Consider the following 115343-nt stretch of genomic DNA (forward strand, 5'->3'; position numbering starts at 1 on the left):
AACATGTTCTAACTCCTGAACCGGAATCATGGTGTGCTGTTTGCGTCGTAACCAGCGATAACACTGTCTCTCCACGATCACCTTGAACCACCCCGGAAAAGCCTCCGAGTCCTCCAGCTTGGACAGATTGCCAAAAGCCTCAGTAAATGCCTCCTGTACGACATCTTCAGCCCAAAATGTGTCTCCCAAACGATTGTAGGCAACAGCAAGAGCCATCCCGCGATATTGCGACATCAGTTGTGTGTATGCTTCTGGTTCCCCTTTCATCGCTTCTTCAATCCAAGACTTCAATGCTATGGACTCCCTTCATATAGGCATGTTGCTTGTTCTATTCATAGATAAGTGCCATGTTTTTATCAAAAGGTTACGTCTGATTCGATCATATTTGTAACGATTTCGCATAAAAGCTTATGTAAAAAGCTGTCCCGTCTGCAGATAACCTCCACATTCGGGACAGCCTGAATTCAGTATGTGTTAGACATGTCAACTATCCATTGAAATCGTTGTGAAGTACCAATTAAAATCTGCTTGGAGCTTGTGGGTAGTTGCCTACCACGCCAGGATATTGATACAACAACGGCTCATCAAATGTAGCATAGTCAAAGTTGACCATCAACAGCATGATCCGTCTTCCTGTCTTCGGGTCGCTGATAATGATATGGTCACGGCCCGCTGCTTCAATAATACCTTGGAATATGCGAGCATTCCATTCTTTATTACCTTCGTATGTCATGTAGAACGTACCGAATTTCCCCAGGTTCAGTCGCAAAATATTCTCAATGTACGATTGCTCAAACTGTGGAGCCGTTGTTGTAATCACTGCACCCGTTGGTGTCATCGGGCTTCCACTGGATACGAGTGGGGGTACGCTGGTCGAGCTTGGGGATACCATTCCTGGTGTTGGTGACATGTCAGGCATTCCGTTACCGATTTTGTAAGACGTACCTTGAATCTGAGAATTGGCTTGTTGACCCAACACGGAATTTGCTTGCTGACCCAATACGGAATTCGCTTGTTGACCCAGTGTTTGAGTCGTTGGTTGATAAGGCTGATTAATCATGGTGATTCCTCCCCAAATTTAATATACTTCCGGACAGTCATCGCCTGTCGGACTGAAGAAACAATGTGCTTTGAAACGTCCTGTATTTTGCTGGTCATACCACGTTGGTGGACAGTCGCCCACAGGTCGGAAAAACCATAACGCATTGCTCGCTGGCCAGATGCGCTCTCCATTAATTACACGTTGTGCCAGACGAATCTCGGATTGCCTCGCCCGTTGGTAGAAATAACCCTTCTGTGTTGACTCGAAGCCTCCGGGGTTCTGGAATACCATGCGGTTGATGTCACGAATATCCCGAAAATCCAGACAATCTACCAGTACCCGATTCACACCTACATTGCCTACAAGCAACATACCTTGTTCGCCGTCACCTTCAGCCTCCGCCCTCAGCAGCCTAGCCAGCAGCTTGACGTCCTCTGAGTTGGCTTTAATAACAGCCATAGTCTGTTTCCTCCCTTGTTTCAGCTGTTCATCACCGTACATCGTATTGTGCAGGAGCCCATTCGGTGACACGATTCCATCTTTTTTCCATAAAAAAAAGCCCGGAACCTCACCCAAGGTGAAGTCCCAAAGCAATTCGTTTCTTATAATACTCGCCTGTTTAAGGCTTGGCTTCAATCCAATAATCGTAGGCATGAACAATGTTGCCTTGGTAAGCCTGATGTTCGGCCAACAAATCCGGAAGCTTGGCAAGCTGAAGTTCCATCTCCGCTGCCCCTTTCTCATAAAAAGAAATATGAGGACCTTCATAGTTCTGTTTCATTTCGACCGAAATCATCAACCTTTTGCCCAGACGATCTGCAATCTCCATCTCCTGACTCACAACAGCAGCGATCCCATTGGAACCTTCTGCACTGTTACGGAAAGCCATCAGTGACACATGATCAAGTGTATCAATCATGAACTCCGTCACAGAGATATCTTTGCCTGGCAATGCGAAGCTATCCAGCCATACAGCAAGGTCTGCACTTGTTTCGAGATCACTGTCCTTCTTCGTTTCCTCCTGGAAAAATGTAATGTTGGCAGCCCATTCGGTCAACAGGGTATCCCGACTATTCTCCCACTCCGGCAATGTGTAAGGTTCAATATCCAGATGGATGCCTTCAAATCGTTCATCCGGCTCGGATTCAGCATTGTAGTTTTTCACATAATCAATCAAGCGCTTAATGCGTGGACGATTCTCCTTTTTGCCCCAAATCGGGTGTCCACCCATCGCATGAATCTCAATGCCCTGCGCTTTTGCCCGTTTCACAAAACTGCGGTAACTGGAATAGGGTTGATCCAGATCTAACCGAACATACAACCAGTTAATATTTTGCGCTCTCGCAAACTCTAGTATGTGCTCTCCCCCATCATTCGTCACCTGAGAGGCCTCCCAGATATACGTCCCCCGAATCTCGGGCTGTTTGGCTGGAATCTCCGGTGAGGGCAGTTCTGACGGCTCCAATTGTCCCCAGTACACGATGTCATGTACAGCAGAACCAGCGTAGGAAGTATGGCTGCTAAATGCAGCGGCAACTTCTTCTATAACACTTTCCAGCTGCGCTGCACCTTTACCGGCAAAAGTCGTGAATTCCTCCCCGGGCATGGGTTTGGTGTTCAACCCAACCGTGACGCTCACATGGCTGGCATCGGCCCAGTTCATTTCCTGTTCAATTAGACGGATGATTCCATTGTTCCCTTGCGCGTTATCACGGTAAGCCAGTAAAGTGACATGATCCACTTGTTCAATGATCCAACGTGACAATGGTTCGTTATCTGCATCCTCAGAAACTCTATTCCCTGTAACGGTGTACGAATCCAGCCAAAATGGCAGATCCATATTCACGGCAATTGCGCCATCCTGTCTCACTTGCTCAAATAACAGATTCATATTGGCTACCCAGGATTGTACCAATGGCTTGGCATCTTCTTTCCAGGCTGGTAACACATAGGGCTTGATATCCAGATGTATGGCATCAAACTGCTCGTTTGGCTCAGCAGATTGATTGTAATCACTTACCCACGAGGCTAATCTGAGCATGGGACCTTCACGGCCACGGATTGCCCAGGATGAGTCGCCTCCCAGCGCTTCAACCGCAATACCCGCACCACTGGCTTTGGCTATAAACGTCTGGTATATCTCCTTGGGCAGCTTCATGTCTACATTCACGTACAGTCTGTTTATCTTATGTTTAGCTGCATTGGCCAACAGCTCATCTCCGTTGCTAACAGACTGTGCCTGCCATACCCAGGCAGCCCGTATATCTGCGCCGTCAGCTTCAGCAGGTGACTCATTCCCTATCATTATCATCCCTCCGATCAGCAGTAACAGCCAAAATACCTTCCGGGATTGTTTCCCGAACATATACTCCCTCCATTCCTCTACTGTTGTAAAATCACATTTATTATAGCAACCGAGTTATTAAAAACAAATAAGCCCAAGTGCTTAACTTGGGCTTATTACTCTTAAGTTGTGCCAGCGTGGGGCTAGTCCGGTTCGATCCCGGTTCTAGTCCTCATATATCATTTTTCGGGTCATACCTCCATCAATAACAAGGTTGGTCCCTGTGACAAAGGTATTGCTTGGATCAGATAAATATAAACAAGCACGGGAGATATCCGAAGGAACACCCACACGGCCGGATGGATGCTGTTCATGATCCTCCTTTTTCAATTTCTCCACGTCACCTGTCTCAATCCATCCCGGACTGATACAATTGACCCGAATTTGGTCCTTGCCCAGTGAGACCGCCAGCGCATGCGTCAGAGCTACAATCGCTCCTTTGGATGCGGCATAAGCTTCCGTATCAGGCTCAGACATCAGCGCACGGGTAGAAGCCATGTTGATAATGGCACCCCCGTGTTCATTGCTTTTCATATGTTTGGCTGCTTCCCGACTCGCCAAAAAGCAACTTCTCACATTGGTATTGAGTACATCGTCCCATTCTTCCAGCGTTAGCTCATAGGGTGATTTCCATTTGGTGAGTCCTGCATTATTCACCAAAACATCAATTTGCTTGAATTCATCTACGGTTGTACGAAAAAGGTTCGTAATGTCCTGCTCGCTCCGAACATCACATTGGACAAAGATGGCTTCTCCGCCTTCATTACGAATGGAAGCTGCTGCTGCCGCACCCTCCGCTTCCTTGTAGTCAGCAAGTACAACTTTGGCCCCGGCGACCGCATAAGCCTCAGCCACACTCCGTCCGATTCCCTGAGCGGCACCAGTTACAACCACAACCTGATCTGTAAATGACATATTCATTGCCTCCTCTATGGTAATGATCCCTTGATCATAATTTCATTATACCTCTCTTATATAAATACACGTCAGGGCCGTTAAGAAACGCTTGTCCAGTAAATAATCAAAAAAAGCTCACGCCATCTTGGCGCAAGCTGCTCGGTTTAACCACGTAGGCGTTCGGAATATACGCGATTATATCGCTCGAAGCCCACATAACGCGTTCCTTTGAATGAGAGTCGTCCTTCATCCCCCTCAGCGCACAAACCATACTCTTCGCCATTAACTTTGAATTCGAGTCGATCTCCACTCTCTACTTCAAAGGTGACGTAGTATAACGTTCGTGCTGTACTGCCTGGTTCAGATTGCGACTGACTCATCTTCATCCGTCTGCTGGTGATTCGTGAAGGTACAGTCAACAGCGGCTCCGAGTTGTTGCGTCCCCACCTCCATACCTCTTTTCCCATCGACAGAAGGACTATACCTATAATCAGAACAAATACAACCGGAAAGACGGTTCCAAACAAATCAAACATCCAGGATGATTCAATGCCCATGTCTCTCCCTCCGTTCATACAACTTAGGACAGCCGGAGTCTTGACCCGTCTCCTGTAATGTATATGCGGACAGACACGGAACTTGTTAATCTGATTAAATATTTGAGCAATAAAATCAAAAGAATGAGTGAATGAATAGGGCACGCTTCATTGAATAACTCTTGTCCTCTACCGAAACATTGCCGATATTATTTCTGGTCATCATATATAACCAAACTATGTACAACATCAGCTCCAACTGAGATAACAGCCTTGAGTAAGACACTGCTATCTCAGTTCAAGCAAACCAATGTTACCATTGTGGATGCATATTAAATAAAGCAACGGACAATGAGCCTAGGCTGTTAACGTACTCATGCTAATTGTGTGATTACAAGATGTGCCGATACAGGTCTTGTTCCGCCCGCAAGTGGCGTGATTGTTAATGCTGTAGCATTACCAGCCGGGTTCCGTACGGTCAGAATAGAATTAATCACGGTTGTCTGCACCAAAGCCATACCCACAATCTGAGACGTTCCCGTAGCTCGCCCAACTACAGTAGGAGCCAAATCTGCCCCATTGAGAGTTAAGATTAATTGACCGGCTTCATTAATGCTCACTTGGAACAAAATCTGATACGTACCAATGGCTGCCAGATTGAATGAACTAGGCCCCGTCCGAGCAATCGTTGTTCCACTTGTCGGTCCATCCTGAGGAAAGCTTACGTCTGTACCAGGAGCAACCGTTGCAGCATTATCAGGTGGCATCAGTGCGAAAAAGTCAGCGAATCCCAGTACGCCTCCAGCTGTTCCTGTTGCACCTGTAGCTCCCGTGGCTCCAGCAGGACCAGCTACTCCTGTCGCACCTGTCGGGCCTACTGCTCCAGCAGTACCTGCCGCTCCTGTTGCACCGGCTGGGCCTGCCGGACCTACTGCTCCAGCGGGGCCTACCGCTCCTGCTGCACCGGCTGGGCCTGCTGCTCCTGTCGCACCCGTTGGCCCAACAGCTCCAGCGGGTCCAGGAAAACCTTGAGGTCCAATCGCTCCGGCAGGTCCGGGATTACCCTGAGGTCCTTGTGGCCCTACAGCCCCTGCTTCTCCCGGAATCCCCTGTGCTCCCATAGGTCCAGCAGGTCCGACCGGACCTTGAGCACCTACCGCTCCAGCAGGACCAGGCTGTCCCTGAGGTCCTTGTGGTCCAGGTGGCCCCCCTGCTGGTCCTTGAGCTCCTGGTGGCCCTTGAACCCCTTGTTTACCTTGGATACCCTGTACGCCTTGTATACCTTGTGGTCCCGTTGGACCAACAACAGTAGGAGTAGATATATTTACTTCTGGAGGCGGACATTTTACTTGAACGAACTTTTTAACCACTTTCAATCGGCGGTCTTTTCTTTTAACTTTACATGGATGTAATGTTGCCTTTTTTCTCTTTATACGCTTCTTCACTTCTGAATGACTCACAGTGTGGACACCTCCCTATAGACATAGTTTAACGTACGTTTATAGATGAATAGATGCGTGGACGAACAACCAATTTAATTGAAAAACTCCGATAATTATCAGGTAAAACAATAAAGTCAGTAGCAACTGCCTATACGTTTGATCTATTTTGTTCATAACCATCGATTAAAACGAACTAGTTTATGTGAGGAGATCGGCTCACCAAAAAACTCATGCCATTTGGGCATGAGTTTCATGATTTAACCACGCAGACGTTTCGAATAATACCGATTAGTTCGTTCAAAGCTAATATAGCCTGTCCCTTGAAAGAGGACCATCTTAAATCTTCGCCGGATGTACGACGATATATGAGTTTTGACAAAAGGGCATCCATGACCTCCATAACGTGTTGAGTTCACTTATGCTGATTTTTCGATTGTAATATTCTTCATCACAATTCATCTTGTGATCTAACGATTCTGCCAAGTAAAAATGCGTCTCATCATAACCAACGACGGGAACAAAATGCAAATAACGTTGTTTGGGATCTACTTTAATAAACAAAATAACAGGTACCCCTTCGCTGATCTGCTTCTTCAACGTATTTACATTTCCACGTAAGTACATTGCCTGATATCCCTGCTTCCTGAAAAAAACAACGACTGCTTTGGGATAGACGGTTCCATCCAGTAATTTGCGAGGGTAGGTTTCATAGAGCTTTGTTCCATTGGCCTCCAAACCGAAATGTCTCAAAACAAACGCACTGGAAAATGCAGCGCATTCATAATTCTTTTGAATATCCATTTGATTGGCAGATTGAATTACATATGTACTTGGCACATTGACGGTGTTCATGCGATCTTTCTTGGGAAAACTGAAATAGATAGAGATCACCCATAGGATAATCAACCAAAGTAATACATTGAGAAACAATCCGTGCCCTCCTTCGCTTAGCAGACAATATGCTCTTCCGATTAAGTATCCCATTCACCAGATAACAGACTATAAGTCACTATATTCTCGTAATGATCATAAACCCATTGAGCTTCTCGCGATATACCCTCATTTGTAAATCCAATTTTCTCTGGTATAGCTCTGCTTTTAAAATTGTTTTCTGCATATTGTATGATCACACGATTTAACTTCAACTCGTTAAAGAGATATTTAAGTAATTGTTCTATTGATTGGGTAATGATTCCTTTGCCCTGTGCTGACTCAGCTAAAAAATATCCAATGCTCGTTGCTCTATTGTTCCAATCAATATAATGCAACCCTAACATCCCGACCAATTGTCCATTGAACCATATTCCGGAATCAAAGCCGTTCCTCTCTTCATAATTATGTGTCCATACATCTATTACAAAATCTAAATCGCTGGGCGATTGTCGTTTATCAACCCAGAGTAACCACGCTCTCAAGTACTTTCTATTCTCATCAATTAAGGCATACAACTCATCTCTATCTGGTGTTCATTCCTTGCACCAGTTCTTTAAAACCCATTTTTTAATTTGTTCAGCTACTTCCACTGCTGTAAGCTCTGTCGTATCAATTGTTTGCATTGGCGGGTCAAATGCAATTTTCGAATTTTGGAGTAGCCAATTTGCAAAATTCTTGTGATCTTCGATCGAGTTCTCGTCCCACCCACGGGCTCTTAAACGCGTCTCGCGAGTAACATCGTCACAATGCAAATTCATATATAGAATTCGATCAAATCGATCTATGTAATCGGACAATGCAATATTTTCCGGCACCATCGTTCCACATAAAACAGTCCCTCGTCCACTTAGCGATATGTTATACGCAATCCTCAACCAATTCTCTTTGGCAATCTGCCAATCCACGTTATCGATGATATCCATATCAAAGACGTCAAATTCGGGAAGCTGCTTGCGAACAAGCGAGGAGATCGTTGTTTTTCCTGTTCCACTTGCGCCTGTCACTACAAAAAGCGGTAATCTTCTCATAACAAGCTCCTTTAGTTAAAATAAAATTTGATTTATTACGTTCTCCATTGATCTGCTTTCAAGCCATAAATAATCCTGTTTAAATATGCGCCGTTAATATATTCGTAATCTCTTAATTCACCTTCACGTTGAAAGCCTAATTTTTCAGGAATCGCGCGGCTTTTATAATTGTCTGTTGCTACGCCAATTTCAACTTTATTTAATTCAAGTTCATCAAATGCGAAATTAATTAACACTTTAATCGATTTTGTAATAAGTCCCCTACCCTCATATTCCTGACCTAGCCAATATCCTATTTCAGTCTTCTTGTTTTCTTGATCAATGTATAAGTATCCAATAGAACCAGCAAGCTCGTCTCCACACCAGATTCCTAACCAATAACCATCATCTTGCGCATAGCGTATACGTGTTCTCTTGATGAAAGTTCTTGAATTATCTTCTGTTAATGTCATACTGGGGAACTTCAACCACGCTCCTAAATGATCCCTGTTTCGATCGATCAAATTATATAATTGAGGTGCATCTTTCATTGCCAATAGCGATACATAGGTAGCAGTATCCATTTGATATTTAAACATAGTCCACTCTCCGATACATTTCATTTATTCACCGTTTTTTTGCTTTAATCACAAAGGTTACAGGTAACATCTTCGCTCGTTTAAGGAAACTATCGCTATGATCATGTAATTGCATAATATCTTCATCGGATTCCTCGATCATTTGTTCAATGACAAATCCCGCTTTCGCCAACGCATTGATATAGGTTGATATTTGACGATCAGCTAAAGTTAATTCACCCTGAACAAAATCAGGAGATACCGTATACCACGATTCATCAGAATATGACTTATTAAAAACAAATTTATCGTTTTCTTCAACGACACATCTATGAATTGGATGAGACCAGCTGAAAATAAAAATGCCATCTTTCTTCAAATAAGAAGCGATTCGGCTGAAAGTACCTTCAAGATCGGTTGTCCAACCTATGGCATAAATCGAATACACAGCGTCAAAATAATTCGTAGGAATCCCACATTCCTCTTCCATCGGTGAACATATCAATGTTGCAGGAATTCCGTATGTCTTCATGTGTTGTTGTGTCTTTTCTATCTGTTTCTGGGATATATCCATACCCCATAGCTCACCAGCTTTGCGGTCTCCATGATACTGCAAGGATTGACCATTTCCACAGCCCACCTCTAACATCTTTAATCCTGAGACATCACCAAAAAGTTGGTGTTTATCTTCTGAGATAAATGATCCATAATGTGGAAGCACGATTGCTCTCAAGAAGTCATTCCCTTTTGTATCCCAATAAAAGCTGTTTTTTTCATAAACACTGTGCTTGTTCATCTGATAGCCTCCTTGACCTGCTTGAACGGCCTACATTTCTTACCGCAAGCACTTTAGATCTGGATGGATTGGTTAATAGTGTGTAAACAACATCGACTCGTTTCATAGAATGAACTTCCTTTCAAGAAACTTTAAATATTATTCTTATCACTGAACTCAACACAAAAAGGTTGCATCTCAGGGTTTAAGCAATACTCTATTCTTTCTCTGAAGTTTTTCCATTCGACTTTTAAAATCGCTTCTTCCATTGGAAAGAAACCAGACTCTAAACTCTCCGATGATGTCGTTAATTTTCCTCCTATTGGTTTGGCTAGAAATAATGTGTTACATATTGAATTTTCGATATTTTGAAATATTCCACAGAATTTGATGATGTCAATGTCGATTCCAGATTCCTCTTTCGTTTCTCGGATCGCAGCTTGACTTAGAGATTCTCCTTCTTCCACTTGACCACCTGGCATTTCCCATCCTCTTCGTGGTCCTCTAATAAGTAATAATTCATTTTTTTCGTTTATTACGATTGCAGCGGCAGATAAGATATGTTTTGGAGGGCTCATTTATTCGACTCCTTCTCAAGAGATTGGATATGTATCTGAAGAACATAATTAATAGTCAGGCTAAAAGAAGTTATATATCCCGTCTTCAAAATAATTGTACTCTTCATCCGTTATTCTGAACTTTCCATACCCGTTATAAAATATTTCTCTATCTCTCTCATTATCAAACGCATTCTGCTTCGGTCTAATGGCTAATGCTACATCATATCTTGGATCGCCATATGCCGCCCCTGCCCAGTCAATAACGCCAACAATATTACCATCATTAACTAGCACATTATCTATAGTAAAATCTCCATGAATGAAAGTGTGATCTATTGGTTCTGGTCTTGCTTCTTTCAACTGTTGAAGTTGTTCTGCTGAGCCATCTACCGCAAAATGAGTTAGATTATATTCTGCTTTGCTAAGCATTGTATCTAACCAGGGACTGTTATTGTTCAATAATTCAACAGGACAAGAGCATTCATGTATTTTTTTTAAACAAAGCCCAAAGTTGAAAATCGCGTTTTCTTTAATTTGAAGGTCAGGCATCGTAGAGAGAAATTCTCTTAAACTTATTCCGTCAATATAATCCATCAGAAGCCATCTCGATGTTTCCTCAGTATGAAATAAATATGCCTTAGGAACAGGGAGTCCCGTATCGTAAAGGGATTGAAGCACCTGATATTCATCGGATAACCATTCATTATATAGATCGTTTTCTGTCTTCTTGATGATGTACTTTTGGTCGAACGTATCCAGAATAGCCACAGTCGAAGTATGACCTTGCTTAGGAAAAGTGACTTTCTGAACTTTCCCTATATGTTCTTTTATTTCATTTGGGAGATCCTGAATATTCATGTTCATGGTTTCATCCTTTCTACTCTCTGATGCCCTTTCTCTTTCAGATAAAGCCAATAAACAATTCCACATTTTGAGTGATTTACCTTAATTATTTCTATAATAACCCATACTGCAATATTTGCGTAGTACATTTAAAAACGCATACATTTCTCTCCAAATCAAAAAGAACCCTCCCGCAGGAGCGTTCTCAGTGAATGATCCGTGAATCATAAGCCTAAGCGTACATCATGTTCATAAACCCGCGAGTTACATCTCCACCTTCAGCAGGTTCGGGCTGGTCTGCCTGTACGTGTTCTGCCATGCAAGCCTTCACCGCTTCCTCTGTCGTACAACGATTCGCATCGTCACATGTGTAGCATAATTGAAGCATATATCTGGTTAAATCGTCCGCCTGCGTGAATTGAGTCTGACCGTTGGTTCTCATCTTCATCACTCCTTCTCTTGTTGAGTTAAATATATCACCTTTTAACTAATATATTTGTGATTTATTTCACAAACTAAACAAAAAAGAAAAGGAACCCTCTGGCTCCTCACTTTCCTTATCTATTCACATCTAAAATACGCTACATTTAAAGAACTTTCCAATGTACACCGCCGTCCACTGTTTGCAGTAACAACGATCTTTTCGCATCCGTATTTTCAACCAATATCCAACCCAGCTTGGAGGTAACCATCTGAATCTTCACAATCTCAGGATAGTCTTCGAAAATCTTCTCCAGTATACTGCTTGCAGGAAGAGCGCTCCAAGTCTTGCCCGCATCCTTGGTGTGGTAAGTTATGCCCTTTTGCATCGCCCAACCTTCTAATGCGTTCAGAAATACCGGTGAAAGGTTACGATTCGCACCCGTTTGTTTATTCAACGTGAAATTAGACACCTTCCAGCTCTTTCCGCCATCTGTGGTGAAAAATCCATTAAATGTCGTGCTCTCGCCTTGAGCACAGGACATGGACATCCAGGCAGATTGTGCTTCACGTCCAAAAAATTGTGGTGGACTTATACTGAAATTACCACACCCGTTGAATTGATTTCGATTAAAGAAAGATGGTCCTGCATCCCAGTTCTCTCCGCCGTCTGAGGTCACATACAACTTCGGTGTACCGAACTCAATCGCTGTCAGGAAACCATGCTTCGGATCTGAGAAAGTCATACCTGTGGTATATCCACGTCTGGAAATCTCTTCTGCTTCCGGTTTACCGTCCTCATCACTGGATGACATCCGGTTCCAGGTAATTCCCCCGTCCTCAGTGAAATACAGTTTCTTGTCCTGCTTACCAATAGCGGTATCTACCGTGGTAAGAATCCAGCCTTTTTCAGGAGATACAAATGAGATCGCAGTCACTTTATCCGTCTTGGACAGAGAAGACAGACTCCAGGTTACGCCCCCATTGTTGGTGCGAAGCACCATGGTATCTGTACCACCCATGCCTTCACGAACAATCCAACCATGTGTACGATCTACAAAATAAATGCTTTGTCCATATTTAGGGTTAGCCGGAAATTGTACATTTTCCGAAGGTGATATATTGGTCCAGGTCTTTCCCTGATCCTGAGTGTAGTACAGGCGCAGCGCATTCCGCGTCACACCCCACGCCAATCCCCCGTTGTCATTGAGCAACTGAAAATCGGTCAAACGGGTCTGTATTTGGTACTTGGCCATATCTGCAGATTCTGTACTGTTAACAGGGGGAACGACAGTTAATGTCTGCCCTGTATTCCCGGCGTCCTCCTGCTGCTGCGGAGGTTCTGCTTCCGGAGGTTGATCTGTGTCGGTGCATGCAGCGAGTAAAGCTGCTATACCTATAGACAGCAATGCTGTCTGCGCGATTTTGATCCATTGCGAACGCAAGTGGGTTCCACCTCTCTCATCCAATATACAGGCGCGCATGCCTGTCCTATGGCATTTTATTTACGATTCATCAGAATCCACTGCTCCTATTCTACCACAAACCGTGTCTAAAAGGCTCATTGCCCGCTCCTGGCCGGTCCGCTTCCTTTTTTTAGTTGAAATTCTGGGCTATGTGTCGCGCATTTATTACCATTCAATTCACCCTAAACTGTATCTCGACGGAATAATTGGTAAAAAGACATGAAATGTGAACTATTTTATAGACAACACTCGCTTTATATTCTGTAATCCCTTAATATGGATGGGAGTATAACCCAAAAGGAGAGGATATGAACATGACAAATAGTGCAGCATTGAAACCAAGTCGTGTCGTGATTGTAGGCATGGGTGCGGTGGGAACAACAACGGGATACACGCTAATGTTGAGACAGCGTTCGTCCGAGTTGGTATTTGTGGATGTGAATCATGATAAGGCAACCGGCGAAATGCTGGATATGAACCACGGTCTTCCGTTTACCGGAGGCGTGAAAGTATGGGCTGGCGATTATTCCGACTGCAAAGATGCAGATATCATTATAATTACAGCAGGTGCCTCCCAGAAGCCGGGCGAAACCCGGATTGATCTGCTGAAGAAAAATGCAAGCATTTTCAAGGATATTATTGAGCGTATTACTGAAGTGAATTCCCATGGTATTTTGTTGATCGCAACAAATCCTGTAGATATTTTGTCCTATACATCCTGGAAACAAAGCGGATGGCCTGCTTCCCGTGTCATCGGTTCAGGTACATTGCTTGATAGCGCACGTTTCCGTTACCTGATTGGTAAAAATAAAGGGATCGACCCACGTAGTATTCACGCCCACATTATTGGTGAGCATGGTGATTCCGAAGTACCGGTATGGAGCCTGGCTAACGTTGCAGGAACAGATCTGGAATTGGATGAAGAAACACAACAGGATATCTTCGATCGCACCAAAAATGCAGCTTATGAGATTATTAATGCCAAAGGGGCAACTTCCTATGCAATCGCCCTCGCTCTGGACCGCATTGTAGCTGCAATTCTCGGCAACGAAGGCTCCGTTCTGAACGTATCCACATTGCTTGAAGATTACAATGGCGTATCGGATGTTTATCTGGGCGTTCCGTGCGTTGTAGATCGCAATGGTGTGCGCGAGATTCTACCTCTTCCGTTGAATGAAACTGAGAAAGTCGCTTTCCAGGCATCTGCTAACAAATTAAAAGAACAAATCGCTGGACTGGAGTAATCCGGCCACGTAATCATTCATATCGTGAACGATTCAGCACGTTAAACGTTATGAATTAAAATACACGTTATAGCCCAAAGGGCCATTTGTTTCTTCCGGAGAGAAGATTCAAATGGTTCTTTGCTTTGATTTCAATGATAAGAATGACTACTTCAGATACTAATTTTTTAATATAGTTTACATAATATTAATTATGTTATAATTTTCACCGTCTAAATGAACACAAAAAAAGCCTGTCACTTGGACAGACTCTTATTTTGGATTACATATTGGCTTTCTTAGTTTTGATATATGGGGAGTTTAACGTCCAGCAGAGCCATAGCCTCTTCTTTCTCCCGGCTGGTTACGTGAGTGTAGACGGTTGTCGTTTGAATGGACGCGTGACCAAGCAGTTCCTGCACCGTACGCAAGTCGGCTCCACGCCGTAACATCATGGTCGCGAAGGAGTGACGCAGCTTATGACTGGAGTAGTTTTGACGTTGATTGGCTGGTGATTCCTGCTGGAAGCGTTCAAAGGTTTCCGTGGAGATCAGCTGGATGCTGCGAATCGACAGTCTCTTTCCTTTTTGCGAGACAAACAGTGCTTCCTCTTTTGGTCGCCAAGGTTCCAGACGCTCAGCCATCGCTTGAGATAATACGTTTGCCACAGTCTCCGGTACAGGAAGCGAGCGCCATTTACGACCTTTACCAAATACATCCAATGTACGCCGCTCCGCATTATAGTCTTTACAATCCAAAGCATGCACTTCTCCAACCCTTAATCCCATATATCCCATCAATAGAAAAACAGCAAGATTACGTGTGCGATACTTCCCATCTACCGATTCGAGAAAACGTGTCAGCCCACTTTCATCAAGGAAAACGGGCGCACGGTTTTTCTCGGTTTTGGATTTTTTGATCCCAAAAGCCGGGTTATTCGTTAACAATTCGAGTTCAATGAGGGACTTGTAAAAACAGTTCACCGCCGCATGTTTGCGATTTCTCGTGGCATCACTAACCCCACGCTCCCGAGCGCGGGATAGAAAAGACAGCACATGCAGCTTTTTGACCTGCTCCAGTGACTTCCCTTGAATGGAGACCAGAAATTCCACCACGTCACCCGTGTATGATTTTACCGTATGGCCTGTATATCCGGCGTCCTTCATCCATATGTGAAAAGCTTCTAGCTCGTCCGCATATTGCTCCTGGATCTCCTCAGTCATCATCTGTCTTCCTCACCTCGATTCGGTTAAAATTGACTAAGCTGACCAGAGACCCTACTCTTCTTCCACAATGACAACGTCAATCAGCGGAATGATCGCTTCCGGTTTGCCTTGACTGCGCGTAAGTACAAATGACGGCAATGGATTTTCGTGCAAACCCTTCACGGATTCACAGATCTGAATATACAGATCCATCTGCAACGTCTCGCCTTCCCCTGCAACATCGATGACAGGCCAATCGTTCTGGACACAGGCAGGCCAGTAAGCCAGTTCATTCGCCGGTACAATACTTAATTGCTGAATTGACGGATCAATACGGTAGAACCCTTGCCGTTCAGGTTCATCCCCCAGCTTGTCTACAGCGAGCATTCGAGCAGATGACTGGTCTGGTGCAGAATAGAGTGAATAACACCATGGCGTCACGCCCCATGCCATCGCAATCAAGCCTTCTTCCAGCAACGTATCCGACAGTTCCCCTTCCGCAAATTGTTCAATCAAATTATGGTTACCCGGTCCAATCAGTTCATCTACACGTTCAGCGAGTCGAGGCAGGTCAGCGAGAATGAATCCTCCTCTGCCGTAGGAGTCAAACACATGATGGTTTCTGCTCCACACAGCTTGAGACGGTGAACTCAAGGACGCTGCTTCTGCCGGGAAAAGTGATATAAATACCGTAATCACCTGCGCGTATTTAACCATTGCAATCTGCTCAGGTTCGAGCGAGCCTTCAGCAATACGGGGTGTTTTCATATGCAAGGAGATTCGAAGTTCATATTCCCCTTCTGCAAATGCGGACCAACCAAAATCAACAGGCTGTTCTACGCCTTCAATAGAAGCAATGGAGATCGTGCTGTCCGGTTTCAGAGTAACAGCATATTGCACATATGTTAACTCCTGACCATAGATGATATTGGCATCCTGACGATGGACGGGTGAATCCAACGGTTGTGCAATGACCGATACTTTACGTCCATCCTTCAGAAGGCGCTGCGGATCAATATCCAACTGTAAGGTTTGTGAATCCTCTAAATGTGAAACAAGCAATTGGGCATTTGCAAGTACGGCTGAGTCAGCCAGGGCAAATCCAAAAGCTGCATTTTGATGATCCGAATTCGTATGTAATGGTGTGTTCATGATACATCCCCTCTCTTCTCTCTGATGGCATGTCACATCCCCAAATATATTTCATATTTGACTTAGCGGCAACCCCGGCCCCTCGATTAAGTTCGCCACGCCTCTTATTACTTACCCATATATGAAGAAAATTCCAACCTTCTCCTGATGTTATCTCCCTTTGTCCTGCTATATAAAAAAAATCCCCATCCCGCTTCGCCTAAGCGATACGAAATGAGGAAAATAGAAGATATTTCTCGGTTGAAGTTATTCTCGGCTTGTCTACTTATCCTTCGATCTGAAAGCATTGGAGATCCGGCGTGACGGATTCAGATGACTATGATGGCGTCCATACGCAAAGTAGATAATCAATCCGATGATCAACCAAGCAAAAAACGTAATCCATGTCAGAGCCGCAAGGCGTGTCATCAAGTATACACAACCCAAGGCACTCAGAATCGGAATCAGTGGTACAAGTGGAACGCGGAAGCCGCGTTTGAGATCAGGGTTATTTTTGCGCAACACGATAATGCCCAGACTTACGACAGCAAAAGCAAACAACGTTCCGATGTTCGTAAGCTCTGCCAAGTGTCCCAGCGAGATGAACCCGGAGAACAGAGCGACGATAATACCCGCAACCCATGTCCCTACCGCTGGAGTCTGACTTTTGCCACTAACCTTGGAGAAAACCGGTGACAGCAGTCCGTCACGAGACATGGAGTAGAGCAGACGTGTCTGACCATACATCATGACCAGCAATACCGTCGTAATACCCGTAATTGCGCCAAGGGACACAATCCAGGACAATCCTTTTAATTGGACAAATTCAAATGCAAACGCAACCGGATCACTTACATTCAACATGTTATATGGCACGATCCCTGTGAGAATCAACGATACAACAATGTAGAGCACTGTACAGATCGCCAGTGATGCAATAATTCCGATTGGCAGATCCCGTTGTGGCCGCTTGACCTCTTCTGCCGCTGTGGAGACTGCATCAAATCCGATGTAAGCAAAGAATACGGTTGCCGCTCCCGCAGTTACGCCTGAGATACCAAAGGGCAAGAAGGGCTGCCAGTTCGTTGGCTCTACATAGAAGACACCTACACCAATGAAGATCAGCACCACGATAATTTTAATCGCTACCATGATGCCGTTCGCACGAGCCGCCTCCTTCACCCCTCGGGTTAGCAGGAAGGTGATAATTAACGTAATGACCGCAGCCGTGATGTCAAAATAGGTTCCCTTTTCCGGGCTAAATGCACTCGTGAGCGCATGGGGTAACTCCAATCCAAATCCGGATAACAACGTTTGGAAATATCCAGACCACCCGCTGGCTACCGCCGCACTCGCAAAACCATATTCCAATATCAGATCCCATCCCAGAATCCAGGCAATCACTTCGCCAAAAGCCGTATAACTATACGTGTACGCACTCCCCGATGCCGGTACGCTTGAGGCAAACTCCGAATAACACAATGCAGCGAAGGCACATATGATACCTGCCAGCAAAAATGACAGTACAAGGCCCGGGCCAGCATACGTTGCGGCAGCTACACCAGTCAGCACAAAAATCCCGGTACCAATAATGGCGCCCACCCCAAGTGTGGTTAAGTCCAACGGACCGAGTACCCGTTTCAATGCACTGCTGTTATCGCCCTCCGAGGCAATTGGTTTTTTACGAAATAATGAAGATCGATGTTCGTTCTCACGCATAGTCATGTTCCTCTCGTCATGAATCTTAAATGTGCTATGAATGTAGCAAAGATTGGATGGCTTCCCATCTGTTCTATGAAAAAGTCATTTGTTCTATCTTATCAATCACCTATAAAAACCTATCGAATTCTACACGTTATCGCGTTGCTTGGTTAAATTTATTTGTAATGATCTCTTATTTTGTTCTTTTTCCGCGAAAATTATCATGAACTGTTGCACGGGGATGAATATGAAAATCGATTTAAAACAAAACTGCGTATAATTTATATTATGCGCAGTTTTTTAGAGTCTTATTTTCTAAGAAATATAACTTTAAATCCTTGTTATATGAAGTTTAGAAAATGAGTGCTCTTTTCGTCATTTTCCGCTGTCCCTTCCTCCCTGATCCTGTCTGATTCGACGATATGCAGACATGTTAAAGAGCCACATAACGTTATGTGGCCCATCATTCTTGCTTATAGGTAGAAGCGATGTATAAGAAAATACGAACTTATCATATCTTGCCTTTGAGAATAAACGAATTACGAAAAAGCAATCCTCTCCGCATCCGACATCCGGTATTGGGATAACAAATAATCTTTGCTCTGCATCGCGGTATTACGAATCGCATCCAAATCAACATGGAGCAGCTTACCCTCTCGCTTCACGAGTTTACCTGCCACAAAGACCGTATCGACATTGGATGGATTGGCAAATTGCACGACAGCGCCGATTGGATCATGAACCGGGAACAGATTCAGATCGGTGGTACGAATCATGATCAGATCTGCTTCCTTCCCTGGGGTCAACGTCCCCACCTTCTGCTCCAATCCCAATGCTTGGGCACCAGCTGAAGTTGCGAATCTCAGTACTTGGCTGGACTGCAAGTTCAATTCACCAGGCATCTCACCCTGCTGCAGAAGTTGTTCGTTGGCTCTGGATCGTTCAGCTTGCAGTGCAAACTTCATCTGCGAGAACATATCTCCGCCTGTGGACGTTACCACATCTACACCAAGTGTAGGGGTTCCCCCATGTTCAAGAAAATAGCCGGTGGCTGGATATCCATGACCCATCATCATTTCAACCTCAGGTGTGACCGACAGGGAAGCACCGCTATCTGCCAGCATTTTATATTCATCCATGCCCATGGTGTTACCATGAACGATATTCACTCGTGGACTTAACAGTCCCGCTTCGTACAAGCGACTAATGGAACGATCCCCAGATCCCCAAGTGCCAAATCCGGCATGCATGGAACAGATCGCATCCAGCTCCTGAGCCAGCTCGATCTCCTTCACGGTTGTATCCCAATGACTGAACTCCGGCCCACGAATGGCAAGACCATAGGTAAGTAATTGATCGCGTGATGAAAAATAACGTTCTTTGACTCTTCTCACATCATTTGAATACGTCAGTAGACTATCCCGATTCCAGTAGTTGGTCTCACCAGGTACGCCGTGAGCAAATACCGCCCGAATCCCTGCATCCTGAAGTCCACGAATCAGTTCATCTGTGTGCTCAGTGGAATACGGCATGCTCCAATCCAACACGGTCGTCACTCCTGCATTAAGCGCTTCCAAGGAACCGAGCAAGTTGGCAATATAACTATCTTGTGGACGGAGCTTGCTTCCCATCGCTCCATAATAGAGATTTTGCAAATAGACTGGTAACGACCAGTTGGTTCCCACTGTTTTGACAAGTGATTCCCACACATGCCGATGCGTGTCCACCAGCCCAGGCATAATAATCATGGATGAAGCATCAATGACCTCCGCATCCGGAATATCCAGATCGGGCTGCACCGCCATAATCATTGAATCCTGAATCAGGACGTCCGCCCTCTTATACTGTCCAACTTTTGCATCCATCGATAACACACATCCATTTTTTAACAGATAACTTGTCCGCACAAGACACATCTCCCATCTAATTTGGTTTGAAAGACGATCATATCCTGCTTACGAATCCGCACTGCTTCTGACTATTGTTTCGCTAGTATATATATATTATATAGTTATTGTTAGTATTTATCAATTTTGGAATTTGCGTTTCGCTCGAAATCTTCGGACCTTCATCAGATTGCCACACATCTTATCATCACAGTACTTCTGTGTTCTGCTTCTTGTATCATCATAGAACATCCAGCGGCAATCCGAATTATCACAGATCCGAATCCGGTTACTCTCTCCCTCTACCAAAGTCATGGCAAAGTCAGCAGCCACCTCAGCCATGACCTGATGCCAATGAGCCTCTACGGCTACCAGTTGGAGTTTCAGTTCATGATCAATTGTAGTCATTTTTCTTCTCACATGCCCCGCTTCCATAACACTGTTCAACCACTGTTTTTCTATATCCGTTAATGATGCTCCTGAAGACAAGCGGGCTCCAAGAGCCATCAATTCATTCCTGAAGTTTCTCATCGACAACTCATCTTCTGGAGATGCAGGAACAGAAGCGTGAAGTTGCCATCGATCCAGAAATTCTTGCTGCCAACTCGCCTTCCCTAGCCTGTCCTCCGATCGATCTCCTCCACGCCAGTCGTGATAATCACTGTTTACAAAATCGGTCCAAAGTCTGTCCATATATACCTCCGTTTAGTGTAACCATCTTAATCCAATAAAGATGGTTACACTTCTTCTTTGTTGTGTTATATTAAGTGTAACCTCATTAATCAGTTTTAGCTAGTTACATCACCAAATTACAATTATACACAAGGAGGAATAGGAATGACGAAAACAACAGCACTAGATGTGTTACTGATTCAAAAGGATGATACTTGGGATCAATGTAATTGGATTGTACCTTTGTCGAAGTCTTTGGAAGGTCTTACAGCAGAACAGGCAGCATGGATTCCACCCTCAGGTGGATTAAGCATCTGGCAGTTGGTTAACCATATGTATTACTACAATCACCGCTTATTATGTCGTATGCAAGGTAAAGAGCCTACCCTTCCTGCTGTAGACTCCAATGAATATACGTTTGGGAATGCTGGAGATGTAACGGATACAACCGGATGGAATACACTGCTACAAGGTACAACTCGATTAGCCCAACAGTTGCGAGATCAATTGGCTGCACTACAAGAGTCAGATCTTGAAGCAGCATATATGGACTCCGAAGCGAAATGGGCACACGAACTAGCTCGCTGGGTACTCCATGATGCCTATCACTCAGGTCAGATCGTGCTGCTTCGCAGACAACAAGGAAGCTGGAATATCGTTTTCTAAAAAAAATGCTTGAACTGCTAGCGCTTACAGGAATAAGATGAACTTATTAATGTTACAGCTTGTTCAACACACACTATATAATTGAATAGGATCTTCGGGGTAGGGTGCAATTCCCAACCGGCGGTGATGTTCTTCGGAACCAGCCCGCGACTCGCTATTTGTTCTTAACGAAGGACATGTAGCGACTGACTTGGTGTGAATCCAAGGCCGACGGTACAGTCCGGATGAGAGAAGATCAACACATTGACATGCCGTTCATGGGAAGGCTTCTTTCCCGACGCATGTCCTTGGATGAGCCCCCGTTTATTTGGTTTATACCAAAACGGGGGCTTTTGTCGATTTTGCCAACTGAAGATTCCGTGTTCTGACGAAGGAGTCCTGAATATGGAAAAGACATCAGCAGCATCACCTGTTTACCGCAAGGAACGAAGTAATACCGGATTCTGGCTTGTCGTTCTTGGCGCCGCCTTATGGGGTGTCGACCCACTCTTCCGCATTATTTTGCTAAATACGATGACATCCACACAGATTGTGCTGGTGGAACATATCATTGTCAGTCTGATCGCCATTCCCGTGCTGTGGAAATTCCGGGCTGATCTGAAAAACCTGCGCGCTCGCCACTGGATTGCCGTGATCTTCATCTCATGGGGAGGATCAGCACTCGCAACGGTATTATTCACCATGGCACTTACACATAACGATCCGAACACGGTGCTTTTATTGCAAAAAATGCAACCTCTCTTCGCTATCGTACTGGCTAAGCTGTTATTGAAAGAAACGTTGCCACGTCGCTTCGGCGGACTGTTCTTCATAGCCTTATTAGGTACGTACCTGCTTACCTTCGGCTTCACATTGCCATTAGGTAACTGGGACAACTGGATTCATGCTGGAAGCTTGTTATCCCTTGGAGCTGCTGCCTTATGGGGAGGTTCAACCGTTATGGGACGATTGATGCTGGGACAGGCGCGTTACGAAACCGTCACCTCCCTTCGCTTTGTCGTTGCGCTCCCACTCCTGATCTTTATGACATGGAATGAAGGTGCTACCTGGACGCTCCCAACCGGAACTGGAGAACAGGCTGCGGTCATTCTCAACATTCTCGGTCAGGCATTGTTACCAGGTCTGCTAAGTCTTCTGTTGTACTACAAAGGTCTGTCGTCAACCAAAGCGTCTGTTGCAACACTCGCGGAGCTTAGCTTCCCGATGGCAGGTGTGTTGGTGAACTGGATTGCTTTCCGTACGCTGATTACATGGGAGCAGCTGCTTGGTTTTATCTTAATCTGGGTTGCCCTCTTTGCCATTTCCAAACAGCAGGAACGATCATCCACTGCGGCCGATTCGGCGCCAAAGCTGCGAACAGAGTAAGGATATATTCGAGCATCACATATAAAGCAATAATCCAATATAAAAATATAACCATTGCACATCGAATTAGATGAGCAGTGGTTTTTTTTATTTCCATTTACTCGATAATACATGAGCTTTTTCTCAATTAGCACTATGAGTTATTCACCCTGTGCTTTATTTCTTTATCGCAAATCCTCCGCTCTCCCCCCCTTCCTCATCCCGAATATGCAAATCATCGAACTACGTCCCTTCTATGTTTTGTCTTTTGCCTGATCCGGTGGTACGATGACATATGGAATAAACAGATGAATTATATTCAGAGAGGAACGATCACTCATGCCTTCATTCTCATATACCTCCTACGACGCCGTCGGTTTGGCTGAACTGATCCGGTCCCGGGAAGTATCCCCGGTGGAATTGCTGGAAGCGGCGTTTGCACGCCTTAAAGAAGTGAACCCGCGACTTAATGCGGTTATTCGTACATATGAAACTCGCGCACAGGAGGAAGCGGGTTTGGTTCGCCCTGGAGAACAACCTTTTGCCGGCGTGCCCCTGCTCCTGAAAGATATCTCGCAATCCTTGGAAGGTGAACTTCTAACTTCAGGCTCGCGTTTGTTCAGCGAGCATCGGGCATTACGCAATTCCAATTTTGTTACTCGACTGCGTGATGCTGGTTTTATCATCATAGGACATACGAATACGCCCGAGTTTGGCTTGAAAAATATCACAGAACCCCGCCTCCATGGTCCAACTCGCAATCCATGGAATATCAATCACTCTCCAGGTGGATCAAGCGGTGGAGCTGCCGCGGCTGTAGCATCGGGTATTGTTCCTCTGGCCGGAGCCAGTGACGGAGGCGGTTCAATTCGTATCCCGGCTTCCTTTAGCGGATTGTTTGGATTGAAGCCAACCCGCGGGCGCACACCTGTAGGACCGGGAGTTGGTCGTCAATGGCAAGGCGCATCGATTGATTTTGCCCTCTCTCGTTCAGTTCGGGACAGTGCTGCATTACTTGATACTTTACAAGTCATACAGCCTGAAGCTGCGTTCCATGCTCCACTCTTTCCAGGCAGTTACTTGGCTGATATGAGCTATCCACATCAACGCAAACTGAACATTGCGTACACAACAGATTCACCCGTGGGTACACCCGTCAGCACAGAAGCCAAAGAGTCTGTATTCAAGCTCGTTCGCTGGTTGGAAGACCAAGGTCATCAAGTTGAAGAAAAGCTGAGTCCAGTCAACGGCGTCCGATTGATGGAGAACTATTACATGATGAACAGCGGCGAGATGGCCGCGATGATCTCTTCCATGGAACGCTCCATAGGTCGGGCTCTGACGTCCGATGATATGGAGATTGAATCCTGGGTTCTGGCGGAAGCTGGCAAAAAGGTGTCGGCGGCGGAATTTGTACATAGCTTAGCTGAATGGGATGTAGCCGCAGCTCAGATGTCCACCTTATTTGAGCGTTATGACTTCTACGTCACACCTGTGAACGCTTTTCCTGCGCCTAAGATTGGAGAACTAACACCTCATGACGAACAGATCCGTAATCTGATGCGGATTAGTGAGTTGGACAAGACCCAGCAGCAACAACTCATCTATGAAATGTTTGAGCCAAGTCTTACGTATACACCATTCACCCAGCTTGCGAATCTGACAGGCCAGCCTGCGATAAGTGTACCTCTGCATGTGACACCTGAAGGTTTGCCCATGGGTGTTCAAGTGATGGCTACCAAGGGACGCGAGGATTGGTTATTACATCTGGCGGCACAGCTTGAACAATCGGACCTCTGGATCGGGATGAAAGGAAATCCACTATTCCCAGCTTAAAAGCGTAGTATGTGAAATTTAACATTAGATGCTCCTGCCCAAGTTGATCATGTTGCCATAATAGTGCATGAAAGCTTCATCCACTCCGCATACTGTAAACAAAAAGTGGTGGAGAAATAACGGATGAATACCAATCAGCGCCGTAAACAGTCTTATCGGATCCCTGCCAAAACGGGATATGCTCTTAAAGTAAGCAAAGGTTCTTTACTACGCATAACGGATCTGGAGGGACAGCAAGTCATTGATTTTGTGGCATACGATGCTACAGATGTTAACCATCGCTTGGACCCGAGTGTGACAATGGACGTATTGCGTACTTACCGAATTAAACCGGGACAGTTTGTGTATTCCAATCAATACCAACCATTACTCAAAATTGTACGTGATACCGTTGGAGTACATGATTTCTTCAATTCCGCTTGTCGTCCAGAGATGTATGAAGTGTTATACGATAAAAAAGATCATGCCAGTTGTTATCACAATCTGAACACGGCACTTGAACCCTTTGGGATCTTACCGCCGGATCAGCACTATCCCTTTAACCTGTTTATGAAGTCCGTAGTAGATAGTGAAGGTAAAATTGATGTTGCAGCTCCCGACTCTCGTGCAGGTGATTATATCGAGATGGAGGCATTAATGGATATCACCATTGGGCTCTCCGCTTGCCCTTGTGAAGAAAGCTCATGCAACGGCTACAAATGTACTCCCATTCAATTGGATGTGGAATTTTAACGGATTAACAAAGCCTTGACGCAATATGATGACTATAGTTTGTTCTAATTCACTCCTTGCGGGAATACGATGACTTGTACCCATTTTCTGTGACGACTGGTACAATTCATCGAACCCGTTAAGGAGTGAACGTGTTTATGTCTGTACTTTTCAGTTATATCATTCTGGGAATATCCTTGTCCGCTCCAATCGGTCCGATTAACGCCGCCCAACTTGACCGTGGAGCCCGACATGGATTTATGCATGCCTGGATTTTGGGACTCGGCGCCATGTTTGCGGATTTGGTGTATATGTTGCTGATTTATTTTGGAGTTGCCCATTTTCTGGACACGCCGTTCATGCGCTCTTTTCTCTGGTCGTTTGGCAGTTTTATTCTGATTTACACGGGAGTGGAAACGCTCTCGAAGTTAAAACAGGGGATTCAAGGTACATCTACTGCGGAAGCCACTGTTCGAAAATCTTTTATTTCCGGCTTTTTGATGGCCCTGTCCAATCCACTGAATATTTTGTTTTGGCTGGGGATCTACGGCTCCATTCTTGCGACGACTGTGAAACATACAGATACCGCTCATTTGTTACTCTACAGTTCAGGCATATTCATTGGCATCCTGGTGTGGGATGTCATCATGGCTGGCATGGCCAGTCGATTCCACAAACATAGCAACGAAAACGTCTTACGCTGGATCTCGATTATTTCGGGAATCTGTCTAATCGGATTTGGTTTGTATTTCGGGTACGAAGCTGTGCGTTCCATCTTTTTCTGACCATAAAATCAGGCTGGACAGTCACCCAACTCCCCCTACATTAATACTGTAACGGTATCATGTGGAATGGAGTTGGGAATCCATGGCGGAGCTGTATAGTGCCGACGAAATAAATAGTGTATATGAGCGTCTTCCATCTTGGCAGCAGGACGCTTATTCGCAATTTGCCAATATGATCGCCGATGAAAATAATATGTATCCATGTGTACCTGGACGAATTGGATTTCTGTCAGGACATTTAAGGTATGGCTTTACGTGTGATCCCCGATCAGAACAGGCTGCCGAAGATATGGCGGATCTGCTTAGACAATATGGTCCAGTATCCAGAGACACCGGTCATTACGCTTCCATGGTGGTAATCTGTGAGACACCAAGCGATCTGAAAGAGCATACAACGGTAGAACAATATCAGACGTTATTCTGGCAAATGCTAAATCGGGTGACTTCACACGATACCGAGCCGTGGCCGAAACATATTTCAACTGATCCTCATGATTCATCATGGGAGTTTTGTTTTGGCGGAGAGCCTTACTTTTGTTTCTGTGCAACTCCCGCACATGAACTCCGAGCCAGCCGACATTTTCCATATCTCATGTTTGCCTTTCAACCACGTTGGGTATTCGAATCCATTAATGACAACACCCCTCTTGGCCGTAAAATGAAAACCTTGATTCGTAAACGTCTCGCGGCGTATGATGCTGTACCTGCTCACCCTTCACTGATGTGGTATGGTCAGCAGGATAATCTGGAATGGAAACAGTATTTCTTGCCTGATGATGAGCAGACACCTTCCAAATGCCCCTTTATGCGGATGAAGCAAGCTTTAGGCAAACTGACGAAATAATCTTCACGTCGATCATTAATAATTTGTGTAACCATTCGTGGAACTTGCTTATGGTCTGGATGGTGAGGACTGCGGCGATTTGGAGCCACGTACTTTGTGAACAATATACGTGATGATCCCAAGCAATACGACAAGTCCCACGCTTGCCAGCAGACCCGTTCTGCTGGCTTTTTCCATCGCTGTTCCTGCCACTGCAGCCACAATCAATACCATGGCAATCCATACTTTGATGCGATTCCACTTCACAGGCTTCATTTTCTTAATGTATGTGATGCAGATAAGCAGCCATGTATACATCAAGACCAGACTACCTGCTGTCGTCACATATTCAAACAGGCTTTTGGGCATCCATAATGCCATCAACGTAGACAGAAGTAGTCCGGCTGCTGTGCAACACAATGCCTGAAGCGGCATATCCTTTTTCCCCCAGGTCTTTGTGAACAGCTTAGGCGCATCTCCATCTTCTGCGAGTTTCACCAACATGGACGTAATGGCATATAGCGAAGCCACCATCGTTGAGAATCCGGCAATAATCAGAATTCCGTTGAGAATGTGGACCACAACGGTTAATCCAATGGTTGACATGGCTTTGACAAGGGGACTTTCATCTGGAGTCAGCTGAGCTGAAGGCACAAGCCATAGGATCAATGCAATTGCAATCACATAGAGTGTACTCACCGATAATAACATTACGCGACCTGATTTCACTGCATCTTTTGGCTCTTTCAGGTTGGCTGCCATCAAACCCATAACCTCAATCCCGGCAAAAGCAAAGAATGCATAGATGAAACCGCTCCACACCCCCTTACCTCCATGCGGAAACCATTCATTCTTCAATTGTTCTGGTGTCACTTTTACAGGTAACCAACCGAGACATGCTGCTCCCGCTATCGCTATAAATGCAACCGTCGCAGCAAGTTTGATTACAGCTAGAATATTCTCCGTTTTGGTTAACCCTTTCGCTCCCAGTGCAGCAATGAACAGACCGATAGCAGCATAGACCGCAACAAATGCCCATAGCGGAAACTTGGGAAACCAGAATTGAGAAAAGAGCCCCAGTGCTGTTAATGAGCTCCCCATGATGAGCATTTCAGAAAACCAGTACATCCATCCACTGCCAAAACCGGCCCAAGGTCCAAATGCTTCCCCTGCGTACGTTCGAAAAGCGCCTTCCTTTGGATCATCTGCCGTCATCTGTGCCAGCGCACCAAATACAAAGTAAGTACCTGCCGCCGCCAGCACCAGCAATACGAGTACGGAGATGCCGGCCCAATGAATCGCAAGACTGGTTCCCAGGAAAAACCCTGTTCCGAGCGTGCAACCTGCGCCAAACAAAGACAGACTTATCCAACTTAGTTTATCGTCGTCATTTTTACGGTGTTGCTGACTTTTCATGAAGTTCCTCCTTCTGCCTTATCCCCTTACGGTTTACAGGTCATGGAGGTTTTATGTCTTTATTAATAAAAGAACTATTTTTAGTTTACATAATAAATAATATGTATTTTTTTAAAATTTCGCTCAACCTGTACTATTAAATTTAAGTTGTATGTTATTCGGTCCTTTTCATAATGAAATATATTTACTCACTTACAAAATTCGAAAAAAAACTGTTGACTTCTAGGTTTAGATTTGGTTTTCCTTTTAAACTTGATGGTGCATCGATGTAGCTATATGTGAAATGGTAACTAGGGTGAGAAAATGTTCTTTCTATTGTGAATTTTTCATATGTTGAAATATTATAAAATATCTGTATTTCTTTCATATCGAACGCAGACTTCCTATTTTTCGTATGATTTTCAATCGCTTCTTCGTTTTTTTTAGTCTTATTCGTCTGTAAAAACGGAAGGCTCCATTCTGGGAGTTTTTCGTTTTCCTCCTTCATCCCTTTTTCACAGGTTATCGAACTAAGTTAACGTATAGATCCTATCCCCTGAAGTTACCCAGGTCCTCTTCTGAATTCTGTTGTGAATTTTTCATATATTGAAAATATTAAATATTGATCATAAAAAAGCCGCCAGCATGGCGGCTTTGCTAATAATTCTATTTTAAAATTTAAGTTCGGCCCGTCCAATCTGCTCCGGCGATTTCCTTCCATCGTGCTCTAATCTCATCATACAGCTTCTGTGGTAGTGGCCCTTTGGCGACAAGGTCAGCATTTTGCTGCCAGCGATTGGGCTTGGCTGTTCCAACAATAGCCGTATCTACGCCTTCGGTACTTAGTGTAAAACGCAGTGCAATTGCTACCGCTGCCTGGGCATCTTCGCCCAGAAAACCATATTCAAGCTCACTTAAACGCTTCCAATATACATATGGATATGCTTCTTCCGAGAGCGTTTCAAACGTCCAGGCGGCATTAGCTATGGGCCTTTTGGCGATCACTCCCATATTTCTCTTTCTCGCCTCAGGCAACGTTAGTTCAATCGCTTCCTGATCTGCTATATTTAATGAAGTCTCCAGACTATCAAATACTCCGGTCTGAATCGCATATAGCGCATCTGTTGTATCTCCACTATATCCGATAAATCTCGTCTTTCCTGCTTCCTTGGCACGTTGAAGTACTTCGATTACGGCTCCTTGTCGAAGTACTTCTTCAGAACAGCTATGCAAATGGATAACATCCACATAGTCCGTTCTTAACCGCTTCAGACTGCGATCAATCGTCTGTTCCAGTACTTTGGCATCCCAATCCGGACCATCAATCCCGGCAGCATGTCCACATTTGGTGAACAAATAATAGTCATCGCGCCGATGGGACAACACCTCACCGATTAACTCCTCGCTGTCACCATAACATTCAGCCGTATCAATCACGTTTAATCCCGCATCCAAGGCACTATTCAGCATTTTTTCAACATCACCTCTGGATGAATCCCGGATCTCCGACCCACCGAATCCAAGTGTGCTTACTTTCATACCTGTGTTTCCGTAATTACGCGTTTCCATCGTTATCTTCCTCCAAGTTCAGTGAATTGGGTACAGATAAATAGAAATATAGATAACTTCCCTTATGTTATTACCCATGTGTTGGTTATGCCACCCACTTTTTCAGATAGTTCCCAACTGTACTCATCTAGAATCCGTAGATGGACATGCCACCGTCAACCAATAACGTCTGACCTGTGATGTATCCCGCTGCATCCGATGCCAGGAATACGACCGGTCCTACCACTTCTTCCAGTTCTCCCACACGCTGTAGGGGTGTACGACTTACAATTTCCTGCAAATACTGGGGATCATCCAGCAGTTTTTCGGTCAGAGGTGTTCGGAAATACCATGGTCCTACTGAATTGACACGGATTCCATATTTCCCCCATTCCAGTGCGAGAACTTTGGTCATATGAATTAATGCAGCTTTGGTCGCACCATACACGACCCCTGTTCGAAGAGCTGTGTGGCCGCCTACCGATGAGATGTTGATGATCTTCCCACCCTCGCGCTCCTTCATATGCTGACCCGCCAATTGCGAAGCGAAGAAAGCCGATTTTAAGTTTGTCTGCATGATCGTCTCCCACTGCTCGTCCGTTACTTCCAGTGCCGGTGTCCGTATGTTCATACCTGCGTTATTCACAAGAATGTCCAGACTCCCCATCTCCGAGATCGCCTCTTTAAACGTCTCTTCCATTTGTTCTTTTGATGTCACATCCGCCGCCAGAGCGAGCGCTTTACGCCCTGTCTGTTCAGATATGTATCCGGCTGTCTCCTCAATTTCTTTCATCGTTCGGGATACAAGTACAACGTCACTGCCTGACTGGGCCAGTCCGATCGCAATTGCTTTTCCGATCCCTCTCCCTGCACCTGTCACCAATGCAGTCTGTCCATCGAGATGGAATGTGGGTACGTTCATGACACTCACTCCTTCATTAGATTCTTACTTTCAGCATTCAGGCAGAATGCTTCAATATGTAGGTAAACCCCGAATCGAATCAGGTTACAAAATACTGGCTTGGATTGCCCAACTCCGGATGGAACTTCTCTCGAAAACGGCCTCCCGTATAGTCCCCTATAATTTTTCGCCAGAACGCCTGCGCAATGACATTGTTACGAACCTGGGTCACTTTCCACCTTCCTGGGAATCGTTTGAACAGCTCATATGCTGCCCGAGTGCCTACGCCACTGCGCCGATACTTTTGCATCACAAAAAACTCAGTCAAATAGTAGTCGTTATCCTTACTTCCAGGCTCCAATTTCTCCACCAGAGCAAACCCTGCAGGTGCCCCATCACTTGTAATCAAAAAAGGAAACTTGCGGTCTTCTTCTGTCCAGAATGCCTCCAGACCGGGATATTCCGGGTAAATACCGTTGCTGTCCACATCAATATTCAGATATTTGGTAAAATCATATAAGTAAAATTGCATTAAATGCCGAATCACCTGACTACGTTCCCGGGGAACCAGCTCTATTTTCATATTCATCCGGTTCACCTCCTCTGCTCTGCGTATACTGATTACTTTAAAGGTTTACGCGCCGAAGGGCAAGGAAGCATCTCCTACTTCCTGCTACATTAGTGAACAAGCTGTGAGCATGTAAATTATGGTACACTAGAGCATAGAATACGATTAATTTGAATATTAATCTGATATGTTTTTTCACATGGAGGTGTCGAACTTGACCAACGTGCAAAAAGAGATTGATCGACGCAAGCTGGATGACAAACTACCTTCCATGCCTTGGTTCGTTCAGCAATTCATGGACTACAAGCTGCCTGACCTATCCCCCTCTACCCTGCTCGAATATCTGAGAGATTACGAAGCTTTTTTCGGTTGGTTACGAGCAGAAGGACTGTCCGAGGCAAGCTCTAATAAAGAGGTAACGTTGAATGAACTGGAAGTCCTTCGCATGGATTCAGTCACCGCCTATCGGTTATTTCTCACAACCAAACGGGAAGGAACCAATTCCAGAATTACCGTCTCTCGCAAACTCTCTTCCCTTCGCTCCCTGTTTCATTATCTGAGCCAGATTGCGGAAGATGAAGACTTTTACCCTTTGCTGAAGCGGAACATTATGGCCAAAATCGAGATCAAACGTACCCATAAACCCAAGGACACTGCTGCCAAACTCAAAGGTAAAATTCTCGAGGAAGAGGAACTGCTTGAATTTATCGGTTATATCCTTGAAGGGTATGCTGTCGATATGGAGAAGAACAAGCAGGCACTGTATTCCCATGAGCTCAACAAAGAACGGGACGCCTGTATCGCCAGCCTCATTCTCAATTCAGGATTACGTGTGTCGGAAGTTGTGAATCTGAACGTCGATGACCTCGATCTTAATAATAAACTCCTGTATGTTTACCGCAAAGGTAATAATGATGAGACGTACAAAACACCCGTATATTTCAGGGAACAGGCCAAGGATGAACTCGCAACCTATATGAACTTGCGGCAATCACGTTACCGTACGCCCAAGCGGGAGAAGGGTCTGTTCATTGCTCTGCGTAACGGAGATTCGGAAGGAAGCCGAATGACCAAAAGAGCGATTCAGGCCATGATCATGAAGTACGCCAAACGTTTTGGCAAACCATACTTGACTGTGCACAAATTACGACATTCATTCGCAACCGACTATTATCTGCAAAATGATATTTACAAAACGAAAGAGCAGCTTGGACACGCTTCTACGGAAACGACCGAGATCTATGCTCACCTTACCGACAAAACGATGTCCGAAGCCATCGAACGTCGTACTGACGATGGGATGTAACATCCTTAACGAAAAAGCAGCAAACCGCATCAAGGATTTCGTTCCGAGAGAGGTTTGCTGCTTTTTTCGTTTGTTTCATTTGTTTCGTTTGTTTCGTATGCTTCGTTTGCTTCGGATCATTCAAGGAAAGAACATAATAAGAATAATCTTAGTTTACATAATAATAGTTACGTTGTCATATATCAGGATCACTCACACTTATTGTACATTCAATCATGTGCAGCAACATTGATGTCATCCTTCTTCATGTTTTACCCGATTCGACTTCATCCATCAGTCTTGCTTGCTCCCGACCATCTCTAACAACGCCTTGGCTATTTCCTCCGTTTTATGCACCGAGTACCACGTTATATCTCTTCTTACGATGCTCGGCTCCATACACTGCTCTGAAGATAACCATGAGATTATACCTAATACCCCTTCAAGCTGGCCTACTAAGGTCAGATTATTCTCTTCTCGAACCATCACGAATTTGGGATAAGATGCATCCTTGAATCCTTCAATAACAATCCAATCATACCCGGACAGATGACTTAACATATCCTCCAACCTGCTTGCTTTTCGTTCCATAATCGCAGTACGGTTCTCCGACATGACAACCACGGCCGATGCCCCTGCCTCACCAAATTGATACGAATCCGTTCCCTCCTGATCCATCTCGAAATGGTCATGTCCATCATGCTTAATCGCTGCTACCTTAAGTCCCATGGAAGAAAAATGCCCAATCAACGAAGCAATTAAGGTTGTCTTGCCCGTATTTTTGTATCCAACAATCTGGATGATATGTGGTTTAGTATTACTCATATCAGTCATCTATCAACTACCTCACAAGATCTGTGGGCAGTTTGAGAATACGGACCTGCTCACCCGCAGGAATACCTTTTTTCTCAGGCGGAACAACAATCAGGCAATCACTGTCCTTAATGGTGATCATCACGCTGGACTCATCTACACGGGTAGCAGCCGGGATCGCGTACACCATGCCGTTGCGGATCTCTGTGCGTCCACGTACGAATCGTGTAAAATTGTTCACTTTCGTGTATTCTTCTTCCAAGATCGCAGTCCATTCTTCCAAATAAGGATGAGCATCCGCCTGCATGGAACGAATGGTTGGACGAACAAACAGACCAAAACCCACAAAACAAGCCCCCGGGTTACCGGATAGTGCAAAAAGTAATTTATCTTTATACACAGCAGCTGTGGTTACACTGCCAGGCCGCATCGTCACTTTGTTAAACAACATCTCCACATGTTCTTCCAGCACAAGTTCGCCCATAATATCATAATCTCCGACAGATACTCCACCTGTGGTCACTACGATATCATTATCTTGAATGGCTTCTTCCAGTTTGGCCCTTGCCGTATTCACATCGTCTGCAATAGAACCATACATCACAGGCTCTCCACCTGCTTCAACGACCAGAGAACGGAGCATGTAGCTGTTGCTGTTTCGAATCCGACCTGGTTGTAATGGCTCGTCAACATCTAGCAATTCCGTACCTGTTGCAAATATCGCCACCTTGGGACGTTGAAATACAGGAACTTCTGCTATGCCAAAAGTAGCTAACACGGACTGCTCTCCTGCTCTGATGATCGTTCCTGCTTCGAGCAGTTGCTGTCCCTCTTGGACTTCCAGTCCAATTGGTGTGATGTTAGCACCCGACAATATGTGCCGCTTCAATGCAATCCACTGTTCTCCGTTCTCTATCTTGCTCTCCGTCATCTCCATCATAACTACCGCATCTGCACCTTCCGGAACCTGTGCCCCCGTCATGATGCGAGCCGTCGTACCTGAAACAATGGTGTGGTCCGAGGTGTAACCGCAAGGAATTTCATCAATAACACGAAACCAAACTTGATGATCACTCGATGCATCTATGGTATCTGTACTTATAATCGCGAATCCATCCATACCCGATCTCCGGAAGAATGGATACGGATGCGGTGCCTGAATCGTCTCTGCAAGTGTACGGCCATGGGCAGATTCAAGGTGAACTTTCTCTATGGCGCCTAAAGCAACTCTTTCAGCTATTTTGGCTTGGGCATCCGGTACCTGTACGGCTGTACGATTGAATTTGGCAGTTGTCATATCATGTGGATGTGAGTTCAGTTTCAAAAGTATTCTTACCTCCTAGAGACATATCATCTTTATAGAAAAGTGTAGCCCGAATACTGTAAGATAACAAGTACATCAGATATTGAATCCTATGATAAAATTTTCAATTCATATAGAGGCAACATTCCTTGACCCATATTCAACATGAAAGGTATCTTGTCTGCCCATAATATAATGGACTAAGGGAGGCGATGGACATGAGTGAGAAATGTGAATTATGTGGAAGAGAACCTGTAAGCACGACTGTTCATCATCTGACACCCAAAGAAATGGGAGGAACATTTCTGCCAACGGCCAACCTGTGCATCCCCTGTCATAAACAGATTCATTCTCTATACACCAATCAAGACATCATAACACTTGGTCTTACGAACCTGCAGTCCTTGAGACAAGCTGAACGAATGGTTCCCTTTATCCGCTGGATTCGCAAACAACCTGCTTCAACCATTCCCCGTGTACGGAAATCCAATCATGTTCGCAAATCGTAAACCAAAAAGAACAGCTCCAAGGTAAATGTGACGGCAGAGATAAATCCGCCTTACCTTGGAGCTGTTCTTATTCATTGGACTATTTGATGGTTGGTGGACACGCATAGGATTAGATCATTATCTACGCCTCATAATGCGGCCGCCGCCCACTCTGGTTTTCGGTTTTTTGTAGGATTTCTTAGGTGAATCAAACAACCCGCCCAGACCACCACTGCTTTTGTTACGATCAATGGTTCCCTTGCTCTGATCCTTGTTACGGTTGAATAATCCTCCGCCCGATCCCACGCTTGAATCTTTATCGCTTCCGCGCCTTGTAATCGTTCCTTTCCGATCAACCGTAATCGGTGGAGCAAGCTTCTTGTCATTACTTGTTGGTGCTCGGTAAGATCCTGCACTCGGTTTATACGTATCTTTATTGGTATATCCTCGATAGTTGCCATAACCTCGCCCGCCAAAAGAATCGAACAGATTACCAATTAATGTAGCGGTGAGGTAACCTTGTAAAAAAGATGAATCGTAGTTCTGCCGGACATACTCCTTGGAGTCCACCTCAATCAAGGTATCCTCCGGCTTGTTCGGGTCTTGTTGCAGGTGATAATACTCATCCTGATACACGAGGAACATACGCTCAGTGTTCTCTGCCGAGATCTGATCCGGTTGCCTTTGGTCAGATAATTCCCGAGCCACTTCCGGAACGGTGCGGTCCGAAGCCCGGTACACATAAGACGTTGAGTTACCACTGCCGTTAACCGATTCAAGCGGATATGTGTCCTGAACAGAAGGTGCTCCGCACGCGGACAACAGAGACATCACAAGGCTGAGGACCAGCATTAATTTTAATCCATGTGCCAAGCGTTTTTTCATTGGGAACCTCTCCTAGCTCGAACGAATCACTTTGATATCCGCAGGAAGAATGGACTCACCCTCATACAGTGTAAATCTTCTGTCTTGCCACTCCACGCGAAGAAGCATATTATCATCCGACTGATACTGCCATACCAATTGTTCTCCAGCCTGACCATACGGAGTTCTGCCTGCCGTTGATACCATGCCTCCATACTCTTCCTCCAGATGATATGCGCGTCCATCCAGATCCAGCAATGTGGGCACCTCATCAGGTGCATCAAGCCTGCCATCAATTGGTGTATATAGAACGTAACGTGTGAGTTCCCGCTCTTCGATATGCAAATATCGAAATGCGGTACCATCCTGCAGCGTGAGCACAACTGCATTTCGAGCGCGATTTTGCACCCGACCAACAACTTCATAAGTGACCAGAGAAACCTCACAGATATCACCAGGTGCAAGCTGAAGCATGGTTTTCTCTGCCTGCGGTGGTTCAGGTTTCGTTAGTATTCCTTTAATTCGTTTCCATACACTCATGAGAATTACTCCTGTTCCTTATCTTATAAACAAGCTGCAATAATCAGTGCGCCCACGATATGTAAAGCGCCAGAGAACAACCCGTATCCTGTCTTCCCTTGCTGAATTCCGGTATCCAGATCCAGATTGGCCCATCTGCGAATCATAAAGTGTACAACACTCTCCAGAATCAACAAAATGATAAAGGATACAACGGAGACCAACAATGCTTCACCAAGATGACCAGCCGTAGAAATGGACGTAGCGAGTACATATCCTTGTGCAAATAATTTCATCACCATACGTGTAGTAACGGCCATATTGCCAGCCTTAACTTCAGCAAAATCCTTATATTTCGTAAACAGTGAATCGACATACATCAAAACAAACAGCAAAACCGAACCAGATACTGTCCAGACCAGCATCGCCAAAATATTTAGATCCATTTACACAGCCCCCACATATCAACATGAACCGCATTTAAAAGCGAAGGAGAAATACTCTTCTCCTCCGCTGGTCAACCCTGCTGACTTACAAGGTATTAATTCTTATTATCGTACTGTTTCATCAATGCTGCGAGCTCATCTTCAACAGCCTGATCTTTACCCAACTTCTCGAACTCTTCATCCAAAGACTTGCCTTTGGAAGACATTTCGTTGCTTGCTTCTGCCTGTGCTTCCATCTGCATCATTTTCTCTTCCATACGCTTCATACCAGCACTTGCAGTATCGGAGCCAAACCCATTCAACGCTTTGTTGATTTCCGTTTGGGCTTTTGCTGCATTGTAGCGGGCTACCAATGTTTCGCGTTTATTCTTCATTTGAGTCAGTTGCTTACGCATCTCGTCGAGCTTGCCACGCAGGTTATCTGCAGAAGCCTTGTTTTGATCATAGCTGGTTTTGTACTCAGCCATCTTCTCTTCAGCAGCCTTTTTCTCTTCCAGGGCGCGTCGAGCCAAATCCAGATTCTGAGCACGTGCCGCCGTATGCGCCTGCTCCTCACGTTTCTTCACAAGAGCTTCCTGCTCTTCATACAACTGCTTGAATTTCTTTTCAATCGCGATCTGTTGAGCTACTGCTTTCTCCGCATCTTCCAGATCCTCTTGCATGTCACGGATATATTGGTCCGTCATCTTGATTGGATCTTCCGCCTTGTCAATAATGGCGTTGATGTTAGACATGGTTAGATCACGCAAACGTTTGAAAATGGACATTATGTTATTCCTCCTAGTCAATATTACATCGTATATAAACATACATACGTAACAATCTACAACTCGTTTCATTTTTAGCAAATAAAATCAAAACGTGCGATTGCTCTTTAGATTAGGAAGATCGATTATCCTTGCTCAAGATGATCCTCCATTAGCCTCTCTGCAGTCTGCACGATTTCATCGATCTGCATCCGTGTGATGGCATCAAAATGAATACCTATAATCACCGTAACAGTTACTTTCAACTGTAGGGCCGCCTTTCGGGCTAGGCGCTCACACAGCTCTTGTTCCTTATGACCCGGAATATGTACCGTCGTCCCGCTAACCCGCTCATGATCTACATAGAACGTGGATACGGCGCCAATATGCGCCTTACCTCCGGTAACGAGAAAAACCTTATCTTCGCCAGCTTCAATGACCTCTAAACGTATGGATTTCAAATCATATGTACTCATATCCTAACCACCTATCCTTTTCTATATGTTATATATGGAGGAATTATGGCCGTCATGGGATAAATCGACAATGAAACTTCTCACACTACGCATATTTTATGGGGACCCGGGGCATACCAAGAAGAACGTCATTTTGGAAAAGGAGGCTGTTATTATGCGCGTACGCCTCATTATGCTGATGGTTATCGTTATTTTTCTCGGAGGATATCATGCTCCGGTATCATCGCGGGATTCTTCAAGCCCGCCAAGTGAATCGGTGTCCGGTTCGGATGCCGGGGAAGAAGAACAACTGACATTAGGACAGTTACGTCAAAAATATGCCGATACATTCAAAACCAATGGCCCTTCAACAAAGAAAGTTGCCCTAACTTTTGATGATGTACCTGATCCACGGTTTACTCCACAGGTACTCGAAGTATTGAAGAAATATAATGTCAGAGCTACATTTTTCATCGTGGGCAGTCGTGCTGAGAAACATCCCGATCTGGTGAAACGCATAATTAAGGAAGGGCACATGGTTGGTAATCACAGTTACAATCATCCGGAATTCAGTAAGCTGTCGATGAATGCCTTTCGCAAACAAATTTTACATACCGGGGATATTATTCGACGCCTGGCGGGATATACGCCAAAGATGATTCGGCCGCCTTATGGAGACATTAATGAGGAACAGCTACGTTGGGCAGCAAGACAACACTATAGCATTGTGAACTGGAACGTGGACTCACTCGACTGGAAAGGCCTATCTAAGGAACAGGTGAAAGATAACATCCTGTCTGCCGTCAAACCTGGCTCGATCGTTCTGCAACATGCAGGAGGCGGTGTAGGATCTAATCTAAACGGCACGATTGAGGCCTTGCCAGAAATTATTGAGGAACTGCGTAACCGAGGGTATGAACTGGTCACCTTGGACGAAATGCTGGGGTTGCCAAAGGCCAAAGATTAGGATACCCGAGACAGAAAAAAAATGAGTATAGTAAAAGGGTGCTGTTCAATCACAAGCTAGCGACTGGCAGACACCCTGTTTGAATTTATTTTAGATGTAATTTACGCCCTACTTCAGAATGTACAGCTCGATATCCTGAAAACCAAATGTGCTTACAGACTGCTTGCTACCGGGGATGAAGATATCGATCCGGTGACCCTTGATTGCACTGCCCACATCACGTGCTGTGGCTACAAAAGCCTGTTTGGGCAATCCTGGATGGCTGTGACCCGTTACCAGTACTTTGGTTCCAAGTGGAATCACACTTGGATCAACTGCAATCGTACCCAGTTCAAGGTCATTCCCGAAATAATCGACTGGACCCCATCCTCCATTTTCAGACGGATCTGCAGAGTATGCCGTTGCTTTCACATCCACAGCTTTGCTGTAGTCGAATGTTTTACCCCAGGCTTGAACCACTTTGTTATCGGTGTTAACGTCCAAGCTTGCTGTGGTAACCGTTTTGGCCTGAGTCTTGCTCTCCGTCGCCGCAGCAGCTACATTCTTTGCCTTACCTGGAATCGTAATTTTCAAACCACCATAAATGTTGTAAGGCGAGATGTCGTTGTTTGCTTTAACTAACGTATTGATTGCTACTCCGTATTGTTTTGATAAGGTATAGAAGGTATCCCCCTCTTTGGCCACATGAACTGAATCAGCGTGAGCCGGAACGGCTTGTATGAGCATTGCTGTTGTCATTAATGCTACTGCTGTTTTGGCTATACGTTTCTTGTTAATCATGGTCTTCCTCCCTCATTGTGCCTGCGAAGTTAGTTGTCGGATTCGGATGAGGAGCCCACCCTATAGGTTCATCATTACATTTGAAACGATATGTACCCCTAATTCACCCCAAGCAGTGTGCTGTAGATCTTCCCCCTGCACAGTCTGCATCGTTACATCCCCCGCACTCCCTGTCCGGAAGTTTCGGCAGAGTTCAATATATCACAATTTTGTAACCTGAACTTGTAGTAATTCTTACCAAATGGTTTTAACATGTAAGCATATGTAAGAATACAGGATACTTTAGAAATGTTGGGCGTCATAATTCCTTAATAATTGGTAACAGAATAGTTACTTCTTCCGAATCCATACGTGGTAATTTTTCATAAAAAATAGCGTCACCGACTCGAAGTCAGTAACGCTATTTGATCAATTCATTTAGAGTACTTTCGCAAGAAAATCACGTGTACGTGAATTTTTCGGTGCTCCAAATACCTCATCAGGCGTTCCCTCTTCCACAATAACCCCGCCATCCATGAACAGGATTCGGTCTCCCACTTCACGTGCAAAACCCATCTCATGTGTTACGATGACCATCGTCATCCCGCCTTCTGCAAGACGTTTCATGACATCCAGCACTTCGCCGACCATCTCAGGGTCCAATGCCGACGTGGGCTCATCAAACAGCATCACATGCGGCTGCATGGCCAATGCTCTAGCGATAGCGATCCGCTGCTTCTGTCCACCGGACAGCTGATTCGGGAATGTATCTTTTTTATCGTACAAGCCCACGGTGTTAAGCAGATCAGCAGCAATTTTCTCCGCTTCCTGAGTGGATTGTTTCTTCACTTTAATCGGAGCAATTGTAATGTTTTGCTCTACCGTTTTGTGTGGGAACAGGTTGAAGTGCTGAAACACCATGCCCATTTTCTCACGAGTTGCGTTAATGTTGTGCTTGGGGTCCGTGATTGACACGCCTTCAAAATCAATCTCTCCTGAGGTAGGCTTTTCCAGCAGGTTCAAACAACGCAAGAATGTACTTTTACCTGAACCGGAAGGGCCGATGACCACGACAACCTCACCTTTACCAATCGTCACGTTAATGCCCTTAAGCACATCGTTATTTCCATAAGATTTGTGTAATTGTCTAACGTCTATCACTTGCACTCAACTTCCTTTCCAGTCGTCCCAGCAGCTTGGACAAAATGAACGTTAATACAAAGTAGATGGCTGCAGCAATCAAAAATGGACTCAAGCCTTGATACGTAATGTTTTTGACCACACTTGCCTGATACATAATGTCCACCATACCGATGACCGAAATAATGGAGGATTCCTTGATGATGGTTATGAACTCATTACCGATCGCAGGTAATACAGCTTTGAAGGCCTGTGGCAATATAATATAACGCATCGCATCGCCTCTTCCCATACCTAGGGAACGAGCTGCCTCCAACTGACCACGATCCACACCTTGAATACCAGCACGGAAAATCTCTGCCAGATAGGCACCACTATTAATGGAAAGTGTGATGATACCTGCCTGAAGGGCAGTGAAGTTAATGCCAAAGGACAAGGAGAAACCATAGTAAATAATCATCAACTGTACCAACATCGGTGTACCCCGGATCACTTCAACGTAAGCTGTACCGATCCAGCGCAGGATGGCAACATCATGCAGACGGAACAAACAGATGATCAATCCGATTATTACCCCGAAAATAACACCAAGTGCGGACAACAAAAGAGTATAACCTATACCGGTTGCATAGAAACTTTTGAACTGCCAGAACACTTTAAAAATATTTTGTGATTTGTCCACTTTATCAGCCATCAGGAGACTGGCATCCGTCACCATCTGGTTGATCTTATCCTCACTTTTCAATCGCTCCAGCGTTCCATTTACTGCAGCGAGCAGCTCGGTATTACCTTTACGAATCCCGATTGCCGCTTCTGCTTGCTCTTCGTCCGGGACAGCAGCAGCAAGTCCAATGATATCGTCCAGATAACCGGCAGCAACGGTATCTTCAACGATTGCCGCGTCAACACGTTTGGTTTGCAGTTGAAGCACAATATCAGAGATTTTATCCAGCGCAGTAAGTTTTGCTCCAGGAATCTTCTGTCCGATCGTTTCCTGAATGGAACCTTTCTGCACACCAATCTTTGCATTTTCGAGTTCTGCCATGGTTGGATACTTGTCTTTATCCGCATTTCGAACCATGATCACTTGTTTTGATTTATAATAGGTTTCGGAAAAATCAATACTTTTCTTCCGTTCATCGGTCGGTGTCATGCCCGAAACGACCAGATCGACACGGCCACTCTGCAATGCAGGCAGCAGGCCGTCGAAGCCCATATCCTCAATCACAAGCTCAGCGCCAAGATCTTTGGCAATTTCTTTGGCAATCTCAATATCAAAACCAACGATCTCATCTTTGCCATCAATTACTTTATGGAATTCATAGGGTGCAAAATCGGCACTTGTACCGAGCACCAGCTTTTTACCGCTTGAATGATCTGTAGTTCCACTTGCAAGTGCCACAGGAACGGCAGTTGTCAGCAGAACAACAAAGGTCAACAGCATCATGGTGTAACGACTTATCAATTTCAACCTTGTTCTCTCCCCTTACAATACGTTGTATGCTTCTCATGTTGATGACTGAGTCATTATAAAGTACAATGCATGATTATGCAATGCATTTTGACATTACAAATCTTGATCTGTTTCTGAAAAAATAAAGCAAACATGATATAATCAATGAATTATTTTCATTTTTGCATAAGGAGTTTACTAATGACATCTAACAAATCACAAATTCTGACGGTTATTGATCAATATGCTTCCCGTTTTAAAGCCATTTCATCATATATCGGTGCCAACCCCGAACTGGGAAATGAAGAGTATCTCGCTTCTGCCCGTTTGAAAGAAGAACTGGTCTACCACGGTTTTACGGTAGAGGCTCCCGTTCTTGGGCTGGAGACAGCCTTTATCGGAACGTATTCCGCTGCAAAACCCGGCCCTACCGTTGCATTATTGTGCGAATATGATGCCTTGCCGGAGATCGGTCACGCTTGCGGTCACCATCTGATCTGCATGATGAGTCTTGGAGCTGCTGTAGGGCTGAAATCCATACTGGATGAAGTAGGTGGAACGATTAAAGTGTTTGGTACACCCGCAGAAGAGACACGTGGTGCCAAAGTCCCAATGGCGGAAGCAGGGTTGTTCGATGACTGTGATGTTGCCCTTATGGCACATCCGTATTATGCCTACGAAAAGTCGGGCAGCTCGCTGGCGATTGACGCTGTACAATTTGAATTCCATGGCCGATCTTCACATGCTGCTGCTAGTCCGCATGAAGGCATTAACGCACTTGATGCTGTCATTCAAACGTTCAACGGAATCAATGCATTCCGCCAACAAGTGAAAAGCACCGTTCGGATTCATGGCGTAATCAACAACGGAGGTCAGGCAGCAAACATCATTCCTGACTATGCTTCTGCACAATTTTATGTACGTGCAGCAACTCGCAAAGAACTGAATATCCTCACCGAACGTGTGATTCAGATCGCTGAAGGTTCTGCTCTGCAGACAGGTTGCAAGCTTGTGACATCCAACTATGAAACGTCATATGACGAGATGGTCACCAATGAAGCTTTCTCAGCGGCGTTTAGTCAAAATTTGATGGAACTCGGCATCCCACAAGAAGAGATTGTCAGTGGTAACGATCATGGCTCCATGGACATCGGTAACGTTTCCCTGAAATGTCCTGCGATCCATCCTTACATTCGTGTTGTGGATGAGGTTCATACCCTGCACTCCATAGCCTTTCGTGATCTTGCGCTTCAGGAACGCGCGCTGGATGGCATGATTTTGGGAGCAAAAGCACTTGCTGCAACAGCTTATGACGTCCTGAGTCAGCCAGAGCTGCTTCAAACCATTCGTACAGAGTTCGAGCAGGGGATTCGCTAAGATTCAATTCAATATTTTATATAGGGGTACCCTAAACAGACTTGAATACCAAGCTGTTCAGGGTACCTTTTTCTTCATTAACTGTACGTATATTCAGCATGAAGCTGGAGATGCTGTGAAAGTAAGCTTTGAAAATGATGAAAATAATTCATTTTATTACAGGAAATGTGGTTCATTTGCTGGCTAACTTGGTTAAATATAACTATAAGTGCGTGTCCAAAAGACCGGCGGCTTTTGAACAACCTCTATAACTTATCCTATACTCAGGAGGTGCTGTCATGCTACTCGAAGCCATGTATCATGTTCCTCGTGACAAGTGGGCTTATGCTTATAATTCGTCTACCATACATCTGCGCGTACGAACCAAACGAAATGATGTACAATACGTGACTGCACTGACCGGAGATAAGTACGATTGGAACGGAACGTACCAGGAAATTCAATTGGAGAAAGCTGCTTCGGATAACATGTTTGATTATTGGGAAGCTGCCGTCAAGCCACAATTTAAACGTCTCACCTATATATTTCGGATAACCGCTGGTTCGGAAGATGTTTTTCTTGCGGATAACGGCATTCATTATGACGCCCCTTATCCAACCGGAGGATATTATGAGTTCTCGTATATACACGAAATCGATGTGTTTAAGGTACCCGAGTGGGCCAAAGAAGCCGTCTTTTATCAGATCATGACTGAACGGTTTGCTAATGGAGATCCCAAGCTGAATCCACAAGAAACCCATGACTGGGGTGGCAAACCGGAGTTGGACAATTATTTTGGTGGAGATCTGCAAGGTGTGCTGGATCATTTGCATGACTTGACCGAACTTGGCGTGAACGCCATTTACTTTACCCCGTTATTCCAGGCCAATTCCTACCACAAATACGACACGATAGACTATAAAAAAGTCGACCCCCATTTCGGTGATAATGCCCTACTCAAACAATTGACAGAAGAATGCCATCGCCTGGGTATCCGAGTAATGCTTGATGCTGTGTTTAACCATTGCAGTGAAGACTTCCCTCCCTTTCAAGACGTGCTCCAGAATGGAAAAAACTCAAAGTATGCCGGTTGGTTCCACATCAATGAATATCCGGTTCAGATCAAGGACGGTATACCTACCTACGATACTTTTGGTTTCTATGGCAACATGCCCAAGTTTAATACAGCGAACCCTGAGGTTAAAGCATATCTGCTCGATGTAGCAGAGTACTGGATTAAGGAAATCAAGCTGGATGGCTGGCGTCTGGATGTAGCAAATGAAGTGGACAACCATTTCTGGCGTGATTTTCGAAAGGTTGTTAAGGCAGCGAATCCTGAAGCCTATATTGTTGGGGAAGTATGGAGCGACTCCTTGACCTGGCTTATGGGAGATCAATTCGATTCCGTCATGAATTATCCGTTTGCCGACAAAGTGCTTCAATTCTTTTGTGGTTCAATGGATGGTTATCACTTTGCGAACGAGATGGGTTCACTGATTATGCGCTATCCTCAACAAACCAACGAAGTGATATTTAATATGCTGTGCAGCCATGATACCCCACGACTGCTCACCCGATTAGGAGAAGACAAACGCCGATTAAAATTGTCCGTTGTATTCCTTTTCACCTATATCGGTACACCTTGTATTTTCTATGGCGATGAGGTGGGAATTAGTGGTGATGCTGACCCGGATTGTCGAAAATGTATGGAGTGGGACCCTGCCAAACAAGACAGAGAACTGTATGATTTCTATCGTCTGATGATTGATTTACGCAAAAGTAATGAAGCCCTGCGCAAAGGACGTTTCCGATTCCTTAAGGCTGATCACAATGATCCCTGTATCGTGTATGAGCGTGTTGATGATAACCTTCACTTTACCGTATGGATGAACAATACACCTCAAGATCGAACGCTCTCTCATCCTATGGAAACGAAAGACTGGAAGGATGCATTAACTGAAGAGCCTGTCTCTCCAACCGATGGAATGATGAATATTAAGCTTGACCCCTATGGATACCGCATTTTGTATAGACAGCTTGGTCCAGCAACTACCCAACACAACTAAAGTTTAAATTCATTCAGTCATATAAAAGTCAACAAAAACACTCCCACCGTCTCAGATGATGACTTTCATTCTGAACTTTGGAAGTGTTTTTGTTTATTGGATTAAAAACCACAGCATGATATGCTGCGACTCATCCGGATTGCATCAGTTTACAGGCTCAAGTGTGATCCTGCGATAAATGTCCATATATTCTTCAGCAGAGACGTTCCAGCTGTATTCCCCGCTCATTGCATTTTTCACAATTTTCTTCCAATGTTCTGGCTGTTTGTAGATCTCCTCAGCACGTCGAATGGTATTCATCATGTCATGTGCATTAAAACTTGTGAATGAGAAACCATTCCCTTCTCCAGTATACTCATTGTATGCCTGCACCGTGTCGTTCAGACCGCCTGTTTCCCTTACGAGAGGCACACTACCGTACCGCAGAGCCAGTAGCTGACTAATACCACATGGTTCAAACCTCGATGGCATCAGGAAGATATCACTGCCTGCATAGAAGCGGCGGGATAACCCGTCATTAAACGTGATCTGAGCAGACATTTTGAGCGGATAACGGTTAGCGGCTTCACGGAACCAGTGTTCATACATAGGCTCTCCTGTTCCCAATACCGCGAATTGAATATCATCATAGTACAGCAATTCATCCAGGATTCGGCAGACCAGATCAAGCCCCTTAGAGTCCACGAGCCTTGTCACCATCACCATGAGAGGTACATCGGGACGAACAGGAAGTCCAAGTTCCTTTTGCAGCTCAATTTTGTTCTCCGTTTTCTTGGACAGACTTGTTCTGTATTTCACTGGAATTTTGGTATCCGTTGCCGGATTGTAACTCTTGGTATCAATTCCGTTCACAATCCCGCTGAAACGATCTCCAAGTGAACTTAGCAATCCGTCCAAGCCGTATCCATAATACGAGGTTTGCACCTCCTGTGCATATGTCGGGCTTACGGTTGTCACATGGTCAGCATACACAATTCCTGCTTTCAAGAAATTGACATTCCCGTAATATTCGGCTCCATCCACGGTGAAATATCGATCGTCCAGTTCAAGTATTTCACTGAATAACTCATGCGGGAATACCCCTTGGTACAACAAGTTATGTATGGTGAATACCGTTCGCATCTCACTATAGAATGAATCGTGTCTGTAATGGGCTTCAAGTAGCAAAGGAATCATTCCCGCATGCCAGTCATGACTGTGCAGCACGTCAGGCTTGAACTCAATCTGGGGCAACACTTCGAGCACTGCACGGTTGAAGAAGGCGAAACGCTCGCCATCATCCATATATCCGTAAACCCCGTCACGCCCAAAATAATATTCATTATCCACAAAATATACAGGAATCCCATCATGAACCAGCATCTCAATTCCACAATAGGGTCTGCGCCAGCCAAGAGGTACATCCGTTGTAATTACGGGCTGTAACGCATCTTTGTATTCATTGGGAATCCCCTTGTATTTAGGCATAATCACCCGCACATCTGCCCCGCTCTTCTTCAATGCAAACGGGAGAGCACCGATTACGTCAGCAAGGCCTCCTGTTTTGATAAATGGATGTACTTCAGCAGCAGCAAATAGAATATTCATGCCTTTGTCCTCCTCTTCGGTTTCAGCGTGTTGTTTTCCTTTTTATTCTTCGTTTTTGGACTGACGGAAGTTATGCTCACAGGTGATTCATCCGTTTTCCGACGCGAGTTCTTTTTTAGAATCACGACACTCAGCGGAGGCAAAACTAATTCGAGACTATGCGGATGCCCATGAAAAGGAATCTTTTCGGTAGACACCTGCATATCATTAGTTATGCCTGATCCGCCGTAATCGGAATGATCACTGTTCAGTACTTCGGTATACATACCGGGACGCATGACACCAATCCGGTAACGCTCCCGCTTGACCGGCTGAAAGTTAATGAGCACAAGGAGTGTATCCGCAGGTTTTTTTCCTTTGCGTACATATGAAATGACACTCTGGTCCTGATCATCCGGAGTGATCCATTCATAACCGTCCAAGGAATGATCAAGCTCCCACAAAGCTTTTTCGCTCAAGTACAGGTTAGACAGCTCACGCTCAAATTTATGCAAATTGCGGTGACTGTCATAATCCAGCAAGAACCAGTCCAGTTGATCCTCATCCTTCCATTCGATGAACTGGCCAAAGTCTCCACCCATAAACAACAGCTTTTTACCTGGGAAAGTCATAAAATAGCCCAGAAAAGCACGCATGCCGGCAAATTTCTGCTCATAGGTTCCTGGCATCTTGTCGAGGAGCGACTTTTTGCCATGAACAACCTCGTCATGAGACAGAGGTAGCACATAATTTTCAGCAAAGGAGTATACGACCGGGAAAGTCAGCAAATGATGTTTGGAAGGACGCTCATGAAAATCAGATTCCATGTAATCAAGCGTATCATTCATCCAGCCCATGTTCCACTTGTAGTTGAAACCCAGACCACCTTCATCAACAGGTAAAGTCACCATTGGCCATGCACTTGATTCTTCAGCCATCATCAATGCATAAGGAAAATACTTGAACACCGTCTTATTCAGCTGCTGCAAAAAAGCTACAGCTTCCTTGTTTTCAAGACCACCTTCATCATTGGTACGGTATTGTCCTGGTTGCTTCTCAAAATCAAGCCGAAGCATACTTGTGACCGCATCAACACGAAGTCCGTCAAAATGATACATCTCCATCCAATATAATGCATTGGAGATCAGAAATGAACGAATTTCAGGTTTCGAGTAATCAAAGCTGAGTGTACCCCAGCCTGGTTTCTCTGCTAACATCGGATCTGCATACTCATACAAAGGCGTACCATCAAACATACGCAACCCATGAGCGTCTTTGGCAAAATGTGCAGGAACCCAATCCAGCAATACGCCAATCCCAGCCTGATGTAGTGTATCCACCAGGTACATCAGATCTTTCGGATGCCCATAACGACTGGTTGGCGCGTAAAAGCCTGTGTTTTGGTATCCCCACGAAAGGTCATATGGATGCTCACTGAGGGGCATCATCTCAACATGTGTATATTTCATTTCTAATAAGTAAGGCACGAGCAAATCAGCTATCTCGCGATAACTATAGAGGCTTCCGTCTTCTTTACGCTTCCAGGTTCCCATGTGCATTTCGTAAATATGTAGAGGTTTGTTATACATGGCACGTTGTTTGCGTCTCCAGGCTCCATCATTCCATTTATACCCTTCGATTGAACTGGTGACAGAAGCTGTCTGAGGTCGAACCTCCGCTTGAAACGCATATGGGTCCGCTTTGAGCAATTCTGTGCCATCTTCCGTTAGTATACGGAACTTGTATAAAGTTCCTTCACTGATTTCCGGAAAAAAACGACTCCAAAATCCTGATTCGGGTATCTTATATAAAGGTTCCTTTTCGCCTTTCCATTCATTGCGGTCCAGAGCCAGTCCTACTTCTGCAGCATTTGGTGCCCATACGGTAAAGCGATACCCCTGACGGCCATCGCAAGTCTCAGGCTGCGCGCCCAACATTCGATAACTGTGATGAAGGTTACCTTCATGAAATAAATAAATATGCTCCGGCAATATGTCCGGGTGTGCTAACGGTTGAATGGCCAAGAGATCACCTTCTTCTCAAGAAAATAGATATAACAGTTACCATTACCCCATTCTAGCCAAGTTGAAAAGAAAAATGCGGTGGTTTAGAAAATGTTGTCTTTTTTCTGAATTTTTACAGTAACAATAGTTTCAATTGCTCTACTTTGCGTTAATGATGTACTACAATGCACAATATTTTGGGAGGGAAACGATTATGTTTAATAAAGATTGCATCGCTATGCTGTTGGCGGGAGGAGAAGGGAAGCGATTAGCCCCTTTAACCTCGAGTATCGCAAAACCCGCTGTACCGTTTGGCGGGCACTACCGGATCATCGATTTTCCTCTCAGTAACTGCGTAAACTCAGGGATCGATACTGTAGGAGTATTGACGCAGTACCAGGCGGAATCGTTACACGATCATATCGGTGGAGGAGAACCATGGGGACATGGCAACTCAAGTGAGGCAGGAATTTCCTTACTTCCATCTTATCATACAGGAAATGACGAATACTTGGGAACGGCGGATGCTATTTATAAAAATATCGACTATATTGATCAACAAAACCCCGAAAATGTTCTAATTTTGTCGGGTGACCATATTTATCATATGAATTATCGTGATATGTTGGAGGCTCATCAGGCTAATAATGCCGCAGCAACGATTTCAGTTATGGAAGTTCCATGGGACGAAGCACATCGCTTTGGGATTATGGCTGCTGATGCTGATCTGCGTGTAACAGAGTTTGCAGAGAAACCGGCTGAACCGAAAAGTAATCTGGCTTCAATGGGCATTTACATGTTCAAATGGGAGTACCTGAAGCGCCATCTCATCGAAGATGCCGCTAATCCTGAGTCCAGCCATGACTTCGGTAAAGATGTTATCCCTCAAATGTTGAACGAAAACAATCCCCTCTTTGTCTATAACTTTAATGGGTATTGGAAAGATGTAGGTACAGTTAAAAGTCTGTGGGATGCACATATGGATCTGCTCTATAACGAGGAAGACTGGAGTCTGCAAAAAGAAAACTGGCCAATGTTTACTCGTGGCTGGCGCTCCAAGCCAAGTGCTTACAAAGCCAGACATACTAAGATCGAACAGGCAACTTCCATGATTCACGACTCTTGTGGCATCGAAGGTCGCGCAGAACGTTCCGTTATCTTCTGCGGTGCTGAAGTAGGTAAAGGTTCTGAGGTTAAAGACAGTGTTGTTATGCCTAATGCACGTATAGGCCGTGGGGTTCACATCGAACGCGCCATCATTGGTGAAGGTGCGATTATCAAAGACGGTGCAATTGTGAAGGGTACAGCGGATGAAATCGTTGTTGTTGGACCGAACGAGATCGTCTCTGCCAAACCGGCAGTCCGTACGCAACCCGTTCGCATGTTGAAAGAAGTGTATGAGAAAAGTGGGCGCTTGCGCGCTGGTGAACTTTCTTCATAATGAAATAATGAAAAAGACATTAACTAAAAGGCGAGCCTTCGATGGCTCGCCTTTTTTTGTGTTGATATGTTTTTTTGTAATGAAGCGTATCATTCGATCGATATCGCAGAAATTTTTATGCAACCTTAAGACTTTTCTGGATCCAATTTTACATCACTTGCTGATTGTTCTTCAGAAACGGCAGTATCACCAGACTGCATTACAGATTCCTCTCTACCCATCTCCTCAGCCACAGCCGGTAACGTGACCGTAACCAATGTACCCGAACCAAGTTCACTCTGCATTGTGATGGTTCCCTCATGCAGTTCTACCAGTTCTTGCGTAATCGCAAGTCCCAGTCCCGTTCCTCCATTTTGATGATTGACCTGAAAGAAGCGGTCCCGTACTTTGATGAGGTGCTCTTCACTAATTCCAATACCGGTGTCTTGAACAGCTGCAATGATCTGACCATTCTCCTCTTTGACGGACAAGAAGATCCAGGAATTCTCATGTGAAAATTTGATCGCATTATCCACAATGTTTAAGAAGACTTGTTTTAGTCGATTGCCGTCTCCATGGACATTATAAGCTCGCGTCTCGTCCGTTTCCAACTTCAGATGAACCTGTTTTTGTTCCGCTTTGGCCCAGACATTCAACATCGTTTCCTGCACAATTTCACGTATGTTGACTGTTCCTTTAACCAGCTTCATCTGATTCTGCTGCAATTTGGAGAAATCCAGCATCTCTTCGACAAGTCCAATCAGTCGTTCGGTTTCTTTGGAAATGATGCCCATGCCGATACGGGTTTCTTCCGGATCATAACCGCCTGAGTCCAGAGTCTCGCTCCAGCCCTTAATACTGGTTAGAGGTGTTCTTAATTCGTGTGAGATCGAAGAGATAAAATCATCCTTGATCTGATTACTGCGAACAATCTCATGTGCCATGAAGTTAAGTGTTGATGCCAATTCGCCCAGTTCGTGCTTATAATTCCCTTTAACCCTGACATCAAGCCGTCCTCTGGCCATTTGGGCAGATACTGCAGTGATGTTGTTAATTGGACGTACAATGGAATTCGCCATACCAATACTGATGATCAAAACTATAGCAAGCACCCCAACGCCGACCGCAGCGGCAAGTAGTCCCATGTTCAACAGCTTTGAATTCACATCTTCGAGTGATGTCAGATAACGAATAACGTAAGTATTTTCGCCGCCCAGATCAAACTTGTGTGAAACGGCCATGACGGATTCTCCAGTACCTGGTTGTCTTCCAATCCAGCGTCCCATATCCCCATTCAGAGCCTGCATAATATCACTGGTTTGCAACACAGCGCGGTCAGATTCAAAAGCAGTTGAACTCGCCAATACGCGCCCGTTCAGATCCAAAATTTCCAATTCAGTATTGGATAATGCCAAATTCACAATCAATCTGGACAGATTATTGCCATCTTCCGTGTTATTCTCACGAGCGATCGGTTCAAAAAAGTCCTTCGAATTGGAAATGTGGGTACTAATCGTATTGTAGATACTTTCATAATAGTACCTTTGCACTGCCAACATAAATACGAATTCGACCAACAGCAGAGCAAGAAAAACTACAAAGAAATAATGTAGTACGATCTGCCGTGTAATGCCTTTTTTAATCATTGCTCCCGGCCCTTCCATTTGTACCCGTGACCCCATACAGTCTGCAGGTATTCGGGCTCGGAAGGATTATTCTCAATTTTTTGACGTAAACGACGAATGTTAACATCCACAATTTTGGGATCACCCATGTACTCTTTTCCCCATACATGATCTAACAATACATCGCGGCTGAGCGGTGTATTTTCTTTTTCCAAGAAAAACTGAATCAAGGAAAACTCCGTTGGAGTCAATTCAATGGCTTCATTCTGTTTCTTGAATTGCTTCGAGATCAGATCCAGTGAAAATGGCCCAGACTGGAACGTAACCTTTGCCGCGGTTTCCCGATGCACGTTCACTCGACGCAATAAAGACTGAATACGCGCAATCAACTCTGTAGGGCTGAAAGGCTTGCTTACATGATCATCTGCACCAACGGAAAGTGCGTACACTTTATCCTGTTCCTGAACTTTCGCGGTCAAAAAGATGATGCCCAAGCGTTCATTGGTTTCACGGATCCGTCGACACACCTCGAATCCATCAATACCTGGTACCATCACATCCAGCAGAGCCAGATCAATATCCGGTACCGTCTGCAGTATGCGAAGCGCTTCATGACCGTCACCCGCTTCAAGCACTTCAAATCCGTTTCTCTTTAAATTAATCACAATAAAACTGCGGATGGATTCTTCATCCTCAAGAATAAGTACTTTACTCATTAAGTTCTCCCTTTCTATTCAGCTGGGAAGTATTGCTCAGTGCATCTTTACCCGCCTCTGATTGTGCTACTCGTGAAGCAATAACCCGATCTTTGGTACGCGTAATTTCCTTCCAGCTTTTACCCTTCTCCTGTTCCCACTTGGAAAGGGTGAAATATTTGATCTCTGCCACGGTTTCGTCCGTATCAATCATTTTGAATCGAATATATTTTTCCTTTTCCGATTTGGTATCAATAGTGATCTTACCGTACCACTCTGGCTTGAGGTTTAGATGAAATAAATCAGCATCATCCCGGAATTGGAACGATACAAATTTCTTGCTGTCTTTGCCATCCCATTGGTAATAGGTATAAAACCACAACCTGGAGTCAAAAACGTAATGCTCCCAACCTTTTGGAGTCTCTTTAAGCCCAAACTCAATAATACCATCATTATTAACATCACCGCTTAAAATTTTGTCATCTCTATACGTTTGATCCGGTGATTTGAAAGCATTCACTAACTTATTTTCCTTAACATACATAATTTGCGAGAAGGAGCTTCGATCATCCAGCTCAGCATCCAGTACAATCCCCATCTGTCCTTCGGCGATCTCTCCACCCAGAGCATTATAAACTTCTTTAACTGTATAGTCGGTCTGCACGCGATCAACTTCTTTGAAGCTGCCATCTTCGTATTGGTATAACGCAATCGTTGCAAAACCGCTGTTGTTCAGCGAAATGATAACAAAATCACTCTTACCATCTCCACTCAAATCCAGCGTGTTCCCCTGCGCATCATCAATAATATATTGATTATACGGAACTCCACCCAAGACCTGCTCCAGTGCCCCGCCTTTGTAGGAATATGCAGTCAGGGCCTTCTGCTCCTGCAGACTTACACCAAGAATAATATCCGGATTTCCGTCATTCGTGATATCCAGTACTTTAAAGGATTGCAGCTCATTTCCCGGCACATCAAATGTAAGCTTTTTAACCCATGTACCTCCCTGCTCTTCCAAAATCATGCCATGGATTCGTACATTCTCATTCGGCGTCTCATAAAAAACAATCGCTTCACGAGTCCCATCTCCGTTCAGGTCTTCCACTCGAATCATGCTGGTATTATTCATATCCTTGGGACGAATCAACGTGCTCTCTGGCGGCAGTTTAACCTGAACCACGTTATACAGTTTTTCCTTATCGGTGGACATCATTGGTTTTCTCATCAAACCCTTGGGGTCACTTATGACTGTGCATCCGCTCAGAACAGAACCAAGCATAATGGCCATAGTTCCTGCTGCAATGAAGCGTCCCCATCGTGAATTAAACAATCTCATCACTCTTTTCAATAGTTTAAATCTGGTTTTTTTCTTGCTGTGTCAATCTTCGTCCACGAATATCAAAAGCAATCTTGCCTTCTGCCAATCCCCAGATCCGCGTGGCATGTTTCTCAGCAAGTTCAATAGGCAATACTGCAATGACCGTTGCGCGTTCTTCTTCACATAATTTGCGCAACGTTTCCAGCACGGAATCTGCTGTGTGGGGGTCAAGACCAATCACTGGTTCGTCGGCCAGTACCACTTTGGCACCATGAGCAAGTGCTCTTGCAATGGCAACACGCTGCTTCTCTCCACCACTAAGCTTCTCTGCTATTTGATGTGCTTTATCGAGTAATCCCAATCCTTCGAGATAATCCATAGCACCCATATAATCATCGGAACGGACCATACCGGTTACCATTCTCCATACGGGAGTCTGTCCCGATCGTCCGATTAATACATTTTTAAGAGCCGTACGTCTGGGAAATAATTCTGGATTCTGTTCCAAGTATGCCCATTCCCGTTTAATTTTTCTTTTTCCGGACCAGCCTTCTTTCAAAATCTCGGCACCATCCACCGTAAATCGGCCGGAATCCCATTTTTCCATCATGGCCAAACATTTAAGCAACATGCTTTTACCGCTACCGCTTGAGCCAACTACAGCTATCATCTCACCTTGTTGCATATCAAATCGAATATCCCGTAGAACGGGAACGCGGTCCACGCCAACGGATTTACTCAAGTTCTCTACTCTGATCATCGCGATGTCTCCTCTTGTCCATGTTTTTCCCTACCACTAGTGTACTCGGAAATGGACATCAATTTCCATGCGAACACCAGCTTCTATTTTAACACAGATTCGAACTCAGGTTTACGACGAAATAATATACCTGCCACCCCGAAAAGAAGGTACATGATTCCAAGCAAGGTGAACATGCTTCCGGGTGAAATCCAGTTGATCATCTGACCACCCAGATTTGGGCCGATAATGCTTCCGATCGTGAAATGAAAGGATGCCACCACGTTAGCTGCAGGCAGCAACACTTTAGGCAAAATATCTGCGGCATAAGCCAGACCCAGTGAGAAAAAAGAACCGACCAGGCCACCTGCGATGGTTAACAATACAAGTGTCCACCAAAAGTGCGTACCTGCAACGGGAACCAGCATAAAGATGATTCCCCCACATATGCCGGCAAACATTAATATCTTCTTACGCCCATATCGGTCACTCAACATTCCCAGAGGCAACTGAAGGAACAAACCTCCAATACCGATAAACGGAAGCAATGATGAAATCTGATTGGTATCGAACCCAATACGCAGGCCATACACGGGGAAGTTACTATTCATGCCAGCCTCCATGTATCCGTATAAAAGTGCTGGCAACAGTGCATACCAGGCCCATGCCATACTGCGACGGAAGCGACGTTCCGGCAGCTGACCATGCTCTGCTTTTTCCGGTTTCGTATCCGGAAGCTTCATTAATACCAGTATCAGTACTGCTGCGATACATATGAACAAAACCCAGAAAGGGACAGCATCACCGAAACCAAGCAACTTGATTCCCAGCGGACCAATACTGAATCCCAGACCGTAGGACATGCCATATAATGATATGTAGCGTCCACGCTTTTCAGGTGCAGTAACAAGCAGCACCCAGAGCTGGGCCGCATAATGTAGTGCGCTGTCTCCTATTCCAACGATTAAACGCAAAATGAACCATATTTTAATATCCGGTAAATAAGGAAACAGGATTAAAGGCACCATGACCAATAACAGGCCGCCTACAATCAGCTTTTTGAACCCCAATGCACCCAGTAATCGCTCCGCAACTAATGTCATGGCAAATGAGCCAATGTACAACGCGGCGGCGTTTAATCCGTTTAAACCTGGTGAAACCCCTTTTTGCTCCAAAAAAATCGAAAGCACAGGCAGCAAAAGCCCCTGGCTTATGCCCGCCACCACAATAACTGTAATCAGAATAAGATAGTTGGCTGTCGAATGTGATAGTCTGGGACGAGTAATCGATGACACGAATTCATTCCTCCTGCGAGCACACAAAGAAAAATCGCCATCACTGACGACTTTTGTATGTTATACATATCGTTTTGAACTGCTATCCATAGATCGGGGCTTGCCCCGGACTTGAACATTATAGTGGACAACGCCCTGCAAAACAAGCCATAATAGTAGTTAAGTCGCTGCGTACATTTAGATGTGACGGGAGGATTCTGCAACATTATGGCTTATCATGTGAAAATTGATGTTTCACCGATATATGAAATGCTTAACAGCTTTCTGGTTTATGTCACAAAAAAATGGATTCAGCATCTGGATATTGGTCCTGAATGGATTCAGGAAGTGGAAGGCACACTAAGTTCCAATGTACGAGCTGCGCTCGCACCTGCTGCTACTTGGCCTTTTGATGATTTTGATGTTTTGTTTGCATGGGCAGCATATCAAAATGATACATCCGAGAATCGTGATTTCCTGGACATGCTTGCCGGAATGACAGCGGAAGACCTGTATGCACGTGTGTCTTCTCTACTGCCCGCTCTTACAATAGAAGAATCTACGCGCATTCGGAACAGTTATGTCCCATTATTGCGACTATGGGATGAACACTACTGTCAGAATATGAGCGAAGATCAGCGTGTATGGCTGGAAGAAGATGCCGAGGAAAAACGCATTTTGCTTGATAAAATGGGCCCTGAATTGCTTATTGAATATGCTACAGCAGGTGTGCTCGTTGAACCGATGCCTGGACTGAACGAAGTCATCCTGTTTCCAACGGTACACAATCGTCCGATTAATATGTACTGCTTCTATGAGGGTATGATGATTATGCAATATCCCGTAGATGCACCTGAGGAGAATGAAGACCAGCCGCCAACATGTCTTTTACGTTTCACGCATGCACTGGCTGATCCCGAAAGACTTCGTCTGCTTCGTTACGTATCGGATGAACCCAAGTCTCTCGCTGACATGTGTGAAGAATTGGATAAAGACGAAGATACCGTCAAGGATCAGGTGATGGCGTTACGCATTGCAGGTCTGCTACGAACCCATCTGCTCGGAAGTAACCGTAAAGAGAAATACAGTATTCGCCCAGATGGCGTATCTGAATTGAATATGTTTCTGGAATCTTACATTCGCATATAATTTAGTTGCACCATTGCGGAGTTGCTGGCTACAAGGAGTGAGTTAGATCATGAAATTAATGAAACAACATATTTTGTTTGACCTTGATGATACACTCGTATATTGCAACAAGTATTTCAACCTCATTCTGGGAGAATTCTTTGAGAATATGCAGGAGTGGTTTGATGGACATGCTCTGACAACGCAAGAGATTCGCGAAAAACAACTGGAGATCGATGTAACCGGAGTGAACAAGCTTGGCTTTGCAAGTCATCATTTCCCGCAATCCCTGATTGATACCTATCGTTACTTTTCCAGAAAGTTCGCCAGATCAACTTCTCCCAGAGAAGAATCTTATCTGAGCAAGTTGGGCATGAGTGTGTACGATCAGGAGGTTGAACCCTACCCTCATATGGTCGAAACACTTGAGAACCTCAAAGGTGCTGGACATTCCCTCTACTTATATACCGGCGGTGAAACCGTGATCCAGCAACGGAAGATTGATCAGATGAAGCTCTCGGCTTATTTTGATGATCGGATCTATATCCGACAACACAAAAACATTGAGGCATTGGAAGGCATTCTGTCTAACGGTCCGTTTGATCGTCGTGCAACATGGATGATCGGTAACTCACTGCGGACAGATATTATGCCCGCGGTAAAAGCCGGAATTCACAGCATATACATCAAACAGCCGAATGAGTGGCAATACAACATCGTGGAACTTCAGCCTAATCCGGAAACATCGATGTATACCATCACTGCCCTGGAAGAGGTACCGAAGGTCATACACGAAAATATACAACAGCAGCAACAGAAAAGGACCCTTGGATAAGGGTCCTTTTCCTTTATGATGACCAAGATCAAGCATCCTGCTTTTCGCCAGATAACTTGCCTGTTACCACGTCCTGCAAAATAATGCGTGCTTTCACCGTACTCCCGTCTTTTCGTTTGAACGATAGTACCTGGGTACTCCCCTTCTCAATCAGCGATTTTAACATCGTACTGGTGATTTTCTTACCCGCATACTCTTTCCAGACTACAAACGAGCAGCCTTCCTTGAAACGTGAGCAGCCATAGCCCTTCTTGCCCTCTATAATCTGACCTGTACAGCCGGGTGAAGGACAAGGTGCCAGCAATTCTCTTACTCCCGATGAGCTCCCACTTGAGGACGTCGCCTTGGTGATCGTACTTTTCCCACTGCCAGCTCTCGATGAAGATGCTGAAGTCTGACGGGACGTTTTTACAGTTGAACCGCCACTAGCTGTCTTGACAGATGTCCCCGTATTGCCTGCTTGGGTTCTGGCTCCCTTGCCTTTCCCTCTGCCTGCACGAGAATCTTCTCCAAAAGCATCTGCCGGTGCCGGAGCTTGCACACGTACTTTCTCAATGATGGACAACGTGAATTTCTTAACGTTCTCCATGAACTTGTCCTGCCCCGCCTCACCTTTGGAAATCTGATATAACCTTCTTTCCCATTGGCCGGTCATCTCTGGTGAGGTTAACAGGTCTACGCCTGCTCGACGAATCAATTCGATCGCCGTTCTGCCTTTGAGCGTTAACTGCATTTTTTTCCCCTGGAGCGTAATGTAACCTACGTTTTTGAGGCGCTCAATTGTTGCTGCACGTGTAGCCGGAGTACCCAAACCACTGTCTTTCATCGCATCTCGCAGCTCTTCATTCTCGATCTGCTTGCCTGCACTTTCCATCGCCTTCAGCAATGTTCCCTCGGTATAACTTTTGGGAGGCTGGGTCGCCTTCTCCTTGAACTCACTCTTCGTACATTGAACAGGCAATTCAGGTTGCACACTAAAAGCCTTGTCTGTCCACTCTTCGGCTTCCTCTTCTTCATTGCCGTTTTTCTTGGTCTTTTTCTTGCCTGCACCGCCCTGTTCCTGATCTCCTGAACCAAGCACCACTTTCCATCCAAGGGACAGCAGCTCTTTGACAGATGTCTTAAACTGATGTTTCTCCACTTCGGTGAACACGGTATGTTGTTTATACTCCGCCGGAGGATAAAAGTGAGACAAGAAACGCCTTACAATCAAATCATAGATGTTCTGTTCATCCTTGGATAAGGTACCTGGTCGCTTTAAAGTAGGTAAAATCGCATGGTGATCTTCAACCCTGCTCGGATTACATACCCCTTTATTATTTTTATGAACAAGCTCTGGCTTGGCCCCTTGCGCAAGCTCACTATAGGTACCATTTTTAAGCAGGTTTAGCGTTTTGTGCATTCCTTCAATATTCTGTTCTGTAACATAGTTGGAGTTGGTCCGCGGATACGAAATCACCTTGTGTTTCTCATACAAGGCCTGCGCGATATCCAGTGTTTTTTTGGCACCATATCCGAACTTGGCATTGGCTTCACGCTGTAAAAGGGTCAGGTCATACAAACGATATGGATACTCCTTCGTCTGCTTCGCTTCGTATTTGGTAATCTGCCCTGTCTTGCCCTTCACACTGGCTGCAATAGCCTCTGCTGCTTCCGCATCGGTCAACTTGTCTCCCTGACGCAGTCCCCGGTACTCCACACCCTCCTGCCGAAACCAGGCGGCCACTTCATAAAAGGTCTGTGACTGGAACGCTTCAATCTCTATTTCGCGATCGTAGATTAGCGCAAGTACCGGTGTTTGCACACGGCCTACAGACAACAATGCATTATGGCGGGTTGTAAATGCCCGTGAGGCGTTCATGCCGATCAGCCAATCGGCTTCACTTCTGGCGCGAGCAGCGTGGGTCAAATTTTCAAATTCAGAGGCATCCTTCAGACCATCAAAACCACGTCTAATGCTCTCTGCCGTCAAATCCGATATCCACAAACGTTTTACTGGCTGACGCAGCTTCAATTGCTGTTGTATGAGGGCGAAGATGTACTGCCCCTCTCTCCCTGCATCGCAAGCATTAACGATCGCTGAAGCCCGTTTCGCCAGTTCTCCGATCATTTTGAGCTGATCTTTCGTCCTCGGATTGGGTACAATCTTGAACTGATCGGGGATGATCGGCAGGTCCGCTATGTTCCATCGCTTGTACTTTGTATCATAGGCATCCGGTTCAGCCAGTCCAAGCAAATGCCCTATCGCCCAGGTGATGATGTAATGCTCACCTTCCAGATACGTGCGATTGTTCTTGGCCTTTGGTTCTATGACGGCGGCAATGGTTCGACCCATATCGGGTTTTTCCGCTATAACCAGTGTCTTCATCCGTCCATCTCTCCTCCTTCACCGTCCGCATGACGGCAAAAAGGGGCATTCCGCCGACGGAAGCCCCTTGCTTCTGAAACTTATTATATCAGATTTTGGATTCGGGAGCACCTTCCCGAAATGAATTATCCTGCTGCCTGTTCTTTTAATACATGCTTTTGTCTGCACTCTTTGCATACCCCTTGGAAATCCAGACGATGATCTGTAACAGCAAAACCATACTGACGCTCGATCTGTTGTTCCAAACGAAGCAGACCATCTTCCATAATCTCTTCTACTTTACCACATTCTGTACAGATCAAATGATGGTGATGATGGGAACCGTCTGTACTTCGCAGATCAAAGCGTGCAGCACCATCGCCAAAGTTAATCTTTTCAACGACCTGCAGATCACTCAGCAGTTCGAGAGTTCGGTATACGGTAGCCAATCCAATCTCAGGGAACTGTTCCTTAACCAGAAGAAATACTTCCTCTGCGCTAAAATGATCCTTTTCATGTTCAAGCAATACACGAACCGTAACTTCCCGTTGTTGTGTTAACTTATATCCTTTATCAACCAATTGATTTTTAATGTGAAAGATCTGTTCTGAAATGGACTTGTCCCGGTTACTTGCCATAGCAGGTCGCACCTCCGGTTTATATTCATTTTAATTTTACTAATATCGTACCGATTCACGGCTTCAGTTAATCCTTATTTATAATGATTATAATTTAATAATAAATCTTTATCACTTAAAAAGCAATGCTATTGCTCACACTTGCATGAAATATGTAGTCAAACTGGTTAAAATAACAACAAACAACCCTCGCTGATCGCGAAGGTTGTCAGTTATATCCTAATCTATACTTTATACCAGAACCGAAGCACCCATCAAGTATTTGTCCACTTCACGAGCAGCCTCACGGCCTTCATTAATCGCCCATACAACCAAGCTTTGACCACGACGCATGTCACCTGCCGCAAATACTTTATCCACATTGGTGTTGTATTTGCCGTAACGTGCCTTAACGTTTGTGCGACGATCTGTTGCAAGTCCCAGTTGCTCTACCAACGTTTGTTCCGGTCCGTCAAAACCAATGGCAATCAAGGCCGTCTGAGCCGGGAATACACGCTCTGTACCTGGAATCGGCTGATAAATCTTGCGACCAGTCTCATCCACAATACGCTCGATCTGTACGGTATGCAATTCTTTGAGGTTCCCCTCATCGTCTCCGACAAATTTCGTTGTCATGATGGAGAATTCACGCGGATCTTGACCAAACAACGCTTTGGCTTCCTCTTGTGCATAATCAAGTGTGTATACGTTCGGGAATTGCGGCCATGGGTTGTTAATGCGATCACGCTCCATCGGCGCTTGTGTATGCGTACCGAATTGAGTAATCGTACGACAACCATGACGTAGCGATGTAGCTACACAGTCAGATCCTGTATCACCGCCACCAATGACGATAACATCTTTATCCTTGGCGGACAGGTATTGACCATCTTCCAGATTGGAGTCCAGATAACTCTTAATACTGCCATTCAGGAAATCCATAGCGTAATGAACGCCTTTCAACTCGCTGCCTTCAATATTGAATTCACGCGGCTTCGTTGCACCACCGCACAATACAACAGCGTCATATTCATCCACCAGTTGTTGCGCAGGAATATCTTTACCGATCTCGGTGTTCGTAATGAATTGGATACCTTCTGCTTCAAGCAGATCAACACGACGTTGAACTACATTTTTATCCAATTTCATCGTTGGGATACCGTACATCAGCAATCCGCCAACACGGTCCGAACGCTCATATACCGTTACCGAATGTCCTGCTTTATTCAATTGAGCCGCAGTAGCTAATCCAGCTGGACCGGAGCCTACCACAGCTACACGTTTACCCGTACGTTTTTCAGGAGGTTCCGGAACGACCCATCCTTCTTCGAAACCTTTTTCAATAATGGCTTCTTCAATCGTTTTGATGGTTACAGGCTGACCGATTAAACCAACTGTACATGATCCTTCGCAAGGAGCTGGACAGACGCGACCTGTAAATTCCGGGAAATTATTCGTTTTGTGAAGGCGCTCAAGTGCTTCTCTCCACAGTCCGCGATATACAAGATTATTCCATTCCGGAATCAAGTTATGCACGGGGCAACCTGACGTGCCGCCAGTCATATCTATACCTGTATGGCAATACGGGGTACCACAATCCATGCATCGTGCACCTTGTGTTCTGAGTTCTTCTTCTGCCATATGTTTATGAAACTCTTCCCAATCCTTGATCCGCTCCGCTGGCTCACGATCCGCTGGCAGTTGACGTTTGTATTCCATAAATCCAGTAGGTGTAGACATCTTACGTTTTCCCCCATCCGTTCTTGTCTTAATCCCTTCATCTGCATGGTTCTATATGAAATGGATTACTCATTACTTGAGTTTTTGTCTATTGTATCACAAAATCTTCTCGAAGATATTTCAATTATAGTAGCATTTACTGTGCTGAATATTAAATGGATTATCCGCATAATTATTTGTATTTTATACATCATATCTTTGAAGTCTCCCCATGGTCAATACCCTTATTTTGGTCTTAAATATGGTTTATATCTGCGAATCCTGGTGTGGGTTAAAGGAATAAAAGATCAAAACGTCATATAAATGTCAGATAATTTGTCATGGAATTCAACGTATTTTGCTTCACATCGTTCATATTTCCGAATATTAGACCTGTTTTAGGACTTCACAACGTTAAAACCCCAAGTCTTTTACACTTTTTTACTGTTTAATGCTAGGTCACTGTATATTATACATAAACATCAATCAATCATGTTATATTTATGTAATATATATTCAGATCCAAACAAGTGACTTCTTTTTTTATAAAAGAAAAGACGCTGTTCACGAATATTTCGCAAACAGCGCCTCTCATCATACAAATACAACCGAAGTCAGGATTTTCTTTTACCTCTTTTACCGTTTACGTTCATAAAATTCAAATGTATATGCGTGGACATTTTTTTCATCCTGTTCGCCTTCAATCTGTTCAATCAGTTCCCACTCCGACCAATCCACTTCGGGAAAAAACGTATCTCCCTCAAAATTCTCATGAATTTTGGTCACCACAAGACGATCTGCAAGTGGCAAGAACTCGCGATACACTTGGGACCCCCCAATTACACATAGTTCCTCACCTTTGGTTACGCTCAGCCCTTCTTCAATCGTATGTACGATTTCAGCCTGTTCCACCTTGTAGTTCAGATCTCTTGTCACTACGATATTACGCCTCTGAGGAAGCGGCTTGCCGCCAAAAGATTCCCACGTGTTACGCCCCATAATAATCGTTTTGTTTAACGTACGTTGTTTGAAAAAGGCCATATCCTTGGGTAAACGCCATGGAATCGAATTATTCAATCCGATCACACCGTTCTCTCCCATTGCCCATACCAATTCAATACTCAAGGGTAATACACTCCTTCAATCCAAGTCTCTTATTCGAGATTGAACACGTAATTAGACTGCAATTGGAGCTTTAATGCCCGGATGATGCTGATAGTTCTCAAATTCGAAATCTTCAAACTTATAATCAAAAATAGAATCCGGCTTACGCTTGATTACCAGCTTAGGTAAAGCATAAGGTTCACGCTCCAGCTGAGTTTTAACCTGATCAACATGGTTAGAGTAGATGTGAACATCCCCTCCAGACCAGATGAACTCACCCACCTCAAGATCACATTGCTGGGCAATCATATGAGTCAAGAGTGCATAACTCGCGATGTTGAATGGCAACCCAAGGAACGTATCCACGGAACGCATTGTAAGCATACAAGATAATTTACCCTCTGCAACATAAAACTGAAACGCGAAATGACAAGGTGGAAGCTTCATATTGTTGATCTCAGCCACATTCCATGCGCTGACAAGGTGACGACGGGAATCCGGATTATTTTTGATTGAATCAATAACTGCAGCGATCTGATCAATTTTTTCTCCGTTTGGTGCTTCCCATGTGCGCCACTGCGAGCCATATACCGGTCCAAGATCTCCATTCTCGTCCGCCCAGTCGTCCCAGATCTTCACACCGTTTTCTTTCAGATAAGATATATTCGTATCGCCACTCAAAAACCATAACAGTTCATGAATAACCGATTTGAGATGAATTCGTTTGGTTGTTACCAGCGGAAATCCTTCGGAGAGATCATAACGGAGTTGTCTGCCGAATACAGATTGTGTCCCTGTGCCCGTACGATCTCCTTTATGCACGCCATTGTTCAGAATATCCTGTAATAGATCGAGATAGTTTTTCATGTTGTTATCTCCTCGCACTTTTTTTCATCCTAACCCAAAGAATAATTACACTTACTACTCCGCTGACAGAACAATCTTCCGATCGCTGTTATCCCCAGATTTTTTGATTTCTTTTTCCAAAGGTAAATTCCGGGGATAAAGGCGAACACTACGTTTCTTCAGGTTTTTTCTGTCCTCTACGTTCTCGTGTAAAAAGGGTTGTTTAGCTTAAATACTACCATACATAGACCGTGATTGGCTTGGAGCCACATCATGGCTGATCATTAGTACAGTGTACCACAATTGAGTTGTTGGATAAAATCAATTCAATGAAACTTTTGAGCTTGAAACTTTTCATCACATCATATTCACTAGTATCTGGAACTTCTTGAACTTCTCTGCTTTTGCTCAGAAAAAAGAGACGAATAACGCGTTAGCGTCATTCGTCTCTTCTGATTTACGTATAATGCCGGACGAATCCGAAGCTTAGACGATCTTAACGGGAGATGATGTGGATCGGGTGACCCATAACCAATTCCGCAGCTTCCATCACGATTTCGCCCAAAGTTGGGTGAGCGTGAATTGTAAGAGCCAGATCTTCCAAAGTAGCGCCCATTTCAATTGCCAAACCAAGTTCAGCAATCAAGTTGGAAGCTTCCAGACCTACGATTTGGCAACCCAATACAAGGCCGCTTTCTTCGTCAGCTACGATTTTCACGAAGCCTTCAGCGTGGTTCAAAGATACAGCACGGCCGTTACCCGCATAAGGGAATTTGCCTGCTTTTACTTTGTAACCTTTTTCTTTAGCTTCTTTTTCAGTGTAACCTACGCTGGAACACTCTGGATCTGTGAATACAACAGCTGGCATACATTTGTAGTCAACTACAGATGGTTGTCCTGCGATTGCTTCAGCAGCCACTTTACCTTCGTAAGAAGCTTTGTGTGCCAGAGCCAAACCAGATACGATATCACCAATTGCAAAGATGTGAGGGATGCTAGTACGGCCTTGGTGGTCAACTTTAACGAATCCACGCTCGTCAACGTCTACACCGATCAGGTCCAGACCAAGCTCACCATCTGTGTTTGGACGACGTCCAACAGTTACCAGCAGGTAATCTGCAGTAACTTCTTTGGATTCACCATTTACAGAATATTTAACAGTTACGTCTTTGTCAGTTTGCTCAGCACTTTCTGCTTTTGCACCCGTAACGATTTCAATACCTGTTTTCTTCATGTTTTTAGCCACGAGACTAGTCATGTCTTTATCGAAACCTGGCAGTACTGTATCCAAACCTTCGATAATTGTTACTTTTGCACCGAATTTGGAGTACATTTGACCAAGCTCAGCGCCGATATATCCGCCACCGATAACGATCATGCTTTTTGGTACTTCAGGCAAGTTCAGAGCTTCTGTCGAAGACAGAATGCGTCCGCCAAACGGGAAAGGTTTCAGTTCGATTGGACGGGAACCTGTTGCAATAATTGCATTTTTGAATTTGTAACGTGGAGACTCGTGATCATTGAATACACGAGCTTCGTTTTCGTTGATGAACATGCACTCACCGTTGAAAACTTCAACTTTGTTGCCTTTGAGCAAACCAGCTACGCCGCCAGTCATTTTCTTAACAACGCCGTTTTTGAATTCTTGAGTTTTGCTGAAGTCCACTTTTACGTTCTCAGCAGAGATACCAAAAGCTTCACCGTGAAGTGCAGACTCATATTGGTGTGCAGCAGAGATCAGGGCTTTGGATGGAATACATCCACGGTTCAAACAAACACCGCCCAGTTCGGATTTGTCTACGATCAATACGCTTTGGCCCAATTGAGCAGCGCGGATGGCAGCTACATAACCGCCAGGACCCGCACCAATTACTAATGTGTCGATATTTAGAGAAGCGTCGCCTACTACCATATCTTACACCTCCATAACAAGCAGCTCAGGGTTAGCGAGCAGCTGTTTAATGTAATTCATAAAGTTTTGTGCTGTTGCGCCATCGATGATACGGTGGTCAAAGCTCAGAGAAAGAGCCATTACAGGTGCTGCAACTACTTCGCCGTTTTTGATCACTGCTTTTTCGCTGATGCGTCCTGTTCCGAGAATAGCAACTTCAGGGAAGTTGATGATTGGAGTGAAGAACATACCGCCAGCAGAACCGATGTTACTGATGGAAATTGTGCTTCCTCTCATTTCATTCGCGCTCAATTTGCCGTCACGGCCACGAGCTGCCAGATCACGGATAGAATCAGCGATCATCCAGATGGATTTACGATCAGCGTCTTTGATAACAGGAACGATCAGGCCGTTGTCTGTATCTGTTGCGATACCGATGTTGTAGTATTTTTTGTAAACAATTTCGTTAGCTTCTTCATCAATCATAGCGTTCAGAGCCGGGAATTGGCGGGAAGCCGCAACCAGTGCTTTAACGATGAATGGCAGATAAGTAACTTTTGTTCCTTTTTTCTCAGCAATTGGTTTCATGCGAGTACGGAAAGCAACCAATTCAGTTACGTCCACTTCGTCCATGATTGTAACGTGAGGTGCTGTGTAAGCCGATTTAACCATTGCATTAGAGATCGCTTTACGGATACCTTTGAATGGTACGCGCTCTTCTTCAAGGTATTGATCAGCTGCTGCCGCTGCTGGTGCTGCGGATTTTTTTTCTTCTTTAGCCGGAGCTTCGGAAGATGCCGCTGCGGAAGAACCGCCACCGTTTTTGAAGGATTCAACATCTTCTTTAGTAACTTTACCATTGTTGCCAGTGCCGTTAACCTGAGCGATGTCTACACCTTGTTCGCGAGCAAATTTACGCACGCTTGGAGTTGCCAAAACGTCCTTGGCAGGTACTGCTGGAACGCTGTTGTTGCCGCCTTCTTTAGCTGCATCCGAGCTGGAAGCTGCTGCAGAAGAACCGCTAGTATCAGCTCCACCTTGAGCTGCATCTTTCTCTTGCTCGCCTTGATCGCCAGCAGGAGCGTCGTCTTGCTCAGGAATTTCACCTTCTGCATCAATGATCGCTACAACTTCACCAACGTGGCAGATTTGGCCGTCTTTAGCAAATACTTCTGTAACTGTTCCGTTAACCGGACAAGGTACTTCTACTACCGCTTTGTCGTTTTGTACTTCCATGATGATATCGTCGTCAGTTACTTTATCACCGACTTTGATGTGCATCTTGATGATTTCACCTTCGTGTAGGCCTTCGCCTAGTTCAGGGAATTTATATTCAAATTTAGCCAACTGAAAAACCTCCTTGATTATGTGCTCAATCCTGAAAACAACCCTTAACTCCAAGAACCAACTGTTACTGCTAATGCAAATAACTGTTACTCAAGGGGCTAATGGCTGTTTACAGTGCAGCCTGCGCTGCGGTGTGAATCACCATACTGCGCCTTGCGGCATGTCAGATGATTAAATTAGAAATTTACGACTTTATTAACCGCAGCAACGATACGTGCCGGGTTAGGCAGCCATGTATCTTCGATTTGTGCAAAAGGATATACAGTATCCGGACCAGCTACACGCAGAACCGGTGCTTCCAAGTGCAGGATTGCTTTTTCATTGATTTGGGCAATGACTTCAGCCGCAACACCTGCGCTCTTTTGAGCTTCCTGTACAACAATTGCACGGTTTGTTTTCTTAATAGAAGCAACGATGGTATCGATGTCGATCGGGCTAACCGTACGAAGGTCGATAACTTCAACTTTGATTCCTTGTTTTTCGAGTTCCTCTGCTGCTTTCACAGAAGTGTGAACCATCATACCGTAAGTAATGATAGTTACATCGGAACCTTCACGAACAACGTTCGCTTTACCCAATTCAACAACGTAATCTTCTTCAGGCACTTCTGCACGGAAAGCATGATACAGGTTCAAGTGCTCCATGAAAAATACAGGATCGTTATCGCGAATAGAAGCGATCATCAGACCTTTTGCATCATATGGGTTAGAAGGAACAACTACTTTGATACCTGGTGTTTGCGTGAGCAGACCTTCCAGGGAATCTGTATGCAATTCTGCCGCTTTTACACCGCCACCAAATGGTGTACGGAATACGATTGGAGAATTGTATTTTCCACCAGAGCGGAAACGCATACGAGCAGCTTGCACTACCATTTGGTCAAGGGCTTCGAAGATAAAACCAACGAATTGGATCTCAGCAACCGGACGGAAGCCTTGTACACCCAGACCTACAGCCAGACCACCAATAGCGGACTCAGCTAGTGGTGTATCAAATACACGCTCTTCGCCAAACTCTTTTTGCAGACCTTCCGTTACACGGAAAACGCCGCCTACATTACCTACGTCTTCACCGAAAAGCAGAACGTTAGGATCACGTTTCAACTCCACGCGAAGCGCATCACGGATTGCTTCTTTCATGTTCATTTGTGCCATTTGCTTCATTTCCTCCTTAAACATTGACAGTTCACATTTGAATTCGTACATGTATACCGGGACATTAAAGTCGCGGATGTTTATGCTTTATCGGAAAAAACTTATTGGAAATCAGCTTTTTGCTCTTCCAAGTGCTTAGGCGTTTGTTCGAACATGCTGTCGATCAAGCCTGAAATCGTCATTTTCTCGGTTTTTTCCGCTTTTTTGATTTCTTCATTTACTTTAGCTTTTGCTTCTTCTTTCACACGTGCTGTATCTTCTTCAGTCCAAAGACCTTTTTTCTCCAGATATTTAGCAAAACGTGCGATAGGATCTTTAGCAGACCATTCTGCCTCTTCTTCTTTTGTACGATACTTGGAAGCATCATCCGAAAGGGAGTGAGGACGGAAACGGTATGTTACTGCTTCGATCAATGTTGCGCCTTCTCCGTTACGTCCACGCTCAGCAGCTTCCTGAACAGCTTTGATAACAGCGAAGATGTCCATACCGTCAACTTTAACACCTTTGATACCTGCTGCTACCGCTTTGTGAGCGATGGACAGAGCTGCTGTTTGTTTAGCAAAAGGAGTTGTGATGGCATAACCATTGTTTTGTACGAAGAAGATAACAGGCAGTTTGTATACACCAGCGTAGTTCAGACCTTCATAGAAGTCACCTTCAGAAGAACCACCATCACCTGTGTACGTGATAACAACTTGTTTTTGTTTCTTCAGTTTGTAACCCATAGCGATACCCATTGCATGCAGAATTTGTGCACCAATGATGATTTGTGGCATCAATACATTAACGCCATCTGGAATTTGTCCACCATGTTGGTGTCCACGGGAGTACAAGAATGCTTGATAAAGAGGAAGTCCATGCCATACGAGTTGCGGAATGTCACGATAGCCAGGACATACAAAGTCTTCTTTTTCAATTGCAAATTCACTACCAACCATTGTAGCTTCTTGACCAGATACTGGAGCATAGAAACCAAGACGACCTTGACGGCCCAGGTTTACTGCACGGTCATCCCAAGTACGGGTAAATACCATGCGGTACATAATTTCTTTTAATTGATCATCGGAAAGTGTAGGCATCATGTCTTTGTTAACAATTTCGCCGTCAGGAGACAGCACGGACAGAGCTTCTACATCCTCTGTATACACTTCATAAGGAACCTTGCTCATTTTTTTCTTCACCTCAACAAAAAATTTGAATATCAAGTTCCGCTGTTATAATATTATTATACACCTGTTTCACTCCATACGTCAAAGAAATCCGTAATTTTTTTATGTTTCCCACCGGATTGTATGTATAACAGGGGCTTAATATTGGTATAACAGCATAATACATGATTGCGTGTTTGACCTAACCCCGCACAAGGGTAATCTTACCGTATTGCGCGGTCGAATGCAAAAAATTAACCGAGAAAGGTGACGTTTTATGACGGATTCCCGCTATTTGAAACGCACGATTGTGAAGGAAGAGATTGAAAGTCGCTATCTTGGAGAGAAGCGAACGCTCCGTATTTACCTTCCTCCGGGCTATAACGAATTACTTAGCTACCCTGTCGTTTATTGTCAGGATGGCGAAGAATTTTTTAATTTCGGAAGAATTGCTACAACAGCTAACCAAATTATTCTGGACGAAGGAGCCGAACCTTTCATTATTGTAGGGGTTCAGGTCGATGTGTCTGTGAGAACGCAGGAATATGCTCCATTTGGAGAACGGTTCAAGGCATATACCGCTTGCTTCGCTGAAGAGATTATTCCCTATATAGAAGAGAAATATCCTGTGCGCCGTTCTTCGCAGGAACGCATTCTTGCCGGAGACTCGCTCGGTGGCAGTGTTTCACTTCATCTTGCTCTGTTATATCCGGATCTGTTCACACGTGTTATTAGCATGTCTGGTGCTTTCTACTCCGCTTCTCAAGAAATCTACGCTGCGGCCGAAGATCTGTCCTGGCTCTCGATCTGGATGATCGTTGGTTTACAGGAAACTGCCTTTAAAGCAGACACCGGTACGTATGATTTTGTTCAATTAAACCGGGATACGCGTGATTTGCTGGAAAAACGTGGTGCCCTCGTCTCCTATCAAGAGAAAGACGGGAAGCACCAATGGGGTTTTTGGCAGAAGGAATTGCCCGAAGCATTACTTTATTTTCTCCAGGAAAGATAAAAGGACCACATTAACAGGCGGCTGAAATGCCGCTTTTGGTTCACATCGCATTGATAACGCTTACAATTATAATCTAAAAAGAAGCAGGATATCCTGCCTGGTCGATTGCTCACTCCTGCTTCTTTGTCCAATTACAAGTTAAAATCAGGTCATGTTTATTTCATAGCTATGGAATGTTCCTTTTCAATCTTTCCTAACAGAACGTCGCAGCCTGCGTTAACCAACTCATATACCTCTTCAAAATTGCCTGTGTAATATGGGTCAGGTACTTCCCTGAGTTTTTCCTCCGGAAGCATGTCCATAAACTTGATGATTTCCGCCTCCGCTCCACCTGGAACGTTGCGTACATTGTCTGCATTTGAATTATCCATACATACAATGTAATCAAATTGAGCAAAGTCTTCGCTGGCAAATTGTCTCGCTGCCATGTTGGCATAAGAAATCTGGTACGAATCCAGCAATTTTCGAGTCCCTTCATGCGGAGGTTTACCCACGTGCCAGTTCCCTGTACCGGCAGAGTCCACACGAATCTGGTGTTCAAGCCCCTTCTCCAGGACTTTGTGACGCAGAACTGCTTCAGCCATTGGTGATCTACATATATTCCCCAGACATACAAACAAAACGTAAATCATACTAATCCCCCTTGCTTAACGTACCTTGAAGTACCGACGATGTTGACTGTGTTACAATGTTTTCCGGCTGAGGACTAACGTTCCCCGGCTCAGACGGCACCAACGAACGACGTGGCAGTTTCCATTTATAATGTACAGAACACATCCGGAAAAACACAACGGCCGCGAAACATAGCAATAATCCGGCATTTGTTGTTAACCAGCCCATACCTATGACAAAACCGGCTGTCATTGCCCATACAGCATAGATTTCATCACGCAATACAAGCGGTTTACGTCCAGCAAGCACATCACGAATAACGCCTCCGCCAATACCGGTCATTACTGCTGCAACGATAACTGCACTAATAGGATGTCCCATGTTCGCTGCGTACAGTGCCCCTTGAATTGCAAATGCTGCAAGTCCGATTGCATCAAATAACGCCTCTGTTCGCTTCCAGTGGCTAATCCACTTGAGAGGCAATATAAACGCTACTGCTACAGATACTAAGGCTAACATAATAAGTGATCCCTGACTCCATAATGTCGTTACAGGTATACCTATAAGAACATTCCGGATAATTCCGCCTCCGAATGCCGTGACAAGTCCAAGTACCAGGACACCCAAAATGTCATACTCCTCTTCCATTGCCACAAAGGCACCGGACATCGCAAATGCGATGGTTCCTATAATACTGAATACTTCAAAAATGTGTAAGTCCAACCTGTTCAAACCTCACTTTTCAAGTCATCTCCATGTCGCTCTACCCATTGTATCCGCGAGCACTGAAATTGTGCAACCACATTTTGTGGATTATACTGGTTTGGTGAATATATTTGTACAGGTTCCAACATTATATTTGAACTATGAACTATGTTTCTCTGATATTAGGAAGGATGAAATAAAATGACGGTGAAACGGATTGTTATTTTTACAGGTGGAAACTTATCTGTAGAATTACTTCAGGAAATACGAGAAAATGATATGATCATCGCGGCTGATCGCGGCGCATTATTTTTGATCGAACACGGCGTTCAGCCTCATATTGCAGTTGGAGATTTCGACTCCATCTCCGAAGAGGAACGTATCATTGTTAGTAACAATAGCACAAAGTTCATTACATGTGACCCTGTTCATAAGGATCTTACCGATACGGAAATGGCTTTTGAAACAGCGTTGGATCACGAACCTACTCACATTCTTATGTTAGGTGCTACAGGTACTCGGATGGATCACACACTCGCTAATGTACATATTATGGTCCGTGCAATGCAGCATCATATCTCTTGTGTAATCCAGGACAAGCACAACTATATGACACTCACAACATCCAAAGCTGTGGTTGAACACCGTGACTATAAATATGTTTCTTTACTCCCCTTGACTCATGAAGTTACAGGAATAACGCTTGAAGGTTTCATGTATCCGCTGGATCAAGCCACCATTCGCATGGGACAATCCCTGGGTGTAAGCAACCAACTCTTAGGTGCTTCCGGTACAGTTACGATCGATAGTGGCTTACTACTGATCATTCAAAGCAAAGATTAAATATATCTGCATATCCTCTTAATTATTACGTTTTTGTAACCAATGATTTTGATAAGAAAATAGGCTGATACACAACAAAGACCCTTGAGATTCAAGGGTCTTTTCTATTTCATCTTTGTTTATCATTCGTCAATGATTAATTTTTTGACATTTTTAATTGTATTTTAATAAACATACACAAACCGCTGTGGCGCAAGGGATTACACATCCCTATCCAATTTCTAGGCTGTTACAAAGCTGTTATACTCGCTCTAGCAACTTAACGAAAACGAATTTTGGAGGTACTAACTAATATGAAAACAAACATCTTTGTCCAAAAGGCCGTAACCGTCGGGTTGTGCGCTACACTAGGTTTTGGAGCTGTATTAATGACTAATGCCCCTGTTGCACAGGCAGCAACTGCTTCTGTGTCCACAGGTCAACAGATTGTTAACTATGGTAAACAATTTACTGGAACTCCATATAAATTTGGCGCTTCAACATCAACAACCAAAGTTTTTGACTGCTCTTCTTTTATGAAATACATTTTCAAAAAGTATGGTGTAGACTTGCCGCGCACATCCGTGAGCCAATCTAAAGAAGGTACAGCTGTATCCAAGGCTAATCTCCGTGTTGGCGATCTTGTATTCTTCTCTAGCGGTAGCCGTTCTACGGGCTCCAATGTTACTCATGTGGGCGTATATGCAGGGGATGGAAAGATTCTGCATACGTATGGATCTCCAGGTGTAACGATCTCGGATCTGAACTCCGGTACTTGGAAGAGAACGTACGTTAAAGCTCGTCGTGTACTTTAGAACCATCTATAGTTAACAATGAAGGGCCGGATGATATTATCCGGTCTTTTTCTTTACCCTTTTTTCGCCATGCTTTAAACTGGAGATTCCTGGAATGCAGTGAAAAGAATGCAATGAAATATCTAATTTTTATCATGAAGCATATAACCGATCCCACGCACAGTATGAATCAGTTTCACACTTCTTCCCTTATCGACCTTAACCCGCAGATGTTTGATGTATACGTCCACAACGTTGGTATCCATGGCATATTCATATCCCCATACTTCCCGCAAAATATCACTCCGGGTACATGCTTTATTTACATGCAGCGCCAGAAATTCGAGCAGTTCGTACTCTTTTGGTGTTAATGTCAGGTACTCACCCGCACGATTCACCCGCCTTGAACGTAAATTCACTTTAAGATCATGAACTACAATTACTTCTTCACCCTCTTGTGTTGCATTCGCAAAAACACGCAATAAATTGCGTATTCTGGCTAGCATCACGGTCAAGTGGATGGGCTCCTCCATCACATCATTAGCTCCGTAATCCAGCCATTCCACGATGGACTGAGGAGATGCATCTGAAGTGATAACCAGTAGAGGTTTAACCTGACCTTTATCTATCCATCGTTTCAACTCTAATTTCTGATCCTGGTCATGATGTGACTTCCCTTCTTCCCGGTCTACCAAGATAATCAGGTTAATATGCAGCAACGAAGTCTCGACAGATTGGTTTAGTTTAGACCACTCCATTTGTTGCACCTCATACCCTTCAGCACATAAAACGTCGTAAATAAGGCTGACCTGCTCTCCTGCTCCAATCAGCAAAATAGCTGTTTTCACTGTTTTTCACCCGGCCTGTCTCTATCCCCGCTGCTCGTAGCAATGGTTGGTACCGTTAGCATGCCGTAAAATGAAAAAGTCCATTCCCTCAAGGGAACAGACTCTGCTTCTTTCTTGCTTTAACCAAAATAGCGATGAACGAGTGTACGCGCTTCAGCTGTATCTTTTGTTCCGTGTACGAGGACACGCCCATCCTGAAAAATGACCATTCTATAGGCTCCTGTTATAAAAGAAACCAGAAACGGATTGGATTCCACTTTTCCTTCTTGAAGTCTATCCAGGCGCTCCGCCGTATGTTGTAGATCCAGATTCATGCGCCGTGCAGGTCGGATCTGAACGGTATCCCTCCCGCACAACACATCGGTTTTTTCCAGATTGGACGCAGAAAGATATGGATACGTTGCAGAACTGCCGCAGGAAGGACAGTCTTGCTTTTTCGCACCATCCACATTGATGGATATGTATTCGTTCCTCCACACGTCAAATGACAATAACTTACGTCTCAATGCAGCTGCATTGCCACTAAGTAACTTCATCGCTTCTGCTGTTTGATTCGCCGTTACCATCTGCACCGCTTGGGGTATGATGCCAGACGTATCACAGGTATCTCCACCCAGAGGGACTTCACCCAGCAAACAATTTAAACATGGCGTATCTCCAGGCATAAACGTGTAGGTGATGCCGTAACTACCCACGCATCCACCATAAATCCAGGGAATACGGTGCTTCTGTGCCATATCATTGATGAGTAGCCGGGTATCAAAGTTATCCGTTGCATCCATGATCAAATCAGTATGCTGGACTAGTTCTTCCAATTCATCTACTCTGACATCCAATACTTTTCCTTCCACATGAACCGTGGAATTAATGGCAGATAACCGTTTCTCCGCTGCCATCGCCTTTGGTATCCGTTCAATCGCATCCTGCTCTACATATAATTGCTGTCGCTGCAGGTTACTCCACTCCACATAATCACGATCCACAATCGTTACGTGTCCAACTCCTGAACGAACTAACGTTTCTGCAATTCCTGTTCCGAGTGCACCGGCGCCTACAATTAAAACTCTGCTGCCCTTTAATCTGGCTTGGCCTTCCTTGCCAAGTGGCGCATAGCGTTCCTGTCTGGAATAACGATCGGCCTGTTCTGAGGATGTTAATTGATCTGTCATGTATGAACCATTCCTTCCACAGGACTACTGGCTGCTGCGTAACGCTTTACGGGAATCATGCCTGCCTCATATGCCAATCTACCTGCTTCTACCCCCAATCGCATCGCTTTAGCCATGCTCACTGGATCCCCTGATCCGGATACGGCTGTATTTAACAATACACCATCTGCACCAAGTTCCATGGCATAAGCAGCATCTTTTGGAGAGCGCAACCCTGCATCCACAATCACAGGCACAACGGCCTGCTCAATGATGATCTCAAGATTATAGGGATTAATAATGCCTCTACCTGCTCCAATGGGAGAAGCGCCAGGCATTACGGCATGTACGCCAAGCAATTGCAGCCTTTTGGCCAGAATGACATCATCTGAAATATAAGGCAATACGGTGAAGCCCTTTTCAAGCAAAATTTCGCAAGCCTTGTACGTTTCAATCGGATCTGGAAGCAATGTCTTTTCATCTCCGATGACTTCGACTTTTATCATATCACAAAGTCCCGAAGCCCGCGCAAGCTCGGCGATCCGCACTGCCTCTTCCGCAGTGGAAGCCCCGGCCGTATTCGGAAGAAGCGTGTATTGATCCAGATCCAATGTATCCAGGAAATGCTTCTGGTTACGTTCCTCCAGATTCAGACGACGAACAGCAAAGGTTAAAACTTCCGTCCCAGAAGCATCCACAGCCTGACTCTGCACTTCAAAATCCGAAAACTTGCCTGTTCCGAGCAACAATCTGGACTCAAACGTATATTTACCAATGTTCAACATCATCAACCGCCTCCTACAAAATGTACAATCTCGATTCGATCGCCTTCTCTTAATGCCGTTGTCTCATGATACTCACGCGTTAAGATGTTCCTGTTCAGCTCTACAACTACAGTCTTGACTTGCAGGTCAAATGATTGGAGCAGTTTATCCACTCGATTCAAGCTGTCTTCAATCTCCATCCGTTGACCGTTAACGATGATATTCACTGCACCACTCCCTTTCTGTTCAAACGCTCTGGATTCAGCGCTTCAATTCCGAGTTCTTCTGAGCTTTTGCCAGCGATTAACTCCGCGATAAGCCTGCCTGTTATTGCACTTAGCAAAATACCATTACGGTAATGCCCAAAGGCAGCGAACAGTCCAGGTATACTCTTGCATGCACCTATATAAGGCAGCCCATCTGGCGTTGCCGGTCTTACACCTGCCCACGCTCGCTTAAATTGCGCTTCTTTCATCCCGGGTACCCAGTGGGTAGCCGCTGTTAGCAGCTTCTGAACACCCTGTACAGAAACATTCAAATCCGTTCTGCCCGGCAGACTGGTTGCCCCGAGCCAAACTTCGCCATTGGCTTTGGGAACAATATAGACATCCTCTGCATAAACCGTTCTGTCAGGTCTGTACCCTGCATGTTCATCTGAGAACTGAACGGCAGCTATTTCTCCTTTTACCGACCACACAGGTAAGCTCAGATTCACATGTTTCATCAATGCTTCACTCTGTAATCCAGCCGCTATAACGACATGTTTGCACGTTATCTCACCGATCGATGTGGTGATCCCCTGCACGCCGTGTTCGTTTGCTTGTACATTTATATCCTGTATGTCCTCCATAAACCGCGCTCCCAACGCTTCAGCGGATTCGGCGTATGCCTTTGTTAGATGGATTGGAAGAACCTCACTCTCATAAGGTCTGTAGTAGGCTCCATACGTATCTCTGTTAAGCCATGATGCCTCCTGTTGCACAGTGGAATGATCCCACCACACCTCATCAGCAGACAAAGCAGAATTTCGATTGCTCTTATAGAGGCTTAATTCGCTGTATGATCGAAAAGGAGTCAGGAATCCATGGCGTTGCAGTCCAACTTCTCCCCGGCTGAGGGTCGCCATTAGTGCTTGTTGCTCAATAAGTAACTGCCTGCTCTGTCTGGCAAGCTTAGCCATCAAAGGATGAACAAAATCCTCACTATCTGCCGCCAGCATTCCAGCCGCTGCGCAAGAAGTGCCTCCTGCTATCGCCGAACGCTCCAGCAATAGTACATCCTGTCCACGGGAAGCAAGCTCATATGCAATGGCACAACCAACAACACCTCCGCCTAAAATAATCGTTTCTGCATGAATCTTATCCGGATTATAAGGTACACTTTTGCTTCTTGATTCCGTTTCAGAGTTCAGTTGATGACTGACATGATTCCTGTTCTGACCCGTTACGATCTCATTCATCCTCTCATCTCCTTTCACCGGCTTAGACTTCCTGTAGCAACGATAGCCTGCCTTAGTGATGCAGCTGCCCGATCCGGGGAATCGCTCGACCATACATTTGAGATCACGGCGACTCCCTGTGCCCCAGCAGAGCGAATCGCGTCGATGTTTCTGGGCTCTATGCCTCCGATCGCGATGACAGGAATGGAGACACCTCTGCATACTTTATCAAGAGCATATAATCCTCTTGGTTCTAGGCCACGCTTACTGTTGGTTACGTAGACATGCCCGAAGAAAAGGTAATCGGCTCCCCGTTCTTCAGCGATTTTTGCCTCCTCGATGGAATGAACAGATACACCCAGACGAAGTCGCTTCATATTGCTCATGACATCATTATTGGAGTTGTACTTGCGTAAAGCCTCTTGCCCCCAATGTACACCGCCATAGATGTCATTCTGCGGGGACAGCCCTGAACCATTGAGAACGATGCGACAAGATGGAACGCCAACGCTACGCAGACTTTCAGCCCAACCGATCTTATCTTGCCATGTGAGTTGTTTCTCTCGTATGTGGATATAGTCCACCCATGGCCAAACATCCCTTGCTGCTTTTACAAAAGATGCTTGATCTCCTGCACCCGTAGATACAACATGCAATTCAAATGATTTGTGAACATGTTCATGAGAAATTGACGTACCATCCCTCTCCTTCCATGGGTGAATTCTATGAGAACACAAAAAAGCCACTCCCGTAGGGGAGTGGCTGCGTATTAATTATAGGACCAGATGACTGATTGATGCATACAGTTCATTTCGTGCAATCCGGCTATGGACCTTATAGCCCTAACGGTATACACGGAACTGCATGTTTCAAATCGTTGAGCAGACGGTTGAAATCCTTTCGAGTTGCCGTTTGCTCACGTCATTCACTGAAACGCGCTCGCCACTTCCCTACGCTGGTATAATCCAGATCAGGTGCAAAGGGTCCAGAATCGCATTCTTCCATCTCAGCCGCATCGTGCGGCCCCCCTAGTGTTCATATGAAGTTGTAGCCTATGTTACCATAGACGGATTTTTTTGTCACCGTCATTTCTGTCAAACATTGTCTTACATCGTCTAGTTTTTCTCAGACCACTCTTCGACATTCCATGTTTTCGTAACCCAACCCTCGTAAAAATCAGGTTCATGGGATACCAACAACACCGTTCCCTTAAATTCTTGCAAGGCACGCTGCAACTCCGCTTTGGCTGTGACATCCAAATGGTTTGTCGGCTCATCGAATAAAATCCAGTTGCTTTCGCGCATCAGGAGTTTACATAAACGAACCTTGGCTTGTTCTCCACCACTCAGCATGTTGAGCGGACGAGTAATGTGCTCATTCTTTAATCCGCAGCGAGCGAGATGACCCCGGACCTCATTCTGAGTCAAATGTGAAAACTCATTCCAGACATCCTCGATCGGCGTGATATTTCCAGCACGAACCTCCTGCTCAAAATAGGCCGTTTCGAGATAATCTCCCAAAAAGGTCTTTCCACTCAGTGGAGATATTTTCCCGAGGATGGTTTTCAGCAGTGTCGATTTACCCACACCATTACAGCCTACAATGGCAATTTTCTCACCACGTTCAATCGTCATCGTCATTTTGGGCAGCAAAGGATACGTATATCCAATTTCAAAATCAATACCCTCAAAGACCGTTTTGCTACTCGCGCGGGCATCCTTGAATTTGAACGTTGGTTTAGCCGCTTCATCCGGGCGATCAATACGTTCAATCTTGTCCAGCTGTTTCTCGCGGCTCTTCGCACGACCTGAAGTTGAAGCCCGCGCCTTGTTACGCTGAATGAAATCTTCCTGTTTCTTGATGTACTCTTGCTGTTTCTCGTATGCATCAATATGCTGGGCTTTATTCATATCAGCCATCTCCAGGAACTTGTTATAGTTCGCTGCGTATCTCGTTAATTTGGCAAATTCCAAATGATAAATGACATTTACGACTTCATTCATGAATTCCGTGTCATGGGAGATTAAGAGAAATGCGTGCGGGTAGTCCTTCAGGTAACGTGAAAGCCATTCAATATGCTCAACATCCAGATAGTTGGTTGGCTCATCCAGTAACAGAGCTGTAGGTTTTTCGAGCAGAAGCTTGGCAAGCAGCACCTTGGTGCGCTGTCCACCACTTAGAGCTGCGACATCTCGATCAAGACCAATTGCAGACAAACCAAGACCATTGGCCATCTCTTCAACTTTTACGTCAATCAGATAAAAGTCGCCCTGTTCCAGTTGTTCCTGAATATCGCCCATCTCTTCCAGCAACTGCTCCAGCTTATCTGGATCTGCATCTGCCATCTGGTCCGTAATATTCATCATTTCTTTTTCCAATTCAAGCAACGGAAGGAAAGCATCCTTAAGCACATCACGAATCGTTTTGCCTGGCGTAAGCTTTGTGTGCTGATCCAGATATCCATAACGGACCTTAGGTGTCCATTCCACTTTTCCACTGTCTTTAAGCAATTTACCGGTAAGGATGTTCATTAATGTGGATTTACCAACACCATTGGCACCAACAAGTCCTACACGCTCTCCGGCGAGTAAACGAAACGATACATTTTTAAATAACGTGCGATCTCCAAAATTGTGACTCACGTTCTCTACTGACAATAAACTCATAAGATGAGGTTGCTCCTATCTATTAGACATTACTTTTATTATGGTTCCGAACCCCTATTCTAGCACAGGTCCCGTCTTTTCTGAAAGTAATGTAAACAGTTCAGGAACTCCTTCCAAGATTTTGTCATGTTCGCAAGCTAACGATTAGAGCAGTTATATTCGAAATAGCCTTGTGCAGCTGCTTGTCTTGCGTCTGTGAATACCTCTTCGGCACGGTAACCATTATCACATGTGGAGGGATAGTAGTACTTGATACCTGTTAATGGATCTACCCCACCTACGATGGCCGTCTTCTTCACAAGTCTGCCTCCACCAATTGCGTAATTGTTGATCTTCTGGTCACCCACACCTATACCTTGGATAAAGGCCATAATCCCTGTATCATTTATGGAGTTGTACCAATCTTCCTGCGCAATCAGGGGCATCGTAAATATATAGGAAATACCGTTCTTTCTGGCAAACTCATTATGGCGATTAATCACATCAGCCAGATTATCCTGCACAGTAGTCACAATCCGACTCCGTCTAACTTGTTCAAATCCGTTGGTATCCTGAAGTAAAGGAATCTGTGTGGTTGAAGCCAGTTCTTTTTGAAATCCCTCAATCCACTTCCCTGCGTTTGCGTCGTAAGCATATACGTAGTCATCGAGTGTAAAGTTAATACTGCTCCCATTTGAATCTGAATATGTATAAGGTCTCTTGGGGCTCCACACTTGCCTGAAAGAATCTTCACGGTTACCTGTCAACTCTGTTTCTGTGGACAACATATAATAACCATCGTAATCCAGAATAACCACTGCGGGAATGTAATTAAACATGTTTCGAATAGCTGCGGGATCATCCTGAATCCCCATGTTTAAAGCCATTGTCTGAGTAAATGTTAACAGGGCAAGCTCCTTGTCCGCTTTAACAAACTTGGTTGAATCATAACCTGCTTCATCATTTTGTTTCTCATTCTGATGCATGACTGCACCTGCATCCATGACTGCAGTTTGAAGTGCAGATCTGTATCGATATCCAAGGTAATTAGCCTCTACGGCATCTTGGGTATGGAGTGAGATGATCCAGAAGAGAGGAAAGAAGATCATTACAAATACAATGGATAGCTCAGTAATCTTCATTGAGAACCATACCTCCATATGTAACAAATACCGCTGAAGCCTGAGCCGTACCACTGAGCCATTCACGAATGAGCATGGAAGGCGTACGATTTGTATTTTGGAGCGTCACTGTGAAAAAATCCCCTGTTGTCAACGTATATCGTCGGCCGGGATCATCAGCCGGGATCACACCTGAGGACGGGAATAATCGCTCCCGAATCTGAGCCGAATAATATCCATCCTGTACAACCTCATAAGTCCCGGTAAAACTGTTTTTGTCCATCGGGTCCATATAATGAGGTACATATTTCTTATGTAAATGTTCCATCGACACCTCATACAGATTGCCCGTCTGGGCCAGTTGCTCCTCAAACTCAGCCAACATTCGAGGTGAAATATACCCTTTCGTTCGGACAGCATCGACAAAACGTGTTACATTCTGAACAGCCGTCATACGTGTTATATCATCCTGCCGATCGGCTGTTTCAGCAGCTGGATACACATAGAGCAGAAGGACTGCGAGCAATACGGCAAGTAACTTGGATGCGGCATTAATCAATTCACACTGGCCTCCTTCCAAAAAACAATCTTGATCAGTTCTCCAGTTTCATTTCGTATAAACTCAGGTCTGTAGATGGCATCGAGCTGGACAGGAATAGTCGCTGTTTTGCTGACTAGTGTATCGATCACATATGAAGTCCCGTCTACCTCTACAGGTATGCCTGTGCCCGTCATCTGTCTCACGGTATGTAACACTTCCGCACCACTATACTGAGATGGTTTGGTGGTATGCAATGTTGTTGTCAGACGACCTTCCATGCCTGCTGTTGTCCGTACTCTGTCGTTCAATGAAGCTGATAAAATCTTAACATTCTGTTGCCCGTACAGGCAGGCTGTCACAAATAGGACAACCGCCGTACAAAACAACATAAGATGCTGGGTATTCTGGGACATGTTAAACCAACTCCTGTCAGGATTGCTGGAAGATTAGCCCTCTTACCACGTTGGAACGGTCTTTTACGATAATCGCTTTGAATTTACCACTTGGATTGACATATTGATTGTCTTTTTCGCTCATGGTCTGGTTAATAATCCCCACTTTATCGTCAGGTGCAATAACCGAGCCATAATCCGCATTATTGAGATCCTGTGAAATGTTTAATTGATTGCCGTACCATTGACCCGCTTTATTTTTACCTGTAATAACTTGAATACCGAACTGATCCTTGTCAGCATATTTACGCAGTGCATTCGTAACCTGCGATCCACTGATGGTTGTTCCGTCATACACCGTAAATGCGGCCTGGGACAACTCGGTTTGGATATCAGCAAAATTGTTCTGGGCCGTCTTGGTTGCCTCCTGAGCCGAAATAAATAACAGAACTACAATTGTGATCAGAGCGATTGTCAAAAATATCCCTGCTGCCACCTTTAAAGCGCTTGATGCATTGTTCATGATAAATCCTCCCAAGTTATAAGTTATTAATATATTTCAGACTTTCACACGAATGAATGGTGCTACAGTTTCTGAATTTGTTCATAATAAATGTTCATCTGCAAGAAGCTCATACCGACCAATGGAATGACCAGATACAAAAAGATAAGTGCATACATGGGTGTAAATCCAATGGTTCTTCCCCATGATGCTTTTACATCTATCATTTTGCTGTACTCTTGCTTGCGTTGTTCAAAATAAAATGCCATCATGCTCTCGAGATCATCGAAGGCTTCACGTATTGAGATTTTGCCAAGAGCAAGCTGCAATTTATCAACCAGTCGCTGGAACTCAGGCAAGCCTGCCTCTTCCTTTAATTGTTCAAGTGCATGCTCTGGCCCATGTTCAAAATGCAACAAACATTTTTGCAGCGGACGCTTGAAAATGGCAGCAAATCGATTAAGCCATTCCAATATCTCTTCAACTGACATCCGGTCCATCTCACGCAAAATGGATATCACTGTCTGAAATTGATAGATTTCATGTCGCATATCCAATTTTCGCATTTTCCGCTGAAATAACATGAGCCATATGGGCATGTAGTACCCTGCTACACCCATGACAATCCCTATAATCATTTCCCACCAGCGTACATACTGCTTGTTATACACCTCAAGTTTTTGCATAATGCGTGCGATCGTCTCCGCCTGGGTGTCATGATCCAGCTGAACGGGAGATAACTGCTGTAACGCATTGGAGATGTCTTCGTATGTAGCTCCTCGGTTCATTTCTACACTTTCCAGCACGGATTGATCCAACGCTGTTTTTTCCTCGGCCTTCCTGAGGTCCGATTCAGCCATTGCACCAAACATTCGGTCATCCCGGATCGGATCATGCAAGATGTGATTACGTTCAACCTGATGCAACAGCAAGATGCAACCCATTGTAAGAACCAAACAACTTGCGAATAACATCACTCGACGAATGGCAAGCCATTCATATTTCAACTCTGAGCTGCTCTCCCTCATCAGACGTATCGTTTGACTGTACTGTGTACTGCCAGGTTTCGCTGCAAACAACATCGCCAATTTCCGTATAAACGTTTGTTTGTACAGAAACTGATCCAACCGTGAACGCTTATGCCCTGACCGGTAACGGGTCTCATCGTATTGCTGGAGCCTTTGCAGCAGCAAATAGGCAAGGATGATGATGACATAGATCGATATTTTGGTAACAAAACCAATTTTGCTGCGGTAAAATTCATCCATCGTTGGGAAACTGACTCTAGCCCAGCGTTCGATCGGAGCGGTGAATAATACCGGAGATAGCGCGATGATATTAAGTCCTTTGAGCAGGTAATCCAATTTATCACGCCTCAATATCTCTAGATGAATCTCCTGAGTCAGGTTACCGAGTCCTTTAAGATATATAGAGCCTTGTGCTCTGTCCTTATCCCCAAACTCCATCACCATATAGGAAATACCTGCGAATCCTTTCAGAAAACGGTTGGGAGCCACTTCATAATAACGTTCAAGTGCTTCATTCGGATCTGGGGAAGTTAAAGCTTCATAGATTAGTCTTACCTGTTCTGCTGCTTCTCCTGTACCTGCTTCAGCGGCTTCATAGAGCGCTTCCTCAACCATGCCATGCTGATGATACCGATGCCTTACGTCTGCAAAGATATCCAGCATCTGCACCAACAACCTCTTCTCCATTCGACTGAGGCACATATCTAGTACCAGACTGTTTAGAACCACCGCACAGAGCACGGACAATATGACAAAGGCGACACCCGGCTGCAGAAGAAACAGAATGACACTTATGCCTCCATAGCCTCCCAGGATAATCAGTACCACAGACATCGTCAGTCTTCGAAGTGAAGGCTCATCCCCTACATGTCGAAATGAAATACGCTTCTGCACTTGTAGAATATAGGCAGATAACAGTGGGACTTTCATTCCAAGACGGTAGGACTGCAACAAAAATGGTCCCAGTCCCTTAAATCCCTTCCCGCCGGGAGTTAGAATAACGCCGGATTGACTTGTTGTACCACCTCCTCTGTGACGTAACATACTTAGAACCAGAAGTGTGATCAGCAGTCCTCCTGCACAAATACTTAATACGAAGAGCAGAATCCATTTAATTGTCATGCTGATCACCCCAGTGTTGCTTCATAAACTGTTCAAATTTCTCGGCATCCTGTAATGTCATCTGTTCTCGCATATCCATCATGCTTCCAGAAGAGATTGGAGCTGTTGCAACATAATCTCCATCTCTGTACTCCACAACATTACGAAATGTAAAACCTGCCCTCTCTTCCACGTTATCACCTTGATTCGCACGAGGAAGACATTCCGTAATACGTTCGATATATCTTCGTCCCTCAGCATCTTTCTTCATATGAACATCGAAATTGATGACACTCACAACCTGCTCCTCAGCAATATGCTCATGCTGGAACATACCTGTCTTGAGCAAGGAATTACGGAGAGAGAAAACCAGATCACGGAACGTTTTGGCATGGTGGGTAAACAGGGTAAACAAACTGGCGACCTGAGACATTTGAATCATCCATGCGGCCACTTCATCACTCGCAACCTCACCAAGAATATTGACAGTACCATCCGTTTTTTTCTGCAAATCAAGCCCTTGTTGACCTGAAATATGTTCAGTCTCTCGGAAACTCAAGATATTACGTCGGCTATAGATCCGTCTTAATTGAAGTTCAAACGCCATCTCCTGCACCCGAAGGGTGTACGATGCATATATGTGTTTGACCATAGCCATAAGCAACGTTGTTTTACCAGAACCCTGTGCCCCGGTTACAGCTGTGATACGGCTTCCTTTCATCAGGTATTGAAGTAATGTAATTGGCAGATCTGCGTTGTTACCCGTAATTAATTGTTCAAGTGAAGCATTCGGAATATCGAACTTCCGGACAAAGAATGCCCACGATTCTGCAAAAGGAGGACGGACAACTACGACTCGGGAGCCGTCTTTCATCTCGTTCACCTTGTATCCACTTGCTTCAGACAACTGTCCCGGATAATTGTATTTGTATATATTTTGGCATACCCTTTTCAGTTCTCGGATGCTGCCAAATGACAGAAAGGCTAGATGAATGGACTTACCTTTATAAAAAATCCAGACACTTTCCATACCGCTAAGCGGTTCTTCATGTGTATCATCCTCCAGTCCTTGATCCAGCAAATCATTCCATGATGCCGGTTTTTGAAGTCCCATATTATGAACAGCATCAAGCATACCGCTGACACCACCACTAACGCCATCAATACGTTGGTCCCTGATCTCATCAACAACCGAGAACCCTTTGTAATGTTGGTAGATACGCTGTACGATGATATCAATCTTTTCTCTGAATCCAAGCTCTCGATATTCGCACTCGAAAACATAGTGAATGTCTTCCTCGGATATATAATAACTCCCTCCGTCGTCCGTACCCTCCTCCATTCTCAGCCTTCCCAGATCGTAGGTATCAATCAATCGGGAGAGTGCATCCACACCGAATTGCTGTCGGTACAGATAAAACACAATTTCGAATCGGTCCTGGATTGTCAACAAATCTGTTTCTGCAAACAAAATAACTTCATCTACATTGGATTTGTTCAGACCTATGCTTCGGGTCAGCAAATCCCCTATCAGATTTTTGACATACGTTTTGTCGCTGATACTGCCTGAGACACAGCCTTTCAGCGCTTTTCTCATCTCGGTACGTTGATTGATTCTTCGACGATATTCTTCTTCGTGCAGTCCTGCATCCGCGAGTTGACTATGACTAAGCTCATGAAGTGAGTTCTTCACCTTCTCAATCAGCGTGTCAATCGTGAAGGATTCCTGTTCAGGAACACGGGCATTCTTATCACGAAGAAGTGTTCTATACTTGAACCAGATATACGTCAGGCACAGAATCAGAATTAAACTTATCCATATGGTATTCCAGAGCATCGGAGGTTCAGGCTCCCCTTTCCAGCCTCTTCAGAACTGTGCGCATACCTGCACCGTCCATAATCAGGCGAGCGAGTTCGCTCATGCTTGCAGCAAAGCTCCCTTTACGAATATCCTTATCCTCAGTCAAACTTTCCAACTGCAAGTACCTGGCGACATCTCGCCGATTCATTGCATCCAGGTAACCAGTTGTGTACGGGATCGCAGAGATCGTACCTTTGTATCTGAACTGGCGCCGAATATTGGAAAGCGTTGCACGGGAGTGAGAATCGTATTTGTTAATGACAACATGCATATTCTTATTGTTCATTCGTGCTGGCAGAATCTCTTCAAAGAACAACTCCAGATTTCGCATATTTTGATCGAGATTAATGACAACATAGTCCGCTTGTTGCAGCTTGAGCTGCAAATCGACATCAGCATGATCCGCATTCAGAAGAACCAGATCATAATACTCGTTAGCTACTTTCAGCAGCTTTTTCACAGTCTCACCCTGTTCCTGCGGGGAACGTTCCATCTCATCAATTCTTCCAGTCAGGAAATCAAGTCTTTCCTTCAGAAGTGGCTTGGTATAATCCCTAAGATTGTGCTTATTCAGACTTCCACTCGAATGCAGCCGTTCAATCGCATCCCAGCCACCTTCTTCGAAGGAGAACATAAAATCCGCTGAATTCGAATCTTTGGATGGTAGAGCAGCTTCTGTGCCAGTTCCAGCAAGGCCTGCATTAACAAGTAACACTCTTGTCCTGTAGTGAAGCGCCATCGCATAAGCACTAATTAATGTACTTGAAGTGCATCCCGTTCCTGCAAAAGGGCTCCAAAAGGTAATGGTACTCATGCTCTCATCCTCTCTGCTTCTTTCATCGCACGGCGACTGCGAACACTTTCCCAACCTGTTAACTGCTCGACCACGCGGCACAACGATTTTTTGTAATTTCGCGACAAAGGTCCCAGATGAACTCGGCGATGATGCTCATTCTCAAGTTTAACCGCTGCTGTTAACTCATCCCATGGAAGCACTAAGGATTCTCCTGTCCACACAAATGGACTGCCCTCCAGATATGCCCACAGATAACGAGCTTCAAGTTTGCAATCAACCCCGTTAATTAAGAGCCGCTGAAATGACAGCTCACCAGGCAATGACTGTTCTTCAAGCAATCGCTTCAACCAACCCTTGCCACGTTCCAGATTGTAACGCTCATAATCACTCACCCAGACTCTTACATCAGCAGTTAGCCAGAGATTACGTGAAGCAAAATGTGAAGTCTCCATGTCATATAACACATAGTCGTAACTGTCCAATCGCTCACCATTTACTTCAAGATGATTCTCAACAGCTGCTGAAGTAACAAAATGACAAGCAATATCAAATCCTTCAAATTCGGTAATTCGTAAAGACTGCTGACTGTCACCTACACCGTACCCATACTTCTGTTGTAAGGTTCCATCTACGAGCAAGACCTTGTTGCCTGTCGAAGCCAATATCTTGCAAAGATATAACATCAGATCATTCTTCTCACATAAACCCGCAAAGATCCATGTATACATAGATGTTACAACTCCTTTCCTTTTTCTAAAACTCTCTGTTATCTGAATTTTCCTAAAATAAACCTCGGTTTTTGCTCTATTCTCCGCCCGTTAGCAAGCTCTGCTGTTCTGTTTGTGAAGCTTCAGGATCATTTACACTTCCAGAATTAGCTCCTGCTCCGTTTCCTGAACCATCATTCCACATCACTCCATCCGATGTTGCCGGATTATTGGCTGATGGGCGACTATTATAGGTAACTGAGGATTGTGCCACATCCTGTTCCACTCCTTTGGATGGTGCTGTCATGGAAGCAGCCAGTGAACTTTCAAGCGAACTTCGCACCTGTCTGGATAACTCCTGTTCGGCTCGTCGAACAATATTTGGATCACTCTCCAGCAGTTTTAACACTTCTGAATTCGCAGGATACGTCGCGATTGCAGGTGTCTGAAACTGTGGTTCTACATAGGTTAAGGCATAGATTGAAGCTTTATGTAAATAGGCATCTACAATTGCACTTGAGAGTGACAGAATCTCTTCTTCCGTCATCGTAATCCATAAGGTAGCTGCATTGAGTCGTTCCACTTTCTTCTTTGATAAAAGAACATAGTCTTGTCCGGTAGGGAATTGGATACGAACATCAATAATATCTCCCTTAACGAGTGAGGACGGCAGCAATACAACTTGCAGCTCTCGATTTCTTAAATCAGGCGGAGCCGGTGTATCCTCATATACCATCTCAGTGGTTATGGCTGTTCCTTTTTTCAACTCTATTTTGGCCACTTGGCCTTCCATCTGCTTGGTACTGGACCAGAGATTTCGTGGTGCTTGTGCATCCGGAACAGCAATGAGCTTCAGATCCTCCGGTAATATCGGTTCACCTGCTTCAATATCCCGAATTGTGACCCATCCTTGTGCTCCCGAATCCCATTGTTGCTTTAACTCAGCTTCCTTTTCCTCATATGCCGATAAATACCGGGCTTCTACGGCTGACCTGACATCCCCCATCGTTTTGACATTATAAATAATATATCCTCCGAACACCAACCCTACAGCTCCTGCTCCAATAAGCCCGGCATAGATCAGTTGACGGCTTTGTTTTCTTAATTTAGACAAAAGAGGCTCTCCTTTCGTAATCTCGTCTAATCATGTACTTTCCTTCGTGAAAAGAACGAACGTTTCTTGGGCTGCTGTGCCATCATATGCATTAAAATATGAGAAAACACCTTATCCATCTGTGCATCCTTGTCAAAAGGATCAATATGTAGCGGCAGACCATACACACTCGATGTATCCAGAGCTTTACGAATGCGCTGAACTGCTTCACTTGCTGCCAGGGGCAGGCAATATATCCATTTCTCTTGAGGATACCGATGATGTGATCGAACAAAAGCGCCAATCTCCGCCTGTCTCCATTCGGCACCTGAGCCTATCACAATCGGCAGATCTGCACGCAGAAATTCTTCCAGCCGATTCTGGTCCTGACCACTACCGAGATCCATCACGATGAATTGATAACTCCCCCCAAGCAAAGACAATATATCCGCTCGCCCGGATTGTTTCCAATAATGCACACCATCCACTGCAAACTGTCTGCCTGCTGGCACCGGTTTACCCGCTTGAGCGATTTGTTGAATTCTTGCAAAGGATTGAGAGCGAGGTGACATTTCAATCACAGCTACTTTGAAGTTTTGCCTTTCGAGATAATGACTGATAGCTATAGCGGTGTGGGTAACCCCTACACCAGATGAAGCACCAGTCAAGGCAATAACTCTTGTTCCACCATTCAAGGTTATGGTTGCATCTCCACCAGGCGATATTCCACCGGGTATTCGGAGCAGTTCCTTCCGCACCTCATCGGCAGATTGGAATCGTTCCTCGGCATTATACCTTAACAGTCTTCTTGCCACAGGGATGTACGTCCGTGGAACATCACTCCGGATAGAACTTTCCACACCCTGAATCCATTCCGTATAGGCCCCACTAGTCATAAGGTACAGCAGCAATGCTCCGAGTCCATATAGATCCGAACGGGCATCGGTCTGACCCGAGCCATATTGTTCTGGAGCGGCGAAACCAGCTGTTCCCAACTTGACGGTATCTTCGGCACTTTGCGGTTTGTAACTTCTGGCGATGCCAAAATCGATTAATCTTACTTCATGTTCCGGGGTGATCATGATATTGGATGGTTTCAGATCCCTATAGATGACAGGTGGATTCAGATTATGCAGATAACTCAACACATCCAGCAATTGAAGCACCAGCCCCGTTAACTGCTCCATCGGGATCTTCCCGCGACACTGCTTGAAATACTCACTAAGCGTTAACCCTTCAATGTATTCCATCACCAAGTACGTGTACCCATCTTCATCCGGGACAAAAAAATCAACAATCTGCGGTAATCTTGGATGACGAAGAGATGTCAGGAGAGCAGCCTCTGTCTCCATGCTGCCTTCATATGGCATAGCGGTCACACTTTCTTTAATTGCCCATATCTTGCCCGGCAGCTTCAAATCCTCCGCCTCGTATACATGGCTCATTCCGCCTGTTCCCAGAATGGATACGATACGATATCTACCTCCCAGCAGGCTTCCGCGTTCCAGCCTGGCCGGATGTCTCATACCAATTCCTCCTTCAATACACAACAAAAAGGGAAAGCTTCACCGAAGAAGAACAGACCGGATAGCCGGTTCGTTCGCTTCGGGATGCTTTCCCTCAGGTTTGTTATGGTTAATATTGGTATCATTATAGTACAGGCAGGAATAGATTGTAAAGTACAAAATTTAATGAGCTTAATCAAATCAATTTCGTAATATCTTTAGCTGCTTTAATCCAGGCTAGATCTCTTAATATTTGACCATATAGAGTGTAATCTCTTCCCGATTATGGAATAACTGCTTGGAACGTTGAATCTGCATCCGTGAACGCTCAAACGTATCGATAACATCTTTAATAAGTGCGAGCGGTTTTTTATGCAATAACTTCACGGTAACAATTGCTGTTCCCCCGGGTTGCAGACTATATAAAAGGTCTGATACAAGTCGGCTCATCAGCTTGGGACTCCAACTCATATCACATACGAGCAGATCGAATTCCCCTTCACGGAAGCGCACATCCCCTGCGTTTTTCTTCAAGAAAGTCAGTTTTGGTGATGCCAGCAGTGTTGCATCCATCTTCGCCGGATCTACCGCCGTTACTTCAAGCCCGCGTTCAAGCAGGAACGAGGTCCATCCACCTGGTGCTGCGCCGATATCAAGTGCTTTATGAAATGAAGTAAAGTCAATGCCAAACGTTTGCTCAGCTTCAAGCAATTTGAACTTGGCACGTGAGATCTGTCCATCTTCTTTTTGAAAACGTACCGCTCCCCCGCTCCAGTCTGACAGGTTCTGTTCAGGTCTGGATACACCAGCATACAACATATCATTCGCAGCAAATACGGAAATGACATATTCAGCATCACGTACAACCCATTCACATCCTAGTTCATCCAGCTTTTCAGTCAGCAATTGCTTCAATGAGGCTGCATTTTCTTGCCAAAAGCCTCCTTCTGTCTTCCGTACCTGTAGTACGACAGAAGCACCAGTCAGTTCCTTATGATTCAATACAAATGCAATCAATTTCTCGATAGATTGTTCCGAATCTTCTGTATTCTCCTGAAACTGAACAGGCTGGATATGACGTAAAAACGTTGGATACTCTGCCCACAGCTTACTTGCAACTTCTTCCTCCGCTACAGGCAGACCCGCAAGCAAGATTTCTCCAGGTACAAGTACTGTGCTCTTGACTGCACCAAACGTACGGCGTAATTCTTCCTGTGCATAAGGGGCAAAGCCATGATTGGCTGTGCAGATAAAACGGGAGAAGTTACCTTCTTCCCAAGATGATTGTGTACTCAAATTGTGTTACCCTCCAGAACGTACGCGTATCCATGGACGACCGTCATCCCACTGGATATCGACCGGGACATCGTACGTATGCTTAATTGTATCTTGTGTCAAAACTTCATGCTTGGGGCCAGCCGCCGCAATACGTCCATCGCGGATCAAAGCTACATGCGTAAATAAAGGGACGATCTCTTCAACATGATGTGTTACATATACAACTGTAATGTTACGCTGGCGCAGACGATCAATCTCAGCCAGCATTTTCTCACGTTCATATAAGTCTAACCCGGCACAAGGCTCGTCCATAATCAGCAATTTTGGCTCAGCCATTAATGAACGAGCAAGCATGACTTTTTTGCGCTCCCCTTGGGATAACGTTCCAAGTGGGTTGTTAGCCAGGTTGGCAAAGCCCATGTCATCTAACAAACTCATTGCCTTTACTTTGACTTCATCAGGAATGGTCTGATAAAAACGCAAAAAAGCATAAGCTCCTGTAGCGACGACCTCCCATACCGGATCTCTCGGTGTGAGTTTCTCAATCAAGGTTTGGCTGATATAACCGATTTCCTTACGTACTTCCCTTACGTCACATTGTCCATACAGATTACCGAGTACTTCAATGCGTCCCTGGCTTGGAAACATATATCCGTTCATCATTTCCAGCAAAGTTGTTTTACCAGAACCATTTCGACCTAGAATAACCCAATGCTCGCCTTGTTCAATGTGCAAATGCACATTATCCAAAATTTGATTTTCTTCTCGTCGAAGTGAGACATGTTCCATCGAGATTATACTCATTTCAGCACCGCCTTCCGGATCTCCGTGAGCAAATGCTCCACAGAGGTCATCCGATAAACCATTTTTGGAACATCTTGCTGCCCGTCAAACAGCATCACTGCTGGCACACTTGAAATTTGAAATTGTTGTACAAGTTCAGGAATGTCATGGATGTTCATTTCGGATAAAATGCCTTCTGGCAGCATGTGCTCAACAACCTCCAACATACGCCGGGCTGCCGCACATGTCCCACATAAAGGGGTATATATAAATACAGCCTGGGGCATGCCTTCCCATACGCCGCGCATTAACATTTTTGATGTAATTGGCTTCATGAACTTTCTTCTCCTGCAGCAACACGCAGCATGACCTCACCCGTCATTGGACCATTATGAATGGTTACCGAATCGGGTTTATTGCTATATAACATCTCGTACATCTGGCGTTTCCCAAACATACTGGATGTATGCAAATAGATTTCACGCGGAAATAAACCTTCTCGTACAATGGATGCCGCAACCTCACCGCCATTTGGCGAATCCGGACCAAGTTCATAATCCAGAGACAGAATGTCCACGTCACCTTCTCTTAGCAGCATCAGGCACTCTTCTGCATTCGTTGCCAGAACAAATCCTTTCGGACATGCCCGATAGTCATCCAAAAAAACATGCATACAATCGCTCCTCTCCCCATTATATCCAGGAACGCATGAGCACTATATCATCACGGTGCGTTCCATCTTCGCCCGTTTCTGTCTCGAGCACAACAACCGCTTTTTGAAACTCTGGGGCTGTTAACAATGCTTTCATTGATTCATTTCCGATATATCCCTGTCCGATTCTCGCATGTCTATCCTTACACGAACCAGACGCATATTTGGAATCATTAAAATGTACAGCAGCAACATCATCCCAGTATCCGAGCACCCTGCCCTTATCCAGCATTGCCGCTTCGTTGCCTGACGACCACAACCCTGAAGCAAAAGCATGGCATGTGTCAAAACAAAACGCAATATGCTCCGGATATCGGCTTAATTTGCGAATCTGTATCATTTCTTCCATTGTCGTGCCCATGGGGCCATGATCACCTGCCTGATTTTCAAGCAAAACTTTCGAATGACCATCCCAATCCTCCAAGGCGGTATCCAGACAATGAATGAGGTTCTGATACCCCTCCAGCGGATTGTGTGTTTTGATATGTCCAAAATGGACCACCGTCCCAACAGAACCGCAAGCATTCGAAATTTCAAGATCATTGCGAATGGAAGCTATTGTAGCATGAAACCCCGCCTCTCCACGGGTCATGCCCAACGCCGGATTCGTAGGATAGGGTGAATGGGCAATCGATGCCAGTCCATGCTGTTCACACCAATCCCTGCACTGCTCAGCATCCTTGAGATCCAGACTTTTCAGACCAAGACTACGCGGGTTCTTTGGAAAATACTGAAACGCCGTTGCCCCCATTGCATGTGCTCTCTTGGCTGCCTGTAAAAATCCACCTCTCGTGCTGACATGTGCCCCGATTCCGTTGTTAGGCTTCATGCTGGCATTTCGGACAGAAGAATGCCTTCTTGCCCGTAATTTCCACTCGTTCAATCGTTCCCCCGCAGCGCGGACAAGTCTCGCCTTCCCGATCGTACACCCGACATTGCTCGTCAAAGCTTCCGGTCTTCGTATCCCCTTGCATCAGTGGCATTTCCATATAACCACCTTCAGAAGCTGCTTCGCGCAACACGGACTGCATCGAATGGAACAGGCGCTCCGTCAGCTCAGGTGAAGTCGCGATGTTCTGCGTTTTGGAGCTGGGTCTCAGACCTGCAGCAAACGCAATTTCATCCGAATAACAGTTGCCAATTCCTGCAATGATATGCTGGTTCACCAAGGTTGTTTTGAGCGTCCCTCGACGACCTTTCAACAGAGAAGCAAAACGTTCCACATTCATCCGTCGATCCAAAGGTTCCGGTCCAAGATCGGACATTGCCGCTTCGGTTTCTTTCGAAGTAAGCAGATGTAAATACCCCAAGCGCAGTCCAATAAAGAATAAAATGTGATCTCCAAACTGGATTTCCACCTGTGTGGAACGATCAGGGCGTTCCTCTTCCGTGCCCCAGAAAATCATACCACCCAACATAAGGTGCAACACCAGACGTTTGCCATTAGCCAAGTGGAAAATCAGATGCTTCGCTCGGCGTTCAACAAATATGATCCGATTGCCTGTAAGTTCATTGATGAACAGATCAGGCTCCGTATTTATCGTTTTATCACGATTAATGACAACACCTGTAATCGGTAGATCAAGTATTTTCTCGGACAGCAAGGTCCGGTAATTTTCCATTTCCGGCAGTTCCGGCATCGTACATTACCCCTTTTTGGAAGCTTGGTCTGTCTCTTGCGACAGCCACTCCATCAATTTATGCAAATCTTCAAACACATGATCAGGTCGAGCCTTGGCTGCTTGGATATGTCCATCCATATTATCCCGTGTTGTCACACCGGTAAGTACCAGCAACGTCTCACATCCTGCTGCAACTCCAGCTGCAATATCGGTTCGCATATTGTCTCCGATCACTGCTACTTCATGAGACGCCAGGTTAAGCCGGCTAATGGCTGACTTCATTATAACACTCGATGGTTTGCCTATAACTGTAGGACGAACTCCGGATGCGGCTTCAATTGCTGCTCCAATTGTTCCCGCCCCAGGCGTCAGTCCATCATCGGAAGGAAGCTGCAGATCCGGGTTGGTCATGATGAATTTTGATCCCGCATTAATCCACCGTAGCGCCTTGGTCAGTTTATGATAGGAAAACTCACGATCAATCCCCTGTATCACGTATTCAGGTGCATCTTCTGTCAACTGTAGTCCTGCTTCTTCTATGGCTTGCAGCAGTCCTGCTTCCCCAATACATGCCACTTTTGCACCCGGGGACTCTTCAGCAACGTATTCAGCAGCTGCCACAGCAGAAGTACATACTTGAGACGCGTCGGCAGGTATGCCCATACCGTTCAGGTGATCTGCCACACCTTGTGGTGTGCGAGAAGAATTATTGGTTACGAATAAATACGGCTTTCCTAGCTCTTGCAGTGTTCGAATAAGCTGATCGGCTCCTTCGATACGATGTCTGCCATGATAGAGCGTACCATCCAAGTCAATCAGATAGGCCTTAATCACACACAGCACTTCCTTTCTTTATTCCATTAACGTTTCATGTCCTTAATCATTTACCTTGAACTTGACCGCGAACCTATGTATTCAGGCAAAACAATAATGGTTTGCTGACATGTGCATGTAACAAGTCGAACCGGATCGAACACCGACGATTTAACTCGCGCGTCTTCTGTACAAGCTTGTCATTTCCTGCGCTTTCCCGGAAAATAATTTGAATCATTTCCCTCTTTATATTGCCCATCCTACACGCTTTCTGACCAGATTGCAAAAGGGACCGCGGGAGTTCCACTCCCTCAGTCCCGTACAATTACCCGGTTCTTTATATGACGTGTTTAGCCTACACTGGATCGCATTCATGGTCAAGATTCTTGCTTGCGATGCACGACAGGAATAAGCTGGTGTTCGTTTGCAAGTCTGGTATTCGGGAATACGGACTGGGCCTCTTCCAAAAGTGGCTGCAGCTGATCCTCATCCTTATAACGCGAGCTGAAGTGAGTCATAATCAATTGACCTACATTCGCTGCTCTAGCCGCTTCTGCCGCTTGTTTTGAAGTACTATGATAGTACTCATGTGCTGTATCGGCCAGATCATGCATGAATGTAGCTTCATGGACAAGTACATCTGCACCTATGGAAAGAGGTTGCACATTGTCGCATGGACGTGTATCACCCAATATGGTGATCACCATACCTCGTTTTGGCGCTCCCAATACATCTTCTGGACGAAGCGAATCACCGTTATCCAGCGTAATGGTTTCCCCACGTTTCAGCCGGCCGAACAATGGGCCTGGTTTCAAACCGTATTCCGCCAGTTTGGCCGGGTCCAGGCTTCCTGGACGATCTTTTTCCGTAATCCGGTACCCATAGCTGTCAATTCGATGCTCAAGCAAAGCAGCTTCCACGATAAAACTGTCATCCTCGAACAGGACGCCTCCCGTATGTTCCACGATATTCAAATCATAGTTCACCCGGGATTGGCTAAGCTCCATTGTTGTACAGATCATTCGTTCCGTACCTGGCGGACCATATACCGTTAATGGTGTGGTGCCACCTTGATAGGCTCTGCTCGAAAGTAGTCCCGGAAGTCCAAATACATGATCACCATGCAGGTGAGTAATGAATATTTTCTCCAATTTGCTTAGTTTAAGCGGCGAACTTAAAATCTGGTGCTGCGTTCCTTCCCCGCAGTCAAACAACCACAAAGCTCTGCGCTCATCCAACATGCGTAGCCCAATGGAAGTTACATTCCGTTGAAGCGTAGGTACACCAGCATTAGTTCCCAGGAAATATAGTTCCATTCTGGATCGCACCTCTTTCTGTTGCCAGCAAAAAACCTCCGACATGGCGGAGGGCTTTGCCTGACACTCAACTAATTTATGCTTTTTCTACATTAAAATACTTAGCTTGCGGATGGCTGAATACCATAGCTGATACGGATGCTTCAGGTTCCATCATGAAACCTTCCGTCAATTCCACACCGATATCCTCAGGCTGTAGCAACTTGAACAGCGGTCCTTGGTCTTCCAAATCCGGACAAGCCGGATATCCAAAGGATACCCTGATCCCTTGGTAACGTGCACCATGACGTTGCTTCATCGTCATCTGGGCAGAATCCGGGAATCCCCAGATATCTCTCATCATATGATGCACACGCTCAGCTAATCCCTCTGCTACCTCGAGTGCTACGGATTGCAGAGCATGCGAGCGAAGATAATCTCCTTGATCTTTCCACGCCGTGGAGAGTTCACGTACACCGTGTCCAGCAGTAACAACCATGAAACCAACGTAATCCATCTGACCGGATTCAACAGGCTTGAGGAAGTCGGACAGGCACAGGAACGGCTCGACTTTTTGACGTGGGAACGTAAAAGTATGCAAGATATTGCTGGTATCCTTTGGATCATAGATGATGATGCTGTTACCGCTGGACAGAGCCGGGAAGAAACGATACATGGCATGCGCCTGAATAATCCCGTCACGAACAGCCTCTTGCATAATATCATCCACAACGGCTTTCAGGTCGGTAGCTTTCTTATCGCCTGAAGCAAGCAGTTGTTCTACTGAACCGCGTAACCCCAGATGATGACCAAGTAACATCTGCATGTTCACGTAAGGTAGAATATGTGATAACGGATAGTTGCGCATCGTATGCCGCTCCAGATCAGGCGGTACAAGAACCGGATGATCTACAGCGATATCCGAACGCTCCACTCGTGTGAGTTCTGGAAGTTCCTGAACAGCTACAGCACCTGAACCATCCGCTTCCTTCTCCGCTTCCATCTCCAGTTGCATCGCTTCACGAGTAACGGGATTCATCAATTTGTTCGCCAGATCCAGACCATCCATCGCGTCTTTCGCATATACAACCATTCCGTTATATTCAGGACGGATACGATTCTTGGTGAATTTACGTGTTAGCGCCGCTCCGCCAACCATAATAGGCACATCAATACCTGCTGTTCGCAAATCCTGAGCAGTAAGAATCATCTGCTGCGCTGATTTTACCAATAGCCCCGAGAGACCGATCGCATCGACTTTTTCTTCGCGGTACGCCTCAATGATACGTTCTGGTGGTACTTTTATACCCAAATTAATGATCCGGTAACCGTTATTGGACAGGATGATCTCTACCAGGTTCTTCCCGATGTCATGAACATCGCCCTTAACCGTGGCCAGAATAATCTTGCCTTTAACTGAAGTTTCGTTCTTCTCCATGAATTGCTCCAGATATGCTACAGAAGCCTTCATAACCTCCGCACTCTGCAACACCTCAGCCACAATCAACTCATTGTTGTTAAAGAGACGACCTACTTCCTCCATCCCACGCATCAGTGGACCGTTAATCACTTGAAGTGCTGTGTATTTGGCAAGTGCCTGTTCGAGATCTGGCAACAATCCTTCTTTGCTTCCTTCCACAACATATGAAGCGAGGCGCTCTTCTAATGAAAGGTTTGAGATTTTTTCCTTCTTCTCCACCTTCTTGTTACGGAACGCCGCTACAAACGCCGCCAGTGTATCATCATTGGTGTTATATAAAAGCTCTTCCGAGAGCCTGCGTTCTTCTTCAGGAATGGACGCATAACGCTCCAGTTTCTCTGTGTTCACGATGGCATAGTCGAGACCTGCTTTGGTACACTCATACAAAAACACTGAGTTCAGCACTTCACGTCCCGCTTCAGGCAATCCAAATGAAATGTTACTGATCCCGAGAATCGTATGACATTCAGGCATCGCTTCCTTGATCACTCTTATACCTTCAATGGTTTCTTTGGCTGAACCGATGTACTGTTCATCTCCCGTACCTACCGGGAACACCAATGTATCAAAAATGAGGTCTTCGGGTTTGAGTCCATATTTGTTCACCAGCAGATCATAAGAGCGCTTGGCTACATCAAGCTTGTCTTCCCGACTAATCGCCTGACCCCGTTCATCAATTGTTCCGACAACAACCGCACCACCGTATTTATGAAGCAATGGCGTGATCAGCTCAAATTTCTCCTCGCCATCCTCAAGGTTAATGGAGTTAATTATCGCTTTACCTTGTGAGTACTGGAGAGCCAGATCAATTACGGAAGCATCTGTCGTATCAATCATGAGAGGAACCTTTACTTTTTTCACAACCAGTTCAAGGAACTTCACCATATCTTCAGACTCTTCACGGTCCGGGTCTTGTACACACACATCGACAATATGGGCTCCATTTTTCACTTGAGCACGGGCAATTTCCGAAGCTTCTTCATATTTGCCTTCCACGATGAGTCGTTTGAATTTCCGTGATCCCAGCACATTCGTACGTTCACCAACCATGTATGGACGATTTTCCTGTTCGATATAGATTGGTTCTATACCAGACAATGCCGGTGGATGTGTTCCGTTCATTTCTCTTGGGGGGTACTGGGCAAGTGTATCGCGCATAGCCCGAATATGTGCAGGGGTTGTCCCGCAACATCCACCAGCAATATTCAACCAGCCCTGTTCGGCAAAAGCACCAATTTTCTGAGCAAGCGAGTCTGGTGACTCATGGTAGTTACCGTTCTCATCAGGAAGACCCGCGTTCGGGTAACAACTAACGGCAACCGATGCCATTCCGGATAACGAACGAATGTGATCACGCATGAACTCCGGACCCGTGGCGCAGTTTAGTCCAACCGAAATTGGGTTAAGGTGTTCTAAGGATATATAAAAGGATTCGATGTTCTGACCCGCTAGGGTTGTTCCCATCGGTTCTATCGTTCCTGATATCATAAGGGGCAATGTAACGCCACTCTGTTCGAAGGCCTTTTGAATTCCAATACTGCCTGCTTTTACATTGAGGGTATCCTGTGAAGTTTCGAGCAGTAGCGCATCAACGCCTCCCTCTATTAAAGCAAGCGCTTGCTCCAAATAACTGTCGATAAGTTCCTGGAACGTTACTCCCCCAGTTACAGACAGTGTTTTGGTTGTTGGTCCCATCGCACCTACCACATAACGTGGAGATTCCGGTGTAGAGAAACGATCAACCGCAGCTTTCGCAATTCTGGCTGCTTCCAGGTTGATCTCGCGTGCCCGATCCTGAATATCGTATTCAGCAAGCACGACCGATGTCGCACCAAATGTATTGGTTTCAATCAAATCGGCGCCAGCCTCCAGATATTCTTCATGAATGCGCTGGATCAGCTCTGGACGAGTAAGCACTAACATTTCATTACATCCATCCAAATCTTCGCCGCCAAAATCTTCGCCAGTCAGATCAACTTGTTGAATCATGGTCCCCATTGCACCGTCGAGGATTAATATTCGTTGTTTTAATGCATCGTGTAGACTAAGCTTATCCAATATCTTCACCCCCGCAAAACGTTAAATCTTAGTTTAACAGAAACTAACTTAATGTGAAAGATCGGGTTTGTTCCCGAAAGATGGCGGGTTTGCACGAATATGAACGGAATTTGAGAATCGACAAAAACAGAGCAATCCGATATAATTCAATTAAACCAAGTGGAAAAGAGGGAAAGAACATGGCTGAAATTGTTATCCGAAATACGAACGAACGCATCACTGGTGACGAAAATGTTCGAAATTTCTTGAACAAATACGAAGTATTATATGAGAAGTGGGATGCATCCAAACTGAACACTGATCTGCAAAATAACTTTGGATTAACGGATGAACAGAAAACCGAGGTTTTGGAAACCTACGATTATGAAATCAGAGATTTGGCTGCACGTCGAGGATACCAGATCTGGGATGTTATTACGCTGTCCGAACAAACACCAGATATTGAAGAAAAGCTGGCCAAGTTCGAAGAGATCCACACCCACGCTGAAGATGAGATCCGTGCAATTGTCGCTGGTAAAGGAATCTTTGTTATCAAAGCTACAGATGATGTTGGCTACTTTAATGTAGAACTGTCTCCTGGAGACGTCATCTCCGTACCGGAGAACACACCGCACTTCTTCACCTTAATGGAAAACAAACAAATTATCGCTGTACGTCTGTTCATCGAAAAAGATGGCTGGATTGCAGATCCATACCCTGATCCTACATTTATCAAACAAGCCTAACACTCTCGTGTGACGACTTGCTTAACCAAAACCCCTGTTCAAATGAACAGGGGTTTTCGCATATTCATATGGGGAGTATTATACAACAACGGCGCACTATATAAAATAATGCGGGTATTTCGCTTTTATCGATTCCTGTTCAATCACAACCAGTCTGAGATGAGCTTCCATCACTTGAACCGCTTGATCCGTCTTCCGCTCTGTAATTAGTCGATAAATCTCTTTGTGTTGCGAGATAATAACCTCCAGGTTGGAGTCCTCCGCCAGACGTAATAACCGTAACCGATTAAACGGGATATTCAATTGTTGCAACATTTTCCATGTTCGTAGCTTACCCGTGCCCTGGAACAAAATCTGATGAAACTCTTCATCCAGTTCAAAAAGACGATAGAAATTGTTTTTTCCTATACAAACTTCCTGCATTGCAATGTTGGTTTCAAGTCGAAATCTGTACTCTTCAGGAAAAGAAGCACACGCCAACGTCACGATTTCCTTCTCCATCTTCTCCCGCATAAACCTGCCTTCTTCCACATGCTCCAGATTAATATGAGAGACGATCGTTCCACTTTGTGGAATAATGTCCAGCAGTTCTTCTTCAGCAAGCTTCATGAATGCTTCTCGCACAGGAGTTCTGCTCACCTGCAGTTCGTCTGCAATCTCTTTCTCCGAAATCTTGGTGCCCGGCTTAAGTTCCAGATGGAGAATTCGTTCTTTTAACAGATTATATGAATATGCTCGGGTCGAGCCTCTAATTTTTTGATTAAGTGACATGCCTAGACCTCTTTCTATCAGCCGTATTCATCCATTTTAGCACAAATTACCGTTCCACTTATATATCGGTGTGAAACGGTAATCTGGCCAACCTTAACTATGTTATTGCTTGTTTTCTTTATAGGCTTTGTACGTGTCATTTGCCAGCTTCAGATAATTGGATAGCCCTTGACTGTCCAGCTCTTTGGCAAACGTATCGAATTCCGACAAGTCCCGCTCACCCAAAATAAATTTAAGTGTATTTTGGTCAGAATAATCTTTCAGTGGTGTACTCAGAAGTGTCACCCGTTCGCGGTCCTCGGAAGAGTATGGAATCGGTGGTTCTGCCGGAATCACTTCTTTGGTATCCTTCATGTCTTGCTGGAACTTCAGCTCTTCTTCACTAAACATCGATTGCAGCAGATCTGTTGTACCCCCGTAGGCAAATACACCACCAGAGAAGCCAAAGTCAATACGCAGATCTTTCGTACCTTTTGGATTCAAACCATTATAATTCACGTCTTCTACCAATTTACGTGTTCCGCCCTCTTTGGTAAATGTTTCGCCTTCAACGCCCCATTTGGCAAACTCTTGACCTTCATCACTGTAGTATAACCAATCAATAAATTGCATAATGGCTTTGAAGTTTTCGCTTTTTTGAATTTTTCCGGAGATCATGACACCGTTTTCAAGTCTGGAACCAGACATTAATTGCCCTTTTGGTCCACCAGGTACTGTAATCTTTGCAACAGAGTATTTACCTTCTCCCAGCGTTTTGTTCATATCATTACGGTGCAGCACCACCGTTTGTGAATTACCGTTAATCATAAAAGATTTGCCGGATACAAATTTTTGTACTGCCTGATCATCATCCTGTGTAAAACTCTCTTTGTCCAGCAATCCTTCAGATACCAACTTGTTAAAGTACGTCAGCAGCTCTTTGTATTCTGGTGTTGTAGCCGTGTATACGAATTCATCCTGCTCTTCCTTATACGTCAATCCATTTCCAAAGCCCCATCCAGCCTTGGTACCAAAGCCGGTAGCAGCGATGTTCAATGTACTATTGAATTGGAAGCGATCCGAAAATGGAATGGAATCCGGGTAGATCTCTTTCAGCTTTTTGGCTGCATCATACAATTCGTCCCATGTGGTCGGAATCGCAATGTTATTTTCTTCAAAGACATCCGTTCTTACGAGTAATGTGTAATCTGGCCATACTTCTTCATGCAGACCCGGAAGTACATAGTATTTTCCATCTTCCTGTCGAAGTCCTTCAAGTTCATCTTCCAGACCCCATTTTTCCACTTTATCTTTAAAGTTTGGCATCAGATCAATGTAATCGCTAATCGGCAAGATCGCTCCAGAGGACACAAATGCAGACTCTTCACCAGGGTACGTTTTAGGAATTACCAGTGGTGCATCGCCTGAACTGATTAAAAGGGATCTCTTCTGAGAGTAGTCACTCATGGGAACAATCGTTGGCTCGAGCGTAACACCCGTCAGTTCGGTAATTTTATCAAAAAGTAACCAGTCTTTTTTATATGGATAAGTAGGTTGATCACTGTATAGTATGGATAGATTAAATGGCTCAGTCGCCTTGAAAGTATCCCCTACATTGTACGTTTCCATCGCTGCCTTGGTTTGAACTTCTGTGACGTCACCTCCAGCTCCAGTACCGCTGCTACATGCTGCCAAAACAACGCTCATCATTGTTGCCAACACCATTTTACCAACAAACTTACGTGGCTTTTGATTCATTTAGGTTTTCCCCCTGAATGTGGTTTAGGTTTTCATGTGAATCACTTTAGCTGCTGTTTGTTACTGTTTAACAGACCCTAACATGATACCGGTTACAAAGTATCTTTGGACAAAAGGATAGATGGTGAGTATCGGCAAGATGGTTAATACCATCGTTACTGACTTAATATTGGCAGCAATCTGTGTCAGGTTATCAGCTGAGGTTGCACCGGCAGTCGCCCCGCTTGTTGCTCCTGCAATCATATTGCGCAAATAGATGGTGACCGGGAACAGTTCTTTTTTGTCCAAATACAGAAAGGCTGGGAACCAGGAATTCCAATGTCCTACTGCATAGAATAGCACCATGGTTGCCATAACTGCCTTACTAAGTGGCAAAATAATGCGTAACAAGATTCCGTAGGTGTTCAAACCGTCAATGGAGGCAGCTTCCTCCAGTTCTTCAGGCATATTCTCAAAAAATGACTTCATGATCAGCATGTTGTATATGCTAATTGCACCAGGAACAACAAGAGCCCACATGGTGTTGTTGAATCCAAGGGAATTAATCAACACATAGTTTGGAATCAATCCACCACTGAAGAACATTGTGAACACGGCGAACATGGTCAAAAACTTGCGACCCATCAACCTTTTTTTGGACAGGGCATATGCGAAAATGGTCGTCATGAACATGGAGATTAATGTACCTACCACAGTGTAGATAATCGTATTTTTATAATTCGTCCAAAACATGCTGTCACGCGAGATGGTCTTATACGTCTCCACATTGAATCCTCTTGGGAACAGACTAACCTTACCCGAATTAATATAGGACTCACTACTAAAGGATTGTGCCACGACATTTAAGAATGGATAAAGTGTTATAAATACCACAAATAGCAGAAAGATGACATTGAATACTTTAAAAACCTTGTAAGATCTGGATTCCTGCATGATGCTCCTCCTTTACCATAAGCTTCTTTGTGTCAGTCTGCGTGAGATGGCATTAACGGAGAACACCAGAATCAGACCGATCAGCGATTCGAACAAGCCAATTGCGGTAGCATAACTGAAGTTACTGGATTCCAGTCCAACCCGATACAGGTAAGTGGAGATCACATCAGATGTCTCGTAAATCAGCGGATTGTACAAGAGTAAGATTTTTTCAAATCCAACAGCCAGGAAATTACCCATGTTTAGAATCAATAACGTCACAATCGTGGGCAAGATCCCTGGTATCGTTACATGAATCGTTTGCTGCCATCGATTGGCACCATCAATACGCGCAGCTTCATATAAAGAATCATCAATGGTTGTCAGTGCAGCCAGATACAGAATTGCTCCCCAACCCATACCCTGCCATACCTCAGAAGTGATATAGATTGTTCTGAACCACTCAGCCCGCTGCATAAAAGGAATATTGTCTCCGGTGAAGAAAGCCACCAGTCCATTAATGGAACCATTCACTGCTGTCAGCTGCAGAATCATACCCGCAACGATAACGATGGACAGAAAGTGAGGCAGATAAGAGGCGGTTTGTACAAACTTTTTAAAACGTTTACTCTTCACTTCGTTGAGCATCAAGGCAAAAATGATTGGAACAGGGAATGTAAAGAGCAACGCAAGTCCACCCAACATCAGCGTATTACCAAATACTCTCCAGAAGGTAGGGTCCTCAATGAACATTTTGAAATATCTTAATCCAACCCACGTTTCTCCAAATATACTTCCCCCGGGAACAAAACGTCTGAACGCAATCACATTACCGATCATCGGCCCATATTTAAAAATAAGGAGATAAATGATGGGAAGGATTAATAGTGAATACAACTGCCAGTCTTTGCGAAACAAGGTTGCTGCCGTTCGTAATCTGCTTTCTTTACGTAAAGATGTCATGGTTAACGTTGTTTTAGCGGTTTCCGACTCCATGTGTTTTCACTCCGATCCAAGACTTGATAGGTAAAGACTATTTCATGGGCAACTCCCATCACTTCTTCTTTTGTAGAAGACAACTCCCCCTTCAACTTCACCCCCACTACAAAATAGATAATAGCTAGATGTAAGCGATATCATTTTGATGTTTTATGTAAGAATCACACAATCCAAAGTACTTCACATCATTAATTAGCACTTGATAATTGGTGTGATCTCCAAATCGAAAGAAGGTTTCTATACCATATAAAGCGCTTACAATAAAACGAAAATAATTAGCAACAACTCCTGCTTCCATTCCAATGAATTCAGTCAAAAGAAATTGCTTAGGACAATCTAAATACTAGTCATACTAGTATGTTAGTTATATTCTAATCCAGCTTCCCCCTAATTTCAATAACTTTTAGCAAATAAAATGGAAATTTCATTTAACAAGGGAATTAGTCAATATGTTAAAATAAAAAAACATTGGTAACTTCAAGAACGACATCATCGTTCATTGAAGCTTCCAATGCTTCAGGGTACTGAGGAAAGATGTTATAGCTGATCTGCTCAGAACTTAGCAATAAGCTGATCTAATTCCGATAAATGCGTTATTTCATGGTCAGGCGCATATGTTTCATTGTTGGTCTTATGCTCACGGTTAATCCATACGGATTGGATGCCAGATGATAGAGCACCACGAATATCAGTCGTTAACTTGTCCCCAACCATCATGCTCTCTTCGGGTTTAACACCCAGTTTACTCAAAGCATGTTCAAATATTGACGGATCTGGTTTTCCTTTTCCGAAGTTGCCCGAGATAATAATCTCGTCAAAGAAAGGAGTTAATTCCGGTACACCATCCAACTTCTCTTGTTGCAAAGCAGGACAACCATTCGTTAACAGCAACAGTTTGTACTTTCCTTGTAACTGACGCAAGGTATCCATCGTTTCTTCGTATACATGAGGTCTGGATCTCCGTTCTACTCCAAACTGCGCAGCCAGTTGTTCAGCAAGATCTTCCCGATCTATACCCAACTTCAACAAGCCACGACGCCAGGATTCTTTACGGTAAACTGGAGCAAGTTGTTCCAACTGTCGGAACTCAGGTTGATCCCCACCAGTAAAGTTAGCCCATAGGCCTTCAAACGGATTGATTCCAATCATCTTGGTAAAAGGAAAGGTTTCATAAGATTCATACAGTCCACGTGCCTCATTACGAACAGCTTCTTCAAGGTCTTCTGGTTTAACACCTGTCTCTTTAGCCGCAATGAGACAAGTCTCATGAAAAGCTTCTCGAACACTACGCTCATCCCACAATAAAGTATCATCTAGGTCGAACAAAATCGCTTTTAACGCCATTCCGATCATCTACCCCTTTATGCAATAATTACTTTTCTACGGTTTCCACGGTGATTTGGTGTGCTTTTGCAAACTTCAGCAATCGTTCTGCAATTGCGTCTGTATCGTAACGGTTCAATAACTTGGTGAACACCCATCTTTTCCCGCGACTGTTATGTTCAATAACAACTGTACCGGGTTCAATTCTGAATTTGATAATATCGTCAACACCGATTGAACGTTCACGATTACCTTTCGTCGTTATAATCCGATTACTGCTAATCTTGATATATGGACGACGAAGCATAAAGATGACTGCCAAAAATACGTAAAGCAGCATCGTCACCCAGTCCCAGGTTGTCATCGGAGCTTGCACAAGGAACGTGCTCATAAACAGGTACAAAAAAGCGAGACCGATCAGAAATATAGGGAACAAAAGGCTGCGTCCCTTAAAGACTTCTTCACCAGGTGTACCTGTGATTGGTTGACCATTTTTTTTGCGTTGCTGATTTAACTGCTTGGAATTTTTCTTAACCGTTCTCTCGAACGAACGCGACATGAGAATCCCCCTTATGTGTCTTTGTATCGGCTTACATAACTGTAAACCAACATTTCCCCCTATAAATTGCACACTCAAAATAACAGGAAGAAACCTAAATATCATAATGATATCATTAGGTTTCGTTAGTGTTTGAGTTTGCCTTGGTGGCCTTTGTCATTCTCATCATCAACAATCTCAATGGTATCCAGTTGTTGTCTGAAATTACTGCGAATATTGCTCAAATAAATCTCTCTTAGCTCGGCACGTTCAGCAAGTTCTTCCTCCGACAATCCAGTGGACTTTTGCTTACGAGCCAATTCGTTAATGCGTGCTACCAGACTATCTATATCCAAGCTTGTCCCCTCCAAAAATACAAAGTCATATTAACTTTGCCATGATAAAGGCAGCTTGTCAAGCTGACACGCGCTAACACTCATTGATGTGCATTTTATTCTGCAAATTGCGGTAGAGCTAGTACTTGACCCGCTTGGATTGAAGTCGTATGAAGTTGATTCACTTTCTTAATTGCTTCTATATAAATACGTGTATCCATATTCGTCGGTTTATGTTCCAAAGAAATACTCCATAAGGTTTCCCCTTGTGAGACGGCTATCTTCCCTCCAGGCAGAACATTATTCTCATTGCCAGCAAATACAGTTAAAACAGTGCTGCATCCAATAAATATAATCAAAGAGGTAATGGCTAGCTTTAACATCCATGAAGAAATCTTGAAACGCGCTAAAATCTTCTTGTAGTTCCCTATGTTGGACTTCACCAGCTCCGAATTCACCGGTTCATAAATGCTTTGATAAGTAGAATATCTCATTAAATACCCGCCTCCAAACGTTTGTTCCTATCTGTTGAAATCAATATAACACGAACACTTGTTTTGTTCAATAGATTTTTAGAACAATTGTTCGCTTTTTTTGAAGGAGAAATATCTTTATATGAAGTTCTTTTGTAAAGCATTTGCACATTTGCAGTATTACGCTTTGGATTTTGGACAAATTCTGTTCTAAAAGTTTAAAAACACTGATTTTATGCCATTTTATTTAGAACTTATGTTTGTACGAACGGAGGTTCTATGTTATAATTTTCCCAAACGTTACTAAAATGGGGTTGATACGGTATGTCGAAGATATCCAGCAGGCAGCAGGCAATTCTGGAGTTTATACGAAATGAAGTCCGGTTGAAGGGGTATCCTCCTTCCGTACGGGAAATTGGTGAAGCTGTTGGACTTGCTTCCAGCTCAACAGTACATGGACATTTGGATCGTTTGGAGAAAAAAGGTTTGATCCGACGCGACCCTACCAAGCCAAGAGCCATTGAGCTTTTGAGCCAGGAAGAATCTGAGCATTCTCATCAATTTGCTCATAGCGTTGCACGTATTCCTGTCGTTGGTAAGGTTACAGCCGGGGTTCCGATCACTGCAACCGAGAACATTGAAGATTACTTCCCTCTTCCTACACATTATGTAGGTGAACAGAAAGTGTTTATGCTTTCGGTAGTCGGAGATAGTATGGTGGAAGCTGGAATCGTTAACGGAGATTACGTTATTGTCCGTCAACAGCAAACTGCTGATAACGGTGATATCGTCGTTGCAATGACTGAAGACGATGAAGCTACAGTGAAAACGTTCTATAAAGAGAAAGATCATATTCGCCTTCAACCGGAGAATGCGACCTTCGAACCTTTACGTTTGAAACACGTTAGTATTCTGGGTAAAGTCATTGGCCTTTTCCGAGATATTCATTAATATTTAACATGAGTAACAAAACTAGATGTAACGAAATACGAAAGAGGTTGTCCTGATCAACAGGACAACCTCTTTTTTTTCATGTTTATGTTGTTTTATCGGTTAATTATTCACTGCGTTTCAGAACACTCTTGTGATGCGAGAACACATCAAAGCTCTGTTGCCCGTGATATGAGCCCATACCACTCTCTCCTACACCACCAAACGGGAGATAATGTGATGTCATATGAGAAAGTGTGTCATTAATACATCCCCCACCGAAGGATACTTGATTCAGAATCTGATCCTGCAGTTGCTCATTCTGTGTGAAGAGATAAAGCGCCAATGGTTTTGGCCGGCGAACAATCTCATCCAGCATGGGATTCAGATCACTGTACGTAAATACAGGAAGAATCGGACCGAAGATCTCTTCTTGCATGACAGGTGATTCCCAGTTTACATCCCCAAGTACAGTCGGCTCAATCAGCAACTGCTCCCGCACAGAACGTCCACCTATCAGCGTTTGGCCATCTGTGAGGAATTTCGACAACCGATCAAAGTTACGTGTGTTGACAATATGCGGGAAATCAGCATTTTGTAACACATCATCTCCAAATTTATCTTTGATCTCTGCGCCAATCAGATCAATCAATTCATCATGAACTTGTTCATGCACAAGCAAGTAATCCGGAGCAACGCAAGTTTGCCCTGCATTCAGAAACTTACCACGAACAATACGCTGAGCCACCAGCTTCAAATCTGCATCACGATGGACAATAGCAGGACTTTTACCGCCCAATTCAAGAGTTACAGGAGTCAGATGCTCCGCAGCTGCCTTCATAACAATGCGACCAACACCTGTGCTTCCTGTGAAGAAAATATAATCAAACTTCTCTTTCAACAATGCGGTGCTGACTTCAACTTCCCCTTCCATAACGGCAATATACTCCTGGGGGAAGATCTCCTGAACCAGATCATATGTCAGACGAGATACGGCTGGTGTTAATTCAGAAGGCTTGATAACTGCACAGTTACCGGCTGCAATTGCTCCAATCAGTGGACCAAAGGCCAGTTGGAAAGGGTAATTCCAAGGTGCAATAATAAGCGCCACTCCGTATGGTTCCGGATAAATGGTGCTCACTCCATCCGGCATAGCCGAATTGGTTGGGACTTGTTTTGGTGCAGACCATTCCTGCAAATGTTCTAATGCAAAATCCAGTTCGCCTAAAACAATGCGAATCTCTGAACCGTAAGCTTCCGCCTCAGATTTGTTCAGATCTGCCCGAAGTGCATCTTTAATCCGCTGCTGATACTTTTCAATTCCTTTTCTTAGCTGTTGAAGCGCATTAATTCGATACTCGATATTTTTAGTTTTCCCTGTATAAAAAAATGTACGTTGTTCTGTCACCAGTTGTTTTGCCTGATCCATATCAACATCTCCAATTAATTATTTAAAATTAAATTGTTAAAAATTTAATTTTAGTATACCTCTTCTATATGAAACTATCAACATACGTTTGAAACATTGATCTTCATTTAATAAGAAAGATTATTGGAATTTTGAAAGAGTTAATGTTAGTGTTTCCTTCTATTTCGCGGCTATAAAAATGTCTAAGGAAGCTTGATTTAGATCTTTTGTTTCCGACAGTTAGATGCACTTTAGAAAAATTCTAATTTGAGTTTATTTTTGATAGGTTACTAGACAAATGATGAAAATGATTTTGCGTTATTACTAATATGAAGTGTTACAGTTCATGGAGAGTTTAGTTACCATTCAAAAAAAATTCTGTTTCATTAATGAAAAGAGAGTTTTATGATTCTACGGTAATCGAATGTATTTTGTTAAGTATATGTAAACCTTGGTTACAGATAAACACAAAAATGCTATGGGAGCTGATGAAGAATAATCCAGGAGATATTTGGGAGATTCTGGGGGTATATTACTTTTAGTTGATTTCATCTGCTCTCATCCACAAAATAAAAGAAGTCACATTTGGCTCCTATTTTTGTATCCTAAATTCAAATATCTCACGAAAACATCTCTTTCCCATGATCTTAATGGAAACTATTCAATAAGCTTCTACTGATACACCTTAGTCAATAATATGTTCCCGATCACATAGGACACGCCAGACGAAAATACGGACTTGGGTTAAGGCCGTTGCGAAGAAATCCCTTATCTATGGATAATATCTTATATGTGTAATTCATCTCATCACCAAATCTACCAATTCGAAAAAAGGATTTCATTTCCTGAACATAATTACTTATAAACTTAAAATCCCATAATAATACTTTTCAATCCAACATATTACAACAGAATATTTTACAAATATAGCTTATATATGTTATATTTATCCATGGTTGGCCGACCTATTATACAAAAAGCTCTTCGATATTTTCAAATTCAATTAACAACAGAAAACATAATCTTACTTTATTGGTTCTAGTATATTTAGGAGGTTTGTATATGAAAAAATTAAAAAAATTCTCTATTTCTGTTATGGCAACGGCTTGTTTATTGGCATTTGGTTCAAGTTCTGCGTTAGCTAAAACGGGTTGGGCTGATACCTTTGAAACAGCTGAAGTGATGTATTCAAGTATTAATCAATCTTCCGGATTTAGTGCAACACAATATTTAGATAGCATGAGCGACAACGATTTTTACGTAGTCGACAATACAAACGGTTCATCGGAAATCACATATTCTGTCATAGCCACTCCACCTGCTAACTTCGACATTATTATGGGTGTTATTAAAATGAATGCAAGCGGTGCGATCCTGTCCATTCAAATGGACAACTGGAATGGCCGGGGATATCCTGAGGCAATTAGTTGGAATGCTAAACCTGGGGAGAAGGTTTACTTCAGAATTATGGATAACGGCATTAACAACTACAACGAACCGTATACAATTCAATTCACAAAAACAAGCTAATTATATTATACTAGATGTTCAAATGGGTCCCCCTGAACTGTGACCCCATTAGTAGATCCTTTTAGTAAGGTTTCCTATTCATTAAGCAGCAATGAGATGACTTCTGTATTCATCAGGAGTCATCTTTTTCAATGTCCATTGAATCCGTTTGGTATTGTAATGAGTGATGTATTCGTTGACACGAACTCGTAGCTCCTCTAGGGATGAGCAATCCTTGAACTCTAATTCATCCTTCATATGTCCAAAAAATGTCTCCATTGAAGCATTATTCCGACAGTTTCCTTTTGGTGACATCGATTTTTTGAACCCAGTTGTAGCAATCATGGAACGAACTTCAGGATGTGTGTAATGGAAACCTTTATCCGAGTGAAAGATTGTCTCCGGATGTACTTCCCCATCTAAACAGTTAAGCAGTCGCTTCAGTGTTTGTTGAACAAGAGACAATTCCAAAGGAGAGGACAGGTAGTGGGCTAAAATTTTTTTGTTGAATCATCTTTTACACAGAACAAAACCCTACGCTCTTCCAGCAGCCCAGCTTCACCTGAGGAAGTATATGTTTTCCGCCAACAGTTCAACGTTAAATCCTGCCTGTACGAAGATTTCCATCGGTGTATGCCCCGCCTGATTAGTCTGTACAGCCGCAATCTAAAAGGTAGGGGAATCCGTGATAGTCTTCTCTGATACACGAAGAATTGATGGATTCTACTCCAGTACCTTGAACTCAATCTCCGTAAAATACCGTCTGCTTTTCCCCACAATCTACATCCCCACAGACTTTTATAATCTGATTAGAACATAAAAGACCCGTAAGAGGGCACTTTTTTCAAAGTGTCCATCTTACGGGTCACAGTTCATTGGCGCTGATACTTCTTAAACTCAAATAAAAGAGCAATTTTGTCTAGTTGTGTATATCAATGCAGCGATTCTCCATCTCTCAGTCGCCGTGCCATATCTACAGCAAAATAAGTCATAATGCCATCGCATCCGGCACGTTTAAACGCCAATAATGATTCTTCAATTACTACATTGGCGTCAAGCCAGCCATTCTGAATAGCTGCCATTAACATTGAATATTCTCCACTAACCTGGTAAGCAAAAGTGGGAACTTTAAATTCCGATTTCACCCGCTGTATGACATCTAAATAAGGCAGCCCTGGTTTTACCATGACCATGTCCGCGCCCTCAGCCAAATCAAGCGCTACCTCTCGAAGGGCTTCATCGCTATTGGCAAAATCCATTTGATAGCTTTTTTTATCCCCTGACAGTACATTCCCCAGAGCTTGACGGAAAGGACCGTAGAAGCCGGATGCATATTTCACCGCATACGATAAAATTCTTGTATTGAACAGTTCCTTTTCCTCCAATGCATTCCGTATAGCACCTATACGCCCATCCATCATGTCGGATGGAGCTACAACATCAAACCCAGCTTCCGCAAGAATGATGGCTTGCTCAGATAATTTACTTACACTTTCATCGTTTACGATATAGCCGTTACGTAAAATCCCA

111 protein-coding genes and 3 riboswitches (2 of these 114 only partly in view) are annotated in these 115343 nt (G+C 44.5%); of the genes, 21 read left to right on the forward strand and 90 right to left on the reverse strand.

Translation table 11 applies throughout. From position 1 onward, the window contains the following. The 16 genes from ACE3K2_RS12685 to ACE3K2_RS12760 form a co-directional block, all read right to left on the reverse strand. Positions 1-291, reverse strand: the 5' end (the start) of a protein-coding gene (locus ACE3K2_RS12685; RefSeq protein WP_421890357.1) for a sigma-70 family RNA polymerase sigma factor. 1290 nt of this gene lie to the left of the window's left edge; 291 of the gene's 1581 nt are visible here — the first part of the coding sequence; it begins with the start codon at positions 289-291; its stop codon lies off the left edge, out of view. 226 nt (positions 292-517) lie between these two features. Continuing rightward, positions 518-979: a spore coat protein GerQ gene (gerQ, locus tag ACE3K2_RS12690; protein ID WP_421891211.1), complete on the reverse strand. Its 462-nt coding sequence runs from the start codon at positions 977-979 to the stop codon at positions 518-520. Between the two features lie 99 nt (positions 980-1078). Beyond that, complete coding sequence (locus ACE3K2_RS12695) at positions 1079-1501, reverse strand: cell wall hydrolase (RefSeq protein ID WP_128102137.1); 423 nt, start codon at positions 1499-1501, stop codon at positions 1079-1081. 160 nt (positions 1502-1661) lie between these two features. Beyond that, positions 1662-3347, reverse strand: coding sequence for a hypothetical protein (locus ACE3K2_RS12700; RefSeq protein WP_421890361.1), 1686 nt, complete (start codon positions 3345-3347; stop codon positions 1662-1664). Positions 3348-3551: 204 nt separating this feature from the next. Further along, complete coding sequence (locus ACE3K2_RS12705) at positions 3552-4301, reverse strand: SDR family NAD(P)-dependent oxidoreductase (protein ID WP_421890364.1); 750 nt, start codon at positions 4299-4301, stop codon at positions 3552-3554. A gap of 146 nt (positions 4302-4447) precedes the next feature. After that, complete coding sequence (locus tag ACE3K2_RS12710) at positions 4448-4840, reverse strand: DUF2500 domain-containing protein (RefSeq protein ID WP_017688132.1); 393 nt, start codon at positions 4838-4840, stop codon at positions 4448-4450. Between the two features lie 353 nt (positions 4841-5193). Continuing rightward, positions 5194-6279: a collagen-like protein gene (locus ACE3K2_RS12715; protein ID WP_421890368.1), complete on the reverse strand. Its 1086-nt coding sequence runs from the start codon at positions 6277-6279 to the stop codon at positions 5194-5196. A 318-nt stretch (positions 6280-6597) separates the two neighbouring features. Continuing rightward, positions 6598-7191 (reverse strand): C39 family peptidase, encoded by a 594-nt coding sequence (locus tag ACE3K2_RS12720; protein ID WP_421890371.1) that lies wholly within the window; start codon positions 7189-7191, stop codon positions 6598-6600. Positions 7192-7232: 41 nt separating this feature from the next. Continuing rightward, entirely contained in the window at positions 7233-7709 is a 477-nt protein-coding gene (locus ACE3K2_RS12725) for a GNAT family N-acetyltransferase (RefSeq protein ID WP_421890373.1), read from the reverse strand. 18 nt (positions 7710-7727) lie between these two features. Then, entirely contained in the window at positions 7728-8222 is a 495-nt protein-coding gene (locus ACE3K2_RS12730) for an AAA family ATPase (protein ID WP_421890376.1), read from the reverse strand. Positions 8223-8257: 35 nt separating this feature from the next. Beyond that, complete coding sequence (locus ACE3K2_RS12735; protein WP_421890379.1) at positions 8258-8800, reverse strand: GNAT family N-acetyltransferase; 543 nt, start codon at positions 8798-8800, stop codon at positions 8258-8260. Between the two features lie 28 nt (positions 8801-8828). After that, positions 8829-9575: a class I SAM-dependent methyltransferase gene (locus ACE3K2_RS12740; RefSeq protein WP_421890382.1), complete on the reverse strand. Its 747-nt coding sequence runs from the start codon at positions 9573-9575 to the stop codon at positions 8829-8831. 131 nt (positions 9576-9706) lie between these two features. After that, positions 9707-10132, reverse strand: a complete 426-nt coding sequence (locus ACE3K2_RS12745) for an NUDIX hydrolase (protein ID WP_421890385.1) — start codon at positions 10130-10132, stop codon at positions 9707-9709. A gap of 60 nt (positions 10133-10192) precedes the next feature. Beyond that, on the reverse strand, positions 10193-10972 hold the full coding sequence (locus ACE3K2_RS12750; RefSeq protein ID WP_421890388.1) for a phosphotransferase: 780 nt from the start codon (positions 10970-10972) through the stop codon (positions 10193-10195). 217 nt (positions 10973-11189) lie between these two features. Further along, positions 11190-11399: a hypothetical protein gene (locus tag ACE3K2_RS12755; RefSeq protein WP_421890391.1), complete on the reverse strand. Its 210-nt coding sequence runs from the start codon at positions 11397-11399 to the stop codon at positions 11190-11192. A 145-nt stretch (positions 11400-11544) separates the two neighbouring features. Beyond that, positions 11545-12822 (reverse strand): YCF48-related protein, encoded by a 1278-nt coding sequence (locus tag ACE3K2_RS12760; protein ID WP_421890394.1) that lies wholly within the window; start codon positions 12820-12822, stop codon positions 11545-11547. Between the two features lie 335 nt (positions 12823-13157). On the opposite strand from ACE3K2_RS12760, the gene ACE3K2_RS12765 reads away from it, so the two are divergent. Further along, on the forward strand, positions 13158-14087 hold the full coding sequence (locus ACE3K2_RS12765) for an L-lactate dehydrogenase (protein WP_091029459.1): 930 nt from the start codon (positions 13158-13160) through the stop codon (positions 14085-14087). Between the two features lie 278 nt (positions 14088-14365). Here ACE3K2_RS12765 and ACE3K2_RS12770 read toward each other — a convergent pair whose 3' ends face one another. From ACE3K2_RS12770 to ACE3K2_RS12790, 5 genes are all read right to left on the reverse strand, one after another. Then, positions 14366-15292: a tyrosine-type recombinase/integrase gene (locus ACE3K2_RS12770; RefSeq protein ID WP_421890397.1), complete on the reverse strand. Its 927-nt coding sequence runs from the start codon at positions 15290-15292 to the stop codon at positions 14366-14368. A 51-nt stretch (positions 15293-15343) separates the two neighbouring features. After that, positions 15344-16423, reverse strand: coding sequence for a hypothetical protein (locus ACE3K2_RS12775; protein WP_421890401.1), 1080 nt, complete (start codon positions 16421-16423; stop codon positions 15344-15346). A gap of 261 nt (positions 16424-16684) precedes the next feature. Further along, on the reverse strand, positions 16685-18121 hold the full coding sequence (locus tag ACE3K2_RS12780; RefSeq protein ID WP_421890404.1) for an amino acid permease: 1437 nt from the start codon (positions 18119-18121) through the stop codon (positions 16685-16687). A 521-nt stretch (positions 18122-18642) separates the two neighbouring features. Then, positions 18643-20010: an amidohydrolase family protein gene (locus tag ACE3K2_RS12785; RefSeq protein WP_421890407.1), complete on the reverse strand. Its 1368-nt coding sequence runs from the start codon at positions 20008-20010 to the stop codon at positions 18643-18645. Positions 20011-20130: 120 nt separating this feature from the next. Beyond that, on the reverse strand, positions 20131-20682 hold the full coding sequence (locus ACE3K2_RS12790) for a CGNR zinc finger domain-containing protein (protein WP_421890411.1): 552 nt from the start codon (positions 20680-20682) through the stop codon (positions 20131-20133). Between the two features lie 144 nt (positions 20683-20826). Between ACE3K2_RS12790 and ACE3K2_RS12795 the strand changes: the two genes are divergently transcribed. The 6 genes from ACE3K2_RS12795 to ACE3K2_RS12820 all read left to right on the forward strand — a co-directional run bounded on the left by ACE3K2_RS12795 (position 20827) and on the right by ACE3K2_RS12820 (position 26847). Then, positions 20827-21327, forward strand: a complete 501-nt coding sequence (locus ACE3K2_RS12795) for a DinB family protein (protein WP_421890414.1) — start codon at positions 20827-20829, stop codon at positions 21325-21327. Positions 21328-21413: 86 nt separating this feature from the next. Next, a riboswitch (FMN riboswitch) is annotated at positions 21414-21567 on the forward strand. Positions 21568-21711: 144 nt separating this feature from the next. Next, positions 21712-22692, forward strand: coding sequence for a DMT family transporter (locus ACE3K2_RS12800; RefSeq protein ID WP_421890418.1), 981 nt, complete (start codon positions 21712-21714; stop codon positions 22690-22692). A 318-nt stretch (positions 22693-23010) separates the two neighbouring features. After that, complete coding sequence (locus ACE3K2_RS12805; protein WP_421890421.1) at positions 23011-24507, forward strand: amidase; 1497 nt, start codon at positions 23011-23013, stop codon at positions 24505-24507. 123 nt (positions 24508-24630) lie between these two features. Continuing rightward, on the forward strand, positions 24631-25239 hold the full coding sequence (locus ACE3K2_RS12810; RefSeq protein ID WP_421890424.1) for a DUF1989 domain-containing protein: 609 nt from the start codon (positions 24631-24633) through the stop codon (positions 25237-25239). Between the two features lie 137 nt (positions 25240-25376). After that, the gene (locus tag ACE3K2_RS12815; RefSeq protein ID WP_421890427.1) at positions 25377-26003 is read left to right on the forward strand and encodes a LysE family translocator; all 627 of its coding nucleotides are present in this window, start codon (positions 25377-25379) and stop codon (positions 26001-26003) included. An 82-nt stretch (positions 26004-26085) separates the two neighbouring features. Then, positions 26086-26847, forward strand: coding sequence for a YqcI/YcgG family protein (locus ACE3K2_RS12820; RefSeq protein WP_421890429.1), 762 nt, complete (start codon positions 26086-26088; stop codon positions 26845-26847). A 48-nt stretch (positions 26848-26895) separates the two neighbouring features. Here ACE3K2_RS12820 and ACE3K2_RS12825 read toward each other — a convergent pair whose 3' ends face one another. The 4 genes from ACE3K2_RS12825 to ACE3K2_RS12840 all read right to left on the reverse strand — a co-directional run bounded on the left by ACE3K2_RS12825 (position 26896) and on the right by ACE3K2_RS12840 (position 31259). Then, positions 26896-28242: an amino acid permease gene (locus ACE3K2_RS12825; RefSeq protein ID WP_421890432.1), complete on the reverse strand. Its 1347-nt coding sequence runs from the start codon at positions 28240-28242 to the stop codon at positions 26896-26898. 657 nt (positions 28243-28899) lie between these two features. After that, positions 28900-29790: an aldo/keto reductase gene (locus tag ACE3K2_RS12830; protein WP_421890434.1), complete on the reverse strand. Its 891-nt coding sequence runs from the start codon at positions 29788-29790 to the stop codon at positions 28900-28902. A gap of 127 nt (positions 29791-29917) precedes the next feature. Continuing rightward, a complete protein-coding gene (locus ACE3K2_RS12835; RefSeq protein WP_421890437.1) occupies positions 29918-30691 on the reverse strand; it encodes an SDR family NAD(P)-dependent oxidoreductase in 774 nt (257 codons plus the stop codon). A 79-nt stretch (positions 30692-30770) separates the two neighbouring features. Next, positions 30771-31259, reverse strand: a complete 489-nt coding sequence (locus ACE3K2_RS12840) for a GNAT family N-acetyltransferase (RefSeq protein WP_421890439.1) — start codon at positions 31257-31259, stop codon at positions 30771-30773. A 178-nt stretch (positions 31260-31437) separates the two neighbouring features. On the opposite strand from ACE3K2_RS12840, the gene xerS reads away from it, so the two are divergent. Next, a complete protein-coding gene (gene xerS, locus ACE3K2_RS12845; protein WP_091029427.1) occupies positions 31438-32544 on the forward strand; it encodes a tyrosine recombinase XerS in 1107 nt (368 codons plus the stop codon). 273 nt (positions 32545-32817) lie between these two features. Here xerS and mobB read toward each other — a convergent pair whose 3' ends face one another. Next, positions 32818-33357 carry a molybdopterin-guanine dinucleotide biosynthesis protein B gene (gene mobB, locus ACE3K2_RS12850; RefSeq protein ID WP_421890442.1) on the reverse strand — a complete coding sequence of 180 codons (540 nt, stop codon included), beginning with the start codon at positions 33355-33357 and terminating at the stop codon, positions 32818-32820. Between the two features lie 7 nt (positions 33358-33364). Beyond that, on the reverse strand, positions 33365-34654 hold the full coding sequence (glp, locus tag ACE3K2_RS12855; protein ID WP_421891214.1) for a gephyrin-like molybdotransferase Glp: 1290 nt from the start codon (positions 34652-34654) through the stop codon (positions 33365-33367). Positions 34655-34857: 203 nt separating this feature from the next. Between glp and ACE3K2_RS12860 the strand changes: the two genes are divergently transcribed. Beyond that, entirely contained in the window at positions 34858-35148 is a 291-nt protein-coding gene (locus ACE3K2_RS12860; RefSeq protein ID WP_421890445.1) for an HNH endonuclease, read from the forward strand. A gap of 117 nt (positions 35149-35265) precedes the next feature. On the opposite strand, the gene ACE3K2_RS12865 is transcribed toward ACE3K2_RS12860, so the two are convergent. The 5 genes from ACE3K2_RS12865 to ACE3K2_RS12885 form a co-directional block, all read right to left on the reverse strand. Then, positions 35266-36012: a DUF4247 domain-containing protein gene (locus ACE3K2_RS12865; RefSeq protein ID WP_421890448.1), complete on the reverse strand. Its 747-nt coding sequence runs from the start codon at positions 36010-36012 to the stop codon at positions 35266-35268. A 12-nt stretch (positions 36013-36024) separates the two neighbouring features. Then, complete coding sequence (locus tag ACE3K2_RS12870) at positions 36025-36531, reverse strand: DUF4178 domain-containing protein (RefSeq protein WP_421890451.1); 507 nt, start codon at positions 36529-36531, stop codon at positions 36025-36027. Between the two features lie 23 nt (positions 36532-36554). Next, positions 36555-36956, reverse strand: coding sequence for a DUF350 domain-containing protein (locus ACE3K2_RS12875; RefSeq protein WP_017688100.1), 402 nt, complete (start codon positions 36954-36956; stop codon positions 36555-36557). 95 nt (positions 36957-37051) lie between these two features. Beyond that, positions 37052-37723: a PspA/IM30 family protein gene (locus ACE3K2_RS12880; RefSeq protein ID WP_421890454.1), complete on the reverse strand. Its 672-nt coding sequence runs from the start codon at positions 37721-37723 to the stop codon at positions 37052-37054. Between the two features lie 125 nt (positions 37724-37848). Then, positions 37849-38178, reverse strand: coding sequence for a hypothetical protein (locus tag ACE3K2_RS12885; protein ID WP_421890456.1), 330 nt, complete (start codon positions 38176-38178; stop codon positions 37849-37851). A 154-nt stretch (positions 38179-38332) separates the two neighbouring features. Between ACE3K2_RS12885 and ACE3K2_RS12890 the strand changes: the two genes are divergently transcribed. Then, positions 38333-39124 carry a polysaccharide deacetylase family protein gene (locus tag ACE3K2_RS12890; RefSeq protein ID WP_421890458.1) on the forward strand — a complete coding sequence of 264 codons (792 nt, stop codon included), beginning with the start codon at positions 38333-38335 and terminating at the stop codon, positions 39122-39124. A gap of 108 nt (positions 39125-39232) precedes the next feature. On the opposite strand, the gene ACE3K2_RS12895 is transcribed toward ACE3K2_RS12890, so the two are convergent. The 3 genes from ACE3K2_RS12895 to ACE3K2_RS12905 form a co-directional block, all read right to left on the reverse strand. Then, on the reverse strand, positions 39233-39904 hold the full coding sequence (locus ACE3K2_RS12895) for a 3D domain-containing protein (protein WP_421890461.1): 672 nt from the start codon (positions 39902-39904) through the stop codon (positions 39233-39235). A gap of 2 nt (positions 39905-39906) precedes the next feature. Continuing rightward, positions 39907-40103, reverse strand: a riboswitch (cyclic di-AMP (ydaO/yuaA leader). 218 nt (positions 40104-40321) lie between these two features. Then, on the reverse strand, positions 40322-41044 hold the full coding sequence (locus ACE3K2_RS12900; RefSeq protein ID WP_307535516.1) for an amino acid ABC transporter ATP-binding protein: 723 nt from the start codon (positions 41042-41044) through the stop codon (positions 40322-40324). Further along, a complete protein-coding gene (locus tag ACE3K2_RS12905; protein ID WP_421890464.1) occupies positions 41031-42494 on the reverse strand; it encodes an ABC transporter substrate-binding protein/permease in 1464 nt (487 codons plus the stop codon). Before ACE3K2_RS12905 ends, ACE3K2_RS12900 begins: the two co-directional genes overlap by 14 nt. A gap of 183 nt (positions 42495-42677) precedes the next feature. On the opposite strand from ACE3K2_RS12905, the gene ACE3K2_RS12910 reads away from it, so the two are divergent. Next, entirely contained in the window at positions 42678-43853 is a 1176-nt protein-coding gene (locus ACE3K2_RS12910) for a M20 family metallopeptidase (RefSeq protein WP_421890467.1), read from the forward strand. A gap of 278 nt (positions 43854-44131) precedes the next feature. Further along, a complete protein-coding gene (locus ACE3K2_RS12915) occupies positions 44132-45898 on the forward strand; it encodes an alpha-glycosidase (RefSeq protein WP_421890470.1) in 1767 nt (588 codons plus the stop codon). A 144-nt stretch (positions 45899-46042) separates the two neighbouring features. On the opposite strand, the gene glgA is transcribed toward ACE3K2_RS12915, so the two are convergent. Continuing rightward, positions 46043-47485, reverse strand: coding sequence for a glycogen synthase GlgA (glgA, locus tag ACE3K2_RS12920; RefSeq protein WP_421890473.1), 1443 nt, complete (start codon positions 47483-47485; stop codon positions 46043-46045). After that, complete coding sequence (glgB, locus tag ACE3K2_RS12925; RefSeq protein WP_421890476.1) at positions 47482-49488, reverse strand: 1,4-alpha-glucan branching protein GlgB; 2007 nt, start codon at positions 49486-49488, stop codon at positions 47482-47484. The genes glgA and glgB overlap by 4 nt, the downstream gene beginning before the upstream one ends. 193 nt (positions 49489-49681) lie before the next feature. On the opposite strand from glgB, the gene ACE3K2_RS12930 reads away from it, so the two are divergent. Beyond that, a complete protein-coding gene (locus ACE3K2_RS12930) occupies positions 49682-50908 on the forward strand; it encodes a glucose-1-phosphate adenylyltransferase (RefSeq protein ID WP_421890479.1) in 1227 nt (408 codons plus the stop codon). A gap of 125 nt (positions 50909-51033) precedes the next feature. On the opposite strand, the gene ACE3K2_RS12935 is transcribed toward ACE3K2_RS12930, so the two are convergent. From ACE3K2_RS12935 to ACE3K2_RS12955, 5 genes are all read right to left on the reverse strand, one after another. Next, positions 51034-52533 carry an ATP-binding protein gene (locus ACE3K2_RS12935; protein ID WP_421890482.1) on the reverse strand — a complete coding sequence of 500 codons (1500 nt, stop codon included), beginning with the start codon at positions 52531-52533 and terminating at the stop codon, positions 51034-51036. Then, positions 52530-53228 (reverse strand): response regulator transcription factor, encoded by a 699-nt coding sequence (locus ACE3K2_RS12940; protein ID WP_017688086.1) that lies wholly within the window; start codon positions 53226-53228, stop codon positions 52530-52532. Before ACE3K2_RS12940 ends, ACE3K2_RS12935 begins: the two co-directional genes overlap by 4 nt. Beyond that, positions 53221-54540, reverse strand: coding sequence for a hypothetical protein (locus ACE3K2_RS12945; RefSeq protein WP_421890485.1), 1320 nt, complete (start codon positions 54538-54540; stop codon positions 53221-53223). The genes ACE3K2_RS12940 and ACE3K2_RS12945 overlap by 8 nt, the downstream gene beginning before the upstream one ends. 22 nt (positions 54541-54562) lie before the next feature. Next, entirely contained in the window at positions 54563-55288 is a 726-nt protein-coding gene (locus tag ACE3K2_RS12950) for a phosphonate ABC transporter ATP-binding protein (protein ID WP_036613671.1), read from the reverse strand. Positions 55289-55371: 83 nt separating this feature from the next. After that, positions 55372-56562 (reverse strand): MFS transporter, encoded by a 1191-nt coding sequence (locus ACE3K2_RS12955; protein ID WP_421890488.1) that lies wholly within the window; start codon positions 56560-56562, stop codon positions 55372-55374. Positions 56563-56769: 207 nt separating this feature from the next. On the opposite strand from ACE3K2_RS12955, the gene ACE3K2_RS12960 reads away from it, so the two are divergent. Continuing rightward, entirely contained in the window at positions 56770-57690 is a 921-nt protein-coding gene (locus ACE3K2_RS12960; protein WP_421890490.1) for an ArsR/SmtB family transcription factor, read from the forward strand. A gap of 49 nt (positions 57691-57739) precedes the next feature. After that, positions 57740-58504 (forward strand): HAD family hydrolase, encoded by a 765-nt coding sequence (locus ACE3K2_RS12965; protein ID WP_421890492.1) that lies wholly within the window; start codon positions 57740-57742, stop codon positions 58502-58504. Positions 58505-58532: 28 nt separating this feature from the next. Here the strand turns inward: ACE3K2_RS12965 and ACE3K2_RS12970 are convergent, their stop codons facing one another. The 9 genes from ACE3K2_RS12970 to pdhA form a co-directional block, all read right to left on the reverse strand. Then, positions 58533-60872 (reverse strand): DNA topoisomerase 3, encoded by a 2340-nt coding sequence (locus ACE3K2_RS12970; protein WP_421890494.1) that lies wholly within the window; start codon positions 60870-60872, stop codon positions 58533-58535. 125 nt (positions 60873-60997) lie between these two features. Further along, positions 60998-61489, reverse strand: a complete 492-nt coding sequence (locus ACE3K2_RS12975) for a Fur family transcriptional regulator (RefSeq protein WP_421890497.1) — start codon at positions 61487-61489, stop codon at positions 60998-61000. 231 nt (positions 61490-61720) lie between these two features. After that, entirely contained in the window at positions 61721-63208 is a 1488-nt protein-coding gene (locus ACE3K2_RS12980) for a glutamate synthase subunit beta (protein WP_421890500.1), read from the reverse strand. Positions 63209-63823: 615 nt separating this feature from the next. Further along, complete coding sequence (locus tag ACE3K2_RS12985; protein WP_036613663.1) at positions 63824-64312, reverse strand: dihydrofolate reductase; 489 nt, start codon at positions 64310-64312, stop codon at positions 63824-63826. Positions 64313-64363: 51 nt separating this feature from the next. Further along, entirely contained in the window at positions 64364-65158 is a 795-nt protein-coding gene (thyA, locus tag ACE3K2_RS12990) for a thymidylate synthase (protein ID WP_339193713.1), read from the reverse strand. 475 nt (positions 65159-65633) lie between these two features. Continuing rightward, positions 65634-67049 carry a dihydrolipoyl dehydrogenase gene (lpdA, locus tag ACE3K2_RS12995; RefSeq protein ID WP_024630356.1) on the reverse strand — a complete coding sequence of 472 codons (1416 nt, stop codon included), beginning with the start codon at positions 67047-67049 and terminating at the stop codon, positions 65634-65636. Positions 67050-67052: 3 nt separating this feature from the next. Further along, on the reverse strand, positions 67053-68375 hold the full coding sequence (locus ACE3K2_RS13000; RefSeq protein ID WP_278294640.1) for a dihydrolipoamide acetyltransferase family protein: 1323 nt from the start codon (positions 68373-68375) through the stop codon (positions 67053-67055). Between the two features lie 176 nt (positions 68376-68551). Continuing rightward, positions 68552-69529: an alpha-ketoacid dehydrogenase subunit beta gene (locus ACE3K2_RS13005; protein WP_278294639.1), complete on the reverse strand. Its 978-nt coding sequence runs from the start codon at positions 69527-69529 to the stop codon at positions 68552-68554. Positions 69530-69630: 101 nt separating this feature from the next. After that, the gene (pdhA, locus tag ACE3K2_RS13010; RefSeq protein ID WP_017688072.1) at positions 69631-70698 is read right to left on the reverse strand and encodes a pyruvate dehydrogenase (acetyl-transferring) E1 component subunit alpha; all 1068 of its coding nucleotides are present in this window, start codon (positions 70696-70698) and stop codon (positions 69631-69633) included. Positions 70699-70954: 256 nt separating this feature from the next. Here pdhA and ACE3K2_RS13015 point away from each other — a divergent pair, with 256 nt between their 5' ends. Further along, the gene (locus ACE3K2_RS13015) at positions 70955-71689 is read left to right on the forward strand and encodes an alpha/beta hydrolase (protein ID WP_421890506.1); all 735 of its coding nucleotides are present in this window, start codon (positions 70955-70957) and stop codon (positions 71687-71689) included. Between the two features lie 155 nt (positions 71690-71844). Here ACE3K2_RS13015 and ACE3K2_RS13020 read toward each other — a convergent pair whose 3' ends face one another. After that, positions 71845-72321 carry a low molecular weight protein-tyrosine-phosphatase gene (locus ACE3K2_RS13020; RefSeq protein WP_421890510.1) on the reverse strand — a complete coding sequence of 159 codons (477 nt, stop codon included), beginning with the start codon at positions 72319-72321 and terminating at the stop codon, positions 71845-71847. A 1-nt stretch (position 72322) separates the two neighbouring features. Beyond that, positions 72323-73024, reverse strand: a complete 702-nt coding sequence (locus tag ACE3K2_RS13025; RefSeq protein ID WP_421890513.1) for a trimeric intracellular cation channel family protein — start codon at positions 73022-73024, stop codon at positions 72323-72325. A gap of 183 nt (positions 73025-73207) precedes the next feature. Here ACE3K2_RS13025 and ACE3K2_RS13030 point away from each other — a divergent pair, with 183 nt between their 5' ends. Both ACE3K2_RS13030 and ACE3K2_RS13035 read left to right on the forward strand, forming a co-directional pair. After that, positions 73208-73849 carry a thiamine diphosphokinase gene (locus ACE3K2_RS13030; RefSeq protein ID WP_421890516.1) on the forward strand — a complete coding sequence of 214 codons (642 nt, stop codon included), beginning with the start codon at positions 73208-73210 and terminating at the stop codon, positions 73847-73849. A 293-nt stretch (positions 73850-74142) separates the two neighbouring features. After that, entirely contained in the window at positions 74143-74643 is a 501-nt protein-coding gene (locus tag ACE3K2_RS13035; protein WP_421890519.1) for a C40 family peptidase, read from the forward strand. Positions 74644-74765: 122 nt separating this feature from the next. On the opposite strand, the gene ACE3K2_RS13040 is transcribed toward ACE3K2_RS13035, so the two are convergent. From ACE3K2_RS13040 to metH, 26 genes are all read right to left on the reverse strand, one after another. After that, positions 74766-75470, reverse strand: a complete 705-nt coding sequence (locus tag ACE3K2_RS13040) for a winged helix-turn-helix domain-containing protein (protein ID WP_421890521.1) — start codon at positions 75468-75470, stop codon at positions 74766-74768. Positions 75471-75589: 119 nt separating this feature from the next. After that, positions 75590-76639 (reverse strand): ThiF family adenylyltransferase, encoded by a 1050-nt coding sequence (locus ACE3K2_RS13045; RefSeq protein WP_421890524.1) that lies wholly within the window; start codon positions 76637-76639, stop codon positions 75590-75592. After that, the gene (locus ACE3K2_RS13050) at positions 76636-77403 is read right to left on the reverse strand and encodes a thiazole synthase (protein ID WP_421891217.1); all 768 of its coding nucleotides are present in this window, start codon (positions 77401-77403) and stop codon (positions 76636-76638) included. Before ACE3K2_RS13050 ends, ACE3K2_RS13045 begins: the two co-directional genes overlap by 4 nt. Before the next feature lie 2 nt (positions 77404-77405). Continuing rightward, complete coding sequence (thiS, locus tag ACE3K2_RS13055) at positions 77406-77609, reverse strand: sulfur carrier protein ThiS (protein ID WP_421890527.1); 204 nt, start codon at positions 77607-77609, stop codon at positions 77406-77408. Further along, positions 77606-78841: a glycine oxidase ThiO gene (gene thiO, locus ACE3K2_RS13060; RefSeq protein WP_421890529.1), complete on the reverse strand. Its 1236-nt coding sequence runs from the start codon at positions 78839-78841 to the stop codon at positions 77606-77608. The genes thiS and thiO overlap by 4 nt, the downstream gene beginning before the upstream one ends. Before the next feature lie 14 nt (positions 78842-78855). Next, positions 78856-79404 carry a thiamine phosphate synthase gene (locus ACE3K2_RS13065; protein WP_421890532.1) on the reverse strand — a complete coding sequence of 183 codons (549 nt, stop codon included), beginning with the start codon at positions 79402-79404 and terminating at the stop codon, positions 78856-78858. A 346-nt stretch (positions 79405-79750) separates the two neighbouring features. After that, a riboswitch (TPP riboswitch) is annotated at positions 79751-79860 on the reverse strand. A 75-nt stretch (positions 79861-79935) separates the two neighbouring features. After that, complete coding sequence (locus ACE3K2_RS13070) at positions 79936-81486, reverse strand: ABC-F family ATP-binding cassette domain-containing protein (RefSeq protein ID WP_062834886.1); 1551 nt, start codon at positions 81484-81486, stop codon at positions 79936-79938. A 137-nt stretch (positions 81487-81623) separates the two neighbouring features. After that, positions 81624-82607, reverse strand: coding sequence for a hypothetical protein (locus ACE3K2_RS13075; RefSeq protein ID WP_421890535.1), 984 nt, complete (start codon positions 82605-82607; stop codon positions 81624-81626). Beyond that, positions 82594-83145, reverse strand: a complete 552-nt coding sequence (locus ACE3K2_RS13080) for a hypothetical protein (RefSeq protein ID WP_421890538.1) — start codon at positions 83143-83145, stop codon at positions 82594-82596. The genes ACE3K2_RS13075 and ACE3K2_RS13080 overlap by 14 nt, the downstream gene beginning before the upstream one ends. Then, a complete protein-coding gene (locus ACE3K2_RS13085; protein WP_421890540.1) occupies positions 83142-83540 on the reverse strand; it encodes a hypothetical protein in 399 nt (132 codons plus the stop codon). The genes ACE3K2_RS13080 and ACE3K2_RS13085 overlap by 4 nt, the downstream gene beginning before the upstream one ends. Before the next feature lie 16 nt (positions 83541-83556). Then, entirely contained in the window at positions 83557-84042 is a 486-nt protein-coding gene (locus tag ACE3K2_RS13090; RefSeq protein WP_062834890.1) for a hypothetical protein, read from the reverse strand. Positions 84043-84104: 62 nt separating this feature from the next. Beyond that, positions 84105-86171, reverse strand: a complete 2067-nt coding sequence (locus ACE3K2_RS13095; RefSeq protein WP_421890543.1) for a hypothetical protein — start codon at positions 86169-86171, stop codon at positions 84105-84107. Beyond that, positions 86161-87987 carry an ATPase, T2SS/T4P/T4SS family gene (locus ACE3K2_RS13100; protein ID WP_421890546.1) on the reverse strand — a complete coding sequence of 609 codons (1827 nt, stop codon included), beginning with the start codon at positions 87985-87987 and terminating at the stop codon, positions 86161-86163. Before ACE3K2_RS13100 ends, ACE3K2_RS13095 begins: the two co-directional genes overlap by 11 nt. A gap of 7 nt (positions 87988-87994) precedes the next feature. Continuing rightward, on the reverse strand, positions 87995-88825 hold the full coding sequence (locus ACE3K2_RS13105) for a hypothetical protein (protein ID WP_421890549.1): 831 nt from the start codon (positions 88823-88825) through the stop codon (positions 87995-87997). Next, on the reverse strand, positions 88822-89535 hold the full coding sequence (locus ACE3K2_RS13110; RefSeq protein ID WP_421890552.1) for a hypothetical protein: 714 nt from the start codon (positions 89533-89535) through the stop codon (positions 88822-88824). Before ACE3K2_RS13110 ends, ACE3K2_RS13105 begins: the two co-directional genes overlap by 4 nt. Positions 89536-89611: 76 nt before the next feature. Then, positions 89612-90628: an SAF domain-containing protein gene (locus tag ACE3K2_RS13115; RefSeq protein WP_421890555.1), complete on the reverse strand. Its 1017-nt coding sequence runs from the start codon at positions 90626-90628 to the stop codon at positions 89612-89614. Between the two features lie 26 nt (positions 90629-90654). Beyond that, the gene (locus ACE3K2_RS13120; RefSeq protein WP_421890558.1) at positions 90655-92133 is read right to left on the reverse strand and encodes a serine/threonine protein kinase; all 1479 of its coding nucleotides are present in this window, start codon (positions 92131-92133) and stop codon (positions 90655-90657) included. A gap of 225 nt (positions 92134-92358) precedes the next feature. Then, positions 92359-93408: an SAM-dependent methyltransferase gene (locus ACE3K2_RS13125; protein WP_421890561.1), complete on the reverse strand. Its 1050-nt coding sequence runs from the start codon at positions 93406-93408 to the stop codon at positions 92359-92361. 6 nt (positions 93409-93414) lie between these two features. Next, positions 93415-94188 carry an ABC transporter ATP-binding protein gene (locus ACE3K2_RS13130; protein WP_421891220.1) on the reverse strand — a complete coding sequence of 258 codons (774 nt, stop codon included), beginning with the start codon at positions 94186-94188 and terminating at the stop codon, positions 93415-93417. Between the two features lie 2 nt (positions 94189-94190). Beyond that, a complete protein-coding gene (locus tag ACE3K2_RS13135; protein ID WP_421890564.1) occupies positions 94191-94508 on the reverse strand; it encodes a thioredoxin family protein in 318 nt (105 codons plus the stop codon). Beyond that, positions 94505-94846 carry a cyclic-phosphate processing receiver domain-containing protein gene (locus tag ACE3K2_RS13140; RefSeq protein ID WP_421890568.1) on the reverse strand — a complete coding sequence of 114 codons (342 nt, stop codon included), beginning with the start codon at positions 94844-94846 and terminating at the stop codon, positions 94505-94507. Before ACE3K2_RS13140 ends, ACE3K2_RS13135 begins: the two co-directional genes overlap by 4 nt. A gap of 19 nt (positions 94847-94865) precedes the next feature. Beyond that, complete coding sequence (locus tag ACE3K2_RS13145; protein WP_421891224.1) at positions 94866-95714, reverse strand: deoxyribonuclease IV; 849 nt, start codon at positions 95712-95714, stop codon at positions 94866-94868. Further along, positions 95704-96525: an Fpg/Nei family DNA glycosylase gene (locus ACE3K2_RS13150; protein WP_339234519.1), complete on the reverse strand. Its 822-nt coding sequence runs from the start codon at positions 96523-96525 to the stop codon at positions 95704-95706. Before ACE3K2_RS13150 ends, ACE3K2_RS13145 begins: the two co-directional genes overlap by 11 nt. Before the next feature lie 6 nt (positions 96526-96531). After that, complete coding sequence (locus tag ACE3K2_RS13155; protein WP_421890572.1) at positions 96532-97341, reverse strand: TIGR01457 family HAD-type hydrolase; 810 nt, start codon at positions 97339-97341, stop codon at positions 96532-96534. A 356-nt stretch (positions 97342-97697) separates the two neighbouring features. Beyond that, a complete protein-coding gene (gene rnz, locus ACE3K2_RS13160; RefSeq protein WP_421890575.1) occupies positions 97698-98636 on the reverse strand; it encodes a ribonuclease Z in 939 nt (312 codons plus the stop codon). Positions 98637-98712: 76 nt separating this feature from the next. Next, complete coding sequence (metH, locus tag ACE3K2_RS13165; protein WP_421890578.1) at positions 98713-102153, reverse strand: methionine synthase; 3441 nt, start codon at positions 102151-102153, stop codon at positions 98713-98715. A 179-nt stretch (positions 102154-102332) separates the two neighbouring features. On the opposite strand from metH, the gene ACE3K2_RS13170 reads away from it, so the two are divergent. Then, on the forward strand, positions 102333-102878 hold the full coding sequence (locus ACE3K2_RS13170) for a cupin domain-containing protein (protein ID WP_047843398.1): 546 nt from the start codon (positions 102333-102335) through the stop codon (positions 102876-102878). 96 nt (positions 102879-102974) lie between these two features. Here ACE3K2_RS13170 and ACE3K2_RS13175 read toward each other — a convergent pair whose 3' ends face one another. The 8 genes from ACE3K2_RS13175 to ACE3K2_RS13210 form a co-directional block, all read right to left on the reverse strand. Continuing rightward, a complete protein-coding gene (locus ACE3K2_RS13175) occupies positions 102975-103649 on the reverse strand; it encodes a GntR family transcriptional regulator (protein WP_421890581.1) in 675 nt (224 codons plus the stop codon). Between the two features lie 102 nt (positions 103650-103751). After that, positions 103752-105386 carry an extracellular solute-binding protein gene (locus tag ACE3K2_RS13180; protein ID WP_421890584.1) on the reverse strand — a complete coding sequence of 545 codons (1635 nt, stop codon included), beginning with the start codon at positions 105384-105386 and terminating at the stop codon, positions 103752-103754. Between the two features lie 60 nt (positions 105387-105446). Further along, positions 105447-106319, reverse strand: coding sequence for a carbohydrate ABC transporter permease (locus ACE3K2_RS13185; RefSeq protein WP_091020710.1), 873 nt, complete (start codon positions 106317-106319; stop codon positions 105447-105449). A gap of 12 nt (positions 106320-106331) precedes the next feature. Continuing rightward, positions 106332-107261: an ABC transporter permease gene (locus ACE3K2_RS13190; protein WP_421891226.1), complete on the reverse strand. Its 930-nt coding sequence runs from the start codon at positions 107259-107261 to the stop codon at positions 106332-106334. Between the two features lie 588 nt (positions 107262-107849). Continuing rightward, the gene (locus ACE3K2_RS13195; RefSeq protein ID WP_421890589.1) at positions 107850-108641 is read right to left on the reverse strand and encodes an HAD family hydrolase; all 792 of its coding nucleotides are present in this window, start codon (positions 108639-108641) and stop codon (positions 107850-107852) included. Positions 108642-108669: 28 nt separating this feature from the next. After that, positions 108670-109179: a hypothetical protein gene (locus ACE3K2_RS13200; protein WP_421890592.1), complete on the reverse strand. Its 510-nt coding sequence runs from the start codon at positions 109177-109179 to the stop codon at positions 108670-108672. A gap of 125 nt (positions 109180-109304) precedes the next feature. Continuing rightward, the gene (locus tag ACE3K2_RS13205) at positions 109305-109514 is read right to left on the reverse strand and encodes a DUF896 domain-containing protein (RefSeq protein WP_017688036.1); all 210 of its coding nucleotides are present in this window, start codon (positions 109512-109514) and stop codon (positions 109305-109307) included. Positions 109515-109609: 95 nt separating this feature from the next. Further along, entirely contained in the window at positions 109610-109987 is a 378-nt protein-coding gene (locus ACE3K2_RS13210; protein ID WP_421890595.1) for a LysM peptidoglycan-binding domain-containing protein, read from the reverse strand. 303 nt (positions 109988-110290) lie between these two features. On the opposite strand from ACE3K2_RS13210, the gene lexA reads away from it, so the two are divergent. After that, the gene (lexA, locus tag ACE3K2_RS13215; protein WP_017688034.1) at positions 110291-110917 is read left to right on the forward strand and encodes a transcriptional repressor LexA; all 627 of its coding nucleotides are present in this window, start codon (positions 110291-110293) and stop codon (positions 110915-110917) included. Between the two features lie 106 nt (positions 110918-111023). Here the strand turns inward: lexA and ACE3K2_RS13220 are convergent, their stop codons facing one another. Further along, positions 111024-112325 (reverse strand): aldehyde dehydrogenase, encoded by a 1302-nt coding sequence (locus ACE3K2_RS13220; protein WP_421890598.1) that lies wholly within the window; start codon positions 112323-112325, stop codon positions 111024-111026. A gap of 1041 nt (positions 112326-113366) precedes the next feature. Between ACE3K2_RS13220 and ACE3K2_RS13225 the strand changes: the two genes are divergently transcribed. Further along, on the forward strand, positions 113367-113834 hold the full coding sequence (locus ACE3K2_RS13225; RefSeq protein ID WP_421890601.1) for a hypothetical protein: 468 nt from the start codon (positions 113367-113369) through the stop codon (positions 113832-113834). A gap of 81 nt (positions 113835-113915) precedes the next feature. Here ACE3K2_RS13225 and ACE3K2_RS13230 read toward each other — a convergent pair whose 3' ends face one another. Together ACE3K2_RS13230 and hemB are read right to left on the reverse strand one after the other, a co-directional pair. Then, positions 113916-114158, reverse strand: coding sequence for an IS3 family transposase (locus ACE3K2_RS13230; RefSeq protein ID WP_421890604.1), 243 nt, complete (start codon positions 114156-114158; stop codon positions 113916-113918). A gap of 587 nt (positions 114159-114745) precedes the next feature. After that, on the reverse strand, positions 114746-115343 hold the 3' portion of the coding sequence (hemB, locus tag ACE3K2_RS13235) for a porphobilinogen synthase (protein WP_421890607.1). The gene runs 398 nt beyond the window's last position; only the last 598 of its 996 coding nucleotides appear in the window; the start codon falls outside the window, past its right edge — the gene reads right to left on this strand; the stop codon is at positions 114746-114748.

The sequence above is a fragment of the Paenibacillus sp. genome (assembly GCF_048976745.1).
Taxonomy (GTDB): domain Bacteria; phylum Bacillota; class Bacilli; order Paenibacillales; family Paenibacillaceae; genus Paenibacillus.

Bases quoted from the DNA above. Each gene is read 5' to 3' on its own strand.
- ACE3K2_RS12695 (WP_128102137.1), bottom strand. From the start codon at position 1,501: ATGGCTGTTATTAAAGCCAACTCAGAGGACGTCAAGCTGCTGGCTAGG.
- ACE3K2_RS12700 (WP_421890361.1), bottom strand. From the start codon at position 3,347: ATGATAGGGAATGAGTCACCTGCTGAAGCTGACGGCGCAGATATACGG.
- ACE3K2_RS12705 (WP_421890364.1), bottom strand. From the start codon at position 4,301: ATGTCATTTACAGATCAGGTTGTGGTTGTAACTGGTGCCGCTCAGGGA.
- ACE3K2_RS12710 (WP_017688132.1), bottom strand. From the start codon at position 4,840: ATGGGCATTGAATCATCCTGGATGTTTGATTTGTTTGGAACCGTCTTT.
- ACE3K2_RS12730 (WP_421890376.1), bottom strand. From the start codon at position 8,222: ATGAGAAGATTACCGCTTTTTGTAGTGACAGGCGCAAGTGGAACAGGA.
- ACE3K2_RS12735 (WP_421890379.1), bottom strand. From the start codon at position 8,800: ATGTTTAAATATCAAATGGATACTGCTACCTATGTATCGCTATTGGCA.
- ACE3K2_RS12740 (WP_421890382.1), bottom strand. From the start codon at position 9,575: ATGAACAAGCACAGTGTTTATGAAAAAAACAGCTTTTATTGGGATACA.
- ACE3K2_RS12745 (WP_421890385.1), bottom strand. From the start codon at position 10,132: ATGAGCCCTCCAAAACATATCTTATCTGCCGCTGCAATCGTAATAAAC.
- ACE3K2_RS12750 (WP_421890388.1), bottom strand. From the start codon at position 10,972: ATGAATATTCAGGATCTCCCAAATGAAATAAAAGAACATATAGGGAAA.
- ACE3K2_RS12755 (WP_421890391.1), bottom strand. From the start codon at position 11,399: ATGAGAACCAACGGTCAGACTCAATTCACGCAGGCGGACGATTTAACC.
- ACE3K2_RS12765 (WP_091029459.1), top strand. From the start codon at position 13,158: ATGACAAATAGTGCAGCATTGAAACCAAGTCGTGTCGTGATTGTAGGC.
- ACE3K2_RS12770 (WP_421890397.1), bottom strand. From the start codon at position 15,292: ATGATGACTGAGGAGATCCAGGAGCAATATGCGGACGAGCTAGAAGCT.
- ACE3K2_RS12775 (WP_421890401.1), bottom strand. From the start codon at position 16,423: ATGAACACACCATTACATACGAATTCGGATCATCAAAATGCAGCTTTT.
- ACE3K2_RS12780 (WP_421890404.1), bottom strand. From the start codon at position 18,121: ATGCGTGAGAACGAACATCGATCTTCATTATTTCGTAAAAAACCAATT.
- ACE3K2_RS12790 (WP_421890411.1), bottom strand. From the start codon at position 20,682: ATGGACAGACTTTGGACCGATTTTGTAAACAGTGATTATCACGACTGG.
- ACE3K2_RS12795 (WP_421890414.1), top strand. From the start codon at position 20,827: ATGACGAAAACAACAGCACTAGATGTGTTACTGATTCAAAAGGATGAT.
- ACE3K2_RS12800 (WP_421890418.1), top strand. From the start codon at position 21,712: ATGGAAAAGACATCAGCAGCATCACCTGTTTACCGCAAGGAACGAAGT.
- ACE3K2_RS12805 (WP_421890421.1), top strand. From the start codon at position 23,011: ATGCCTTCATTCTCATATACCTCCTACGACGCCGTCGGTTTGGCTGAA.
- ACE3K2_RS12810 (WP_421890424.1), top strand. From the start codon at position 24,631: ATGAATACCAATCAGCGCCGTAAACAGTCTTATCGGATCCCTGCCAAA.
- ACE3K2_RS12815 (WP_421890427.1), top strand. From the start codon at position 25,377: ATGTCTGTACTTTTCAGTTATATCATTCTGGGAATATCCTTGTCCGCT.
- ACE3K2_RS12820 (WP_421890429.1), top strand. From the start codon at position 26,086: ATGGCGGAGCTGTATAGTGCCGACGAAATAAATAGTGTATATGAGCGT.
- ACE3K2_RS12825 (WP_421890432.1), bottom strand. From the start codon at position 28,242: ATGAAAAGTCAGCAACACCGTAAAAATGACGACGATAAACTAAGTTGG.
- ACE3K2_RS12830 (WP_421890434.1), bottom strand. From the start codon at position 29,790: ATGGAAACGCGTAATTACGGAAACACAGGTATGAAAGTAAGCACACTT.
- ACE3K2_RS12835 (WP_421890437.1), bottom strand. From the start codon at position 30,691: ATGAACGTACCCACATTCCATCTCGATGGACAGACTGCATTGGTGACA.
- ACE3K2_RS12840 (WP_421890439.1), bottom strand. From the start codon at position 31,259: ATGAATATGAAAATAGAGCTGGTTCCCCGGGAACGTAGTCAGGTGATT.
- xerS (WP_091029427.1), top strand. From the start codon at position 31,438: ATGGAGGTGTCGAACTTGACCAACGTGCAAAAAGAGATTGATCGACGC.
- mobB (WP_421890442.1), bottom strand. From the start codon at position 33,357: ATGACTGATATGAGTAATACTAAACCACATATCATCCAGATTGTTGGA.
- ACE3K2_RS12860 (WP_421890445.1), top strand. From the start codon at position 34,858: ATGAGTGAGAAATGTGAATTATGTGGAAGAGAACCTGTAAGCACGACT.
- ACE3K2_RS12865 (WP_421890448.1), bottom strand. From the start codon at position 36,012: ATGAAAAAACGCTTGGCACATGGATTAAAATTAATGCTGGTCCTCAGC.
- ACE3K2_RS12870 (WP_421890451.1), bottom strand. From the start codon at position 36,531: ATGAGTGTATGGAAACGAATTAAAGGAATACTAACGAAACCTGAACCA.
- ACE3K2_RS12875 (WP_017688100.1), bottom strand. From the start codon at position 36,956: ATGGATCTAAATATTTTGGCGATGCTGGTCTGGACAGTATCTGGTTCG.
- ACE3K2_RS12880 (WP_421890454.1), bottom strand. From the start codon at position 37,723: ATGTCCATTTTCAAACGTTTGCGTGATCTAACCATGTCTAACATCAAC.
- ACE3K2_RS12885 (WP_421890456.1), bottom strand. From the start codon at position 38,178: ATGAGTACATATGATTTGAAATCCATACGTTTAGAGGTCATTGAAGCT.
- ACE3K2_RS12890 (WP_421890458.1), top strand. From the start codon at position 38,333: ATGCGCGTACGCCTCATTATGCTGATGGTTATCGTTATTTTTCTCGGA.
- ACE3K2_RS12895 (WP_421890461.1), bottom strand. From the start codon at position 39,904: ATGATTAACAAGAAACGTATAGCCAAAACAGCAGTAGCATTAATGACA.
- ACE3K2_RS12910 (WP_421890467.1), top strand. From the start codon at position 42,678: ATGACATCTAACAAATCACAAATTCTGACGGTTATTGATCAATATGCT.
- ACE3K2_RS12915 (WP_421890470.1), top strand. From the start codon at position 44,132: ATGCTACTCGAAGCCATGTATCATGTTCCTCGTGACAAGTGGGCTTAT.
- glgA (WP_421890473.1), bottom strand. From the start codon at position 47,485: ATGAATATTCTATTTGCTGCTGCTGAAGTACATCCATTTATCAAAACA.
- ACE3K2_RS12930 (WP_421890479.1), top strand. From the start codon at position 49,682: ATGTTTAATAAAGATTGCATCGCTATGCTGTTGGCGGGAGGAGAAGGG.
- ACE3K2_RS12935 (WP_421890482.1), bottom strand. From the start codon at position 52,533: ATGATTAAAAAAGGCATTACACGGCAGATCGTACTACATTATTTCTTT.
- ACE3K2_RS12940 (WP_017688086.1), bottom strand. From the start codon at position 53,228: ATGAGTAAAGTACTTATTCTTGAGGATGAAGAATCCATCCGCAGTTTT.
- ACE3K2_RS12950 (WP_036613671.1), bottom strand. From the start codon at position 55,288: ATGATCAGAGTAGAGAACTTGAGTAAATCCGTTGGCGTGGACCGCGTT.
- ACE3K2_RS12960 (WP_421890490.1), top strand. From the start codon at position 56,770: ATGGCTTATCATGTGAAAATTGATGTTTCACCGATATATGAAATGCTT.
- ACE3K2_RS12965 (WP_421890492.1), top strand. From the start codon at position 57,740: ATGAAATTAATGAAACAACATATTTTGTTTGACCTTGATGATACACTC.
- ACE3K2_RS12970 (WP_421890494.1), bottom strand. From the start codon at position 60,872: ATGAAGACACTGGTTATAGCGGAAAAACCCGATATGGGTCGAACCATT.
- ACE3K2_RS12975 (WP_421890497.1), bottom strand. From the start codon at position 61,489: ATGGCAAGTAACCGGGACAAGTCCATTTCAGAACAGATCTTTCACATT.
- ACE3K2_RS12980 (WP_421890500.1), bottom strand. From the start codon at position 63,208: ATGTCTACACCTACTGGATTTATGGAATACAAACGTCAACTGCCAGCG.
- thyA (WP_339193713.1), bottom strand. From the start codon at position 65,158: ATGAAAAACTATCTCGATCTATTACAGGATATTCTGAACAATGGCGTG.
- lpdA (WP_024630356.1), bottom strand. From the start codon at position 67,049: ATGGTAGTAGGCGACGCTTCTCTAAATATCGACACATTAGTAATTGGT.
- ACE3K2_RS13005 (WP_278294639.1), bottom strand. From the start codon at position 69,529: ATGGCACAAATGAACATGAAAGAAGCAATCCGTGATGCGCTTCGCGTG.
- pdhA (WP_017688072.1), bottom strand. From the start codon at position 70,698: ATGAGCAAGGTTCCTTATGAAGTGTATACAGAGGATGTAGAAGCTCTG.
- ACE3K2_RS13015 (WP_421890506.1), top strand. From the start codon at position 70,955: ATGACGGATTCCCGCTATTTGAAACGCACGATTGTGAAGGAAGAGATT.
- ACE3K2_RS13020 (WP_421890510.1), bottom strand. From the start codon at position 72,321: ATGATTTACGTTTTGTTTGTATGTCTGGGGAATATATGTAGATCACCA.
- ACE3K2_RS13030 (WP_421890516.1), top strand. From the start codon at position 73,208: ATGACGGTGAAACGGATTGTTATTTTTACAGGTGGAAACTTATCTGTA.
- ACE3K2_RS13035 (WP_421890519.1), top strand. From the start codon at position 74,143: ATGAAAACAAACATCTTTGTCCAAAAGGCCGTAACCGTCGGGTTGTGC.
- ACE3K2_RS13045 (WP_421890524.1), bottom strand. From the start codon at position 76,639: ATGACAGATCAATTAACATCCTCAGAACAGGCCGATCGTTATTCCAGA.
- ACE3K2_RS13050 (WP_421891217.1), bottom strand. From the start codon at position 77,403: ATGTTGAACATTGGTAAATATACGTTTGAGTCCAGATTGTTGCTCGGA.
- thiO (WP_421890529.1), bottom strand. From the start codon at position 78,841: ATGAATGAGATCGTAACGGGTCAGAACAGGAATCATGTCAGTCATCAA.
- ACE3K2_RS13070 (WP_062834886.1), bottom strand. From the start codon at position 81,486: ATGAGTTTATTGTCAGTAGAGAACGTGAGTCACAATTTTGGAGATCGC.
- ACE3K2_RS13075 (WP_421890535.1), bottom strand. From the start codon at position 82,607: ATGAAGATTACTGAGCTATCCATTGTATTTGTAATGATCTTCTTTCCT.
- ACE3K2_RS13085 (WP_421890540.1), bottom strand. From the start codon at position 83,540: ATGTCCCAGAATACCCAGCATCTTATGTTGTTTTGTACGGCGGTTGTC.
- ACE3K2_RS13090 (WP_062834890.1), bottom strand. From the start codon at position 84,042: ATGAACAATGCATCAAGCGCTTTAAAGGTGGCAGCAGGGATATTTTTG.
- ACE3K2_RS13095 (WP_421890543.1), bottom strand. From the start codon at position 86,171: ATGACAATTAAATGGATTCTGCTCTTCGTATTAAGTATTTGTGCAGGA.
- ACE3K2_RS13100 (WP_421890546.1), bottom strand. From the start codon at position 87,987: ATGCTCTGGAATACCATATGGATAAGTTTAATTCTGATTCTGTGCCTG.
- ACE3K2_RS13105 (WP_421890549.1), bottom strand. From the start codon at position 88,825: ATGAGTACCATTACCTTTTGGAGCCCTTTTGCAGGAACGGGATGCACT.
- ACE3K2_RS13110 (WP_421890552.1), bottom strand. From the start codon at position 89,535: ATGTATACATGGATCTTTGCGGGTTTATGTGAGAAGAATGATCTGATG.
- ACE3K2_RS13120 (WP_421890558.1), bottom strand. From the start codon at position 92,133: ATGAGACATCCGGCCAGGCTGGAACGCGGAAGCCTGCTGGGAGGTAGA.
- ACE3K2_RS13135 (WP_421890564.1), bottom strand. From the start codon at position 94,508: ATGAAGCCAATTACATCAAAAATGTTAATGCGCGGCGTATGGGAAGGC.
- ACE3K2_RS13140 (WP_421890568.1), bottom strand. From the start codon at position 94,846: ATGCATGTTTTTTTGGATGACTATCGGGCATGTCCGAAAGGATTTGTT.
- ACE3K2_RS13145 (WP_421891224.1), bottom strand. From the start codon at position 95,714: ATGAAGCCTAACAACGGAATCGGGGCACATGTCAGCACGAGAGGTGGA.
- ACE3K2_RS13150 (WP_339234519.1), bottom strand. From the start codon at position 96,525: ATGCCGGAACTGCCGGAAATGGAAAATTACCGGACCTTGCTGTCCGAG.
- rnz (WP_421890575.1), bottom strand. From the start codon at position 98,636: ATGGAACTATATTTCCTGGGAACTAATGCTGGTGTACCTACGCTTCAA.
- ACE3K2_RS13170 (WP_047843398.1), top strand. From the start codon at position 102,333: ATGGCTGAAATTGTTATCCGAAATACGAACGAACGCATCACTGGTGAC.
- ACE3K2_RS13175 (WP_421890581.1), bottom strand. From the start codon at position 103,649: ATGTCACTTAATCAAAAAATTAGAGGCTCGACCCGAGCATATTCATAT.
- ACE3K2_RS13180 (WP_421890584.1), bottom strand. From the start codon at position 105,386: ATGAATCAAAAGCCACGTAAGTTTGTTGGTAAAATGGTGTTGGCAACA.
- ACE3K2_RS13185 (WP_091020710.1), bottom strand. From the start codon at position 106,319: ATGCAGGAATCCAGATCTTACAAGGTTTTTAAAGTATTCAATGTCATC.
- ACE3K2_RS13190 (WP_421891226.1), bottom strand. From the start codon at position 107,261: ATGACATCTTTACGTAAAGAAAGCAGATTACGAACGGCAGCAACCTTG.
- ACE3K2_RS13195 (WP_421890589.1), bottom strand. From the start codon at position 108,641: ATGGCGTTAAAAGCGATTTTGTTCGACCTAGATGATACTTTATTGTGG.
- ACE3K2_RS13200 (WP_421890592.1), bottom strand. From the start codon at position 109,179: ATGTCGCGTTCGTTCGAGAGAACGGTTAAGAAAAATTCCAAGCAGTTA.
- ACE3K2_RS13210 (WP_421890595.1), bottom strand. From the start codon at position 109,987: ATGAGATATTCTACTTATCAAAGCATTTATGAACCGGTGAATTCGGAG.
- lexA (WP_017688034.1), top strand. From the start codon at position 110,291: ATGTCGAAGATATCCAGCAGGCAGCAGGCAATTCTGGAGTTTATACGA.
- ACE3K2_RS13220 (WP_421890598.1), bottom strand. From the start codon at position 112,325: ATGGATCAGGCAAAACAACTGGTGACAGAACAACGTACATTTTTTTAT.
- ACE3K2_RS13225 (WP_421890601.1), top strand. From the start codon at position 113,367: ATGAAAAAATTAAAAAAATTCTCTATTTCTGTTATGGCAACGGCTTGT.
- ACE3K2_RS13230 (WP_421890604.1), bottom strand. From the start codon at position 114,158: ATGATTGCTACAACTGGGTTCAAAAAATCGATGTCACCAAAAGGAAAC.